This window comes from Streptomyces sp. Edi2, from assembly GCF_040253635.1.
Lineage (GTDB): Bacteria > Actinomycetota > Actinomycetes > Streptomycetales > Streptomycetaceae > Streptomyces.
In genome coordinates, this window is record NZ_JBEJGX010000003.1 from 4578874 (window position 1) to 4692796 (window position 113923).

97 protein-coding genes, 1 tRNA gene and 1 pseudogene (2 of these 99 running past the window's edge) are annotated in these 113923 nt (G+C 70.4%); 48 read left to right on the top strand and 51 right to left on the bottom strand.

All coding sequences use genetic code 11. The annotated features are described in order from the left end of the window. Positions 1–1736, bottom strand: the 5' portion of a protein-coding gene (locus tag ABR737_RS23575; RefSeq protein ID WP_350252092.1) for a DUF6049 family protein. The gene continues 520 nt to the left of window position 1, outside the view; only the first 1736 of its 2256 coding nucleotides appear in the window; its start codon is at positions 1734–1736; its stop codon lies beyond the left edge, outside the window. A gap of 273 nt (positions 1737–2009) precedes the next feature. Between ABR737_RS23575 and ABR737_RS23580 the strand changes: the two genes are divergently transcribed. After that, positions 2010–3485 (top strand): CCA tRNA nucleotidyltransferase, encoded by a 1476-nt coding sequence (locus tag ABR737_RS23580; protein ID WP_350252093.1) that lies wholly within the window; start codon positions 2010–2012, stop codon positions 3483–3485. A gap of 107 nt (positions 3486–3592) precedes the next feature. On the opposite strand, the gene ABR737_RS23585 is transcribed toward ABR737_RS23580, so the two are convergent. The 4 genes from ABR737_RS23585 to ABR737_RS23600 form a co-directional block, all read right to left on the bottom strand. Next, entirely contained in the window at positions 3593–4192 is a 600-nt protein-coding gene (locus ABR737_RS23585) for an LppU/SCO3897 family protein (RefSeq protein WP_350252094.1), read from the bottom strand. A 109-nt stretch (positions 4193–4301) separates the two neighbouring features. Next, on the bottom strand, positions 4302–5561 hold the full coding sequence (locus tag ABR737_RS23590; protein WP_350252095.1) for an MFS transporter: 1260 nt from the start codon (positions 5559–5561) through the stop codon (positions 4302–4304). A 78-nt stretch (positions 5562–5639) separates the two neighbouring features. Continuing rightward, positions 5640–6722, bottom strand: coding sequence for an inositol-3-phosphate synthase (locus ABR737_RS23595; RefSeq protein WP_350252096.1), 1083 nt, complete (start codon positions 6720–6722; stop codon positions 5640–5642). Between the two features lie 46 nt (positions 6723–6768). Next, positions 6769–7449: a PadR family transcriptional regulator gene (locus tag ABR737_RS23600; protein WP_350252097.1), complete on the bottom strand. Its 681-nt coding sequence runs from the start codon at positions 7447–7449 to the stop codon at positions 6769–6771. Positions 7450–7958: 509 nt separating this feature from the next. Between ABR737_RS23600 and ABR737_RS23605 the strand changes: the two genes are divergently transcribed. The 3 genes from ABR737_RS23605 (at position 7959) to ABR737_RS23615 (ending at position 12074) form a co-directional block, all read left to right on the top strand. Beyond that, positions 7959–8159 carry a hypothetical protein gene (locus ABR737_RS23605; protein ID WP_350252098.1) on the top strand — a complete coding sequence of 67 codons (201 nt, stop codon included), beginning with the start codon at positions 7959–7961 and terminating at the stop codon, positions 8157–8159. A gap of 95 nt (positions 8160–8254) precedes the next feature. Further along, positions 8255–10471: a transglycosylase domain-containing protein gene (locus tag ABR737_RS23610; RefSeq protein WP_350252099.1), complete on the top strand. Its 2217-nt coding sequence runs from the start codon at positions 8255–8257 to the stop codon at positions 10469–10471. A 121-nt stretch (positions 10472–10592) separates the two neighbouring features. Continuing rightward, positions 10593–12074 (top strand): glycosyltransferase family 87 protein, encoded by a 1482-nt coding sequence (locus ABR737_RS23615; RefSeq protein ID WP_350252100.1) that lies wholly within the window; start codon positions 10593–10595, stop codon positions 12072–12074. 96 nt (positions 12075–12170) lie between these two features. Here the strand turns inward: ABR737_RS23615 and ABR737_RS23620 are convergent, their stop codons facing one another. The 3 genes from ABR737_RS23620 to ABR737_RS23630 form a co-directional block, all read right to left on the bottom strand. Next, the gene (locus ABR737_RS23620; protein ID WP_350252101.1) at positions 12171–13202 is read right to left on the bottom strand and encodes an alanine racemase; all 1032 of its coding nucleotides are present in this window, start codon (positions 13200–13202) and stop codon (positions 12171–12173) included. A gap of 65 nt (positions 13203–13267) precedes the next feature. After that, entirely contained in the window at positions 13268–14386 is a 1119-nt protein-coding gene (locus ABR737_RS23625; RefSeq protein ID WP_350252102.1) for a lipid II:glycine glycyltransferase FemX, read from the bottom strand. A 122-nt stretch (positions 14387–14508) separates the two neighbouring features. Beyond that, positions 14509–14826, bottom strand: coding sequence for a hypothetical protein (locus tag ABR737_RS23630; RefSeq protein WP_350252103.1), 318 nt, complete (start codon positions 14824–14826; stop codon positions 14509–14511). Between the two features lie 228 nt (positions 14827–15054). On the opposite strand from ABR737_RS23630, the gene rpsF reads away from it, so the two are divergent. From rpsF to rplI, 4 genes are all read left to right on the top strand, one after another. Further along, on the top strand, positions 15055–15345 hold the full coding sequence (rpsF, locus tag ABR737_RS23635; RefSeq protein ID WP_006604399.1) for a 30S ribosomal protein S6: 291 nt from the start codon (positions 15055–15057) through the stop codon (positions 15343–15345). Between the two features lie 82 nt (positions 15346–15427). After that, entirely contained in the window at positions 15428–16018 is a 591-nt protein-coding gene (locus ABR737_RS23640) for a single-stranded DNA-binding protein (RefSeq protein WP_088798859.1), read from the top strand. A gap of 111 nt (positions 16019–16129) precedes the next feature. Continuing rightward, positions 16130–16366, top strand: coding sequence for a 30S ribosomal protein S18 (gene rpsR, locus ABR737_RS23645; protein ID WP_003978893.1), 237 nt, complete (start codon positions 16130–16132; stop codon positions 16364–16366). Positions 16367–16384: 18 nt separating this feature from the next. After that, positions 16385–16831 carry a 50S ribosomal protein L9 gene (gene rplI / locus ABR737_RS23650; RefSeq protein WP_311622961.1) on the top strand — a complete coding sequence of 149 codons (447 nt, stop codon included), beginning with the start codon at positions 16385–16387 and terminating at the stop codon, positions 16829–16831. 85 nt (positions 16832–16916) lie between these two features. Here the strand turns inward: rplI and ABR737_RS23655 are convergent, their stop codons facing one another. Next, the gene (locus tag ABR737_RS23655) at positions 16917–17789 is read right to left on the bottom strand and encodes a trypsin-like serine peptidase (RefSeq protein WP_350252104.1); all 873 of its coding nucleotides are present in this window, start codon (positions 17787–17789) and stop codon (positions 16917–16919) included. A gap of 41 nt (positions 17790–17830) precedes the next feature. After that, complete coding sequence (locus ABR737_RS23660; protein ID WP_350252105.1) at positions 17831–19168, bottom strand: MATE family efflux transporter; 1338 nt, start codon at positions 19166–19168, stop codon at positions 17831–17833. A gap of 476 nt (positions 19169–19644) precedes the next feature. Here ABR737_RS23660 and dnaB point away from each other — a divergent pair, with 476 nt between their 5' ends. Next, positions 19645–21102, top strand: coding sequence for a replicative DNA helicase (gene dnaB / locus ABR737_RS23665; RefSeq protein WP_350256900.1), 1458 nt, complete (start codon positions 19645–19647; stop codon positions 21100–21102). A 56-nt stretch (positions 21103–21158) separates the two neighbouring features. On the opposite strand, the gene ABR737_RS23670 is transcribed toward dnaB, so the two are convergent. Further along, positions 21159–22124 (bottom strand): NADP-dependent oxidoreductase, encoded by a 966-nt coding sequence (locus tag ABR737_RS23670; RefSeq protein WP_350252106.1) that lies wholly within the window; start codon positions 22122–22124, stop codon positions 21159–21161. A 144-nt stretch (positions 22125–22268) separates the two neighbouring features. Between ABR737_RS23670 and ABR737_RS23675 the strand changes: the two genes are divergently transcribed. The 6 genes from ABR737_RS23675 (at position 22269) to ABR737_RS23700 (ending at position 29545) form a co-directional block, all read left to right on the top strand. Beyond that, on the top strand, positions 22269–23243 hold the full coding sequence (locus ABR737_RS23675) for a GlxA family transcriptional regulator (RefSeq protein WP_350252107.1): 975 nt from the start codon (positions 22269–22271) through the stop codon (positions 23241–23243). A 115-nt stretch (positions 23244–23358) separates the two neighbouring features. Next, positions 23359–24591: a DNA polymerase III subunit beta family protein gene (locus ABR737_RS23680; RefSeq protein WP_350252108.1), complete on the top strand. Its 1233-nt coding sequence runs from the start codon at positions 23359–23361 to the stop codon at positions 24589–24591. A gap of 79 nt (positions 24592–24670) precedes the next feature. Next, the gene (locus ABR737_RS23685) at positions 24671–25408 is read left to right on the top strand and encodes a hypothetical protein (RefSeq protein ID WP_350252109.1); all 738 of its coding nucleotides are present in this window, start codon (positions 24671–24673) and stop codon (positions 25406–25408) included. A 72-nt stretch (positions 25409–25480) separates the two neighbouring features. Next, positions 25481–26944, top strand: a complete 1464-nt coding sequence (locus tag ABR737_RS23690) for a serine hydrolase domain-containing protein (RefSeq protein WP_350252110.1) — start codon at positions 25481–25483, stop codon at positions 26942–26944. Between the two features lie 101 nt (positions 26945–27045). Further along, a complete protein-coding gene (locus ABR737_RS23695; RefSeq protein ID WP_502964495.1) occupies positions 27046–28182 on the top strand; it encodes a pyridoxal-phosphate-dependent aminotransferase family protein in 1137 nt (378 codons plus the stop codon). Between the two features lie 607 nt (positions 28183–28789). After that, entirely contained in the window at positions 28790–29545 is a 756-nt protein-coding gene (locus ABR737_RS23700) for a TetR/AcrR family transcriptional regulator (protein ID WP_350252112.1), read from the top strand. Between the two features lie 33 nt (positions 29546–29578). Here ABR737_RS23700 and ABR737_RS23705 read toward each other — a convergent pair whose 3' ends face one another. Together ABR737_RS23705 and ABR737_RS23710 are read right to left on the bottom strand one after the other, a co-directional pair. Beyond that, complete coding sequence (locus ABR737_RS23705) at positions 29579–30031, bottom strand: GNAT family N-acetyltransferase (RefSeq protein WP_350252113.1); 453 nt, start codon at positions 30029–30031, stop codon at positions 29579–29581. Positions 30032–30172: 141 nt separating this feature from the next. Beyond that, complete coding sequence (locus tag ABR737_RS23710; RefSeq protein WP_350252114.1) at positions 30173–30703, bottom strand: MarR family winged helix-turn-helix transcriptional regulator; 531 nt, start codon at positions 30701–30703, stop codon at positions 30173–30175. 144 nt (positions 30704–30847) lie between these two features. Here ABR737_RS23710 and ABR737_RS23715 point away from each other — a divergent pair, with 144 nt between their 5' ends. After that, complete coding sequence (locus ABR737_RS23715; protein ID WP_350252115.1) at positions 30848–32068, top strand: MFS transporter; 1221 nt, start codon at positions 30848–30850, stop codon at positions 32066–32068. Positions 32069–32204: 136 nt separating this feature from the next. Then, positions 32205–32640 (top strand): annotated as a pseudogene (locus tag ABR737_RS23720) (GlcG/HbpS family heme-binding protein). Between the two features lie 53 nt (positions 32641–32693). Here ABR737_RS23720 and ABR737_RS23725 read toward each other — a convergent pair. Then, on the bottom strand, positions 32694–33260 hold the full coding sequence (locus ABR737_RS23725; RefSeq protein ID WP_350252116.1) for a DUF2269 domain-containing protein: 567 nt from the start codon (positions 33258–33260) through the stop codon (positions 32694–32696). Positions 33261–33503: 243 nt separating this feature from the next. On the opposite strand from ABR737_RS23725, the gene ABR737_RS23730 reads away from it, so the two are divergent. The 3 genes from ABR737_RS23730 to ABR737_RS23740 all read left to right on the top strand — a co-directional run bounded on the left by ABR737_RS23730 (position 33504) and on the right by ABR737_RS23740 (position 37576). Continuing rightward, a complete protein-coding gene (locus ABR737_RS23730; RefSeq protein WP_350252117.1) occupies positions 33504–34139 on the top strand; it encodes an HAD family hydrolase in 636 nt (211 codons plus the stop codon). Between the two features lie 451 nt (positions 34140–34590). Further along, positions 34591–36567: a globin domain-containing protein gene (locus ABR737_RS23735; protein WP_350252118.1), complete on the top strand. Its 1977-nt coding sequence runs from the start codon at positions 34591–34593 to the stop codon at positions 36565–36567. Between the two features lie 49 nt (positions 36568–36616). Next, positions 36617–37576: a pyridoxamine 5'-phosphate oxidase family protein gene (locus tag ABR737_RS23740; RefSeq protein WP_350252119.1), complete on the top strand. Its 960-nt coding sequence runs from the start codon at positions 36617–36619 to the stop codon at positions 37574–37576. Between the two features lie 34 nt (positions 37577–37610). Here the strand turns inward: ABR737_RS23740 and ABR737_RS23745 are convergent, their stop codons facing one another. The 5 genes from ABR737_RS23745 to ABR737_RS23765 form a co-directional block, all read right to left on the bottom strand. Then, on the bottom strand, positions 37611–38090 hold the full coding sequence (locus tag ABR737_RS23745) for an NUDIX domain-containing protein (RefSeq protein WP_350252120.1): 480 nt from the start codon (positions 38088–38090) through the stop codon (positions 37611–37613). A gap of 48 nt (positions 38091–38138) precedes the next feature. After that, entirely contained in the window at positions 38139–39035 is an 897-nt protein-coding gene (locus ABR737_RS23750) for a LysR family transcriptional regulator (protein ID WP_350252121.1), read from the bottom strand. 310 nt (positions 39036–39345) lie between these two features. Further along, on the bottom strand, positions 39346–40473 hold the full coding sequence (locus ABR737_RS23755) for a cystathionine gamma-lyase (RefSeq protein ID WP_350252122.1): 1128 nt from the start codon (positions 40471–40473) through the stop codon (positions 39346–39348). Beyond that, positions 40470–41066 carry a low molecular weight protein-tyrosine-phosphatase gene (locus ABR737_RS23760; protein WP_502964496.1) on the bottom strand — a complete coding sequence of 199 codons (597 nt, stop codon included), beginning with the start codon at positions 41064–41066 and terminating at the stop codon, positions 40470–40472. Before ABR737_RS23760 ends, ABR737_RS23755 begins: the two co-directional genes overlap by 4 nt. Positions 41067–41126: 60 nt before the next feature. Continuing rightward, positions 41127–41504: a phage holin family protein gene (locus ABR737_RS23765; protein WP_350252124.1), complete on the bottom strand. Its 378-nt coding sequence runs from the start codon at positions 41502–41504 to the stop codon at positions 41127–41129. A gap of 48 nt (positions 41505–41552) precedes the next feature. Between ABR737_RS23765 and ABR737_RS23770 the strand changes: the two genes are divergently transcribed. From ABR737_RS23770 to ABR737_RS23780, 3 genes are all read left to right on the top strand, one after another. Further along, entirely contained in the window at positions 41553–41870 is a 318-nt protein-coding gene (locus ABR737_RS23770; RefSeq protein WP_350252125.1) for a cupin domain-containing protein, read from the top strand. A 227-nt stretch (positions 41871–42097) separates the two neighbouring features. Then, positions 42098–42322, top strand: coding sequence for a DUF5326 family protein (locus tag ABR737_RS23775; protein WP_350252126.1), 225 nt, complete (start codon positions 42098–42100; stop codon positions 42320–42322). 746 nt (positions 42323–43068) lie between these two features. Continuing rightward, positions 43069–43491: an SsgA family sporulation/cell division regulator gene (locus tag ABR737_RS23780; protein ID WP_350252127.1), complete on the top strand. Its 423-nt coding sequence runs from the start codon at positions 43069–43071 to the stop codon at positions 43489–43491. Between the two features lie 178 nt (positions 43492–43669). Here ABR737_RS23780 and ABR737_RS23785 read toward each other — a convergent pair whose 3' ends face one another. Further along, on the bottom strand, positions 43670–45091 hold the full coding sequence (locus ABR737_RS23785) for a YibE/F family protein (RefSeq protein ID WP_350252128.1): 1422 nt from the start codon (positions 45089–45091) through the stop codon (positions 43670–43672). A gap of 220 nt (positions 45092–45311) precedes the next feature. On the opposite strand from ABR737_RS23785, the gene thiC reads away from it, so the two are divergent. Beyond that, entirely contained in the window at positions 45312–47096 is a 1785-nt protein-coding gene (gene thiC / locus ABR737_RS23790; protein WP_350252129.1) for a phosphomethylpyrimidine synthase ThiC, read from the top strand. Positions 47097–47286: 190 nt separating this feature from the next. Here thiC and ABR737_RS23795 read toward each other — a convergent pair whose 3' ends face one another. From ABR737_RS23795 to ABR737_RS23805, 3 genes are all read right to left on the bottom strand, one after another. Next, positions 47287–48171 (bottom strand): hypothetical protein, encoded by an 885-nt coding sequence (locus ABR737_RS23795; protein ID WP_350252130.1) that lies wholly within the window; start codon positions 48169–48171, stop codon positions 47287–47289. Positions 48172–48401: 230 nt separating this feature from the next. After that, positions 48402–49541, bottom strand: coding sequence for a metallophosphoesterase (locus tag ABR737_RS23800; protein WP_350252131.1), 1140 nt, complete (start codon positions 49539–49541; stop codon positions 48402–48404). Between the two features lie 251 nt (positions 49542–49792). After that, positions 49793–50893 carry a LacI family DNA-binding transcriptional regulator gene (locus ABR737_RS23805; protein WP_088798889.1) on the bottom strand — a complete coding sequence of 367 codons (1101 nt, stop codon included), beginning with the start codon at positions 50891–50893 and terminating at the stop codon, positions 49793–49795. A 404-nt stretch (positions 50894–51297) separates the two neighbouring features. Here ABR737_RS23805 and hisC point away from each other — a divergent pair, with 404 nt between their 5' ends. The 5 genes from hisC (at position 51298) to ABR737_RS23830 (ending at position 60846) form a co-directional block, all read left to right on the top strand. Continuing rightward, entirely contained in the window at positions 51298–52377 is a 1080-nt protein-coding gene (gene hisC, locus ABR737_RS23810; RefSeq protein ID WP_350252132.1) for a histidinol-phosphate transaminase, read from the top strand. A gap of 324 nt (positions 52378–52701) precedes the next feature. Continuing rightward, on the top strand, positions 52702–54210 hold the full coding sequence (locus ABR737_RS23815; RefSeq protein ID WP_350252133.1) for a cytochrome ubiquinol oxidase subunit I: 1509 nt from the start codon (positions 52702–52704) through the stop codon (positions 54208–54210). Between the two features lie 9 nt (positions 54211–54219). Then, positions 54220–55221, top strand: coding sequence for a cytochrome d ubiquinol oxidase subunit II (gene cydB, locus ABR737_RS23820; RefSeq protein WP_350252134.1), 1002 nt, complete (start codon positions 54220–54222; stop codon positions 55219–55221). Positions 55222–55270: 49 nt separating this feature from the next. Continuing rightward, a complete protein-coding gene (gene cydD, locus ABR737_RS23825) occupies positions 55271–58960 on the top strand; it encodes a thiol reductant ABC exporter subunit CydD (protein ID WP_502964360.1) in 3690 nt (1229 codons plus the stop codon). A 206-nt stretch (positions 58961–59166) separates the two neighbouring features. After that, the gene (locus ABR737_RS23830; RefSeq protein WP_350256901.1) at positions 59167–60846 is read left to right on the top strand and encodes a GAF domain-containing sensor histidine kinase; all 1680 of its coding nucleotides are present in this window, start codon (positions 59167–59169) and stop codon (positions 60844–60846) included. 116 nt (positions 60847–60962) lie between these two features. Here the strand turns inward: ABR737_RS23830 and ABR737_RS23835 are convergent, their stop codons facing one another. Continuing rightward, positions 60963–61958: an HAD family hydrolase gene (locus tag ABR737_RS23835; RefSeq protein ID WP_350252136.1), complete on the bottom strand. Its 996-nt coding sequence runs from the start codon at positions 61956–61958 to the stop codon at positions 60963–60965. Between the two features lie 240 nt (positions 61959–62198). Here ABR737_RS23835 and ABR737_RS23840 point away from each other — a divergent pair, with 240 nt between their 5' ends. From ABR737_RS23840 to pspAB, 4 genes are all read left to right on the top strand, one after another. Next, on the top strand, positions 62199–63098 hold the full coding sequence (locus ABR737_RS23840; RefSeq protein WP_350252137.1) for an LLM class flavin-dependent oxidoreductase: 900 nt from the start codon (positions 62199–62201) through the stop codon (positions 63096–63098). A gap of 296 nt (positions 63099–63394) precedes the next feature. Continuing rightward, a complete protein-coding gene (htpX, locus tag ABR737_RS23845) occupies positions 63395–64294 on the top strand; it encodes a zinc metalloprotease HtpX (protein ID WP_350252138.1) in 900 nt (299 codons plus the stop codon). Then, positions 64294–64452, top strand: coding sequence for a hypothetical protein (locus tag ABR737_RS23850; protein ID WP_350252139.1), 159 nt, complete (start codon positions 64294–64296; stop codon positions 64450–64452). Before htpX ends, ABR737_RS23850 begins: the two co-directional genes overlap by 1 nt. Further along, positions 64439–65002: a PspA-associated protein PspAB gene (gene pspAB / locus ABR737_RS23855; protein ID WP_350252140.1), complete on the top strand. Its 564-nt coding sequence runs from the start codon at positions 64439–64441 to the stop codon at positions 65000–65002. The genes ABR737_RS23850 and pspAB overlap by 14 nt, the downstream gene beginning before the upstream one ends. A gap of 102 nt (positions 65003–65104) precedes the next feature. Here the strand turns inward: pspAB and ABR737_RS23860 are convergent, their stop codons facing one another. Both ABR737_RS23860 and ABR737_RS23865 read right to left on the bottom strand, forming a co-directional pair. Further along, entirely contained in the window at positions 65105–65647 is a 543-nt protein-coding gene (locus tag ABR737_RS23860) for an RNA 2'-phosphotransferase (RefSeq protein ID WP_350252141.1), read from the bottom strand. Positions 65648–65758: 111 nt separating this feature from the next. After that, positions 65759–66373, bottom strand: coding sequence for a PadR family transcriptional regulator (locus tag ABR737_RS23865; protein WP_502964497.1), 615 nt, complete (start codon positions 66371–66373; stop codon positions 65759–65761). A gap of 138 nt (positions 66374–66511) precedes the next feature. Between ABR737_RS23865 and ABR737_RS23870 the strand changes: the two genes are divergently transcribed. Both ABR737_RS23870 and ABR737_RS23875 read left to right on the top strand, forming a co-directional pair. Further along, the gene (locus ABR737_RS23870; RefSeq protein ID WP_350252143.1) at positions 66512–67102 is read left to right on the top strand and encodes a hypothetical protein; all 591 of its coding nucleotides are present in this window, start codon (positions 66512–66514) and stop codon (positions 67100–67102) included. After that, the gene (locus ABR737_RS23875) at positions 67099–68445 is read left to right on the top strand and encodes a carotenoid oxygenase family protein (protein ID WP_350252144.1); all 1347 of its coding nucleotides are present in this window, start codon (positions 67099–67101) and stop codon (positions 68443–68445) included. Before ABR737_RS23870 ends, ABR737_RS23875 begins: the two co-directional genes overlap by 4 nt. Positions 68446–68724: 279 nt before the next feature. Here the strand turns inward: ABR737_RS23875 and ABR737_RS23880 are convergent, their stop codons facing one another. The 3 genes from ABR737_RS23880 to ABR737_RS23890 form a co-directional block, all read right to left on the bottom strand. After that, on the bottom strand, positions 68725–69963 hold the full coding sequence (locus ABR737_RS23880; protein WP_350252145.1) for a MerR family transcriptional regulator: 1239 nt from the start codon (positions 69961–69963) through the stop codon (positions 68725–68727). 408 nt (positions 69964–70371) lie between these two features. Next, a complete protein-coding gene (locus ABR737_RS23885; protein ID WP_350252146.1) occupies positions 70372–72138 on the bottom strand; it encodes an SDR family oxidoreductase in 1767 nt (588 codons plus the stop codon). 116 nt (positions 72139–72254) lie between these two features. Beyond that, positions 72255–73121 (bottom strand): M24 family metallopeptidase, encoded by an 867-nt coding sequence (locus ABR737_RS23890; protein WP_350252147.1) that lies wholly within the window; start codon positions 73119–73121, stop codon positions 72255–72257. 207 nt (positions 73122–73328) lie between these two features. Between ABR737_RS23890 and ABR737_RS23895 the strand changes: the two genes are divergently transcribed. From ABR737_RS23895 to ABR737_RS23910, 4 genes are all read left to right on the top strand, one after another. Beyond that, complete coding sequence (locus ABR737_RS23895; RefSeq protein WP_350252148.1) at positions 73329–74384, top strand: ABC transporter ATP-binding protein; 1056 nt, start codon at positions 73329–73331, stop codon at positions 74382–74384. Further along, positions 74374–75315: an ABC transporter permease gene (locus ABR737_RS23900; protein WP_350252149.1), complete on the top strand. Its 942-nt coding sequence runs from the start codon at positions 74374–74376 to the stop codon at positions 75313–75315. The genes ABR737_RS23895 and ABR737_RS23900 overlap by 11 nt, the downstream gene beginning before the upstream one ends. A gap of 76 nt (positions 75316–75391) precedes the next feature. Then, the gene (locus tag ABR737_RS23905; RefSeq protein ID WP_350252150.1) at positions 75392–76303 is read left to right on the top strand and encodes an ABC transporter ATP-binding protein; all 912 of its coding nucleotides are present in this window, start codon (positions 75392–75394) and stop codon (positions 76301–76303) included. Between the two features lie 23 nt (positions 76304–76326). After that, positions 76327–77103 carry an ABC transporter permease subunit gene (locus tag ABR737_RS23910; protein ID WP_350252151.1) on the top strand — a complete coding sequence of 259 codons (777 nt, stop codon included), beginning with the start codon at positions 76327–76329 and terminating at the stop codon, positions 77101–77103. 131 nt (positions 77104–77234) lie between these two features. Here the strand turns inward: ABR737_RS23910 and mltG are convergent, their stop codons facing one another. From mltG to ABR737_RS23935, 5 genes are all read right to left on the bottom strand, one after another. Continuing rightward, positions 77235–78101, bottom strand: coding sequence for an endolytic transglycosylase MltG (gene mltG, locus ABR737_RS23915; RefSeq protein WP_350252152.1), 867 nt, complete (start codon positions 78099–78101; stop codon positions 77235–77237). Positions 78102–78475: 374 nt separating this feature from the next. Continuing rightward, the gene (locus ABR737_RS23920; protein ID WP_350252153.1) at positions 78476–79762 is read right to left on the bottom strand and encodes a CynX/NimT family MFS transporter; all 1287 of its coding nucleotides are present in this window, start codon (positions 79760–79762) and stop codon (positions 78476–78478) included. 208 nt (positions 79763–79970) lie between these two features. Then, on the bottom strand, positions 79971–80681 hold the full coding sequence (locus tag ABR737_RS23925) for a FadR/GntR family transcriptional regulator (protein ID WP_350252154.1): 711 nt from the start codon (positions 80679–80681) through the stop codon (positions 79971–79973). Positions 80682–81015: 334 nt separating this feature from the next. Beyond that, positions 81016–82362: a diaminopimelate decarboxylase gene (gene lysA / locus ABR737_RS23930; protein ID WP_350256902.1), complete on the bottom strand. Its 1347-nt coding sequence runs from the start codon at positions 82360–82362 to the stop codon at positions 81016–81018. A 186-nt stretch (positions 82363–82548) separates the two neighbouring features. Continuing rightward, positions 82549–82863 (bottom strand): SAV_915 family protein, encoded by a 315-nt coding sequence (locus tag ABR737_RS23935; RefSeq protein WP_311622912.1) that lies wholly within the window; start codon positions 82861–82863, stop codon positions 82549–82551. Between the two features lie 331 nt (positions 82864–83194). Here ABR737_RS23935 and ABR737_RS23940 point away from each other — a divergent pair, with 331 nt between their 5' ends. After that, the gene (locus ABR737_RS23940) at positions 83195–84250 is read left to right on the top strand and encodes a MerR family transcriptional regulator (protein WP_350252155.1); all 1056 of its coding nucleotides are present in this window, start codon (positions 83195–83197) and stop codon (positions 84248–84250) included. Here the strand turns inward: ABR737_RS23940 and ABR737_RS23945 are convergent. Next, positions 84240–85184 (bottom strand): LysR family transcriptional regulator, encoded by a 945-nt coding sequence (locus ABR737_RS23945; protein WP_350252156.1) that lies wholly within the window; start codon positions 85182–85184, stop codon positions 84240–84242. The genes ABR737_RS23940 and ABR737_RS23945 overlap by 11 nt on opposite strands. A gap of 298 nt (positions 85185–85482) precedes the next feature. Next, complete coding sequence (locus ABR737_RS23950) at positions 85483–87096, bottom strand: MFS transporter (protein WP_350252157.1); 1614 nt, start codon at positions 87094–87096, stop codon at positions 85483–85485. A gap of 146 nt (positions 87097–87242) precedes the next feature. Here ABR737_RS23950 and ABR737_RS23955 point away from each other — a divergent pair, with 146 nt between their 5' ends. Further along, positions 87243–88493, top strand: coding sequence for an Lrp/AsnC family transcriptional regulator (locus ABR737_RS23955; protein WP_502964361.1), 1251 nt, complete (start codon positions 87243–87245; stop codon positions 88491–88493). 8 nt (positions 88494–88501) lie between these two features. After that, positions 88502–89323, top strand: a complete 822-nt coding sequence (locus ABR737_RS23960; protein WP_350252158.1) for a rhomboid-like protein — start codon at positions 88502–88504, stop codon at positions 89321–89323. A gap of 10 nt (positions 89324–89333) precedes the next feature. Here the strand turns inward: ABR737_RS23960 and ABR737_RS23965 are convergent, their stop codons facing one another. The 9 genes from ABR737_RS23965 to ABR737_RS24005 form a co-directional block, all read right to left on the bottom strand. Beyond that, the gene (locus ABR737_RS23965) at positions 89334–90149 is read right to left on the bottom strand and encodes an HAD family hydrolase (protein ID WP_350252159.1); all 816 of its coding nucleotides are present in this window, start codon (positions 90147–90149) and stop codon (positions 89334–89336) included. Then, a complete protein-coding gene (gene serS / locus ABR737_RS23970) occupies positions 90146–91435 on the bottom strand; it encodes a serine--tRNA ligase (protein ID WP_350252160.1) in 1290 nt (429 codons plus the stop codon). The genes ABR737_RS23965 and serS overlap by 4 nt, the downstream gene beginning before the upstream one ends. Positions 91436–92184: 749 nt before the next feature. Continuing rightward, positions 92185–93111: a prephenate dehydratase gene (gene pheA, locus ABR737_RS23975; protein ID WP_350252161.1), complete on the bottom strand. Its 927-nt coding sequence runs from the start codon at positions 93109–93111 to the stop codon at positions 92185–92187. Between the two features lie 170 nt (positions 93112–93281). Further along, positions 93282–94697 carry an iron uptake transporter deferrochelatase/peroxidase subunit gene (gene efeB / locus ABR737_RS23980; protein ID WP_350252162.1) on the bottom strand — a complete coding sequence of 472 codons (1416 nt, stop codon included), beginning with the start codon at positions 94695–94697 and terminating at the stop codon, positions 93282–93284. Then, complete coding sequence (locus ABR737_RS23985; protein WP_350252163.1) at positions 94697–97093, bottom strand: copper resistance CopC/CopD family protein; 2397 nt, start codon at positions 97091–97093, stop codon at positions 94697–94699. The genes efeB and ABR737_RS23985 overlap by 1 nt, the downstream gene beginning before the upstream one ends. Positions 97094–97155: 62 nt before the next feature. Continuing rightward, positions 97156–97605, bottom strand: coding sequence for a copper chaperone PCu(A)C (locus tag ABR737_RS23990; RefSeq protein ID WP_350252164.1), 450 nt, complete (start codon positions 97603–97605; stop codon positions 97156–97158). Continuing rightward, positions 97602–98246 (bottom strand): SCO family protein, encoded by a 645-nt coding sequence (locus ABR737_RS23995; protein WP_350252165.1) that lies wholly within the window; start codon positions 98244–98246, stop codon positions 97602–97604. The genes ABR737_RS23990 and ABR737_RS23995 overlap by 4 nt, the downstream gene beginning before the upstream one ends. A gap of 86 nt (positions 98247–98332) precedes the next feature. Further along, complete coding sequence (locus ABR737_RS24000; RefSeq protein WP_502964498.1) at positions 98333–99094, bottom strand: YcnI family copper-binding membrane protein; 762 nt, start codon at positions 99092–99094, stop codon at positions 98333–98335. Between the two features lie 137 nt (positions 99095–99231). Next, positions 99232–100119: a hypothetical protein gene (locus tag ABR737_RS24005; RefSeq protein ID WP_350252167.1), complete on the bottom strand. Its 888-nt coding sequence runs from the start codon at positions 100117–100119 to the stop codon at positions 99232–99234. A gap of 246 nt (positions 100120–100365) precedes the next feature. On the opposite strand from ABR737_RS24005, the gene ABR737_RS24010 reads away from it, so the two are divergent. Next, a complete protein-coding gene (locus ABR737_RS24010) occupies positions 100366–100854 on the top strand; it encodes an ATP-binding protein (protein WP_350252168.1) in 489 nt (162 codons plus the stop codon). Positions 100855–101147: 293 nt separating this feature from the next. After that, entirely contained in the window at positions 101148–101795 is a 648-nt protein-coding gene (locus ABR737_RS24015; protein WP_350252169.1) for a TetR/AcrR family transcriptional regulator, read from the top strand. Positions 101796–101903: 108 nt separating this feature from the next. On the opposite strand, the gene ABR737_RS24020 is transcribed toward ABR737_RS24015, so the two are convergent. Both ABR737_RS24020 and ABR737_RS24025 read right to left on the bottom strand, forming a co-directional pair. Next, complete coding sequence (locus ABR737_RS24020) at positions 101904–103364, bottom strand: aminopeptidase P family protein (RefSeq protein WP_350252170.1); 1461 nt, start codon at positions 103362–103364, stop codon at positions 101904–101906. Positions 103365–103650: 286 nt separating this feature from the next. Next, positions 103651–105321 (bottom strand): PP2C family protein-serine/threonine phosphatase, encoded by a 1671-nt coding sequence (locus tag ABR737_RS24025; RefSeq protein WP_350252171.1) that lies wholly within the window; start codon positions 105319–105321, stop codon positions 103651–103653. Positions 105322–106038: 717 nt separating this feature from the next. Between ABR737_RS24025 and ABR737_RS24030 the strand changes: the two genes are divergently transcribed. Next, entirely contained in the window at positions 106039–106824 is a 786-nt protein-coding gene (locus ABR737_RS24030) for a bifunctional DNA primase/polymerase (protein ID WP_350252172.1), read from the top strand. Positions 106825–107122: 298 nt separating this feature from the next. Continuing rightward, positions 107123–107755 (top strand): hypothetical protein, encoded by a 633-nt coding sequence (locus ABR737_RS24035; protein WP_350252173.1) that lies wholly within the window; start codon positions 107123–107125, stop codon positions 107753–107755. 248 nt (positions 107756–108003) lie between these two features. Here ABR737_RS24035 and ABR737_RS24040 read toward each other — a convergent pair whose 3' ends face one another. The 3 genes from ABR737_RS24040 to ABR737_RS24050 form a co-directional block, all read right to left on the bottom strand. Next, positions 108004–108972 carry a DUF5926 family protein gene (locus ABR737_RS24040; RefSeq protein ID WP_350252174.1) on the bottom strand — a complete coding sequence of 323 codons (969 nt, stop codon included), beginning with the start codon at positions 108970–108972 and terminating at the stop codon, positions 108004–108006. 186 nt (positions 108973–109158) lie between these two features. Continuing rightward, a complete protein-coding gene (locus ABR737_RS24045; protein WP_350252175.1) occupies positions 109159–109767 on the bottom strand; it encodes an ATP-binding protein in 609 nt (202 codons plus the stop codon). A 140-nt stretch (positions 109768–109907) separates the two neighbouring features. Beyond that, entirely contained in the window at positions 109908–110753 is an 846-nt protein-coding gene (locus ABR737_RS24050) for a glycerophosphodiester phosphodiesterase (protein WP_350252176.1), read from the bottom strand. 589 nt (positions 110754–111342) lie between these two features. On the opposite strand from ABR737_RS24050, the gene ABR737_RS24055 reads away from it, so the two are divergent. Next, positions 111343–112860, top strand: a complete 1518-nt coding sequence (locus tag ABR737_RS24055) for a S1C family serine protease (protein WP_350252177.1) — start codon at positions 111343–111345, stop codon at positions 112858–112860. Between the two features lie 54 nt (positions 112861–112914). Continuing rightward, a tRNA-Ser gene (locus ABR737_RS24060) sits at positions 112915–113001 on the top strand. Positions 113002–113136: 135 nt separating this feature from the next. On the opposite strand, the gene ABR737_RS24065 is transcribed toward ABR737_RS24060, so the two are convergent. Next, positions 113137–113923, bottom strand: the 3' portion of a protein-coding gene (locus tag ABR737_RS24065) for a tyrosine-type recombinase/integrase (protein ID WP_350252179.1). It continues 599 nt past the right edge of the window; the window shows 787 of its 1386 coding nt (coding positions 600–1386); its start codon lies beyond the right edge, outside the window — the gene reads right to left on this strand; the stop codon is at positions 113137–113139.

Sequence of the window (113923 nt, forward strand, 5' to 3'; positions counted from 1 at the left end):
GTGGCGCTGCGCCCGGAGAGCGTCGCCCCGGACTTCTGGATCAGGTGGACCTTCTTGGTCAGACCGTCGAGGTAGCTGCGTACGGCGTGCCGGTAACCGGTGGCGCCGGTGGCATCGCCCCGCCACTCGGTCGACATCTCCCGCATCATCGCGTTGCCGAACGGGGTCACCACGCGCTCCGGCTGGGCCAGGATCACCTGGAAGTCGTCCAGGGCGGACTGGGTGCCCTGGACCTGCCGGAAGGCGTTGACCGGAAGTTCCTGCCTGCGCAGCGAGGACGGGTAGGCGGCACCACTCGGCACATGGCGGGTGGCCGCGCGGTCGGGCTTGGCCTTGGCCGCACCGCCGAGGTTCAGCGACTGGGTCCAGCTGCCGGACTCGTCCAGGCTCCGCAGTGCGGTGGCCATGGCGTGGGCCTGGTTGACCGACGGCATGCGCTGCGGCGCGACGACGATGCTGCGCTGCCGGCCCGGGTCCTCAAGGCTGATCATCTGGGTCTGTGCCAGGAACTCCTGGACCGCGTGGGCAGAGTTTCCGGCCTTCGACATATCGCCCTCGAAGGCCCGTGAGAGCTGCGCGTCCGCGACGACGGCGGTATTGCCGCCGCCGATGGGGCGGGCCGCCGTCGGGGTGTAGGAGAGCCTCTCGGCGTCCCGCAGGCTGTCGCTGCGAGTGATCACGTTGTGCGCACCGGCGGAGGTCGCGACGTCCACGATGGACGAGTCGATCGCGCCGTCGACGGGCCAGGCGAAGTCCGTGCGCGGCTTGACGCCGAGGATGGTGTCCACCGTCTTGTCGGCAAGGTCGGTGGCCGGGCCGAGGTGACTGAGTGCGCTGGGCACGCTCTTGCCGTGGTGAGCGAGCGAGGCCAGATCGGGATCGGCAAAGGGCAGCGCGACGACCTGGTGCGACTTGACCGCTTCTTCGAGGTCGTGCAGCCACTGCTTGGCGACCGCCTGGTTCTTGCCCATCGGGCCGTCCGGGCCGTTCACCCGGTACGACTTGGTCATGGCGTCGACGGTCGCGAGGAGGTCGGGATCGATGACGAAGGTCACGGGGAGGTTCTTGCCGAGCTCGACCATCTGCTGCAGCCGGCCTCCGGGCGCGAGCTCGGCAGCGAGGTCGTCGTTGCGGAAGACCGGTGTCTGCTGGGCATCGGCGTCGGTCTCGGCGGTGAGATGGGTGCGGGAGATCAGCGGCCACATGTAGGTGAGCTGCGTCTTCTTCCCGTCTCCGGCCGTCTGCCAGGGCAGGAACGTCCGGTCGAAGCCGAGGACCTGCCCGGAGGGTGCGGACGCCGAGCGCCCTGACAGAGAGATGCCGAGCTGGTACACACCGTTATCGCCGAGGTTGAGGTCCTTGGCCGGCACGCTGAGGCTGAAGGGACGGCTGACGCCGGGTTCCAGCTTGCCGATCTTCCCGGTGTGACCCGCGATCTCCTCGCCGTCCGTGGCCGGCAGATAGCCGGTACGACGCGACGCACTCTCGATGGAGCTACGGCCGCCGAGCGCGGAGCCACGGTGCATTCCGACATGCGCATCCGTGATCGTGCTGCGGCCGTCATTGGTCAGCGTTCCGGAGACGGTGACCGTGTCGCTCTTGGAGGGAGCGGACGGGGACATCGAGTCGATGGTGACGTCGACCGTGCGGGAGCCGGTCGGGGCTGCCTGGGCGGAGGAAGCGTGCGGAACCTGGAGCAGCCCCACGAGAAGGAGCACTCCAGTGAGCAGTGTCACGGTCCTTCGCAGCCATCGACCACGCGGCCGTTCAGTCCGCTGGAACCCTGCCGCCTCGGCCACGCGCTCGCCCGTCCCTCGTCGTCGTCAGTGGTCGTTCGGAATGTGCGTCCACGAATGGTAACGAGACGCGCAGCGACGGCGTGCCAGGGACTGCTCCACATGATCTCGGCGCAGAGGCCGTGTGCCCAGCCTGTCCTCTTGATCGGCGCCCAGGCTGTCCCCTTTATTACGTGACGCTTTGCACTGCGCGGCCACGTACCCTGTTTTGTTGTGCCGAACGCCAACAATGACCTCCCCGCCCCGACCGCCGAGCGGACCCCGCTGTCGACGAACGCGCTGAACCATGTGCAGCGGCGCGCTGTGAGCGAGCTGCTGAGGGTGTCGCCCGTCGCGGATGACCTGGCCCGTCGCTTCCAGGAGGCCGGGTTCACGCTTGCCCTGGTCGGCGGCTCGGTCCGGGATGCCCTGCTGGGCCGGCTCGGCAATGACCTCGACTTCACCACCGATGCCCGGCCCGAGGACGTCCTGAAGATCGTCCGGCCGTGGGCGGACGCGGTCTGGGAGGTCGGCATCGCCTTCGGGACGGTCGGCTGCAAGAAGGAGTCGTTCGACATCGAGGTCACGACCTACCGGTCCGAGGCGTACGACCGCACCTCCCGCAAGCCCGAGGTGTCGTACGGCGACTCCATCGAGCAAGACCTGGTGCGCCGGGACTTCACGGTGAACGCTATGGCGGTGCTGCTGCCGCAGAAGGAGTTCGTCGACCCGCACGACGGACTGGAGGACCTGGCCGCGCGCGTGCTGCGTACGCCGGGGACGCCGGAGGAGTCCTTCTCCGATGACCCGCTGCGGATGATGCGCGCGGCCCGCTTCGCCGCCCAGCTGGACTTCACGGTGGCCCCGGAGGTCGTCGCCGCGATGAAGGCGATGTCGGACCGCATCGAGATCGTCTCCGCGGAGCGCGTACGGGACGAGCTGAACAAACTGATCCTCTCGGCACACCCCCGCGAGGGGCTGCGGCTGCTCGTCGACGCGGGCCTGGCCGACAAGGTTCTGCCGGAGCTGCCCGCGCTGCGGCTGGAAAGTGACGAGCATCACCGTCACAAGGACGTCTACGAGCACTCGCTAACGGTCCTGGAACAGGCGATCGACCTCGAGGAGGACGGTCCCGATCTTGTGCTGCGGCTGGCGGCCCTCCTGCACGACATCGGCAAGCCCAGGACGCGGCGCTTCGAGAAGGACGGCCGGGTCTCCTTCCATCACCACGAGGTGGTGGGCGCGAAGATGACCAAGAAGCGGATGACCGCCCTGAAGTACTCCAACGACATGGTCAAGGACGTCTCGCGTCTGGTGGAGCTGCATCTGCGGTTCCACGGTTACGGGACGGGCGAGTGGACGGACTCCGCCGTCCGGCGGTATGTACGGGACGCCGGTCCGCAGCTGAAGCGGCTCCACAAGCTGACCCGCTCGGACTGCACTACGCGCAACAAGCGCAAGGCCAGTGCCCTGTCGCGCGCCTACGACGGGCTTGAGGAGCGCATTGCGCGGCTGCAGGAACAGGAAGAACTGGAAGCGATCCGCCCGGACCTGGACGGCAACGACATCATGCAGATCCTGGGCATCCGCCCGGGGCCCGAGGTCGGCAAGGCCTACAAGCAGATGCTGGAGATCCGGCTGGAGCGCGGGCCGATGGAGCGGGACGAGGCGATCGCCGCTCTGAAGGAGTGGTGGGCCACCCAGGGCTGATGTTTCACGTGAAACCGGGGGCGCGAACCCTGTGTTTCACGTGAAACGTAGGGCGGTGTTTCACGTGAAACACCGCCCTACGACGTATCCGAGGCGCTTGCCGCGCGTTACTTGGCCGAGGTCAGGCAGAGCACCATGTGGGTATCGGACCCCCTGCGCCGGTGCACGTTCTTGGTGTACGCGGACTGAGGTGCCGGGCATACGGACGGGTCCGAGGTGTCATCGTGCACCGCGGCCACCTTGTACTGGGCCTCCGAGGTGCCGCAATCCACCACCGAAAGGCCATCGTCGAGCGAACTGCTGGACTTCTTCACGCAGTCGCCGACCTCGGCGCTGCTCGCGTCGTCCATGCTGCTGATCCACGCGACTGCGAGGAAGGCCAGACCGAGGACGGCTCCGATAACCCTCAGGATCGACTTGGGGGAACGGCGCTTGGCGGGCTGCGGTGGCGGTACGGGAGCTCCGCCTTGCATGAACGGCTGCTGAGGCGGCGCGGGGTAACCAGGCTGAGGCTGTCCGTACGGAGCCTGCGGCTGCTGGGGGTAGGCGTATCCGCCCTGGGGCTGGCCGTACGGGGCCTGGGGTGCCGGCGGTGCCTGCGGGTACGGGTTCTGCCCGTAGGGCTGTTGCGCGTATGGCTGCGCGTACGGTGCCTGCCCGTACGGCGCCTGGCCGTATGGCTGCTGGCCCTGAGGCGGCGTCGTCATGGATCTCCCCCGATATTGATATGTACAGGCTGCTGTAGGACGCCCGTAAGGTATCCGGTCCGGGCGTCTCGCCGCAGAGCACCGATCACTCGGGGTGTGGGATGCGGGCTCAACTGCGCACGAAACGGACCAGCGCCGCGGTGACCACCGCGTAGAGCGCGGTCACCACACCGAGCAGAGCGATGGAGCGTCCATCGGGAGGCAGCATGAGGGCGGCCACCGCGGCGGCGCCGACGAAAGCGGCATTGAAGAGAACGTCGTAGATGGCGAAAATCCGGCCGCGGAAGCCGTCGTCGACCGTCGACTGGACGATGGTGTCGGTGGCGATCTTGGACCCTTGGGTGCCGAGGCCGAGCATGAACGCGGCGGCCAGCATCGGACCCGGCAGGAAGAACAGTCCGAGAGACGGCAGCAGTACGGCGCCCATCGCGGCGCAGCAGGCGATCCAGCCGAGTGCGGTGAGCCGCGCGACGGCCCAGGGTGTGATCACCGCGGCCGCGAAGAAGCCCGCCCCTGACACCCCGACCGTGATCCCCAGCAGGGCCAAGCCCTCCGCCTCGGTGCTGGACCAGGAGTACCGGCACAGCATCAGCACCGTGACCGTCAGGGCTCCGTAGCAGAAGCGGATCAAGGTCATCGCGGTCAGCGCCCGTGCCGCAGCGCGCCGCTCGGCGAGATGGCGCAGCCCGTCCGCAAGTCCCCGCACGGTGCTCAACAGGGCCTCGCGCAGGTGAGGTTGGAGGCGTGCCGCATCGGGGCCGAGCAATTGCGGCGCCATGCGCAGGGCGGTGAGGGCCGAACAGAAATAGAGGGAGGCGGCGAGCAGCACGACATACGCGTCCACATCCGGGCCGGCCAGCCGGATGGCGAACGCGAGCCCGCCACCGGCGGTGGCGGCGAGCGTTCCGGCCGTGGGGGCCAGGGAGTTGGCCATGACCAACTGCTCTTCACCGTCGACCACACGCGGGAGCGCGGCCGAGAGCCCCGCCAGGACGAAGCGGTTGACGGCGGTCACGAAGAGGGCCGAGGCGTAGAAGAGCCAGTCGGGGGCCTGTGACGCGATCAGTGACGCCGTCGCCGTCGCCAGCACCGTGCGCAGCAGATTGCCGTACAGCAGGACCTGACGACGCCGCCAGCGGTCGAGCAGTACGCCGGTGAACGGCCCGAGGAGGGAGTACGGGAGCAGCAGGATCGCCATGGCGGAGGCGATGGCCGCGGGGGAGGTCTGCTTCTCGGGCGAGAAGACGACAAAGGCGGCGAGCGCGACCTGGAACACCCCGTCGGCCGCCTGGGAAAGGAGCCGTGCGGCAAGGAGCGAACGGAAGTCGCGTAGCCGGAGTAATACGCGGAGGTCGCGCACAGCATGCATGAGGCACAGCCTCACACAGCCCGCAGGCCCCCGGGGGGAATACCCGGGGGCCTGCGCAGGCTAGGTGCGTCGGGCGTCTCAGCGCTCGACTTCGCCGTTGATGAACTTCTCGACGTTCTCCCGTGCCTCGTCGTCGAAGTACTGCACCGGCGGGGACTTCATGAAGTACGAGGACGCGGAGAGGATCGGGCCGCCGACGCCCCGGTCCTTGGCGATCTTCGCGGCGCGCAGGGCGTCGATGATGACACCCGCGGAGTTCGGGGAGTCCCAGACCTCGAGCTTGTACTCCAGGTTCAGCGGGACGTCACCGAAGGCGCGGCCCTCGAGGCGGACATAGGCCCACTTGCGGTCGTCCAGCCAGGCTACGTAGTCCGAGGGGCCGATGTGGACGTTGTCCTCGCCCAGTTCACGGTCCCGGATCTGGGAGGTGACGGCCTGGGTCTTGGAGATCTTCTTGGACTCCAGGCGCTCGCGCTCGAGCATGTTCTTGAAGTCCATGTTGCCGCCGACGTTCAGCTGCATCGTGCGGTCCAGGACGACGCCCCGGTCCTCGAAGAGCTTGGCCATCACGCGGTGCGTGATCGTGGCGCCGACCTGCGACTTGATGTCGTCACCGACGATCGGGACACCGGCCTCGGTGAACTTGTCCGCCCACTCCTTGGTGCCGGCGATGAAGACCGGGAGGGCGTTGACGAACGCGACCTTGGCGTCGATGGCGCACTGGGCGTAGTACTTCGCGGCGTCCTCGGAGCCGACAGGGAGGTAGCAGACCAGGACATCGACCTGCTTGTCCCTGAGGACCTGGACGATGTCGACCGGTGCCTCGGGGGACTCCTCGATGGTCTGGCGGTAGTACTTGCCCAGGCCGTCGTAGGTGTGGCCACGCTGGACCGTCACGCCCGCGTTGGGCACGTCGCAGATCTTGATGGTGTTGTTCTCGCTGGCGCCGATGGCATCCGCGAGGTCGAGCCCGACCTTCTTGGCGTCGACGTCAAAGGCCGCCACGAACTCGATGTCACGCACGTGGTAGTCGCCGAACTGCACGTGCATGAGACCGGGCACGCGGCTCTTCGGGTCGGCGTCCTTGTAGTACTCGACGCCCTGTACCAGCGAGGCGGCGCAGTTGCCCACGCCGACGATGGCTACGCGAACCGAACCCATTCCGGTTGCTCCCTGTGTTCTCGATGAGGGCCTGCACAGCAGAGCCTCATGTGGTGGTGTCATCGGACGGGTCCGGCCGGGAACCACCCCGGTGCCGGGGCAGGCCGCCCGTATCTCCTGACTGGTTCTTCTTGTCCTGCGCTGCGGGACCTGGTGCGCGCTGGTCACGCCCGGCGCGCTCACTCTCGATGAGCTCGTTCAGCCAACGGACTTCGCGCTCCACGGATTCCATGCCGTGCCGCTGCAGCTCGAGGGTGTAGTCGTCCAGCCGCTCGCGGGACCTGGCCAAGGAGGTACGCATCTTCTCGAGGCGCTCCTCCAGCCGGCTACGGCGGCCTTCCAGCACACGCATCCTTACGTCCCGAGATGTCTGGCCGAAGAATGCGAAGCGGACGCCGAAGTGCTCGTCCTCCCATGCGTCCGGTCCGGAGTGGGCGAGCAGCTCCTCGAAGTGTTCTTTGCCCGATGTGGTCAATCGGTAGACGATCTTGGCTCGGCGCCCTGTCAGTGCCGCGGCCGGTACGCCCTCCGTAGCGCCCTCTGTCTCCTCGGTGAGCCAGCCGCTCGCGACCAGCGCCTTGAGACAGGGGTAGAGGGTGCCGTAGCTGAACGCGCGGAAGACCCCGAGCGAGGTGTTGAGCCGTTTTCGCAGCTCATAGCCGTGCATCGGGGATTCGCGGAGCAGGCCGAGGACGGCGAACTCGAGGATGCCGGAACGTCTGCTCATCCTCCGCCTCCTAGGTCCTGTGCGTTCTTTATGCCGTACTGATGTATCGACTCGATACATCCAGACGATAGATCGGTCGCCCGGGCTGAACAAGTGGGGGGACGGTGAACGGCATCACATCACCGAATCGTTCTCATCAACCTGACTGATTTGGAGTGAATTTCAACACTGGGCAGGTTTTGGCCGTGCGTAGTCTGTGCGGCATGCAGACCGCCGGGAACCGTGGGCCGATATCTGGCGTCCCCATCCTCGGTGTAGTGCGGCTCGCGCCTCAGGAGCGAGCCGTACATCGGGGGGACCTGAAGTCAATTGCCGCCTTCAGGCGACGAGATAGCGCGCCTGCCCGAGGAGTATTCGTTCCATGAGCGAGCACCGTCGCAAACCGCCACAGCCGCAGAGTGGCGGACGTGCCGCGGCCCGACGCGCCGCACCGCAGCCACCGGGGCGTCGTGCCGCCTCTCCGCGTGGCTCCGCTGCCGATCCTGCCTCCCACTCCACGCCGACCGGTCATGAGCCGCAGCAAGGAGGGCGCGCCGAAGCCCGTAGAGCTGCCCAGCGCGGCGGCCGCCGGCGGACGACCGATGCCTCCGCGACGGCTGCCGGTGGCGGCGCCGGCGGCCGTGGTGGCGGAGGCCGGCGCGGTGGCGGGGGCGGAGGCCCCGAGGGAGGCCGCGGACGCGGCAGTGGGAAGCCTGCGAAGAAGCGTCTGATCGACTACCCGCGTGCCAACCGTGTCGGGTGGCGGCGCTTTGTTCCCTCCTGGAAACAGGTCACCAGCCTGTGTGTCGGTTTCATAGGGCTGATCGTGGGGGCCTCCGGCGTCGCGCTGGCCCTGGTACAGGTTCCTGACGAGAGCCTGGCCGCCAAGTCGCAGAACAACGTCTACCTCTGGGCCAATGGCAAGGTCATGGCGCGCGACGGTGAGACAAACCGGCAGAACGTCACGATCAATGAGATTCCGCGGTCGATGCAGAACGCGGCGATCGCCGCGGAGAACGCCTCATTCCGCCACGACTCGGGCGTGGACCCGATGGGCATCGCACGTGCGGTGTTCAACATGGCCAAGGGTGGTGAGACCCAGGGCGGCTCGACCATCACCCAGCAGTACGTGAAGAACGCGATGCTGAGCCAGCAGCAGACCCTTGACCGCAAGTTCAAGGAGCTGTTCATCGCGATCAAGGTCGGCTGGTCGAAGGACAAGGACGAAATCCTTCAGGGGTATCTGAACACCAGCTACTACGGTCGCGGGGCCTACGGCATCCAGGCAGCGGCGCAGGCGTACTACGGAGTGGACGCCGCCAAGCTGGACGCGAACCAGAGCGCCTTCCTGGCCACCGTGCTCAAGGGCGCGGACCTGTATGACCCCGCGGGCGGCACCAGCCCGGGGGCCACGCGGGCGGCGAACACCGCGCGTGCCAAGGCCCGGTGGTCCTGGATCCTCGACCGCGAGGTCGAGAACCACCTCCTGTCGAAGGCGCAGCGGGACAAGTACCGGAACCATTTCCCCACACCACACCTGCCGAAGCCGGTGGCCAGCAAGAGCGGCCAGATCGGCTACATGATGGACACCGCGAAGAAGTACGTGCTGAAGCACGCGGGTCTCAGTGAGGCGCAGTTCGACAAGGGCGGCTACACGATCCGGACGACCTTCGACGCGAAGAAGACCAATGCGCTCGAGGGTGCGGTCAAGAAGGTCAACAAGCGCTATATCGACCCCAAGAAGCGTGCCAAGGACAAATACGTCCAGTTCGGTGGCGCCTCCGTGGTGCCGGGTGACGGCAAGATCGTCGCCCTGTACGGCGGTGAGGGGTACGACAAGGGACACTTCAGCAACAACGCCGACACCTTCGGCGTACCGGTCGGCTCGACCTGGAAGCCGTTCGTGCTCGCCGCGGGGATGAAGTACGGCACGGCCAGGAGTAACGGTCCGATCTCACCGGACAGCCGTTACAACGGCGATGACCACCTCAAGGTGAAGGACGCCCACGGCAACTTCGTGACGAAGCGCGATAACTCGCCCTTCTACCAGGAGAACGAGAGCAACCACCCCTGGGGCTACATCCCCTTGACCAAGGCGATGGAACAGTCCGTCAACACTCCGTTCGTGCAGCTCGGCATGGATGTCGGGATGAGCAGGGTCCGGGACATGGCGCAGGCCGCGGGTATCGCGCCGGCCAGCTTCGACAAGAACCTGAACCCGTCCTTTGCGCTGGGTACCTCCACTCCGAGCGCGATTCGTATGGCCGATGCCTATGCGACCTTCGCCCAGTCGGGACAGAAGGTGGAGCCGTATTCGGTGACCAAGGTGACGTTCGAGGGTGAGGACCTGCCGGGCTTCGACAAGCCCAAGCAGGAGACGGCGATGGATTCCAACATCGCCAACAACGTGACCAAGGTGCTGCAGAACGTCATCCAGAACGGCACGGGAAAGCTGGCCAAGCGGCTGGACATGCCGGCGGCGGGCAAGACCGGCACCACCGACGAGAACAAGTCGGCCTGGTTCGTCGGCTACACCAAGCAGCTTTCGACGGCCGTCACCATGTTCCGTGAGGACGCGAAGAACCCGCGTCAGCTGTCCATGAACGGCGTTGGTGGCTTTGACTCGATCCACGGTGGTGCCCTGCCCACCGAGGTGTGGACCGAGTACATGCTGCAGGCGATGCATGGCGTCACAGGGGAGCCGTTCCCGGCTGCTACGCCCATCGGGCGACGGGTGGACGAGGCCGGCATGCCGTCTCCGACGCCGACTCCCACGCCGTCGGACACGCCCTCGGAGTCTCCGTCGGAGACTCCCAGTGACTCCGCTTCGCCGTCCGACAGTCCCAGCGCGAGCCCGACGGACACCTGCTCTCCCTGGGACATCAAGTGCAGGAACAGCGGCGGGGCCGGTAACGGCGGGGCCAACGGCGGAGGACCGGGCGGAGCCGGCGGACCGGGCGGTGACACCGGAGGCACGACTCCGACACCTGACCCGACGGATGCGAACGGTGGCGGAGGCCTCTTCGGCGGCCCCGGCGGCTGACCGACCGTTTCACGTGAAACGCGGTTTCACGTGAAACGAGGAGCCATAAAGCCCCCGCCCGGCTCACGCCGGGCGGGGGCTTCGCCGTGTTCTGCACAGGGGCGTACGGCAGGATGGGGCCATGACGAGCGTGCGACGCGACGAGCCGGTACGGCCGACGAGGCGGGATGAGGTGGCAGCGGCCGGCAGCGAGCTGATCGGCGGACCGATCGGCCGGCGCGCACTGCTCGGGATCAGTCGGCTGACGCCGGTACGGATCATCGCGCTCATCGCCATCGGCATGTTCGCGCTGGGCATGGTGCAGAAGCTGCCCTGCTACAACGGCGGCTGGTTCTTCGGTGCCACGAGCCAGTATGTCCACGCCTGCTACTCCGATATCCCCCATCTCTATGCGGGTCGGGGCTTCGCCAATGGGCTGATCCCGTATTTCGACCGGTTGCCCGGCGATATGGACTACCTCGAGTACCCCGTGCTCACCGGCGCCTTCATGCAGATCGCCTCCTGGATGACACCGCACAGTGGGGGTGTCCAGTACCGCGAACAGCTCTACTGGCTGGTCAATGCCGGCATGCTGATGGCCTGTGCCGCTGTCGTCGCGGTGTGCGTGACCCGCACCCACCGGCGACGCCCCTGGGACGGCCTCCTGGTCGCCCTGGCGCCGGCCGCTGCCCTCACCGCCACCATCAACTGGGATCTGCTGGCGGTCGCTCTGACCGCCGCAGGGATGCTGATGTGGTCACGCAGCCGCCCGCTGGCGGCAGGTGTCCTCATCGGGCTGGCCACCGCGGCGAAGCTGTACCCGGTGCTGTTGCTCGGCCCGCTGCTGGTGCTGTGCTGGCGTGCGGGAGCCTGGCGTGCGTACGGGCGGGCGATGGCCGGCGCCGTCGCATCCTGGCTGGTGGTGAATCTGCCGGTGATGCTCACGCACGATGATGCGGGATTCCACATCCGGGAAGGCTGGGCAAAGTTCTACACGTTCAGCCAGGAGAGGCCCATCGACTTCGGTTCGCTCTGGCTCCTGATCTCGCAGCGGACCGGGAATCCGCTGGAGAACGCCAACACCTATGCCACGCTGCTGATGATCCTGGGCTGTGGCGCCATCGGCCTGCTGACCCTGTATGCGCCGCGCCGGCCACGCTTCGCACAGCTGGCGTTCCTTGTCGTTGCGCTGTTCATCCTCACCAATAAGGTCTACTCGCCGCAGTACGTCCTGTGGCTGACCCCGCTCGCCGCGCTGGCCCGGCCGCGCTGGCGGGACTTCCTGATCTGGCAGGCCTGCGAGGTCATGTACTTCCTGGGGATCTGGACGTACCTCGCCTACACGGGCAACGGTGACAAGCACCAGGGCCTGCCGCTCGAGGGCTACCAGCTGGCCATTGTGCTGCACCTCCTGGGCACCCTCTATCTGTGCGCCGTGGTCGTCCGGGACATTCTGCTGCCGGAGCGCGATGTGGTCCGCAGGGACGGGGACGACGACCCGTCGGGCGGCGTCCTGGACCGCAGCCCCGATGTGTTCGTGCTCGGCCGGGCCCACCACCGTCCCCGGCACGCGGTGCAGTTCGAGGGGGCACCGCAGGTGCGCTGGGGCGCCGTACGGGAGTGAGACGGCACCGTTGGCCGTCCATGCACCACGCCCGGTGCCGCAGAGAAGGTCTGCGGCACCGGGCCCTTGGTGTGTTCCTGGCCGGGCGCTACCGGCTCAGCGGTCCACAAGGCGGTCGAACTGCGTGGTGGTGTGCCGCAGATGGGCCACCAGTTCCTCGCCGACCTGCGGCTGCGGTGCATCGCCGGGCACGAACAGGATCGACACCTGCATGTGCGGCGGTTCCGCGAACCAGCGCTGCTTCCCGGCCCACACATACGGCGCGAGATTGCGATTGACGGTGGCCAGACCGGCCCGGGCCACGCCCTTGGCACGCGGCATCACGCCGTGCAGTGCCTTGGGGGACTCCAGGCCGACGCCGTGCGAGGTGCCGCCGGCCACCACGACCAGGTAGCCGTCGGAGGCGGCCTTCTGCTGGCGGTAGCCAAAGCGCTCGCCCTTGGCGACCTGGGTGACATCGAGTACCGAGCCGCGGTACTCGGTGGCCTCGTGGTCGCCGAGCCACAGCCGCGTACCGATCCGTGCACGGAACCGTGTCTGAGGGAACTGCTGCTGGAGACGGGCGAGTTCATCGGCCTTGAGGTGGCTGACGAACATGGTGTGCAGCGGGAGGCGGGCATTGCGGAGCCGGTCCATCCAGCCGATGACCTCCTCAACCGCGTCGGAACCGTCGGCACGGTCCAGCGGGAGGTGCAACGCGAAGCCCTCGAGCCTGATGTCCTCGATGGCCGTGGCAAGCTTCGGCAGATCCTCCGGCTTGACGCCATGGCGCTTCATGCTGCTCATGACCTCGATGACGACCCGGGCGCCGACCAGGCCACCCACGCCCTCGACTGAGGAGACCGAACGGATCGCCCGGTCGGGCAGCGGTACCGGCTCCTCACCGTGGCGGAACGGTGTCAGGACGAGCAGGTCGCCGCTGAAGAAGTCCTTGATACGGGCCGCTTCGTAGGTCGTGCCGACCGCGAGGATGTCGGCGCCCAGTTGGGTCGCCTCGTCGGCGAGACGCTCATGGCCGAAGCCGTAACCATTGCCTTTGCAGACCGGGACCAGCCCGGGGAACTGCTGGAGAACGCTCTGCTGATGCGCCCGCCAGCGCGCGGTGTCGACGTAGAGGGTGAGCGCCATGGCCGGGCCCGGAACCTTTCTCGTGGCTGGGGTGTGTCAGGAGTAGGGACGGTGCGGTGAAGCGGTCAGCGGCGCGACATATACATGTCGAGCGCCTTGTGCAGCAGCTTGTTGAGCGGGAAGTCCCACTCGCCGAGGTACTCCGCTGCCTGCCCGCCCGTGCCGACCTTGAACTGGATCAGGCCGAAGAGATGGTCGTTCTCGTCCAGCGAGTCGCTGATGCCGCGGAGGTCGTAGACCGAAGCGCCGAGCGCATAGGAGTCCTGGAGCATCTTCCACTGCATCGCGTTCGAGGGCCGGACCTCACGCTTGTGGTTGGCGGAGGCGCCGTAGGAGTACCAGACATGGCCCCCGACGATCAGCATCGTGGCCGCCGCGACGTTCTCGCCCTCGTGGCGGGCGAAGTAGAGCCGCATGCGGTTGGGGTCCTCGGAGTTGAGGGCCGTCCACATGCGCTGGAAGTAGCCCAGCGGCCGCGGGTGGAAGCGGTCACGCTCCGCGGTGATCTCGTAGAGCCGCTGCCATTCGGCCAGCTCGTCGTAGCTGCCCTGGACGACCTCGACACCGGCCTTCTCGGCCTTCTTGATGTTGCGCCGCCACAGCTGGTTGAAGCCCTTGTGGATGTCCTCCAGCGAGCGGTTGGCCAGCGGCACCTGGAAGACATAGCGCGGCTGCACGTCGCCGAAGCCGGCGCCGCCGTCCTCGCCCTGCTGCCAGCCCATGCGCCGCAGCCGGTCGGCGACCTCGAAGGCGCGGGGCTCGATGTGGGTGGCCTCGACGTCCCGCAGCCGCTTGACGTCCGGGTTCTGGATGCCGGACTTGATCGCGACGGAGTCCCAGCGGCGGATGATCACCGGCGGGCCCATCTTCACGGAGAAGGCGCCCTTCTGCTTGAGGTGGCTGAGCATCGGCTGCAGCCAGTCCTCCAGGTTCGGTGAGAACCAGTTGATGACCGGGCCCTCGGGAAGATAGGCGAGGTAGCGCTTGATCTTGGGCAGCTGGCGGTAGAGCACCAGCGCCGCGCCGACCAGCGCGCCGCTCGTGTCGAACCAGCCCAGACTCTCCGAACGCCATTCGGCCTTCACGTCCGCCCAGGCAGGAACCTGCATGTGGCTGGCCGCGGGCAGACTCTGGATATATGCCAGATGCTGCTCTCGGCTGATGGTCCTCAGGGTCAGGCTCATGCGGGGCGCTCCTCGGCAGGTGTGTCCCCTTGGTGGGGCTCCGGCTCTCGCGCCGAAGCCTACTGTGACCGTGGAGCGCCCCGTCTGGGCCATACGGGACGGAGCCCCGTATGCCGTATCGGCTAGCCGAGCACGCCGCCGAACAGGCCGCCGTGTGCCAGGCCGAGGTAGAAGCCGACGGCCGCCGCCCCGAGGCCGATGATCAACAGGAAGCGTTCACCCGTCGTCGATGAGATGAACTGTCCCCACAGGCCGGTGCCGATTCCGATCAGGCCGACCCAGGAGCTGACCAGGTGCAGGCTGGGAGAGAGCGTGGTGAAGATGGCGATCGCGCCGAGGAGCACGGTCGCAATGGCGATGGTGTTCTCGACGGGATGGTCCTTGCCGTCGCTGTTGAGAAGCGAGAGCAGACTGCGCTGGGTCCGTGCTGCCTGTGCCATGCGGCACCTCCGATGACAGGGCGGCGCACTGTAACGCCGCTCACACCCGTTGTGTTCCAGATTGGGGGGTGGAGCGGGCGGATTTCAACCGGAAGGCTTCAGGCAGGTACTCTGTACGGTCTGCGCCTATGTCTGTCCGGATGACCGGACGGGCTCGGTGCGGAACGCATACGACCCTCCTGCCACGGAACGACCGTGGCCGCTGAGTCCAAAGGAGGTGGGTTCTACATGCGTCACTACGAGGTGATGGTCATCCTCGACCCCGATCTCGAGGAGCGCGCTGTCTCCCCGCTGATCGAGAACTTCCTCTCCGTCGTCCGTGAGGGCAACGGAAAGGTCGAGAAGGTCGACACCTGGGGCCGTCGTCGTCTCTCTTACGAGATCAAGAAGAAGCCCGAGGGCATCTACTCGGTCATCGACCTGCAGGCCGAGCCTGCGGTCGTCAAGGAGCTCGACCGTCAGATGAACCTGAATGAGTCGGTCCTCCGGACCAAGGTCCTTCGTCCCGAGACCCACTGAGCGCGCAAGCGTCCAGCGGTAACCGGGTCCGAGTAGCAGCAACACCAGCAGCCAGCAGCACACCCGCCGAGAGGTTCCCCTAATGGCAGGCGAGACCGTCATCACGGTTGTCGGCAATCTTGTCGACGACCCCGAGCTGCGCTTCACCCCGTCCGGTGCGGCGGTCGCGAAGTTCCGCGTCGCGTCCACTCCCCGCACGTTCGACCGTCAGACCAATGAGTGGAAGGACGGCGAGAGCCTGTTCCTGACCTGCTCGGTGTGGCGTCAGGCGGCGGAGAACGTCGCCGAGTCCCTGACGCGGGGTACCCGCGTGGTCGTCCAGGGCCGCCTCAAGCAGCGGTCGTACGAGGACCGCGAGGGCGTGAAGCGCACGGTCTACGAGCTCGACGTCGAGGAAGTCGGCGCGAGCCTGAAGAACGCCACTGCCAAGATCACCAAGACCAGCGGTCGCGGTGGCCAGGGCGGCGGCGGCTTCGGCGGCGGTCAGCAGGGCGGTGGCCAGGGTGGCGGCGGCTGGGGCGGCGGCCCCGGCGGCGGCCAGCAGGGCGGCGGCGGTGCTCCCGCCGACGACCCGTGGGCGACCAACGGCCCGGCCGGCGGCGGTCAGCAGGGTGGCGGCGGTGGCTGGGGCGGTAGCTCCGGCGGTGGCTACTCGGACGAGCCGCCCTTCTAGGTCCGTACAGCCGGCCCGACTCCGCGCTGTTTCACGTGAAACAGCGCCGTGAGGCGGCCGGGGGCCTTGAGGGCGTCAGCACAAACTTCTTGAACTCATTGGAGAGAGATAATGGCGAAGCCGCCTGCTCGCAAGCCTAAGAAGAAGGTTTGCGTGTTCTGCAAGGAGAAGATCTCCTACGTCGACTACAAGGACACGAACCTGCTGCGGAAGTTCATCTCCGACCGCGGCAAGATCCGTGCCCGCCGGGTCACCGGCAACTGCACTCAGCACCAGCGTGACGTCGCCACGGCCGTGAAGAACAGCCGTGAGATGGCGCTGCTGCCCTACACGTCCACCGCGCGATAAGGGAAGGGTGACCGAATCATGAAGATCATCCTCACCCACGAGGTCTCCGGCCTCGGCACCGCCGGCGACGTCGTTGACGTCCGCGACGGGTACGCCCGTAACTACCTGGTCCCGCGTGGTTTCGCGATCCGCTGGACCAAGGGTGGCGAGAAGGACGTCGAGCAGATCCGCCGCGGTCGCAAGATCCGCGAGATCGCCACGATCGAGCAGGCCAACGAGGTCAAGGGCCGGCTCGAGGGCGTCAACGTGAAGCTGGCCGTTCGCGCCGGCGACGCGGGCCGCCTGTTCGGCTCCGTCACTCCGGCCGATGTCGCCTCGGCGATCAAGGCCGCCGGTGGTCCGGACGTCGACAAGCGTCGTGTCGAGCTCGGCTCGCCGATCAAGACCCTGGGCGCGCACCAGATCTCCGTGCGTCTGCACGCCGAGGTCGTGGCGAAGCTCGGCGTCGAGGTCGTCGCCGCGTAGTTTCCGCACCACGCCGAAGGGCCGCATCCCGTGATCAACGGGGTGCGGCCCTTCGCCGTGTCCGGGGCGCAGCGGCGGCCGGCTGTCAGTCCTCGTCCTGGGCGCGCCTGTAGAGCTCGGCGACATCGTCGTCGAAGTACGCGGCGTAGGAGACATCGTCTTCGTCGCCGCCGCCTTCATGGCCGCCGAGAACACCGATGACCGTGCCGGTGTGGCTCTTGGGGTCGTAGTCGGCAAGCCAGGGGCTGCCGCTCGTCCCACCCTCGAAGTCGGTGCACTGGATACGCATCTGGGTGTCGCTGTACTTCGTGGTGCGGTTCTGGCAGGAGATCGGGGTGTTCCGGCTGGTCGGATAGCCGGTGATCTTGACTTCGTTGTCGAAGCCACGGTCGATGCCGAGGGTGTTGCCGCCCAGGACGTCCTGGATCTGCTTGCCGTTCTTCTTGTCGAGCACGAGGAAGGCGACATCGAGATCCTCGTCCTGCGACTTGACCCAGCGGTCGTCGAGGATCACCTTCTTGACCTTCCAGAGGCCGGTGGGCTCGTTCCGGTCGCGGTAGTCGGGGGCAAAGACGAGATCGTCCACCGTCGTCCCGGCGTCCGCGTCAAAGGCACAGTGCGCCGCAGTGATCAGCATGTTCCGGCCCGGGCTCTGCACCACGCTCGCCGTACAGAAGTGGTCTCCGGTGTCGTCCTTCTCGAAGACCACGCCGACCCGGGCGTTCTGCTCGGTGCGGCGTGGAGTGTAGGCACTGCCGTCTTCGGCCGGAGCCGTCGCGGCGGGATCCTGATCCTGGGGATCTTGGTCGGCCTCGCCGGACTTGCCGAAGCTGCTGTGACCGCTGACACGGCTGCTGCTCCGCTCGCCCTCCCCCTCCGAGGCATAGCCCACCACGACAGCAGCCACCATGACGACGAGCGTCAGGGGCACCAGGGACCTACCGGCAAGCGAGCGCACACGGTCATTATTGACATGCGCTGCGTGTTGCGGGAGATGGTTCAGCGCGAGGCTCCTGTCACAATCCACCGGCCCGAGCGGGTACGCAGCCACAGAGTCAGCATGCGGACGGTCATCATCAGTGCCATGGCCCACCACAGCGCCACCAGTCCGCCGCCCAGAGCGGGTACGGCCAGCGCGGCCGGAGCGAACAGCGCCAGCGTCACCACCATGGCCCGGGCGAGATACGGGCCGTCCCCCGCGCCCATCAGGACACCGTCGAGGATGAAGACGATGCCGGAGACCGGCTGGGTCACGGCCACGACCAGGAGCGTGCTCAGCAGCGGGCCCTGCACGGCGGGGTCCGAGGTGAACAGGGGGATGAACAAGGGGCGGGCGAGCGCGACCAGCACACCGAGGACCAGGCCGGCGGCGATGCCCCACTGGACCATCCGGCGGCAGGCGGCACTGGCGCCGTCGCGGTCCTCCGCACCGAGATAGCGGCCTATGATGGCCTGCCCGGCGATGGCGATGGCGTCCAGCGCGAAGGCCAGCAGGGACCACAGCGTGAGCACGATCTGATGCGCGGCGACCTCGGCATCGCCGAGCCGGGCGGCTACGGCGGTGGCGATCATCAGCACAGCGCGCAGCGAGAGCGTACGGACCAGCAGCGGGACACCGGCCTGAGCCGAGGCGCGGATGCCCGCGGCATCGGGGCGCAGCGAGGCGCCGTGCCGTCGTGCACCGCGGATGACCACGGTGAGGTAGACGGCGGCCATGCCGCACTGGGCGATGACCGTGCCCCAGGCGGAGCCCGCGATGCCGAGCCCGGCGCCGTAGACCAGGCAGACGTTGAGCGCGGCGTTGGCGGAGAAGCCGCCGATGGCGACATAGAGCGGGGTCCGGGTGTCCTGGAGCCCGCGGAGCACGCCGGTGGCGGCCAGCACGACGAGCATCGCGGGGATGCCGAGGGCGCTGATGCGCAGATACGCCGTCGCGTAGGGGGCGGCGGTGGCGGAGGCTCCGAAGGCCTCGACGAGCCAGGGGGCCGTGGGCAGGACGGCCACGATGACGGCGGCGCCGAGCAGCAGGGCGAGCCAGATGCCGTCCATGCCCTGGCGGATGGCGGCGGGAAGATCGCCGGCGCCGGCCCTGCGGGCGACCGCCGCGGTGGTCGCGTAAGCGAGGAAGACGAAGACGGAGACGGCGGTGGTGAGCAGGGCGGCGGCGACGCCCAGGCCGGCGAGCTGGGGGGTGCCGAGGTGGCCGATGACGGCGCTGTCGACCATGACGAAGAGAGGTTCCGCGACCAGTGAGCCGAACGCGGGCAGGGCGAGGGCGATGATCTCGCGGTCATGGCGGCGGTCGGTGCGCCGCGGTGTCGCGGGAGCCTGGGTCATGCGCCCAAGGTAATCGTCCACAGGTAAGAGATGCAAACCTCTTGCAGTCCTTACTTTCCGCTGTGGGGAGTTGCCTTCCCTGTGCCGTTTGTCGTGATCTTGAGCCGTGTGGGGAAGTTTTTCTTCCCCACAGCCTATGGATGAGGAAATCGCAGGTCAGGAGGGTGCGGGCGAGGTGGTTGTGTGCTTGTCCACAGAAGTTTCCCCCGTGCCGTGCACAGGATCCGGGGACTTCTCCACAGCTGTAGGCCAGTCATCCACATGGCCTGTGGATAACCAGATTGGCGGACGGTGCCCACGGGCCTACCGTGGTCCGGCACCCGCCGCCTGTTCCGGCCTGAGACATCGTCCGAACTCGACGCGCCGTAACCGGAGTCGGGCGTCTCGATTGTCAGAGCTGTGCCGTAAGAAAGAACAGCACAGCAAGGTCCGCGCCGCGGACGGGAGGAGGTGCCGGGGTGAGCATTCCCGAGCCCATGGAAGACCCCTGGGCGGACTCCGGTCCCAGCGACCTGCTGCCGGCCGCCCGCTCCCGGCGGGGCGAGGGCAAGGGACGCGGCCGCGGCGACCGTCAGGAACGCGACGACGACGGCGGATCCTGGACAGGCGGCTTCGAACGCGTCCCCCCGCAGGACCTGGATGCCGAGCAGTCCGTGCTCGGCGGCATGCTGCTGTCCAAGGACGCGATCGCGGACGTCGTCGAGGTCCTGAAGGGTGAGGACTTCTACCGCCCCGCCCATGAGCTGGTCTACCAGGCGATTCTCGATCTGTACGCCAAGGGCGAGCCCGCCGACCCGATCACCATCGCCGCGGAGCTGACCAAGCGCGGCGAGATCGCGCGGGTCGGCGGTGCCTCGTATCTGCACACCCTCGTCCAGTCCGTACCGACCGCGGCGAACGCCGAGTACTACGCCGAGATCGTCCATGAGCGTGCGGTGCTGCGCCGGCTGGTCGAGGCCGGCACCCGTATTACGCAGATGGGATACGCCGCGGACGGCGATGTCGACGAGATCGTCAACAGCGCCCAGGCGGAGATCTACGCCGTCACCGAGCAGCGGACCAGTGAGGACTACCTTCCGCTCGGCGACATCATGGAGGGCGCCCTCGACGAGATCGAGGCGATCGGCTCGCGCCAGGGCCAGATGACGGGTGTGCCGACGGGCTTCACCGACCTGGATTCCCTGACGAACGGCCTGCATCCCGGCCAGATGATCGTGATCGCGGCCCGTCCCGCCATGGGTAAGTCGACCCTGGCGCTGGACTTCGCGCGGGCCTGCTCGATCAAGAGCAACCTGCCGAGCGTGATCTTCTCGCTGGAAATGGGGCGCAACGAGATCGCGATGCGTCTGCTGTCCGCCGAGGCGCGGGTCGCGCTGCACCACATGCGCTCCGGCAGCATGACGGACGAGGACTGGACGCGGCTGGCGCGCCGGATGCCGGATGTCTCCGCCGCGCCGCTGTACATCGACGATTCGCCGAACCTCTCGATGATGGAGATCCGCGCCAAGTGCCGCCGGCTCAAACAGCGCAACGAACTGAAGCTGGTGGTCATCGACTACCTCCAGCTGATGCAGTCCGGCGGCTCGAAGCGCGCCGAGAGCCGCCAGCAGGAGGTCTCGGACATGTCCCGAAACCTCAAGCTGCTGGCGAAGGAGCTGGAGCTCCCGGTGATCGCGCTCTCCCAGCTGAACCGTGGTCCCGAGCAGCGCACGGACAAGAAGCCGATGGTCTCCGACCTGCGTGAATCCGGTTCGATCGAGCAGGACGCCGACATGGTCATCCTGCTGCACCGCGAAGACGCCTACGAGAAGGAGTCCCCGCGTGCCGGCGAGGCCGACCTGATCGTGGCCAAGCACCGTAACGGCCCCACGGCGACGATCACGGTCGCGTTCCAGGGTCACTACTCGCGCTTCGTGGACATGGCGCAGACGTGAGGGAAGCGTCCACGGCGCCGCCCCGGGCATGACGGACGCGCCGCGGATGACTGCCGTCAGGGCGTGACGGACAGGACGATCTTTCCGGTGGTGCGGCCGGTCTCGCCGAGAGCGTGGGCCTTTGCGGCTTCCTCCAGTGGCACCACGGTGTCGACGGTGACCTGCAGCTTTCCGCTGTTCACCAGGTCTGCGACGGCGCGCAGACCGGCTTGGTCGGGCTCCACGAGCATGAACCCGGCGCGCACTCGTGCCTCGCGCGCCTGCGCGGCCGGGAAGGAGTCGTCCAGCGGCAGGATCGACACCAGCGTGCCGCCGGGGCGCAGGGTGCGCAGCGAGCGGGCGCCGTAGTCGCCGCCGATGGTGTCGAGGACGATGTCGATGTCGCGCACCGTCTCCGCGAAGTCCTGCTGGGTGTAGTCGACGATTTCATCGGCGCCGAGGCCGCGCAGGAAGTCGTGCTTGGCCTGCCGGGCGGTGCCGATGACGTATGCGCCGCGGGCCTTGGCGATCTGCACGGCCAGGTGGCCGACTCCGCCGGCCGCGGCGTGGATCAGCACTCGCGCGCCGGGCCGGATGTCCGCGGTGTCGACCAGGGCCTGCCAGGCAGTCAGGGACGCCAGCGGGAGGGCGGCGCCCCGGACGTGGTCCAGGCTCGCCGGGAGGTGGGCGAAGTGGCGCGCCGGGGCGGTGACGTACTCCGCGTAGGCCCCGGCGGGGTGCGGGAAGCGGGGCATGCCGAAGACCTTGTCGCCCGGCGCGAACACGCTCACACCGAGCCCGACCGCCTCGACCACGCCCGAGACATCGAAGCCCAGAGTGAAGGGGGTCTTGGCGCCGCTCAGGAACTGGCCCTGGGTGCGGCTCTTCCAGTCGGTCGGATTGACGCCCGCGGCGTGTACCCGGACCAGGATCTCCGTCGGGCCGGGCACCGGACGGTCGGTGGTGATTATCTTGAGGACGTCGGGGCCACCGGCGGTGTCCTGGCTGACGGCACGCATCTGCGGGGTCCGGGTCTCGGACATGGGGTCTCCTTTTCACGGTGCCTACGGCGGTGACCGGGCATGCGCGCCGCTGGTCGGGCGCGGTTTCCCGGGGTGCTGCCAGCTTTGCCCGGCAGGCGCGGAACCAGCGGTGTCCAGATGGCCAACGTGTGAAAGAATCGGGTCATGCATCGCGTTGGTGTTCTCGCTCTGGACGGTGTCGTCCCCTTCGAGCTCGGGATCCCCGCGCGGATCTTCGGCGCCGCGCACAGCGCCACCGGTGAGGCCCTTTACTCCGTGGTCACCTGCAGTCCGGACGGACGCCCCGTGAGCGCCCAGGCCGACTACGACATCGCGGTCTCCGAGGACGCCTCCGTGCTCGCGAGCGTGGACACCGTCGTCATCCCGCCGTCCCACGCGCTGGGCTCGATCACCGAGGACGGCCGGCTGCCCGACGAACTGCGCAAGGTCCTGGAGCACGTACGGCCCGGCACCCGGATGGTGGCGATCTGCACCGGTGCGTTCGTGCTGGCTGCCGCCGGGTTGCTCGATCACCGGCCGGCCACCACGCACTGGCGGGAGGCCGCGCAGCTGCAGCGCCTGTTCACGACGGTCCGCGTCGACCCCAATGTGCTCTTCGTCGATGACGGAGATGTCCTCACTTCCGCCGGTGCCGCCGCCGGTGTGGACCTGTGCGTGCACCTGGTGCGCCGTGACCACGGCAGCGCCGTCGCCAACGAAGTGGCCCGTCTGTGTGTGGTGCCGCCATGGCGGGACGGCGGTCAGGCCCAGTTCATCCGGCTGCCTGTCCCCGGTCCCTCGGCGGGTGGCACCGCGGCCACCCGCGCATGGGCCCTGGAGCGTCTTGGCGAGCCGCTCACGCTGAACGCCCTCGCCTCGCACGCCCGGGTCAGCGTGCGCACCCTCACCCGGCGGTTCCGTGACGAGGTCGGTATGAGCCCAGGTCAGTGGCTCGCCGTCCAGCGCGTCGAACGCGCCCGGCATCTGCTGGAGACCACGGACTGGTCCATCGACCTCGTCGCCCATCACGCAGGCTTCGGCACCGGTACCTCCCTGCGCCAGCATCTGCACGGCGCGGTGGGGGTGTCACCGCAGACGTATCGGCGGACGTTCCGGAGCGCGGCGGCGCTGACTGTCTGAGGGGATGCCGGGCGGGGCGGGTCCGGGGGTAGGGCCGGTGGACGGGCTGGGCCGGCCGGGACGGGGGGCCACGCACCTTGACCTTCAGGTTGGTTGAAGCTCCACCATGGCGTTCATGGACGACACCGAAGAGCTGCTGACCATTGGCGCCTTTGCCCGTCGGGTGGGGCTCGCGCCGAGTGCCCTGCGGTTCTACGACGACTGCGGGGTGCTGCGGCCGGCGAGGGTGGACACCGTGACGGGGTATCGCCGCTACGGGGCCGGGCAGGCGGCGCGCGCGGTGAAGCTCCGGCAGTTGCGTGCCGCGGGGCTGCCGCTGATGGATGTCGCGGTCGTGCTGGACGGCCCGGCGCAGGCGGCGCGGGAGGTCCTGCGGACTCACCTGGAGCGGACGCGGCGGACGGCGGACGAGGCCCGGGCCGTGGTGGAGGGGTTTCTGCGGGAGGCAGCCGGCACGGGGGAGGACCGCGGGAGCCGGGCGCGGGCGTGGGTAGGCGGGGCCGAACTCGCCAGTGCGGTACGGCAAGTGGCGCCCGCGGCGGCGACCGGGGAGGCCCGGGAGCAGTTTCCGGTGCTGGGTTGTGTGCTGCTCGAACTCGCCGACGGCGAGGTGCGATGGGTGGCGACGGACCGCTACCGGCTCGCAGTGCGGGTGCTGCGGCCGGCCGCGTTGGAGGGCGGGCCGCGGCAGGTGCTGATCGGTGCGGACCGGGCGCGGGACCTGGCGGAGTGGGCCGTACGGCAGATGACGATCGAGGTGGAGTGCCCGGGGGACACGGCGGGAGTCCGGCTGTGGAGCGGGGCGGACCGCCGGGAAATACCCGGGGGCCTGGGCGAGGGGTCGGCCCATGGCGGGGGACCGGGCGGGTTTCCGGACTACCGCCTGCTGTTGGCGGGCCTGGAGGCGGTGCGGCACCGGCTGATTGCCGACCGGGTGGGGTTGCGGGACGCCGTGGCCGGGCGGGCCGGGGCGGTGTCGTTGTCGGTCGGGGCGGTGCCCGGGGAGCCGGATGACGGCGGTGGCCCGGCGCATCCGGACACCTCCGGGGACGCGATGCGGTACGCGGCAGGGCAGGTGCTGGAGGTGGCGGGCGGGGGCCGCGAGCCAGTCCGGATACGGACGGTGCATACGGGGCCTGGGCTGCGGATCGCCTTCGATCCGGCCGTACTGGTGCCCGCGCTGGAGGCCGGAGTGGGGCCGGGTGTGCTGCTGGAGATCACTTCGGCGGACCGGCCCGTCGTGGTCCGCTCCGCCGACCAGGGAAGTTTCATGACATGGGTGATGCCGGTGCGCAAGTGCGCGGCTGCTGAGCGCGCCGACACTGCTCGCACCACATCCCGAATCTGAGCGAGAAGACCCGGCGACGACTGCTGAGTTGCCGTGCTGACGAGGCCTTACGAGGCCTGATGAGGGCTGATGAGGGCTGATGAGAACTGCCGAGGGGAGTGGGACGGTGGATCCGGAACTGCCGGTGGTGCGGCTGTGTGTGGAGGGGATGCGGGCCGAGGCGGAGGGGCGGTCCGCGCATGCGCTCGACCTCTTCCAGCAGGCCTGGGACCTCGCTGCCGACGACTACGAGGCGTGCATCGCGGCGCACTATCTGGCCCGGCACCAGAACTCGCCGGAGAAGACGCTCCGTTGGAACCAGGAGTGTCTGGACCGCGCCGGCCGGGTGGGGGACGAGCGGGTGGACGGGTTCTATCCGTCGCTGTACGTGAACATGGGGCACGCCTGCCGGCGGCTCGGCCGGACCGCCCTTGCGCACACATATTTCGCGCGGGCCGCTGAGCGGGTGGGCGACGCCCCCGAGGGGCAGTACGGCGACTGGAACCGGTTCGCGATTGCGGAGGGTTTGCGTGAGACGGCGCCCGGTGGTGCCGGCGACGTCCGTGAGGGAGAGGACGACGCCGGTGAGGATCCGGCGCGGCGGAACCTCGACGAGGAGGTCGACGGGCGGGTGCGGGCCTTGTTGTCGCGGTGGTGCGCGCGGGCCGATCTCAAGGCGCTGGGGCTGACGCTCCCCGCGTACCTCGGATACCTCGGGACGGATGAGGACCGTGTACGGCTGCGGGCCGCGCTCCACATGGTGCATGCCGCGCGATGGCTGCCGGAGGAGGAGCAGACCGAACTGGGCGCGCTGACCGGGGCGGCGGCGCTGCGGTGATGCGGCGAGGATAGGGCCCGGCCGAACCGAGGATGGGGCACGGCCGAACCGGATCCGCTGTTGAGGAGCGCCATGACCATCGGAGAGCCCACGGAGTCCCACGAGCCCGGGTGGGCCGGTCACGGGCCGGAGGCGGCCGCTGTGCCCGGCGAGTTCGCGGAGTTGCTGCCCGGGACGCGGCGGGCCTTGCTGCACCGGCTGGCGGTGGGGCAGGCCGAGGGGCGGGCGCCTTCCCTGATGGGTGCGGTCGTCCGCGGGAGGCGGACGGTGTGGACGGCGGGCCGGGGCTCGGTGGAGGGGGAAGCGCCGCACGGCGAGGCTCCGCACGGCGAGGTGCAGTACCGGATCGGTTCGCTCACCAAGACCTTTGTCGCCGTGCTGGTCATGCGGCTGCGGGACGAGGGGCTACTGCGCCTGGAGGACCCCGTCGGCAGGCATCTGGACGGGACTCCGGTGCCGGACGCGACGATCGCTCAACTGCTCGCGCACAGTTCGGGACTGACGGCCGAGGCACGAGGGCCGTGGTGGGAACGGACCGCCGGTGCCCTGCGGCCCGAGCCGGCCGACCTCTTCGGTGAGCGGCCGCAGCGGCTCCCCGCAGGGCGGCGTCACCATTACTCCAACCCCGGCTACGCACTGCTCGGCGCGCTGGTCGAACGGTTGCGAGGCGGAACCCCGTGGGGCGAGGTGCTGCGGCACGAGGTGCTGGAGCCGCTGGGCATGGGGCGTACGACGCTGGGTCCTGAGCGTCCGTACGCGAGTGGCTGGGCGGTCCACCCGTGGGCTGACGCCGTGCTGCCGGAGCCGGCCGAGGACACCGGTTTGATGGGCCCCGCGGGGCAGTTGTGGTCCACTGCCGAGGACCTGTGCCGGTGGGCGGCGTTTCTGCTGCGGGGCGACGAGCGGGTGCTCGGTGCCGCGAGCCTGGCCGAGATGCGGAGGCCGGCCGTCCCGCCGGAGGGGAACGCATGGGACGCCGGGTACGGACTGGGCCTTCAGCTCGTCCGGCGCGAAGGACGGCTGCTGGCCGGGCACGTCGGTTCGATGCCCGGGTTTCTGGCGGCGTTGTGGACCGACCCCGAGGAGGACGTTGCCGGGATCGTGCTCGCCAACTGCACCTCGGGCCCGGCGGTCGCGGCCCTCGCCGCCGAGCTCGCCGGGATCGTGAGCGAGCTGGAGCCCCGGATCCCCGAGCCCTGGCGCCCGATGCCCGGGCCGCTGGATCCGGAACTGCTGGCGCTGACCGGGCCCTGGTACTGGGGCGCGAACCCGCACCTCCTGCGGCTGCGGGCCGGGGGCGGCCTGGAGCTCACACCGCTGTCCGGAACAGGACGGCTCTCACGGTTCCGAGCCGAGGAGGACGGCACATGGACGGGGCTGGACGGCTATTACGCGGGCGAGACGCTTCGCGTCGTGCGGGAACAGGACGGGTCGGTGAGTCATCTGGATCTCGCTACCTTTGTGTTCACCCGCGGGCCGTACGAGCCGTCGGAAGCGGTGCCCGGTGGGGTGGATCCGCAGGGCTGGAGGGTGTGAGGCCTGTACGGCGGGGGCCCGGGACGCGGACGTACAGTCGAACCAGATGTCAGGAGCCGCGCCGAGTCGGCTCGCTACCGCTGGAAGGCCCTGTGACTGCTGTGTCTGACCCGACCGCGAACGCCGCCGCCCCGGATCTGCTCGACCTGCCGCCCCTTACCGCGGGCCACTTCGCGCGGATCGAGGACAAGATCGCCGCCCTGATGGACACCCGCTGCGATGTGGTGGCGATGCAGGGCGAGGCACTGCTGCCTCTGGAGGCCTGTATTCGCTCGGCAGTGCGGCCTGGCAGCACCGCGCTCAACATCATCACCGGACCGTATGGCGAGACGTTCGGCGGCTGGCTGCGCTCCTGCGGAGCCGAGGTGGTCACCGTCACCGCGCCGTTTACGGGTGCGGTCGACCCGCGGCAGGTGGCGGAAGCGTTGGAGAAGCACCCCGAGATCGACTTCGTGAGCCTGGTGCACGCGGAGGCAGCCACCGGCAACACCAACCCTGTCGCGGAGATCGGCCGAGTGGTGCGGGAGCACGGCGCGCTGCTGATGCTGGACGCGGTCGCGTCGGTCGGCGCCGAGCCGCTGCTCACCGACGCATGGGGCGTGGACCTGTGTGTGATCGGCGGGCAGAAGGCGATGGCCGGGCCTGCCGGGGTGTCGGCGGTCTCGGTCAGTGCCCGTGCGTGGGAGCGGATCGCCGCCAACGAGCAGGCTCCGCGGCGCTCGTACCTCTCGCTGCTGGACTGGAAGGAGCGCTGGATCGACGGTGGACGTACGGCGCTGCCGCATGCCCCGGCGCAACTGGAGATGCTGGCGCTGGAGCAGGCCACGGACCGTCTGCACGCCGAGGGCCTGGATGCCGTCATCACCCGGCACCGGGCGGCGTCCGCGGCGACCAGGGCCGGCGTGCGGGCGTTGGGTGGCCTTGCTCCCTACGTCGTACGCGACGAGGACGCGGCGCCGGCCGCCACGACGCTCCGTGCGCCTGAGGGACTGGACGCCCGGGAGATCGTGACCGCCGCGCTCGGGGTGGAGGCAGCGGTACCAGTGCAGGCGGCGGCGGGTGCGCTGGCCAAGGAGATGATCCGGGTGAACCACTATGGCCGCGCCGCTGACCGGGCGGTGGTCATGGCTTCGCTGGCGGCACTGGCGGGCGGGCTGCGTGCGCTGGGTGCGTCCGTGGATGCCGAGGGCGCGGCGCAGGCGGCCGGCGCAGCGTGGGACGCGGTGGCTGCACGCTGAGGCGGGCCTGCGCCCAGCCGTAGGGCGCAGGGCGAGTGATCGCGGTGGGGTCGGTTTCACGTGAAACCGACCCCACACGTGCGTCTGGAAGCGGTGTCGTTTCACGTGAAACACCCAGGCCCGCGGGGGGTGCCCCCCGAAGGCTTCAAGTTCTCCAACCGCTCTTTCTTTTAGGTGAGTTGAGAGCTGCCGACCGGAGGAAGTCGAGAGGCGTCGCTCTCCATGGAGCCGGCGTCGGCGGCATCGCGACCGGCGGTCATCTGGTCTGTCGCCTGTCAGGACTGGTCTGTCGCCTATCAGGAGTAGCCCGGTGGCGTGCCCGGGGCTCCCGAGGCAGGTTGGACGCAAAAGCCGCCTCAAGCCGCCTCAAGCGCCTCGCGACGCGTAGGCGCCGGCGTTCGCCTTGCGGCCTCGTTCCAGCGGGTCGGTCCTGCCGCCGGCCCGACTGTCCGCGCGGACGTCGACTGCGGGTCCCTTTCTCCGGCCGCCGCGCCGCTGAGGCTCTGAACGATCTTGCTGAAGCCCTCCCATAGAATCGGAACGAGCAACCCGTTTGAAAGGGCGGGATGCGCGCACCGGGTATCGACGTTTCTCAGGAGGTCCGGCGGTGATCCAGGGTGGTGCCACACGCCCCCGTGCGGATGCGCGGCGCAACAGGGCGCTGGTGCTCCAGGCGGCTCGATTCGCCTTCGAGGAGCAGGGGTTGGGGGTACCGCTCGGAGAGATCGCGCGCCGTGCGGGCGTCGGTGCGGGAACCGTCTACCGTCATTTCCCCTCCAAGGAAGCCCTGTTCAGGGCGACGATCGTGGAGCGGATCGAGCTTTTCACCGATACTGCAAGGGACTTGGCCGAGGCGCCGGACCCTGGTGCGGTGTTCTTTCGCTTCCTTTCCTCCGTGGTGCGGCTCGCCTCACGGAACAAGGCGTTGTGTGACGCATTGGAAGCCGCGGGTGCGGGCCGTTTCGAACCGTCGCCGGGGGTCGGTCAGGACTTCGACGACGCGCTGGAGGTCCTGCTCAGGAGGGCTCAAGAGGCAGACGCCGTACGACGGGACGTCGGCATAGTGGATCTCAGGTCGCTGCTGGTGGGCTGTCTTTCCATGGAGCGGGCCCGGGCGGCAACCGGTGCGGAGCCGACGGAGCAGGGCCGGATGACGGCGTTGATGTGCGATGCACTGCGGCCGCCGCACGCCGTCACGGCCGTAACGAAACTCCCGATGGAGTCCATGAAGCGTAACGAAGTGCGGTGTGGGGTGTGCGGCGCGGCGATATCGGCGGCGCGTACGGGCCGGCCCGCGCGCTACTGCGGCGGTGCCTGTCGGCAGAAGGCACACCGGACGCGGGGACGCACACCGCAGACGTGATCAGGCGAGGCCGCGCACCGGCAGCCGCGCTGCTCAGAGCGGGAGCTTGAAGCCCAGGTGGGAGGCCTCGAAGCCGAGGCGCTCATAGAAGCGGTGCGCGTCGATGCGGGTCGCGTCCGAGGTGAGCTGGACCATCTGACAGCCGAGCGTGCGGGACTCCGCGACCGCCCACTCGATGAGTTGGGTGCCGAGGCCGCTGCCGCGCTCGTCGCGGTGGACCCGTACCCCCTCGATGATCGCTCGGGTGGCGCCGCGCCGGGACAGGCCGGGGATGACCGTGAGCTGAAGCGTGCCGACCGTTCGCCCCTCGCGGACCGCGACGATCTGGTGCTGCCGCGGGTCGGCGGCCAGGGCCTCGAACGCGGCGCGGTACGGAGCCAGGTCGTCCGGCGATTCGCGGGCGGCGCCCAAGGGGTCGTCGGCGAGCATCGCGATGATGGCGGGCAGGTCGGCCTCGGCCGCACGGCGTATCTCGATATCGCTCATGGGCGTGACCTTATGCCGTGCGATCGAGGGTGCGGCAGGCAGGCAGCCGTGCCCCGTCCAGCAGCGTGGCCCCCAGCAGTCGGCCCGGCGGGCCCGGTCCGGCTCGTCGGCCCCGACACGCCCATCCCCCGGCTGTCGGCGTCACTCCGGCGGTGCGAGCGTTTCGACGGCGGTGACCAACGGCGCCAACTCGGGTCGCTGTGCGGCGTCCTGGAGGGCTTCACGCAGTGCGCCGTCGTGGGTGGGCCGGGCCTCCACCAGGAGCGCGAGGCCGTCGGGCGTCACATTGGTGTAGATGCCGCGCCGGTCGTCGGGGCACAGGTAGCGCGAGAGCAGTCCCCGCTCCTCGAGCCGCGTTACCAGGCGGGTCGTGGCGCTCTGGCTGAGGACGACGGAGTCCGCGACCTGGTGCATCCGTAGATGGCCGCCGGGGCCGTCGTGCTGCTCGCTGAGCACATTGAGGACCGAGAACTCTCGGACGCTGAGGCCGTGCGCCTGCAGGGCGCGTTCGATGTGGGACTCGATGCGGCTGTGCAGCGCGGAGAGCGCGCACCAGCCCTGCGCCAGTCCAGGGGCCGGTGCCGGCGGGCAACCGGGGGCGGCCGGTGCCGCCGACTGCGGTGCCTCCGCCGTCTCCTGCTGCTCCTCTATCTCCCGCGTCTGCTGCGTCATCGACGACCTCCTCAAGGGCGCCCCATGGGCGCACTACCCCAGGATAGGGCACCGGTGAAATATACGGCGCTTGCAATTAACCCGCGCCTGCAATTATTGTCTACGCTTGTAAGAGACGGACGCAATCATCTGAAGGGATCCGTCATGCCTCTCGCACTCCTGGCTCTCGCCATCGGTGCCTTTGGGATCGGAACGACCGAGTTCGCGGTCATGGGCCTGCTGCCCGACATGGCGGCAGGTTTTGGTGTCTCCATCCCGCTCGCCGGCTACGCGACCACGGTCTATGCCCTCGGTGTGGTCATCGGAGCGCCCCTGATGACCGCCGTCGGTACGCGCTTCACCCGCAAGCAGATGCTGATGCTGCTGATGGGCCTGTTCATCGTGGGCAACCTGCTCACGGCCATCGCACCCAACTTCGGGATCATGCTCGCCGGGCGGATCGTGGCCGCGTTCACGCACGGCGCGTTCTTCGGCATCGGCGCGCTCGTCGCCGCCGACCTCGTTGCGCCCGAGAAGCGCGCCACCGCCATCTCGCTGATGTTCAGCGGCCTGACCATCGCCAACGTCGTGGGCGTACCGGCCGGCACCATGCTCAGCCAGCAGTTCGACTGGCGCACCACCTTCTACGCCATCACCGCGCTCGGTGTGCTCGGCCTGCTGGGCATCGCCAAGCTGGTCCCGGCGCAGCGGGCGAAGGCGGCCTCTCCTCTGGGCAGCGAACTCGCGGTGTTCCGCAACCCGCAGGTCGGTCTCGCGATGTTGATGACGATCCTGGGCTTCGGCGGTGTCTTCGCGGCCGTCACCTACCTCGCCTCGATGATGACCGAGGTCACCGGCTTCGCGCCGTCCTCCGTGATCTGGCTGACGGCCGTCTTCGGCCTCGGCATGGTCGGCGGGAACCTGGTCTCCGGCCGCTTCACCGACCGCGCCATGATGCCGATGCTGTTCGTGTCGATGACCGGTCTGGCGCTGTCGCTGGCCGCGTTCAACTTCACCGCGCACCACAAGACCGCCGCCATCGTCACCATTGCGCTGATCGGCATCTTCGGCTTCGCCACCGTTCCGCCGCTGCAGAAGCGGGTGATGGACCAGGCGGCCTCGGCGCCCACCCTCGCCTCGGCCGGCAATATCGCGGCCTTCAACTTCGGCAACGCGCTGGCCGCCTGGCTCGGCGGGATCGTCATCTCGGCCGGCCTCGGCTACACCGCGCCCAACTGGGTCGGTGCGCTGATGACCGTCGCGGCGCTGGGAGTGGCGATATTCGCCACCGCGCTGGAGCGGCGTCAGACAGCCCGTGGCCGTGTGGTGGCCGCCGGCGGAGCCCACGCGACCGCCGACGAGCCCGTAGCGGCGGCGCACGGCTGAGGAGTCGCGCCGTAGCGCACCCCCGAGTCACCGGCGTATGGGCATCACCGGACCAACGAGCACCCACCAGCGCACCACACACCTCAGCAACCACCACGCACCCCCAGCACCGCCACACACCCACGAAAGAGTCCTCATGAGCACCACCACCTCTGCTGCGCCCGCCCCCACCGTCCGTCCGCTCACCACGCGCGATGCCGAGGGCCTGATCGACGCCGCCGTTCGTGCCGCCGAAGGCATCGGCGTGCGGGGCAGCGTGACCGTTCTGGATGCGGGTGGTCAGCTGCCGGGACGACGCGGCCGTGCTGATCTCGGGGGAGACCAGCACCCGCAAGGCGTACACGGCACTGCAGTTGGACGCCCCGACCGCTGACCTGGTCGAACTCGTACGGCCCGACGGGCTCTTCCACACCCTGCCCACGGCACTGGACCGGCCGCTGCTCTTCCTCGCGGGCGGTGTGCCGCTCCACCGGGACGGCCGGCTGATCGGCGCGCTCGGCTTCGGCGGCGGTGCCCCCGAACAGGACCACCGGATCGTCACCGGGGCGATAGCGGAGGTCGGCCTCGCCTGACGACGCTCCTTCCGCGGCCAGGGTGTGTCTTCCTGATCACCGCGGGCCTGTCGTCAATGGCCCTTGCGGACGCCCGCGCCCTCGATACCGCTCTTTCGTGCGCGGCCGGCGCGGGCCTCGGCCGACTGTGCCTCGCGCAGTCGGCTGCCGCGCCTGGTGAGCCCCCAGGGCTTGAGGACGGAGATCGCGGTGATGAACAGGTAGGTGGCCGTGGCGACCGCAGGCGCGACGACGAGGTTGATGTCCGGGTGCAGGGTGCCCGCGGCGGCCTCGGCGGCGAGGTCGTTGATACCGGGCCGGAGTGAGAACACCGACAGCAGCACGGTGAGGAGCGTCAGCCAGAACTTGACGTAGACCCAACGGTGTCTGGCCAGTCCCCAGGCGGTGCGCAGCGACAGCACCAGCCCGCTGACCAGCGAGACCAGCGCGACGGGGAGGATCAGCCAGTCACCGAAGATCTTCATGGCCCGGTAGGCGACGGCGGCCATGTCGGGGGAGCCGGTCGTGTAGCCGGTGACGCTGAGCGCGAGCAGCCCGAGGGTCAGACCGAGCCAGCTGACGGAAACGGCGATGTGAAGGACGAGGAGGGCCCGGCGGGCGGGTCGGCTGAGCTGCTGCATGGCGTCCACGGTGGCGCCGTGTGCCCCGCGGTACATCTGCCGCCGGGAGTATCCGCACGTACGCGGGCTTGAGTACGTCCCGACGTGCCGTGCCGGACACGGCTCGCCCCCGGGGCGCCGCCCGGGCCCCGATCGTACGGGGCCGGTCGTTCCCCCTCGGGTCCGCCGGCCGCGCGGACCCGGATGCATCTCTTCTCGCTCCCGCTCTCGCCTGCCGCCCTCGCGCCTCCTAGGCTCCCGGGCATGGGCAAGCTGCATCTGTTCGACATGGACGGGACTCTGCTCCATGAGTCCGCGGCCGCCGTTGAGATCTCCCGGCAGCTCGGGCTGGACCGGGAGATCGCTGAGCTGGAACGCGGATTTATCGCGGGTGAACTGACTCCCCTGCACTTCGCGCAGCGGGCATGTGACCTCTGGGCCGCCGAGTTGACCGAACTCACGGTGGCCGCTGCTTTTGACGGCTCACCCTGGCTGACCGGAATCCGGGAAGTCTGGGCGGATATCCGGGCGCGCGGCGAACGGTGCGCGGTGATTTCTCTCTCGCCGGGCTTCTTCGTCGAACGGCTGCTGGTCTGGGGCGCCGACACGGCACACGGTTCCCGCTGGCCCGCGTTGCCGATCCGCGAGGCGGTGGAGCCGGCCGGCATCCTCTCTTCGGCGGCGAAGGTACGGATCGCGGACGAACTCTGTGTGCGGTACGGGCTGACCCGAGCCGACTGCGTGGCATACGGCGACTCCATGTCGGACACCGAACTGTTCGCCGCAGTTCCGCAGTCCGTGGCCGTGAATGCGGATCACCATGTCAGTGGGCTGGCCTCATATGCGTACGCGGGCAGCGATCTGCGGGAGGCATACGAACTGGTGCGTACTGGCCGGTAATTCCGAGCTCGTCCGACGGATTCGTCCACTGTGTACGCGGAAAATGCCGTCTGTGGGGAGGATCACTGTTATCGGAAGGGCCGCGTGGAGTGTTCCAAGATCAGGGCTTGTGGTTTCAACTGCTGCCGGTATGGTCGACTCCGACTTGGCGGAAGCATGGATTCCGGCGGTGCGCGAAGGGTGAGCTCAAAGCTCGTCAGCCTAGCGGCGAAGCAGCCCTCGACACCCGGACTTCCGACTATTTGTCCGATCTGGTGAGCAGGGATGGCATGCTGCTGACGCGGCATCTGCTCCGCATTGTCGCAAGGGAGTGAGATTTGTCCGCTTTGGAGGGTGTTGCCGGAGTCGCTTGAGTCGATGAAGAATTCCGGGGCAGGGCGGGGGAATTCCGCGCACTTCCGTTCCACGGAAGTGCGAAGACAACCGAAAGACGTTCGAGGCGAGGCAGACCATGGACGCTCCGACCACCACGTCGGCCGATAGTGGCTCTTCCGGCGGGAGCGGTGGCGAATGGGGTTGGTTCACTCCACCGGCGACGAAGTCCTCCGGAGAACAGCAGGAACGGCAAAACAGCCAGGACCGGCAGCAGAACCAGGACGCCCAGGCAGAACCGGGCGACCGGAGTGAACACCACGACCACGGCGATCCCAGAGACCACAGAGACCACCACGAGTGGAACGAGAGAGAGGAACGGAACGACCGGGAACAGATACCCAGTCGGCCGGTCAACCCGATCCGGCCGGTAGGCACTGCCGCCGCGCGCGAGCGGGAGACGGAGCCGTCGCAGGCACCTCCGCCGCGACACGAAGCGGGCCCGCCGCCCGTGGCAGCCGGCTACCCCGAGCAGCCCTTTCCGGCCGGCTACCCCGCGCAGCCCTTCCCGGCCGGCTACCCCGCGCAGCCCTTCCCGGCCGCCTATCCCGAGCAGTCCACTGCAGCCCCAGAAGACCCTGCAGCACCAGAAAGCGCCGCGCCGGCCCCCGCCCCGCCACGCCGCGAGGCCGAGCCCGCCTGGGGTGGCGAGCCGCCCATGGAGCGCCGGCCGGTCTGGGAGCGCGTACCCGCCCGGGGCCGGGAACCCGAGCCCGTACACGAAACGGCGCGCGCCATGGGAGCGCCCGCGGGAGGCACCCTCACCGGTGGCGCGCCCGCTGCGGCACCGGCGCCCCAGAACGAGGCCCCCGCCGCCGCGCCCTCTGCCTTCACCCCCAAGGCGCGTCCCGCGGCCCCCGCCCCGGCGCCCTCTCTCGACGCCCTGCAGGCCTCGGCCTCGTCCGCCACGCCCGCCTCCCCCGATGCGATGCTCATCCGTCGCACCATGGCGGAAATCGAGCCTGTGGCCGACAAGGTCACCTCGTACTTCTACGCGCTGCTCTTCGTCCAGTACCCCGATCTGCGGGCGCTGTTCCCCGCATCGATGGACACCCAGCGCGACCGGCTCTTCAAGGCGCTGCTCACCGCCGTCCAGCATGTCGACAACGCCGAGGTGCTCACCGCCTACCTGGCGAACCTCGGTCGCGGTCACCGCAAGTACGGCACCCAGCCCGATCACTACCCGGCCGTCGGTGAATGCCTGCTCAACGCGCTCGCACGCTATGCGACGTCCAGTTGGGGGCCTGAGACGCAGGCCGCGTGGGTACGGGCCTACACCGCGATCTCGCAGATCATGATCGATGCAGCGGCCGAGGACGAGGCCGTGGCGCCTGCCTGGTGGCAGGCCGAGGTCGTCTCGCACGAGCTGCGGACGCCCGATATCGCGGTGGTGCTGGTCCGTCCTGACCAGCCCTACCCGTTCCTCGCGGGGCAGTACGCGAGCGTGGAAACCCCCTGGTGGCCACGGGTCTGGCGGCACTACTCCTTCGCTTCCGCACCCCGCTCCGACGGTCTGCTCTCCTTCCACGTCAAGGCGGTCCCGGCGGGCTGGGTCTCCAACGCCATGGTCCACCGCGCCCGCCCCGGCGATGTCATCCGGATCGGTGCTCCCGGCGGCTCGATGACCGTCGACCACAGCAAGCGCAGCGGTCTGCTGTGCGTCGGCGGCGGCACCGGCATCGCCCCCATCAGGGCGCTGGTCGAGGACGTCGCAGAACACGGTGTCCGGCGCCCCGTCGAGGTCTTCTACGGTGCCCGCAGCGACCACGACCTCTACGACCTCGACACCATGCTGCAGCTGGAACAGACCCACCCGTGGCTCTCCGTGCGCCCGGTCGTCGCCAGCGGACCGGCGGCCCGCGGCGGAACGAGCAGCGAGAGGGGGCAATTGCCTGAGGCGGTCCGGCAATACGGTCCTTTCCGGGAATACGACGCTTATCTTTCCGGGCCGCCAGGGTTGATCCGCAGCGGTGTGGACGCTTTGGTAGGGGTCGGCATTCCGACCGAGCGCATACGGCACGACTCCGTGGAAGAGCTGGTCACGGCGGGAGATTGAGGTCTTGGCAGCACAGGTCGAACACGGTCCGACAGGGGAGGGGTGGGGCATGCCACGGCAAGAGCGCCCCGGGAGCGACGGCGAGCACCTGGTGCAGCAGCGGCTCGGTACGACCAAGCGGGCCGACCGTTTCTACGATGACCAGGTCCTGGACCATCTCAACGTCCGGATGCAGGAGTTCGTGGCCCGGCAGGAGATGTTCTTCCTGTCCACGGCCGACCGGCACGGCGAATGCGATGCCACGTTCCGGGCCGGGCCGGCGGGCTTCGTCCAGGTATTGGACGCCCGGACGCTGGCATACCCGGAATACCGCGGCAACGGTGTCATGGCGTCCATCGGCAACATCTCGGAGAACCCGCGCCTGGGCATCTTGATGGTCGACTTCACCCGTGACCGCATCGGGCTGCACGTCAACGGCCGGGCACGCGTCGTCATGGACGAGGACATGCGGCTGCAGCACCCCGGTCTGCCGGTCGACCCAGTCCCGGGCCGACGTGCCCAACTGTGGGTCACCGTTGAGGTCGAAGAGGCGTACATCCACTGCGCCAAGCACATTCCGCATCTGCAGAAGGTCCCGGCGCAGCAGCGCGGAGCGCGAGCCTGGGGCACCGACGACGCCAAGCGCAAGGGTGGCGACTTCTTCGGCGCGGCGGTGGAGGCAGATCAGCGGCCGCCCTTCCGGCGCGCCGAGCGCAGGAACGAGCACCTTCGGGGCGGACTGCACGAGGACACCGACGACGCGCTGTACCAAGCGGCGGCCCCGGCGTACGGCAGTGGTCCGGCACACGGAAGCGAACCGGTGCCCGGGGGCTCCTCGCCTACGGCCTCAGGTGCCGGTCCGGCGGCGTATCCGGGCGCGCCCCGTGACCTTGGCCGGGACGACTTCGTGGAGGAGCTGAACGCCGAGTTCCTTGACCGGGTCGAGCGGGTGCTCGCCCGCGCCCAGCCCCGTCGGCCCGCGGAGGACGGTCCGGAATTCCGCGGATGGTTCGACCGGCGCGACGGCTGAGACAGCCTGCCGGGGGGAGAGCGCGGGATACCGCTCAGCCCAGGTCCGGGGCGTGCATCGCCCGCACGCCCTCGATGTTGCCGTCGAGGTAATGCCGCAGCGACAGCGGCACGACCTCGACGGAGGCGATGCCGACACGGGTGAAGGGCACCCGCACGATCTCGTACTCCCCGCAGGGGTCCTCGACCTCGGGGCCGTGCCGGCGGGAGACGTCCATCGAGTCGAGCCGGCAGACGAAGAAGTGCTGGACCTTCACGCCGTCCACCCCGCCGTCGCTGAAGTGCTCGACGGTGTCGACGAAGACCGGCACCACGTCCTTGATCTTCGCGCCCAGCTCTTCGTCCAGTTCGCGGTGGAGGGCGTCGATGACGGTGGCGTCCTCGGGCTCCACGCCACCGCCCGGAGTGATCCAGTACGGGGCCCTGCCCGGCTTGGTGCGCTTGATCAGAACCAGGTCCGCGCCGTCGAGCAGAATCGCGCGGGCGGTGCGTTTGACGACTGGCCGTACGTTCATAGGGGACAGATGCCGCAGTCACGGCCCGGTGAAACCCACGCCCCTCGGTCACCAGTCGACAGCGGTGCGCAGCAGCCACTCATGCGCCCGGGCTATGTGCGGAAGGCCGAGTGTCCCGGTCCGTACGGTCAAGAAGTACGTCCGCAGCGGGGGCACCGGCGGGTCGAGCAGGGCCACGACCTCGCCGCTGTCCAGGGCGCCGGCGCACAGATAGCGCGGCAGCACCGCGAGTCCCACACCGGCCGTCACGCAGGACAGCACCGCCCGGAGGTCAGCAGCGATCACGGCGGCGGAGGCGGCGGGCTTGGCGTCGAAGACCGCGGACCAGTAACGGGTGATCAGCGGCAGGCTTTCGTGGACCTCGACGAGCGGTACGGGGTCCAGCACGCGGACTCCCCCGGCCTGCAGCACGGCGCTCCCGCCCAGCTCGGACGCCCAGTGCGGTGCCGCGATCAGTACATGTTCCTCGTCGCAGAGCGGGGTGGCAGTGAGCAGCCCGCCGCGCGGCCGGGTGGTGGTGACGGCCAGGTCGTGGTGGCCGGCTGCCAGGCCGGTCAGCAACTCCTCCGCGGGGCCGAAGACGGTACGTATGGACAGGCCCTGGGCGATCAGTGGGGTAAGTGCCGGGAGCGCGCGCTCGGCAAGGAACTCCGGGGGCCCTGCGAGATGGAGGGTGCGGGTCACGGAGTCGCGGTCCAGGCCGGCCTCTGTGATCTCGGTGAGCGCGTCCAGGTGCGGTGCCACTTTGTGGGCGAGTTCATCGCCGATGGTGGTGGGGGCGACGCCACGGGCGTAGCGGAGAAAGAGGGGGCGGCCCAACTGGCGTTCCAGGGCCCGGATCTGGCTGGTCACCGCGGGCTGGGAGAGGCCGAGTAATGCCGCGGCACGGGTGAAGGAACCGGCCCGGTGCACGGTGACGAAGGTGCGCAGCAGAGCCAGATCCATCGCGTACCTCCTGCGCCTCTCGGAAGCCTGGTCGCGGGCCAACTATAAATTTGTCGATAGGGCTGTGCCGCTAGCGTGATTGGACAATGACGCTCAGTCAACTAGCCTTGTTCGAGCGGTTCGTTTCACGTGGAACATTTCGTTTCACGTGAAACGCGTGGACTCGGGGCCATGGGGAACCGCAGGCCGGCAGGGTGACGAGGGGGGATGCCCTGCCGGCCCACTTCATGCCGCTTCCTTGCCTCGGGCCGTGGCGCGCCCCGCTTGTTCGACGCGTTCCGCGGCTTCGGGGGGCACCCCAGCCGTCCGGTCAGTTCTGCGCGGCCGCGTCCAGTGCCCGGATGACATCCGCGACCAGATCCTCCGGCTCCTCGATGCCGACCGAGAAGCGGATAAAGCCCTCCGGCACGGCATCGCCGCCCCAGCGGGCCCGTCGCTCGGCGCTGGACCGTACGCCACCGAAACTTGTCGCATCGTCCACCAGGGCCAGTGCCGCCAGGAACCGCTCTGCGTGGGCCTTGTCGGGCAGGACGAAGGACACCACGGAGCCGAAGCGGCCCGGGCGCATCTGCCGGGCGGCAAGTTCGTGGGACGGATCGGACGGGAGGCCCGGGTGGCGCAGGCCGGTGACCTCGGGGCGGTCGGCCAGCGCCGCGGCCAGGGCCAGGGCGCCCTCCGACTGCTGGCGCACTCTCAGCGCGAGGGTGGCCAGCGAACGATGCGCGAGCCAGCTCTCCATCGGGCCAGGGATCGCGCCCACTGTCTTGCGCCACAGCCGTACGGAATCGGCCAGCGCGGGATCACGGGTGCTGGCGTACCCGAGGAGGACGTCGCCGTGGCCGGTCAGTGCCTTGGTGCCGCTGGCGACCGAGAAGTCCGCGCCGAGGTCGAGCGGCCGCTGGCCGAGCGGGGTGGCGAGGGTGTTGTCGACGGCCACCAGCGCGCCGCGCCGGTGTGCTTCGTCGGCCAGCCGCCGGATGTCGCAGACATCGAGGCCGGGGTTGGAGGGCGTTTCGATCCACAGCAGACGGGCGCCGTCCAGCGCGTCGAGCTGTGTGTTGTGTGCGGTCGGAGCGGTACGGACCTCGATGCCGTAGCTCTCCAGACGCGTGCGGACGGCCGGCAGCAGCTGGTATCCGTCGCTGGGGAGCACCACGGTGTCGCCGGTGCGCAGCTGGGAGAAGAGGACCGCGGTGATCGCTGCCATCCCGGAGGCGAACGCAACGGTATGAGCGCTTTCGTCCGGTGACTCGAGCTCGCCGACGGCCTGTTCCAGACGGGTCCAGGTCGGGTTGGCGTCGCGGCCGTAGGTGTACGGGCCGACGGCATCGCCGGGGAGGTGATAGTGCGCCGCGAACACCGGCCCCGGGAGGGTCGGCGCATAGGCCTCGGGCTCCGGAAGCCCGGCGCGTACGGCGCGGGTGCCGTCGCCGGTCATGCGCTCTCCTTTTCCTGCGGCTGGTGCGGCTGGTGCGGCTGGTGCGGCTGGTGCGGATGGCGAGGTTCCTGCGTCTGAGGCCGGCCGGTGTCATCCCCACGAGCGGGGTCGGTGGCCGCGGCACTGGCCATGATCGCGGCCCGTACCGCCACCAGCAGGCCGTCGCTCGCCGCCTCGATCATCTCCAGGCACTCCTCGAAACCGGCGATACCGCCGTAGTACGGATCGGGCACGTCGAGGTCGTCGACCGTGCCGAGGCCGGGCGGCGGTCCCGGGACCGCCGCCCCCGTGTCCGGCCCGTACGAGCGCAGCAGGTGGACCTTGGCGGCGTCCTGCGCGGTCGGGGCCAGGCCGCGCAGCTCGCGCAGATGGCCGGAGTCGAGCGCGATGACCAGGTCGAGGTGGTCGAACCAGGAGGTGTGGAACTGCCGGGCGGTGTGGCCGTGAACATAGCCGCCCGCGCGCAGCACCGCGTCCGTGCGCGGGTCGGCTCCCTCCCCCTCGTGCCAGCCGCCGGTCCCCGCGCTGCCGACCTCGACCAGGCCGTCGAGGCCGTCTTCCGCGAGGCGGGCGCGGAAGACGGCCTCCGCCATCGGCGACCGGCAGATGTTGCCGGTGCAGACGAAGCAGATACGGAAGGGGGTGGTCACGGATCAGTCCTCGTCGGGAAGGATCACATGCATCGCCCAGGCGACGATGGAGATGATCACGCCGCCGAGCAGGGCCGTCCAGAAGCCGTCCACATGGAAGGCGAGGTCGGCCTTGTCGGCGAGCCAGGAGGTCAGCAGCAGCATCAGCGCGTTCACGACCAGCGTGATCAGGCCGAGCGTGAGGATGAACAAGGGGAAGGACAGCAGCTTCACCACGGGCTTGACCAGGAAATTGACCAGCCCGAAGATCAGCGCGACCAGGACCAGGGTGAGTATCTTGCGGCCGGTGTTCTCACCGGTGAGCGTGATGTCCTTGAGCAGCCAGATGGCCACGGCAAGCGCCGCGGCGTTGGCGATCGTCTTGACCAGAAAATGCTTCATGGTGAGATCGTCGCAGACGAGTCTGAATCATCAGAGGGGACGATCGGCATGAAGGCTTTCAGACTGGAAGAGCTGGAAGCGGAACGGGCCGCGAACGACGGCGCGTATCTGCAGTTCCTCCGGGAAAGGAACATGTCGGTCGGGCTCTACGCACTGGACGCCGGCAGCATCGATCCACAGCAGCCGCATGCCCAGGACGAGGTGTATCTCGTGGTCAGCGGCCGGGCGGCGATCACCGTCGGGACACAGACCCAGTCGGTGGCCCGGGGCAGCGTGGTCTATGTGCCCGCCGGGGTGCCCCACAAGTTCCACCACATCAGCGAGGACCTGCGGGTGATGGTGGTCTTCTCTCCTCCTGAGAGCTAAGGGCCTGGCACCGGATCCCGTAGGGGAAGGGTCAGGGAAGGGCCGGGGCTGCGAAGCCCCCACGGCCGCGGTACGCGTCCTAGCATCGTTGGTGCAGGGGAGAACCGAAGGTGTGAGGCAACAGACAGGCCGCACGCGGACGGCATCACCACTGAGGCAACAGCGCAGCCGACGGATGGCGCGGTACGGACAGCGACAGCGCGACAGACAGAAAGCAGGGCAGAGCAGTGGCTGGTAAGGGGATACTCGCAGGACTTCCGTGGTGGGTCACCTGGGTCGTGGTGCCCGTCGTTCTGATCGTGGTCTTCGGCGGACTGATCACCACCGCGCTCGGCCTCCTGATCGGCTTGCTGTTCAAGGTCCTCATAGCGGCAGCCGTGATCGCCGGAGTCATCTACCTCGTCCGCAGGGCCAGCGGCTCGTCCTCGTCCTCGTCGAAGGGCGACTGGTAAGCGGCAGGGGCTGCCCGCCCGCCGGCCCCGTGCGCCGCAACGAGCGGACTCGGGCGTTCGGTATTGGCAATCGTGAACAGCGAATCCGTCTGCTGCCCTTGCCGGCACCCGGCTCCGGGCCGGATGCCGGCAAGAGGCCCTTCGGGTCTGCGAAGGCGGGGCGCGGCGGACCGGCGTAGGCGCTGCCGTCTACTTCGGCGTCCGCCGGGAGGGTGATGTCGGGGCGGGCGTGGTCACCCACGGCTGTAGCGGCAGCCGGTGGAGTCGTGGGCTGGGCTTCCGTGTCACCGCACCCGGCCACGCGATCGGGCAATATCTGGTCGCACGGTTTGACGGAGCATCAAGCAGAGAGCGTCCAGCGCACCGTGCCGTCCAGCCGATACCCCCCTTTTCCGTGTGATCTGTGGATGAATTGCTACACCGCGCGGATACGGTGCGTGGTAATCATCGGGCTTTCGTGTATCGGGAATATGCCGTGGGCACGGCGTGTGCGGCCCTCCCTGCCCAGGTCGGGGCGGCCGCCCCGGTGTCAGTCGACTCCCCGCCCGCGGACGAACTGCGCCGATTGCGGTCCGTTACAGAACGACTACGAAAAATGGCGGAGTCGGCACTAACGACACTCGCCTTCTCTGTCAGTATCTGAAAACTCACTCCTTGTGATCTGCTGGCGCGTGGCAGACGATGGCGCCAATAGGGCCACGGGGATGTTTCCCGGCCATCTCCGATCAAGTGCGGGGCAGTGGTTGATGACCGACACAGTTCAGGCAGAAGTGATCATGAGCTTCGTCGTTTCGGAAGAGCTCGCGTTCCGGATTCCGGTGGAGCTGGACTTCGCCAGCGCCGATCCGTACGCCGTCCGCCTCACCTTCGATTTGCCCGGCGATGCGCCCGTGACCTGGGTGTTCGGTCGAGAGTTGCTGCTGGACGGGCTGAGCCGGCCGTCCGGTGAGGGTGATGTGCGTATCGAGCCCGCCTCCCCCGAGCACCTCAGCGATGTCTTCATCAGCCTTCAAGTCGGCGCCGAGCGCGCGCTGTTCCGGGTCAGTGCGGCGCCGCTGGTCGCCTTCCTCGACCGTACGGACCGGCTCGTACCGCTGGGCAAGGAAGAGGTCTGCGACACCCTGGAGGCCGTACTGGACCGCATCCTCACCGAGGCTCCGGCCGGCTGACCCGCCCCGGTCACACGGTCCGCGCCGAAGCCCTATGGGTACGCAAGTCCAGCCGCGTACCCGGTGCCCGTCCCTGTCCGTGCCCCTGTCCGCGCTGCCTGCCCGTCACTGCGCTCCGCCCGTCCGCCCCGCTCCGCTCGCGGCCCGTGCGGGGACGGAAGCCGTCCCCGCGCCTCCGTCACCGCTTACGGCGCTTGCCGCGTCCCCTGCGACGGCCCGGGCGGCTCTCCGTGGCGCCGGCCGGCATGCCGGCCGGCGCCACCGCACCGGCCCCCACCACAGCCCCTGAATCCGCCCTGGATTGCGGGACGGCTCCCGGCCCGCCGTTGCCCGGCGTGCCCGGCTCCTTCCGGTCCGCCGAGACCACCAGTGCCGCCAGCAACGTCGTCAGCGGCACTGCGGCAACCAGCCCGATGCTGCCCACGAGCGTGCGGACGACCTCCTCCGCGACCACTTCGCTCGTGGCGACCGTGCCGACGCTGCTCTGTGCGATCGAGAACAGCAAAAGCAACGGCAGTGCGGCGCCCGCGTAGGCCAGCACAAGGGTGTTGACGACGGACGCGATGTGGTCCCGGCCGATCCGCATCGCGGCGCCGTAGAGCTTGCGCCAGCCGGCCGACGGGTCGGCCTCCTTGAGTTCCCAGACGGCGGCGGTCTGCGTCACCGTCACATCGTCGAGCACGCCCAGAGACCCGATGATGATCCCGGCAAGCAGCAGGCCGCGGATCTCGATGTCGGGGTACAGGCCGTGCACCAACCCTGTTGTGTCGTCCGTATTGCCGGTCAGCAGCGCCCAGTTGATGAACACCGACCCGAGCAGCCCGATCAGCAGCAGCGAGGCGAGGGTGCCGAGTACGGCAACCGACGTACGGGCGGTCAGACCATGGCACAGGTACAGCGCGATCAGCATGATTGCGCTTCCTCCGACCACTGCCACCACCAGCGGGTTGGAACCCTGCAGGATCGCCGGGAGGATGAACAGCGTCAGGACCACAAAGCTGGCCGCCAGTGCCACCAGCGCCAGTACTCCACGCAGTCGGCCGACGATCACCACCGCGAACGCGAACATTGCCGCCAGCACCCACATCGGGAGCGTCCGGTCGACATCGCTGACCGCATACTGCAGATCCTTCGGCGCCTTGGGGGAGTACGCCACCACCACCTCCTGGCCGGTGGTGTAGTGCCGCAGGGCGTCCGGCGTCACCACCGTCTGAAAGGTGCGTCCCGCGTTCTCTCCCGTGGTGACCTTGATCGTCGCCTGCTGACAGGGCTTGCCCTTGGTCCCTCCCCCGGCCGGTGGCTGTCCTGTCGGAGAGGAGGGCTGGGGCTGCTGCTCGGCATGGACGTCCGCGCAGTTCACCTCCGCCACCTTGACGACTCTGGCCTGCTCCGTGGGCTGGTCGAAGCCGACGCCGGACGGCTTGTGGCCAGGCGCGCCGCCCGGCCAGAGCACGACCAGACCGACCGCCACCGCGGCGGCAAAGGGGATCAGTACTGCCGCGATCACCTTGCGCAGATGCCGGGAGACGGGCGTGGCAGGTCCATGGCCGTGCGTGTGTGCGTGCACGGTGGAATGGTCATGGGACTCGTGAGGGCGCACCGCCTCATCATTGCAAGAACTCCGGGGCCCCCTGTTCACCCCGCCGCATCGGCCGCTACCGTGGTGCCACCTTTGCAATCGCGGGAGCTCGGAGCACCGGGCTGAGAGGGCGCTGACCTTCGTCTCAGCGGCGTTTCACGTGAAACGCCCATGGACGAAAGCCGCTGCGTCGACCGCTGAACCTGTTACCGGGTAATGCCGGCGTAGGGAGTTGGGTCTCATGACTCTGCAGGATGCACGCACGCCCGAAAACGGAAACGGTGCCGGCGGAAGCGGTGAGCCGCAGATCGGCTGGCACAAGGGCTACGTCTCCGAATCGCGCCCGGACCTTCGGGTCCCGGTCCGGCGGGTGCACCTCACCAACGGCAAGGACGTGACGCTCTACGACACGTCAGGGCCGTACACCGATCCGCATATCGATACCGACGTCCGCCGTGGTCTGGCGCCGCTGCGGGAGAACTGGATCATCGCTCGCGGCGACACCGAGGAGTACGCGGGGCGCCCTCCGCGGCCCGAGGACGACGGCCTCAAGCACACCTCGCCGCGCGGCGGGCTCAAGAACCTCGACGCGGTCTTCCCGGGCCGCCCCCGCCAGCCGCGCCGTGGCCGTGACGGCGCCGCGGTCACCCAGCTCGCCTATGCCCAGCGTGGCGAGGTCACCGCGGAGATGGAGTACGTCGCCCTCCGCGAGAACGTCACCCCCGAGTTCGTCCGCGACGAGATCGCGGCCGGACGCGCGGTGCTGCCGTCGAACATCAACCACCCGGAGATCGAGCCGATGATCATCGGCAAGAACTTCCTGGTGAAGGTGAACGCCAACATCGGCAATTCGGCGGTCACTTCCTCCATCGAGGAGGAGGTGGAGAAGATGACCTGGGCGACTCGCTGGGGCGCCGACACGGTCATGGACCTCTCCACCGGGCGCAACATCCACACCACCCGCGAATGGGTGCTGCGCAACTCCCCCGTCCCCATCGGCACCGTGCCCCTCTACCAGGCACTGGAGAAGGTCGACGGCAAGGCCGAGGAGCTGACCTGGGAGATCTACAAGGACACCGTTATCGAGCAGGCCGAACAGGGCGTCGACTACATGACGGTGCACGCCGGTGTGCTGCTCCGTTATGTCCCCCTGACGGCCCGCCGTAAGACCGGCATCGTCTCGCGCGGCGGTTCGATCATGGCGGCCTGGTGCCTGGCGCACCACAAGGAGTCGTTCCTCTACACGCACTTCGAGGAGCTCTGCGAGATCCTGGCCTCGTACGACGTCACCTACTCGCTCGGTGACGGCCTGCGCCCCGGGTCCATCGCGGACGCCAATGACGAGGCGCAGTTCGCGGAGCTGCGGACGCTCGGTGAGCTGAACACCATCGCCAAGCGGCACGGCGTCCAGACGATGATCGAGGGCCCGGGGCATGTCCCGATGCACAAGATCAAGGAGAACATCGACCTCCAGCAGGAGATCTGCGAGGAGGCCCCGTTCTATACGCTCGGCCCGCTGACCACCGATATCGCGCCCGCCTACGACCACATCACCTCCGGTATCGGAGCGGCGATGATCGCGTGGTGGGGCACCGCGATGCTCTGCTACGTCACGCCCAAGGAGCATCTGGGCCTCCCGGACCGCGACGACGTCAAGACCGGCGTCATCACGTACAAGATCGCGGCTCATGCGGCAGACCTGGCCAAGGGGCACCCGGGCGCCCAGGAATGGGATGACGCGCTCTCCGATGCCCGCTTCGAGTTCCGCTGGGAGGACCAGTTCAACCTGGCGCTCGACCCGGACACGGCCCGCGCTTTCCACGACGAGACGCTGCCGGCCGAGCCGGCGAAGACGGCCCACTTCTGCTCGATGTGCGGCCCGAAGTTCTGTTCGATGAAGATCAGTCAGGACATCCGCCGCGAACACGGGGGTGATCTGGCGATCGACCCCGAGGCCGGAATGGCCGAGAAGTCGAAGGAGTTCGCGGCCGCGGGCAACCGCGTGTACCTGCCGCTCGCGGAGTAGCCCACCGTCGGGCGTCGCTCCACCGGACGTCCGTCCCGCCGCCCGGCCGCCCGGACATCGCTCCTCCGGTCACCTCTGGAGGAAGGCCCCCACCGAAAGGCGGGGGCCTTCCGTCTGCCCACGGTGCGGCGATGAGCGCCCTCCGGTCACCCTCAGGGGCGCCGGGCCGACCGGACTGCCGCCCCGTGCACTAATCCGCCTGGTGGTCGGGTCCCCCGTAATCCGGGCTGGTGAAGTCCGGGCTGGAGTAGCGCGGTCGGGACCCCGAGGAGCCGCTGTCGGGGCTGGTGAACTCGGGGCGGGTGTAGCCGAGGGTGGGGATCCGGCTTTCGGCCGGTGGAGTGCGGCGGGGGACATAGCGGGCCGGGTCGTCTTCCGGCGTGGCCGTGGGGTCGGCAAGGGCCTCGCGGAGAAAGGGCAGCACACCGCGCTCCAGGAGGGCGCGGCGCCACACCTCACGGGCGTGGTCCAGTGCCTCGCCCAGCTCGTCGGCTCTGGCGACCTGGGGCGCCGAGCCGTTGCGCAGCGCCGTGATGAGCAGTCCGGCCATCGCGACCAGGGTCCCCGCGGCGGTCAGGGCCGCGAAGACCCAGCCGACGTTGATCAGAGGCTGCGCCAGGGACTTGTCGGGGCTGATGGCGCGCAGCACATAACCGATGAGGAGGAAGAGCACTGCGGCGATGCCGGCGAGGACGGGAGCGAGGACGGCGACCATGGCGGTGAGCCCGGCGCCGGTGGTTTCGGCCTCGCCCGGGGCCGTGGCGGTGGCCGGTCCTGGGCTCCCGTCGGCCTCCACGCTCTGCTCCTCGTCGTCGGGTGCGACGTGGGACGGCGCGGGCGCCGGTGCGCGCCACTCGGTGCGGAGCTCTACATAGCGTTGGTATTCGGCCGTGGCGCACGCGGCAATGGCGGTGGTCGCGCTGAGCGCCATCGTGCGCAACTGCTCGTTGCTGAGGTGGTTTTCCGCGACGGCGGTGAAGCCGTCCGGGCGGTATGCGGCGGTACGCAGCGCCTCATCAAGGAGCCGCGCAAATTCCGCGCGGTCCTCGTTCAGCAGGTGCGGAGCGCTGTTCATGTGGATCCCCCGATGCTCCGTAGGGCCGTACGGCCGGCGTTGGCCGGGCAGTGGGCGGAAACGGAGGAGAGCCTGCTACGGATAGTCCGATGGTAGAGCGACTGCGGCGCGGGGTGACAGAGAGTTTACGGAATTTGAGTAATGCCACGACCGGTTTCCGCCCGTGCCGACCCCCGGCGATGCGCCGATCGTCTGCCGTTCGCCCTTCCGTTCGCCGTCCCCGATAACGTTCAGCCGGCCAGCGGAAGTTGAACGACCAAAAGCTTTCCGGCCATGGTGATGCCGCCGTCCATGGCGATGGCCAGACCGTCCGCGTAGACATGCGGGCCCTCGACCGCCACGCTCTCGCTCTCGCCGTCCTCGGCGCCGACCTCGCCCAGCAGATAGGGGATGGGGCTGTGGCCGTGTACGACACGGTCGCCACCGTAGGCGTCGAGGAGTTCGCGTACGGCGTCCGAGCCGTCCTCGTCGCGGAAGGCGAAGCGCTTGGTGAACTTGCGGAACAGATCCCAGACTTCGTCCGCGTCGCTGCGGGTGAGCACGTCGTGGACGGTGTCGTTGACGGCCTCGATGGAGTCGCCGTATTCGAGGTAGGCAGTGGTGTCGGAGTGCACGAGCAGATGCCCGTCCTCCTCCATCACGGCGTCCAGGCGGGCCATCCACTGGAGGTGGTGGTCCTCCAAGCGGTCCATATCGGTCTTCTGGCCGCCGTTGAGGAGCCAGGCGGCCTGGAAGGAGGCGGTGCCGGCGCCGGACTGCACGGGCGTGTCGCCGAACCGCTTGGCACCCAGCAGCAGGAGTTCGTGATTGCCCATCAGGGCCTTGCAGTAGCCGCCGGCCGCCGCGGCCTCGGCGGAGAGCTGCATGACGAGGTCGATGACGCCGATGCCGTCCGGGCCGCGGTCGGTGAAGTCGCCGAGGAACCAGAGCCGGGCGTTGCCGGCCGCCCAGTTGCCGTCTGCGTCGATCAGGCCCTCGGCGGCCAGCGCCTCGCGCAGCTCGTCGTAGTAGCCGTGCACATCGCCGACGACATACAGCGGGCCCATGCCCTCGGGCGCGTCGGGGTCCTGGGCCGGTTCGGGCACCGGGACGACGGCGGGGTGGTCGATCAGGGTGTCCGTGCGTTCGGGCTCGATGACCGGGAGGTCGCGCGCGGTCGGGGTGTACTCCTCGGGCAGCTCCGCGGGCGGGGCGGCGGGCGGCACCACGGGGGGCGCGGCGGGCGGAGCGGCAGGAGGCGCGGCCGGGGTGCCGGCGGGCAGGTGGAGCGGCGGGCCGGCAGGCGGCACGGGGGACCCGGCGGACGTGCCGGAGGGAACTCCTGGCGGCGGAACAGACGCCGGAGTTTCTCCCGCCATGGTCCACACCATGGGTCCCTGACTGGCCCCCTGAGTCATCGACCCCTCCACCGTCGCGCCGCCGTGCACCTCTCGGACCTTTGCCTGGTCGACGGCGGTCCGCGGTGTCGTGCGCCCATCATAGGAATGCCGATCGCGGGTTGTGACGCACCCGGGGGTGGTCAATCCTCCGAAGCCCGGCATTCGCTGCTGATTTATCCCGGGATCGCCCTGTTTTTTCCTCGTAGAAGTGATCACACCGTCGCTCGTATGTGGGAGCACGCTCAGTCGCCGGTGGGTCCTCGCGGTGGACTGATGGTCGTTCTCGGGGGACGCCGTTGGGACGAGGCCCGGACGATCAGATCGGTCGGTATCACCTGTTCGACGGGCCGGCCGTTGTCGAGCCCCTCGATGGCGTCGATGAGGATCTGTACGACGGCGGTGCCGATGCGGCGCGGTTTGAGGGACAGCGTGGTGACGGGCGGCTCGGTGGCGGCGTAGAGGGTGGACTCGCTGCAGCAGACCAGCAGCAGGTCCTCCGGCACTCTGAGGCCATAGCGCCGGGCGGCGGCGAGCAGGTCCGTGCCGTTGGGGTCGAAGAGCCCGTAGACGGCGTCCGGGCGGTCCGGACGGGCCAGCAGCCGGTCCGCGGCGACGGCCCCCGCGCATGGGTCGTGTGCCGGGTAGGACTCGTACACCGGGTCCTGGCCGACCCGCTCGCACCAGTGCAGATAGGCGGTGGTCGACAGGCGGGTGTAGGTGTCGGTGGTGTTGCCCGTGAGCAGGCCGATGCGGCGGGCGCCGGCGTCGGCGAGATGGTCGAGCAGACCGAGGACGGCCGCCTCGTGATCGTTGTCGACCCACCCGGTGACGGGCAGCGTGCCGCCGGGGCGGCCGTCGGAGACGACGGGGATGCCGTGCCGGACGAGCTCGGTGACGACGGGGTCGCCGTCGGCGGGGTCGATGACGACGGTGCCGTCCAGGGCGACGTTGGACCACACGTCGTGGCGGGAGGTCGCGGGGAGGATGACCAGCGCATAGCCCCGGGCCAGGGCCGCGGAGGTGGCCGCTCTGGCCATCTCGGCGAAGTACGCGAATTCGGTGAAGGTGAAAGGTTCATCCCCGTACGTGGTCACGGTCAGGCCGAGGAGCCCTGACTTGCCCGTACGGAGGGTGCGGGCGGCTGCGGACGGGCGGTAGCCCAGCCGGTCGGCCACCTCGCGGACATGGCTACGGGTGGCGTCCGGAAGCCGGCCCTTGCCGTTGAGCGCGTCGGAGACAGTCGTGATCGACACCCCGGCTGCGGCGGCCACGTCCCGGATGCCCGCCCGCCCCAGCCGGCGACCGGTCGACCGGCTCACCTGATGCTTCCCTGCTGCTGTCATGGCGAGCCGATAGTAGGGCTCATTAGGGCCATTCGCGGGACTTGGACGAGGGCTGTGGAGAGGCACGTTTCTGCATGGGGGGAAGCGCTCAATTCTCGGAGAAGCAAAGGAAGTTGGCGCAATAGGTGATCATTTCGGGGGCGAGGTGGTGCGTTTGCCTGTCGATCGGTTCAGGTCTCGAAGCGGCCTCAAGTCACCTTGACGGGGGACGCGCGCCACGGAGTGAGCCACCGGCGCACGCCGAACCGGACGGCGCCCCCTGGAGGCTCCGCGCGGGGCTTCCCCGCGCCGGGCCGAGGAGGCGGCCGAGCCCGGCGGCGGGCAGGGGGCTGCCGCCGAACGGGTCAATCCTCATAAGGTGTGCAGTATTGGAGAAGAGGCAGGACGGTCGAGGAGGACCTGCGGTGAGCGAGAAGACCCCGAAGCTGCGTGCTGCGCTGGACGGCATCCCCACCTACAAGCCGGGCCGGCCGGCGGCGGCCGGCGGCCCCGTCACGTACAAGCTGTCCTCCAACGAGAACCCCTATCCGCCGCTGCCGGGCGTCCTGGAGCGCGCGGTGACCGCCGCCGGCGCCTTCAACCGCTACCCGGACATGGCCTGCACGGGCCTGATGGCGCAGCTGTCCGAGCGGTTCTCGGTGCCCCTGGAGCATCTGGCGACCGGCACGGGATCGGTCGGGGTGGCCCAGCAGCTGGTCCAGTCGACGGCCGGGCCCGGCGATGAAGTGATCTACGCCTGGCGGTCGTTCGAGGCCTACCCGATCGTCACCCAGGTCTCCGGCGCCACCTCCGTGCAGATTCCGCTGACCTCCGGTGAGGTGCACGACCTGGACGCCATGCTCGCCGCGGTCACCGACCGGACTCGGTTGATCTTCGTCTGCAACCCCAACAACCCCACCGGCACCGTCGTCCGCCGTGCGGAGCTGGAGTCCTTCCTGGACCGGGTGCCGAGCGATGTGCTGGTGGTGCTGGACGAGGCGTACTGCGAATTCGTGCGCGACCCCCAGGTGCCGGACGGCATCGAGCTCTACCGCGACCGCCCCAATGTGTGTGTGCTGCGCACCTTCTCCAAGGCGTACGGCCTGGCGGGGCTGCGGGTCGGCTTTGCGGTGGCCCATGAGCCGGTGGCCGCGGCGCTGCGCAAGACGGCGGTGCCGTTCGGGGTGAGCCAGCTGGCGCAGGAGGCGGCGGTGGCCTCGCTGCGCAGCGAAGCGGCGCTGCTGGAGCGGGTCGATGCGCTGGTGGCCGAGCGGGCGCGCGTGGTGGACGGCCTGCTGGGGCAGGGCTGGACGGTCCCCGAGTCGCAGGCGAATTTCGTCTGGCTGCGGCTGGGGGAGCGCACCACCGACTTCGCGGCGGCCTGCGAGCGGGCCGGCGTGGTCGTGCGGCCGTTCGCCGGCGAGGGCGTACGGGTGACGATCGGCGAGAACCCGGCGATGGACCTGTTCCTGCAGGCCGCGGAGGAGTTCCGCAAGGCGCTGTAACCCGTCCTCGGACGTGGTGGTGAGGCCGTGGGTCTGGTGACCTGAGGCCTCGTGCACGATGCGGTCTTTCTCGCCGCTGCGGACGGGTGCCGGGGTGCGCCGCCGGGCCGGTCGACGCGGTCGGGTCGTGGCAGGTGGAGGGCGTGATGGCGCCCGGTGGCCGGGCGTGACCGCGGTCACGTACCCCCGGCAGAAATGGCTGAGACCCGTAGGAGATAATTGCTTGTGAATGTGAACGCGTTCACAAGCGCGTCCCGTATGGACCACTTTATGTGGCGCATACAGGGCATTGCCGTAGTGCAACGGCGACGTAAGGAGCACGGCATGGAACTGGCGTTGGCGCCAGAGACTCTGGCGCGATGGCAATTCGGCATCACCACCGTCTACCACTTCCTGTTCGTCCCCTTGACGATCTCCCTCGCCGCTCTGGTGGCCGGACTCGAGACCGCATGGGTACGCACGGGCAAGGAGAAGTACCTCAAGGCCACCAAGTTCTGGGGCAAGCTGTTTCTGATCAATATCGCGATGGGTGTCGTCACCGGCATCGTCCAGGAGTTCCAGTTCGGCATGAACTGGTCCGCCTACTCGCGGTTCGTCGGGGACGTCTTCGGCGCCCCGCTGGCCTTCGAGGCGCTGATCGCGTTCTTCTTCGAGTCGACCTTCATCGGCCTGTGGATCTTCGGCTGGGACAAACTGCCGAAGAAGATCCACTGCTTCTGCATGTGGATGGTCTCGATCGGCACGATCCTGTCGGCGTACTTCATCCTCGCGGCGAACTCCTGGATGCAGCACCCGGTCGGCTACAAGTACAACGCCGCGAACGGGCGTGCCGAGCTGACGGACTTCTGGAAGGTGCTGACCCAGGACACCACCCTGGTCGTCGCCTTCCACACGCTGACCGCGGCCTTCCTGACCGGCGCCGCGTTCATGGTCGGTATCGCCGCCTTCCACCTGATGCGCAAGAAGCACATCAAGGTCATGCGGACGTCGCTGCGGCTCGGGCTGATCACGCTGGTCATCTCGGGCATCCTCACCGCGGTCAGCGGTGACTCGCTCGGCAAGGTCATGTTCAAGCAGCAGCCCATGAAGATGGCCGCGGCCGAGGCGCTGTGGGACAAGGAAGAACCGGCACCGTTCTCGGTCTTCGCCTACGGCGATGTCGAAAAGGGACACAACACGGTCGCCATCGAGATACCCGGCCTGCTGTCCTTCCTCGCGCACAACGACTTCAGCTCGCCGGTCCCCGGTATCAACGACGTCAACAAGTCCGAGCAGCAGAAGTTCGGGCCCGGCGACTACCGGCCCAACATCCCGGTCGCCTACTGGGGCTTCCGCTGGATGATCGGCTTCGGTATGTCGTCCTTCGCCATCGGGCTCGCCGGGCTCTGGCTCACCCGTAAGAAGTTCTGGCTGGCTCCGGGGCTGCGGACCGGCGACGAGGAGCCACCGCATCTCGCGCTCACCAAGAACAAGGTGCTCGGTGCCCGTCTGAGCAAGTGGTACTGGTCGCTCGCCTTCGTCACCCTCGGCTTCCCGCTCATCGCGAACTCGTGGGGCTGGATCTTCACCGAGATGGGCCGCCAGCCCTGGGCCGTCTACGGCGTGCTGCGCACCTCGGACGCGGTGTCGCCCGGCGTCTCGCAGGGCGAGGTGCTGACCTCGATGATCGTCTTCACCGCGCTCTACGCGATCCTCGCCGTGGTCGAGGTCAAGCTGCTGGTGAAGTACATCAAGGCCGGACCGCAGGAGCTCACCGACTCCGACCTCAACCCGCCCACCAAGATCGGCGGCGACAGCACGGACGCCGACCGGCCGATGGCCTTCTCGTACTAGGAGGCGACTGTGCAACTCCACGACGTCTGGTTCGTCCTTATCGCCGTCCTCTGGACCGGGTACTTCTTCCTCGAAGGGTTCGACTTCGGGATCGGTATCCACACCAAGCTCCTCGCCCGCGACCGGCAGGAGAAGCGCGTACTGATCAACACCATCGGCCCGGTCTGGGACGGCAACGAGGTCTGGCTGATCAGCGCGGCCGGTGCGACCTTCGCGGCCTTCCCCGACTGGTACGCCACCCTCTTCTCCGGCTTCTATCTGCCGCTGCTGCTGATCCTGGTGTGCCTGATCGTGCGCGGGGTCGCCTTCGAATACCGCCACAAGCGGACCGAGGAGCGCTGGCAGCGGAACTGGGAAAACGCGATCTTCTGGGCCTCGCTGCTGCCCGCGGTGCTCTGGGGTGTCCTGTTCGGCAACCTCGTGCACGGCGTCAAGATCGATGCTCACAAGGAGTATGTGGGGAGCGTTCTCGACCTGCTGAACCCGTACGCGATTCTGGGCGGGCTGCTCACGCTGACGCTGTTCACCTTCCACGGTGCGGTGTTCGCCTCGCTCAAGACGACGGGCGACATCCGGGATCGGTCACGCAGGATGGCGGCCGTCCTCGGAGCGCTCACGCTGGTGCCGGTGGTCGGCTTCCTGGGCTGGACCCAGGCCGCCAAGGGTGACGGCACCAGCCTGATCGTCATGATCGTCGCGGTGGTCGCGCTGGTAGCGGCGCTGGGGGCCAACAAGCTCGGGCGTGAGGGCTGGGCGTTCGCCTTCTCCGGCATCACGGTCGTGGCCGCGATCGCGATGCTGTTCCTGACGCTCTTCCCGAACGTCATGCCCTCGACGCTGAACAAGAGCTGGAGCCTCACGGTCAGCAATGCCTCGTCCAGCCCCTACACCCTGAAGATCATCACGTGGTGCGCCGGTTTCGCCACACCACTGGTGATGCTCTACCAAGGCTGGACGTACTGGGTGTTCCGCAAGCGCATCGGCACCCAGCACATCGCCGATGCCCACTAACTGAGCGGCCGCCCTCCCGGGGGCGGCCCCAGCAGGACGGATGTTTCACGTGAAACCGGTCGACCCGCGTCTGCTCCGCTACGCCCATGCCACCCGCGGTTTCCTGGTCGCGGTGGTGGTGCTCGGGCTTGCCGGAGCGGGCCTGGTCATCGGCCAGGCGATGCTGATCGCCGAGATCGTCGTCGGGGCGTTCCAGCACCATCTCGATACCGGCGCCCTGGCCACACCGCTGGCGCTGCTCGCCGCGGTCTCCGTCGGGCGCGGTCTGGTCTCCTGGCTCACCGAGCTGGCCGCGCACCGCGCCGGCGCGGCGGTCAAGTCCGAGCTGCGTATGCGGCTGATCGAGCGGGCGGCGCGGCTGGGGCCCGGCGCGGTGATCGGGCGCACGGACGGCGGCGCGTCGGCCACGGCTCCGTACGGCACCGGGGCGGCCGACGCGGGCACGCCCGACGGTACGGGCACCCGGGAGATGCGAACCGGCGAACTCACCGCCCTCGCGACCCGCGGCATCGACGCACTGGACGACTACTTCGCCCGCTATCTGCCGCAGTTGGGGCTGGCGGTCGTCGTCCCCCTCGCCGTGCTGGCCCGGATCGTCACCGGCGACTGGATATCGGCGCTCACCATCGTCCTCACCCTCCCGCTGATCCCGCTGTTCATGATCCTGATCGGCTGGGCCACCCAGGCGCGGATGGACCGCCAGTGGCGGCTGCTCGCCCGGCTGTCGGGCCACTTCCTCGATGTCGTCGAGGGCCTGCCGACCCTCAAGGTCTTCGGCCGGGCCAAGGCCCAGGCCGCCTCCATCCGGGCCATCACCGGTGAGTACCGCCGGGCGACGATGCGCACCCTGCGGATCGCCTTTCTCTCCTCCTTCGCGCTCGAACTCCTCGCTACCATCTCGGTCGCGCTGGTCGCGGTCGGCATCGGTATGCGGCTGGTGCACGGTGAGCTCGACCTCTACACCGGCCTGATGGTGCTGGTGCTGGCGCCCGAGGCGTATCTGCCGCTGCGGCAGGTCGGCGCGCAGTACCACGCCGCAGCCGAGGGACTTTCGGCCGCGGAGGAGATCTTCGCGGTGCTGGAGACTCCGCTGCGCACCGCCGGGACCGCCCCCGCGCCCGAGGGCACCGCGCTGACCGTGGAAGAGCTGGTGGTGCGCCACCCCGGGCGGACCGCCGACTCGCTCCCGGCGACGTCGTTCGAGGTCCGGCCCGGCGAGACCGTCGCACTGGTCGGCCCCTCCGGTGCCGGCAAGTCCACCCTGCTGAGCGTGCTGCTCGGCTTCACCGAACCGTACGGGGGCCGGGCCCTCGTCGACGGCCGGGACATCGCGTCGCTCTCCCCCGAGAGCTGGCGGCAGCGGATCGCGTGGGTGCCGCAGCACCCGCATCTGTTCGCCGGCACCATCGACGAGAACGTCCGGCTGGCGCGGCCGGATGCGGATGACGCCGCGGTACGCAACGCCCTGGGCCAGGCGGGCGCGCTGGACTTCATCGACGCGCTCCCGGACGGGATGGCGACCCGGCTCGGTGAGTCCGGTGCCGGGCTCTCGGCAGGCCAGCGCCAGCGGCTCGCGCTCGCCCGCGCCTTCCTCGCCGACCGCCCGATCCTGCTCCTGGACGAGCCCACCGCCAACCTCGACGGCGCGACCGAGGAGGCGTTGGTGACCGCGATCGGCCGGCTCGCCGTCGGCCGTACGGTCCTGCTCGTCGTCCACCGGCCGGCGTTGCTGGCGGTGGCGGACCGGGTGGTGCGGTTGCCGGGGGCGGTGGGGGCTGCGGACACGGTCGATGCTCTGGGGGCGGATGCCGCGGATGCCGCGGATGCCGCGGATGCCGCGGACGGCGCGGCGGAGCTGCTGGGCGCGGGGACGCGGGACCCGGGCTCCGCCGAGGCGGCGGCCGGGCCGCCGGCTCAGGATGAGGACACCGGGGCGGACTCCCTTCCCGGCCCCGCCCGGGGCTCGGCGCTCACCCGGCTGCGGCGGACGGCCCGGTCCCATCGGGCGCGGTTCGCGCTGGCGCTGCTGCTGGGGAGCCTGGCGCTGGGCAGTGCGGTGGGTCTGATGGCGACCTCGGGGTGGCTGATCTCGCGGGCGGCGCAGCAGCCGCCGGTGCTGTATCTGATGGTGGCGGTGACCGCGACCAGGGCGTTCGGCATCGGCCGTGCGGTCTTCCGGTACGCCGAGCGGCTGGTCGCCCATGACGCGGTCTTCCGGATGCTCGCCGAGGCACGTGTCGCCGTCTTCCGGCGGCTGGAACGGCTGGCACCGGCCGGGCTCAAGGAGCGCAGCCGCGGCGATCTGCTGTCGCGGCTGGTGGCCGATGTCGATGCGGGGCAGGACTACTTCCTGCGCTGGCTGCTGCCCGTCGGGGCGGCGGTGCTGGTCGGCGCGGGCGCGGTCGGTTTCACCGGCTGGCTGTTGCCGGAGGCCGGTGCGCTGCTCGCCGTCGGACTGCTGCTCGCGGGCGTGGGGGTGCCGATGCTCTCGGGTGGGCTGGCCCGGCGGGCGGAGCGCCAACTGGCGCCTGCGCGCGGGCGGCTCGCCACCCGCGTCGTCGATGTGCTCACCGGTACCGCCGAGTTGACGGTGGCCGGTGCGCTCCCCGCCCGTACGGAGGAGGTGCGCGGCGCAGACCGGGAGCTGACCCGGATCGCCTCCCGGTCGGCCACCGTGTCCGGGACCGGCGCCGGGCTGTCGGCGCTGCTGTGCGGACTGACGGTCGCCGCGGCGTCGGTGGCCGGCGTCCAGGCCGTACACGCGGGCCGGCTGTCGGGCGTGGCGCTGGCCGTGGTCGTGCTCACCCCGCTCGCCGCCTTCGAGGCGGTGGCCGGGCTGCCGCTCGCCGTGCAGTACCGCAGGCGCACCCGGCACGCCGCCGAGCGGGTCTTCGAGGTGCTGGACGCGCCGGTCCCGGTGCAGGAGCCGACCGCGCCGGCCGATGCTCCCGAGTCGCCGTTCCCGCTGGTCGTACGGGATCTGACCGCGTGCCATCCGGGAGCGGACCGCCCGGCGCTGGACGGCGTGGGCTTCACCTTGACCGCCGGCCGCCGGCTCGCGGTCGTCGGCCCGTCCGGTTCCGGGAAGACCACGCTGGCGCAGGTGCTGCTGCGCTTTGTGGACCGGGAGTCGGGGACGTACCGGCTGGGCGGAACGGATGCCCGGACGCTGGCAGGTGACGCGGTCCGGCGGCTGGTGGGGCTGTGCGCGCAGGACGCGCACCTCTTCGACAGCTCGCTGCGGGAGAACCTCAAGCTCGCCCGCAGGGACCGGCGCGGCGCCTCGGGCGATGCCGACCGGGACCTGTGGGACGCGCTCGGGCGGGCGCGGCTCGCGGACTGGGTGCGGGGGCTGCCCGACGGCCTGGACACCATGGTCGGGGAGCACGGCGCCCGGCTGTCCGGTGGCCAGCGCCAGCGCCTGGCCCTGGCGCGTGCGCTGCTCGCGGACTTCCCGGTGCTCGTCCTGGACGAGCCCGCCGAGCACCTGGATCTGGCCACCGCCGATGCGCTGACCGCCGATCTGCTGGCCGCGACCGAGGGCCGTACGACGGTCCTGATCACCCACCGGCTCACCGGTCTGGAGGAGGTCGACGAGGTGCTGGTCCTGGATCAGGGGCGGGTCGCACAGTGCGGGCCGTACGCGGAGCTGGCCGCGGCCGACGGCCCGTTCCGGCGGATGCTGGAGCGCGAGCGGGCGGTGGATACGGCGTACGGGGCGGCGCAGCCGGTGGCGTAAGCCCACGCTCAGCGGTGACACAGGGCGACGCGCTGCACAGGGCCTCCGGTCCCCTCCACGTCCGGCCGCCGAATATAACCGGACTTTCCCCGGAAAACAGCCCTTATTAGGCTCGTGGCATGGCAGCCACGGCACCACCCCCGCCCGGGGGCCCCGCGGACCCCGCGTACCCCGGGGGCGACGGCGCGCGTACGGCCCCCGATCCCATGGACGCCGCCACCGAGGCGACCCGCAGCCTGCAGGGGCTGTCGTCCGAGCTGACCGCCCGGGTACCGCAGCTGCTGGAAGCGATGCGCACGGTCGGCGCGGGTCTCGATCTGCACATCACCCTGGACCGGATCGTGGAGACGGCCGCCGAGCTGGCCGACGCCCGCTACGCCGCGATCGGGATCATCGACGACGCCCGCGAGGGGCTGTCGGACTTTGTGACGTACGGGGTGACCAGGGAGCAGCACGAACGGATCGGCGCGCTGCCCGACGGCCACAAGGGCCTGCTCGGGGCGCTCATCCATGATCCCAAGCCACTGCGCCTCGCCGACCTCACGGAGGACTCCCGCTCGGCCGGCTTCCCTGCCGGGCACCCGCCGATGCGGACGTTTCTCGGGGTACCGATCCGCGTCCAGGGCGAGATCTTCGGCAACCTCTATCTGACGGAGAAGCGCCGGGGCGGGGAGTTCAGCAAGGAGGACCTGCACATGGTGCGGGTGCTGGCCACCGAGGCCGGTATCGCGATCGGCAACGCCCGGCTGCATGCGGCAACCGCGCAGCGGGAGCGGTGGATCGACGGCTCCGTGGCGGTGACCACCGAACTCCTCGCCGGCAGCGATGTCGACGATGCGCTCGCGGTGGTCGCCGAGCAGGCCCGCAAGCTGGCGGACTCGGCGGCCGGCATTGTGCTGCTGCCCGACGAGGAGGGCGGCCTGGAGATCGTCGCGGTGTCGGCGGACGACCCCACCGGGATCATGGGGACGCAGATTCCGCCCCACAGCCCGGTGGTCGAACAACTCCTCACCGGGGAACCCGTGTTCGTGCACGATTCGGCCACCGACCCACGGATGATCACTGATATCGCGGCTCGCTTCGGCCCCAGCATGATGCTGCCGCTCAAGAGTGGCGGGCGGGTGCTCGGCACCCTTGCGACCCCGCGGGCCAGGGGCGCCCGCCCGTTCACCACCGCTGAGCGGACGCTGGCCACCCAGTTCGCGGCGCAGGCCGCACTGGCGCTGGTGCTGGCCGACGCCCAGCGCGACCGTGAGCGGCTGGCCGTCTACGAGGACCGCGACCGGATCGCCCGTGACCTGCACGATCTCGTCATCCAACGGCTCTTCGCGACGGGCATGATCCTGGAGAGCGCACAGCGCAGATCCGTGGTGCCCGAGGTAGCACAGGGCGTCGGCAAGGCCGTCGACGAGCTGGACGTCACCATCCAGGAGATCAGAACCGCGATCTTCGCCCTGCAACAGGGACCGGCCGAGGCGCCGTCCGGGCTGCGGACCCGGGTCCTGCGCGAAATCGGCACCGCCGCCGTACCACTCGGCTTCCAGCCGTCGGCCGGCTTCATCGGCCCGGTCGACTCCCGGATCGGCGAGCTGACCGGCAAAAACCTGATCGCCGCGTTGCGTGAGGCGCTTTCGAACGCCTTCCGGCACGCCCAGGCCTCCCGGATCGAGGTCGTCGTCGATGCCACGATCCGCCTCCCGGACGGCGCCGACGGCGTCCGCCTGACCGTCGCCGACGACGGCATCGGCATCTCGGACGGCGGTCGCCGCAGTGGCCTCAAGAACCTCGCCAAGCGCGCGGAGTCACTGGGCGGCTCCAGCTCGTACGGCCCCGGGCTGGGCGAGGACGGTACGGGGACGACGCTGAGGTGGGAGGCGCCGCTGTGAGGGTGGGGCGGGGCAGGGCGGGCGTAGTGGCGGGGAGGGCCAGGCGAGACCGGGCCGCGCGGGCGTACCCGGCAGATGCCGGGGCGAGACCGGGCGGCGCGCTGTCGGCCTCGGGGCTACCGGCCGCACCCCGGCAGGCCGTGGCGCAGGATCCGCTCGATGACGGCCGCGACGCCGTCGTCGTTGTTGGACGCGGTACGGCCCGTCGTGGCGGACAGCACGTCGGGATGCGCGTTGGCCATGGCGTACGAGGTGCCGGCCCAGGTCAGCATCTCTATGTCGTTCGGCATGTCCCCGAAAGCGACCACTTCCTGCGGGGAGATGCCGCGCTCCGCACAGCAGCGGGCGAGGGTGCCGGCCTTGCTGACACCGGGACCGCTGATCTCCAGGAGGGCGGTGGGGCTGGACCGGGTGAAGGACGCGAGATCGCCGGCCGTCGTACGGGCCAGCGTGAGGAACGCGTCGGGGTCCAGCTCGGGGTGGTGCGCCAGCAACTTGATCACGGGCTGCTCGGGGAAGGCGGGGCCCGCGGGATCGATGGGTCCGGTGGGATCGACGGGGCCAGTGGCGCCACCGGAGGGGCCGTCCGGTCCCTGGTACTCGTCGTGCCCCGCCGGGTGCGGACACAGCGTCGAGACGAAGTCCTCGGCCAGCAGCTTCTCGGCCGGCGCGACGACCGCGGCCGGGTCCAGGAGAAGCGGCGGGTACTGCGGCTCGTAGTGGATGCCGCCGGTGCGCTCGACCGCGAACGAGGTCCCGGGCGCGGCACCGCGCAGCGCCTCCACGACGGCGAGCGCGACGGTCCGCTCCAGGGGGCTGACCTCGACGATCCGGCCGCCGCGGTGCAGATCGACGACGGCCGCGCCGTTCGCGCAGATCGCCAGGCCGTGACCGTGCACATGGTCGCTGACCACGCCCATCCAGCGGGCCGGACGCCCGGTGACGAAGAACACCTCGATGCCGGCCTGCTCCGCGGCGGCCAGCGCGGCGATCGTCCGGTCGGAGACCGTCTTGTCGTCGTGCAGCAGTGTGCCGTCGAGATCGGTGGCGATCAGCCGGGGCGCGACGGCCGTTCCGGGCGCCCGTGGTGGTGTGGCGGGGGCATCAGTCACGGGGCCATCTTCCCGTACCGCCATGCACAGGAGTGCGGTGGGTTGCGCGCATGAGCCCGTGGCGGCCGGGCGGATGGGGTGAGGACGGGCGGTGGCGGAGCCCGTCCACGGCGTCGAGGGACGTGGTGGAGCCGGTCCACGGCACCGAGGGATGTGAGGGATGTGAGTGCTGTGGCGGAGCTCGTCCACGGCACCGAGGTGAATCGTCCGCACCGTGCGGACGGCCGTACGCTCGGGGGTATGCGACTGAGCACCGTGATACTCCCCGTCCGCCGCTGGTCCGAAGGCGGACGGGAGGCATGGCAGCGCGCCGAGGAGCTGGGCTTCCACGCCGCGTACACCTACGACCACCTCTCGTGGCGGACCTTCCGTGACCAGGCGTGGTTCGGCGCCCTTCCGACGCTGACCGCGGCCGCGGCCGCGACCTCCCGTCTGCGGCTGGGCACCCTCGTCACCTCGCCGAACTTCCGGCACCCGGTCACCCTCGCCAAGGAACTGATCTCGCTCGACGACATCAGCGACGGCCGGATCACCCTGGGCATCGGCGCCGGCGGCAACGGCTTCGATGCCACCGCGCTCGGCCAGGACCCCTGGGAGCCGCGGGAACGGGCCGACCGCTTCGCCGAGTTCGTCGCGCTGCTGGACCTGCTGCTGACCCAGGATGTCGTCTCCTACGCCGGCGACCACTACTCCGCGCACGAGGTCCGCAACATCCCCGGTTGCGCGCAGCGGCCGCGGCTGCCGTTCGCGGTGGCGGCCACCGGGCCGCGCGGGCTGAAGCTGGCCGCCCAGTACGGTCAGGCATGGGTCACGACGGGGGATCCCAAGGTCTCCAACGGAGGCGGTACGCCGGACGAGTCGCGTGCGGCGATCCGCGGACAGCTCGAGCGCCTGGGCAAGGCCTGTGCCGATCAGGGCCGGGACCTCGCCGACCTGCAGAAGATCATGCTGACCGGCTTCACTCCGGACCGTCCGCTGGACTCCGTGGACGCCTTTGTCGACTTCGCCGGCCGCCACGCCGAGCTGGGTATCGACGAGCTGGTCCTCCACTGGCCGATCGCCGATTCGGTCTTCGAGGCCGACGTCGCGGTCTTCGAACGGATCGCGACGGAGGGGCTGGGGCAGCTGGCCGCGCGGTAGGAGGGGCTCCGGAGGCGTCTCCGCGGCCGCAGGACGTCCTGCAGTACTGGTGGCCACCAATAGGCCACCCGTACTGGTCGGCCCTGGCATGGAAGCTCCCCGACAGCACCGGCATCGAAGCTGCCCGACAGCCCGACGCGCCCGGTACTCCCCTGGCCTGGGCTTTACCCTGCATATAGCTCCGAAGAGGGAGAATTGGGACAGCGGGGCGCGGTGTGCGTCCCGTGGCGCGCGATGCGCGGACGGCACGCGAGCGGTGGGCGCATTGCGCGAACTGCGGTGCTTTCGGAGGAGCCATGGCACAGACCCGATTCGCCCCGGACCACGGGCTGACCACACGCATGGTCACCACGATGTTCTTCATCGGGCTGCTGTACGTCGTGGTCGTCGGCGTGCTGGTGGTGCTGCTCAAGGGCGCGTGGGTGGTGGTGCTGCTGATCGCGGGCGCCCTGTTCATCGCGCAGTTCTGGTTCAGTGACCGGATCGCGGCGTTCAGCATGGGCGCGCGCGAGGTCACCCCGGAGCAGGCGCCCGAGCTGCACGGCGCCGTCGACCGGCTGTGTGCGCTGGCCGATATGCCCAAGCCGCGGGTGGCGATCGCCGAGTCGGATGTGCCGAACGCCTTCGCCACCGGTCGCGGTCAGAAGAACTCCCTGGTGTGTGCCACCACCGGGCTGCTCAGGCGGCTGGAGCCGGAGGAGCTGGAGGGGGTGCTGGCCCACGAGCTCTCGCATGTCGCGCACCGCGATGTCGCGGTGATGACCATCGCCTCGTTCCTCGGCGTCCTGGCCGGGATCATCACCCGGGCCGCCCTGTGGAGCGGTATCGGGCGCAACAACCGGGACCAGAACGCGGCCATCGCGGTGCTCATCGTGACCGCCGTGAGCGTGGTCGTTTACGCGATCAGCTTCCTCCTGACCCGGCTGCTGTCCCGTTACCGCGAGCTGTCCGCCGACCGGGCCGCCGCGCTGCTGACCGGCCGCCCCTCGGCACTGGCCGCCGCGCTGACCAAGGTCACCGGCCAGATCGCGAGGATCCCGACAGAGGATCTGCGCAAGGCCCAGCCGTTCAACGCCTTCTACTTCGCCCCGGCGTTCAACAAGGAGAGCTTCAGCCGGCTGCTCTCCTCGCACCCGACGCTGGAGCAGCGGCTGGACCAACTGGCCAGGATCTCGGCGCAGCTGGGGCGGGCGTGATGAGCGGCGTCGCCGGGGCGGATGTGACGAGTGGCGTGGTCGGGATGGGCGTGATGGCCGGGGCGGGCATGCCCGACGTGGCTGGGCCGCATGTGATGACCGGTGCAGTGGGGCCGGAGGAATCGAGCAAGGAGTACGTCACGCATGGGATTTCTTGACGCCATCCTCGGCCGCAGCAAACCGGTACGACCCGATCTCGACCAGCTCTTCGCGCTGCCGTCCGCGGCGGTCACCCTGCAGGCGGCGGCCGGATTCGAACCCACCGGCCTGGGGTCGGTGTGCTTCGCCAGCGTCGAGGGCGGGACGTTCGCGCGTATCCAGGAGGAGGCGCGGTCCCTGCTGGACGGTTCGGTGGAGTTCACCCAGGACGCGTACGGCTATACCTGGCTGCTTGCGCGGCATCCGGCCGAGGACGTAGCGGGCCTGGTCAACGACCTGCACGCGGTCAATACCTCGCTGGAGGAGGCGGGGTTCGGCCCGCAGCTGCTGTGTTCGCTGGTCGGGTTCCGTGATGAACGGCAGCGGTCGCTGGCGCTGGTCTACCTCTACAAGCGCGGCACGTTCTACCCTTTCTCCCCCAAGGAGGGCGGCGGTGAAAAACGCGACAACCCGCTCGAACTGGAGGTGCGGGCGATGCTCGGGGACGACCTGACCATCGAGCAGGATCTGGCGCGGTGGTTCCCCGTGTGGGGGGCGCCGGGCCTCTGACGGAGCGGGCCGGCGGGCGGGGGCCGGGGGGAGACAGGGCGGTGGGCCCGGTCCGGCCGTCTGGGCACGCCGTTTTCGGTGGAGTCCTACGGGAGCGATGGCTCAGCCGGGGAAACGCAGGAACGGGACCGGTACCCGGCCGGTCAGCCAGACGCCGTTCGCGCTGACCCGGAAGACATGGCCGGCACGGTGCATCGCCCCCGCGTCCACGGTCAGGACCACGGGCTTGCCGTGCCGTGCGCCCACCCGGGTCGCGGTCTCGCGGTCGGGCGAGAGGTGGACGGCATGCCGCGACATCGGCCGCAGCCCTTCCTCCCGGATGGCGGCCACATTGCGGGCCACTGTGCCGTGGAAGAGCTGCGCGGGTGGTTCGGCGGGCGGCAGATCGAGGTCGACATGCACCGAGTGGCCTTGCTGGGCACGGATCCGGTCGTTCTCGATGGCGTAGCGCTGCTTGTCATTGCCGGCGACCACCTCCGCCAACTCCGCCCGGGAAAAGCGGAATCCATGCCGTGCGGCCGCTGAAATGAGCTCTTCCACGGACACCCAGCCCCGGGCGTCGAGGGTGATGCCGATCCGCTCCGGTTCATGGCGCAGGTGTTTTGCCAGGTACTTCGAGATGCGCACGGAGCGCTGGTTGTTCATGTTTCCAGGGTGCCGCGTGCGGCACGCGACGGCACCTGAATTGCGGGCCGGGGAGATGGTGGTGCGGCCGCCCGGGGCGTGCTGCCTGCCTTCGCGCCACTCCGCTTCCTGCTACTCCGCTTCGTTCGGCCGGCTTTCCTTCTCCAGGCCTTCCTTCCGGCGGCCTTCCTCGTGCTGCTTCCTCGCGAGTTCGCTGGCCTTTTTCGCCTTTGCGCTGGTCACCTCGTCAGCTGCCCAACGGGCCCATTCCTCCTGGGTCGCCGACATCCGCAGGCCGTATTCCAACGCAATCCGTCCGTAGACCGAAATCATTTCCTCGTCCCACTGGGCGGTCTCTTCGATGTGCTCGAGCGTGGCACGGGTGCGAGCAGCGCGTTCGGCCTGATGCAGGAGAAAAGTCTGTGCCTCGAGGGGCGTCACGATGCCGAGGAAGAAGACGCGCAACAGGCCGTCATCGCGAGGGGGGCCGCCGGGTTCGACGTCGGTGAGCCATTGGCGCAGCTCCGCCAGGCCGTCCTGGGTGATCGCGTACTCCTTGCGGCCGCGGGGGCCGTGGGCGGCGATCTCGACGAGTCCGGCGGTCGTGAGCTTGGTGAGCTCGCCGTACACCTGACTCTGTGTGGCCGGCCAGACGCTCGACAGTGAGGCGTTGAACAGCTTCATCAGGTCGTACCCGCTCGCCGGGGCTTCGGCCAGCAGGCCCAGCACTGCATGTCTCAGGCTCATGACCGGCACTTTACCTTCCACTGTTGACATGTCAAAGGTGGAGGTTCTACATTCGACATGTCGAAGTTGGAATGTGTGCCAAGTGCGGCGACTCGTCCCGGCGTTGAGGCGCGCGGCCGTGCAGGAAGAGGGGGAATCATGAACTACCTGCGGAGCTTCATTCCGTGGCTGGTCTTTGCGGGGGTGGCCTCCGTCGGCTGGCAGTGGGGGGCGCTCGCCGGCCTGCTGATAGCCGTGGCGCTGCTCATCTCCGACCGTGCCGCGGGACTTTCGCTCGACTACCGGCTGCTGGAGTACGGCACGATCCTGTTCTTCGCGGGCCTCAGCGTGCTGGCCTTCGCCCGTCCCGACAGCGGGCTCAAGATGTACGGCAGCGCCTTGTCGCAGGGCTGGCTGGCGCTCATCGCCTGGGTGTCGATTGCCGTGCGGCGGCCCTTCACGATGGGGATTGCGCGACGGATGGCCCCGCCCGAGGTCTGGCACACCCCGCTGTTCCGCCGCATCAACGTCGTGCTCACGGCCGCGTGGGCGCTGTCCTTCACTCTCACCGCGATCGCCCAGACCGTCGCCTCCCTCCAGGCCTGGAACGTCATCGTCTCGATCGCCATCCAGATCGCCGGATTCGTCCTTCCCATCCGCTTCACCGCCGCCTACCCGGAGCGGGCCCGCGCCCGCTTCATGGAGAAGTCCGGTGTGCAAGCCGACACCCAAGGAGGCCTGGCCGCATGACCACCACACCCCCGACCACCGCAACCGCATCGCACGCCCCCGCGCCCCACATGGCCGGCAACTTCGCCCCGGTGAAGGGCGAAGTGACCGCCTACGACCTTCCGGTCACGGGCACGATCCCGCCCGAGCTGACCGGCTGGTTCCTTCGGAACGGCCCCAACCCGCGGGATGCCGCCACCGCGCACTGGTTCTTCGGCGACGGCATGGTCCACGGTCTGCGCCTCGAGGGCGGCCGGGCCGTCTCCTACCGCAACCGCTGGGTCCGCACCTCCACCTTTGAAGGCGAACCCAGGGAGGACGCGCAGGGCCGCCGCAATCTGGCGGCGGGCGTGGCCAACACCCATGTCGTCCGGCATGCCGGACGCACTCTCGCGCTGGTCGAGTCGTCCTTGCCCTACGAGATCGACTGCCGTCCCGGCCATGAACTGGAGACTCTCGGCGCCCACGACTTCGGGGGCCGACTCGCCACCGCCATGACCGCTCATCCCAAAACGTGTCCCACCACCGGCGAGCTTCATTTCTTCGGAGTTGGCGGCCCCACCCCGCCCTATCTCACCTACCACCGTGCCGACGCATCAGGGGAGTTGGTGATCAGCCGCCCCATCGATGTTCCGGCGCACACGATGATGCACGACTTCCATCTGACCGCCGGCCATGTCATCTTCATGGACCTCCCGGTCGTCTTCGACCGCAGCCGCCCCGGCATGCCGTTTGGCTGGGACCCGGAGTACGGCGCCCGGCTCGGAGTGCTGCGGCGTGACGACCCCTATGGCGAGGTCCGCTGGCTGCCCATCGACCCTTGCTATGTCTTCCACGCCCTGAATGCCCATGACGAGGGTGACCAGCGGATCGTTCTGTATGTGTCCCGCTACGCCGAATTCGGCGGCATGGCCCCGGCCCACCTCTGGCGCTGGACCATCGACCTCACCACGGGCACGGTCGCCGAGGAACAACTCGATGACCGGTTCTGCGAGTTCCCCCGGGTGGACGACCGGCTCGCCGGGCTGCCGGCCCGCTTCGGCCATGCCACCACCGGCGAGCTGCCGGGCAGCGGCCCCATACCCGGTGCCCTGCTCCGCTACGACCTGCAGACCGGTGCGGTCGTCCGGCATGACTTCGGTCCGGGGCGCACTCCGGGCGAGGCCGTCTTCGCCCCGGCGGACGACCGTCCGGGAGGCCCGGGCTGGCTGATCACTTATGTCTACGACGCCTCCACGGACACCAGCGATCTCGTCGTACTTGACGCGGAGGACATATCCGCCGACCCGGTCGCCACGGTCTCTCTCCCCCAGCGGGTGCCGTACGGCTTCCATGGCAACTGGCTCCCCGATCCGGTCAGGTGAGGCATTGATGGGCGTGATGAACGGGCCGTGCCGCGCACGATCTGATCCTTGACAACTCAAGACTGCGTACGGCGAAGCCGGGCGGGTTGCGTCAGGCGGCGGAGGGCCATGGTGGGTGCCGGCCGTGGCTCACCCAGGGCAGGGTCTGCCACGGCGCACCAGGCGTGGCCGGCGCGGGGTGGGGGTTGGTTGGTGCTCAGGGGGCGTCGGGCCGTGCTCCGCTGGGCTCCGCGTCGGCCGGGCGCGGCATTGGCTGGGTTCGGTGTCGGTGTGGAGGCCCTAGATGTGTTGTCCGGAGAGGTTGGTGACGGTCCGGTGCCCGGTGCCGGTCCGGTGCTCCGGACGGGCACCGGCCACGCCGTCCTTCGGCGCGGTCCCGCTTCCGCCCGACGCCAGGGCGTCCATGGTGCGGGCCTGTACCTCCCGGTGTGCGGCGGCGGCGATGAAGGCGGCCGTGTGCTCCGCGCCCACCAGAGCCCGCACCGCTTGCACGGCTTCGGCGGGGAGCAGCACCGCCTCCGGCGCCGTGCCGGGGCCGGACGCGGTACGGGGAGCCGCGGCGGGCCCGGGTGCGGCCGTCGGAACGGCCGGCGGCGGTTCGAGCTCGCGGCGGGGCCCGGGCACGGCATGGGGGCCGGGCGCGGCCTCGGGTTGGGGCACGCTTCCGTGGCCCGGCTCGGAAGGCGGCGTCCCCGCGGGCGCCCGCCCGGCGTCGGCCGCCGCTGCCGACGCCTTGGCCCGCACCTCGACGGACCCGAGTGCGTCTGCCGGTAGTGCCTCGCTGAGGTGATGGCGCAGGTAGCGGGTGGCCAGGGTGCGCATGGCGCGGGCGAGTTCGGCGTCAATCGTCTGCTGGGCCAGCGGGCGCAGCCGGCGTACGAGGGCGGCGGCTTCCGTGGCCTCGGCCTCGGTGGGCGGGTGGTCCAGGAGGGGCTGGAAGACATGCTCGGTGGTGAAGTCCAGGAAGCGGGAGGCGATGTGCTCGACCTCGACCCGCACCTCCCGCAGATGACCGGTGATCGCCGGCAGCGGGACGCCGGCGGAGTGCAGTTCGGCGGCCACCGCGAGTTCCTGCGGGCTGGGGACGAGGAATGCGTCGTCCTCGCCGGGGATTCTTTCCAGGATGCCGAGTTCGACCGCCTCGGCGATCGCCTCCTCGTCGGAGGCGCCCCCGAAGGCGGCGTCCAGGTCCGGGCGGTTGACGCGAGAGGCCTCTTCGTCGGTCCACGGTCCGTCGATCTCGGCGACCAGACCCAGGACCCCGCCGAGGCCGATGCCCGCGTCCCAGGCCTCCAGGAGTTCCTTGATGCTGGCGAGGGAGTAGCCGCGGTCGAGCAGACCGGCGATCTGGCCCAGCCGGGCCAGATGGGTGTCGCCGTAGACATTGGCCCGGCCCCGGCGCTCCGGGCGGGGGAGCAGCCCGCGGTCCTGATAGGCGCGGATCGTGCGGACCGAGGCGCCGCTGAGGTGCGCCAGGTCCTCGATGCGGTATTCGCCCGTCGGCGGCTGCTCGGTCACTGGGGTGCTCCTTATGAGAGGGCCGCGTACGACGGGTGGCGGGCCACGAGAGGGCCTCGTGCCACAAGAGGGTCGCGCGCTACGAGTGGGCCGTGCGGTGCACCGTGCCTGCCGTGGTCAGGTGCTCTCCACGGCCCGTGCCTGCCGCGGCCCGTGCGGCCGAGCCGGGCCCGGGGTGCCGGAAGTGTATTCGGGCCCCAGGGAGCACGCCGCACGGCGGCGGACACGGCCGGGCCCCGACCAGGCCAGGGACCTCACCCCCAGGCCACGGCCCCCGCCCAGGCCAGGCCCTCGCCCGGTCCCGGCCGTGAATACATGCCGGGACTGCGGCCGAGCCCCAGCACGGGATGCGTGCCAAGACCTCGGCCGCAGCGCCCGGCCGAGTGAATGCCGGCCGGGCGTCCGGCGCTACAGTCGCGGCTCGAAGCGGGCGAGGGCGCGCAGCGCGCGCGGGGTGAAGCGGGACATCAGATGGGCGCCGCGGGCTTCGGGGGCGACCGGCACCATCGCCTGATTGCGGACCACCGCACGCAGAATGGCGTCGGCGACCTTCTCCGGAGGGTAGTTGCGCAGCCGGTACATCCGCGCGGCCTTGGCCTGGCGGCGTTTCTCCTCGTCGGCCGAGACACCGGTGAAGCGGGCCGTTGCGGTGATGCCGGTGTTGACCAGTCCCGGACAGATGGCCGAGACGCCGATGCCCTGACCGGCCAGTTCGGCACGAAGGCACTCGCTGAGCATCAGGACGGCCGCCTTGGACGTGCTGTAGGCGGGCAGCACCCTCGACGGCTGGAAGGCGGCGGCGGAGGCGATATTGACGATATGGCCGCCCTGTCCGCGGTGTGCCATCCGCTTGCCGAAGATCCGGCAGCCATGGATGACGCCCCACAGATTGACGTCCAGCACCTTCTTCCAGTCCTCGGAGCCGGTCTGCAGGAAGGGGCCGGACAGGCCGATGCCGGCGTTGTTCACCAGGACGTCGACGGTGCCGTACTCGGTGTCGACCCTGTCGGCGAGCTTCTCCATCGCCGCCTCGTCCGAGACATCGACGACCTCCGCCCAGGCCTCCGGCGCACCGACCAGCCGGGACATCTCGGCGGTCCGCGCCGCGCCTTCGGCATCCCGGTCGACGGCGACGATCCGTGCGCCGGCCTCGGCGAAGGCGAGAGCCGTCGCCCGGCCGATGCCGCCGGCCGCGCCGGTCACCAGCACCAGCTGACCGCCGAACCGGTCGGCATGCGGCCCGGAGGCCACGACCTGCTGTGCCGGATTCCCCTCTTCCTTGGCGGTGACGAACGCACCGATCCAGGAGACGAGCTGGTCGGGGCGGGAACGAGGGACCCAGTGCTTGGCGGGGAGGGTGCGGCGCACCAGCTGGGGCGCCCACTGCTCCAGGTCGTCGTACAGCCGCTGGGAGAGGAAGGCGTCGCCGGTCGGGGTGATCAGCTGGACCGGGCAGTGCGCATAGGCGTCGCTGCGCGGGCGGCGGAGCCGGGGAAGAACATTGTCACGGTAGAGCCAGGCGCCGTGGGCGGCATCGGTCGGCAGGGAGGCGGTCGGGTAGTCACCGCCCGGTACCTTCTCCAGGCGCTGCAGGATCTGTGGCCAGCGCTTTCCGAGCGGACCCTTCCATGCCAGCTCGGGCAGTACGGGCGTGTGCAGCATGTAGACGTACCAGGACTTGGCGCTCTGGTGGAGGAGCTGGGCGGCGCGCCGGGGCGTGGGGCGCGCCATACGCTTCTTGATCCAGTGGCCGAAGTGGTCCAGGGACGGGCCCGACAGGGAGGTGAAGGAGGCGATCCGGCTCTCCGTACGGCGCACCGTGGCGAACTCCCAGGCCTGGACCGAGCCCCAGTCGTGGCCGACGAGGTGAACCGGGCGGTCGGGGCTGACGGCGTCGGCGACGGCCAGGAAGTCATCCGTCAGCTTCTCCAGGGTGAAGCCGCCGCGCAGCGGCTGCGGAGCGGTGGACCGGCCGCAGCCCCGCACGTCGTAGAGCACCACATGGAACCGGTCGGCCAGGCCGCGGGCGACCTCGGACCACACCTCTTTGCTGTCCGGATAACCGTGCACCAGCATCACCGTGGGCTGTGCCGGATCCCCCAGCTCGGCCACGCACAGCTCGATGCCACCGGTCCGCACCCAGCGCTCCCGCGCAGGACCCAGTCCCGAACCCACTCCCGGACCCGGTCCTTGTCCTGGCCCCGGCCCCGGCCCCGTACCTTCTCCCGGCCCCTTTCCTGCTCCCTTTCCCGGTCGCTGTCCCTGTCCCCGTCCCCGACCACGTCCCGTGTTCACGCTGCCCTCTCCTCCTGCCGGTGCCGCACATGCGGCACATGGTCGTCCAGCCAAAAGGCGCTTTCCTGCGGGTCCTTGGAGTCCGTGACGACCAGGATCTCCTCGAATTTCGCGCCCGTTCCCCGGAACCCGAGGTGGGGTTCGACCGCCCACAGGCCCGGCTGCGGAGGGTGGTCGGAGAAGGCGTAGGGGCTCCACAGCGGGGACCAGCCGTCACGGTGGCCGTGCAGTGCATCGGAGGCGAGGCCCTTGAGGGACTGGATGCCGAACCCGAAGAGGGTGGGCGACCAGCGGCGCCGGCGGACCCGGTCGATCTTGTGCGCGATGACGCCGAAGGGGTAGGCGCGGTGGCGGTTGGTGTAGCCCTGCCGCACCATCAGCCGGTCGACGTCCTCGTAGATCTCCCGCAGCGAGCGCCCCTCGCGCACCTCGTGCAGGATCAGCCGCCGGTGCGCTCCGAGGTCGGTGAGCAGCCGGTCGTGCACGGGGTTGAGCCCGAGGCAGCCGGAGGAGCCGATGTCGGCCGTGAAGCTCCGATGCACCGGCGCCATGTCGAGGATGAAGGCCATCCCCGGCTCCAGCTGGCGGCGGGTGGGGAAGAACTGCAGCGGCAGGCGGAAGTTGACGAAGGCGGTGCGGTCGCCGAACCATGCGAACGGCAGATGGAACCAGTCCCGCACCCCGCGCTCGCGCAGCCACTCACGCTGCATCCGCGCCGCCTCCCGCTCGGTGACCCCGGGCCTGAGCTGGGCGGCCACCGCCTCGGCGCAGGTGTACGCGAGCCGCTGGACCTCTCTGAACCCCCTGAGCTCGGCGGTGAGTTCTCCGGCTCCTGGTGAGGTCGCCGGGGTGGCTGAGGCCATCGTCAACCGTCCGTCCGTGAGCGGTGCATCGCGGTACGCGTCCGTAACTTGACACTGACGAATGTGACAATGGCCGGCGGCCGCGTCAAGGGGGCCGTCGGGTAAGCGTCGCAACCCGGATGCCATGGCCTCTCGGAGCAGGAGACCCCTACGGGCACGTAATACCGCAGGGGGAGACGCATCCCACCGTCTGGTCTGACGACTGGTGTGGCCGGCGCCACTACCGTCGAGGACGTGACTGTGATCGTGACCGAAAGCCTGAGCAAGCGGTACCCGCGGGTGACCGCGTTGGACCGGCTCTCCCTTGACATCGCCCCCGGCGTAACGGGCCTGGTGGGCGCCAACGGTGCCGGCAAGTCCACCCTGATCAAGATCCTTCTCGGACTGGCCCCGGCCACCGAAGGGACCGCGCAGGTCCTCGGCCTGGACGTGACCAAGGACGGCGGCACCATCCGTGAGCGGGTCGGCTATATGCCCGAGCACGACTGCCTGCCGCCGGACGTCTCGGCCACGGAATTCGTCGTGCACATGGCCCGGATGTCCGGACTGCCGCCGGCCGCCGCCCGTGAGCGCACCGCGGACACCCTGCGCCACGTCGGCCTCTACGAGGAGCGTTACCGCCCCATCGGCGGCTACTCCACGGGCATGAAGCAGCGGGTGAAGCTGGCCCAGGCGCTGGTCCACGACCCGCAGCTGGTGTTCCTCGACGAGCCCACCAACGGCCTCGACCCCGCCGGGCGGGACGAGATGCTCGGCCTGATCCGGCGCGTTCACGCCGATTTCGGGATCTCCGTCCTGGTGACCTCCCACCTTCTCGGTGAGCTGGAGCGGACCTGTGATCATGTCGTCGTCATCGACGGCGGAAAACTGCTGCGCTCCTCCTCGACCGATGAGTTCACGCAGGTCACGGCCTCGCTGGCGGTCGAAGTCACAGACACCGACGCCCATCCGGACGGCACCGCGGCGCTGCGCGCGGCCCTGGCCGCCGCCGGAGCCGCCGTCACCACCGGCGCCGCCGGCTCGGAAAGCCTCGCCTCCGCCGGCCACCTCCTGTATGTCGAGGCGGCCGGGGAGGAGACCTACGACCTGGTGCGGGACACCGTCGCCGGACTCGGGCTCGGCCTGATCCGGATGGAACAGCGCCGGCACCGGATCGCCGAGGTCTTCCGCGATGCGGACGCGGCGCACGACACCCCCGCCACCGCAGGCGCCCCGAGCGCCCCGTATGCCACCCAGGACGGAGGCGCCCACGATGTCGCCTGAGCCCAAGACATCCGCGTCCGCGGCATCCGCGTCCGCGACGTCCGCATCCGCCGCGCCGGGCGGCGCCTATATCCACAACATCGGCTACCGCCACTACGACGGCCCCCGCCTGGGCCGCGCCTACGCCCGGCGGTCGCTCTTCTCGCAGAGCCTGCGCGGTTCCTACGGTCTGGGCCGCTCGGCCAAGAGCAAGGTGCTGCCGATGCTGCTCTTCGCGGTGATGTGCCTGCCCGCCGCGATCATGGTCGCGGTGGCGGTGTTCACCAAGGCCGCGAGCCTCCCGGTCGGCTACTCCAGCTACGCCGTCTACCTCCAGGCCGTCATCGGCCTCTATCTGGCCTCCCAGGCCCCGCAGTCGGTCTCGCGCGATCTGCGCTTCAAGTCCATACCGCTGTACTTCTCCCGCCCCATCGAGCGCAGCGACTATGTGACATCGAAGTTCGCGGCGATGGCCGGCGCTCTGCTGATCCTCACCGGCGCCCCGCTGCTGGTCCTCTACGTCGGCGCGCTGCTGGCCAAGCTGGACTTCGCCGACCAGACCAAGGGGCTGGCCCAGGGACTGGTCACCGTGGTGCTGCTCTCGCTGCTGTTCGCCGGGATAGGCCTGGTCGTCTCCGCGGTCACGCCCCGCCGTGGCTTCGGTGTCGCCGCCGTGATCGCCGTCCTCACCATTCCGTACGGTGCGGTGAGCGCCGTCCAGGGCATCGCCTTCAATCAGGGCAACGAGGGCGCCGTGGAGTGGCTGGGGCTGTTCTCCCCCATCACGCTGATCGACGGTGTGCAGTCGGCCTTCCTCGGCGGCACCAGCTCTTTCCCCAACGGCGTGGTGCCGTCGACCGGTGCCGGATTCGTCTATCTCCTCGTCACCCTGACCGTCATCGCCGGCTGCTACGCCCTGCTGATGGGCCGCTACCGGAAGGCCGGACTGTGACCGCCCCAGGCCGCCGGCTCCCGCCGGCCGGCGTCCCCGGTCCGACCACCACCCTCCTAAGGAATGGGCTGCGCCCATGAGCACTCTCACCATCGACCATGTCTCGCGCTGGTTCGGCAACGTCGTCGCCGTCAACGACATCACGATGACCATCGGTCCCGGCGTGACCGGCCTGCTCGGCCCCAACGGCGCGGGCAAGTCCACGCTCATCAACATGATGGGTGGCTTCCTCGCGCCCTCCAACGGCTCGGTCGCCCTCGACGGGACCACGATCTGGCGCAACGCCGGTATCTACCGCCACATCGGCATCGTCCCGGAGCGCGAGGCGATGTACGACTTCCTCACGGGGCGCGAATTCGTCCTCGCCAACGCGGAGTTGCACGGACTCGGCCGGGCGGAGGCGGCCAGGGCGCTGGCCACCGTCGAGATGGAGTACGCCCAGGACCGCAAGATCTCGACGTACAGCAAGGGCATGCGGCAGCGCGTGAAGATGGCTTCCGCGCTGGTCCACGACCCGTCCGTGCTGCTGCTCGACGAGCCGTTCAACGGTATGGACCCCCGCCAGCGGATGCAGCTGATGGAGCTGCTGCGGCGGATGGGCGACCAGGGCCGCACGGTCCTGTTCTCCTCACACATCCTCGAAGAGGTCGAACAACTCGCCTCGCACATCGAGGTGGTGGTGGCCGGACGGCATGCCGCGTCCGGTGACTTCCGCAAGATCCGCCGCCTGATGACGGACCGCCCGCACCGCTATCTGGTCCGGTCCGACAACGACCGGGCACTGGCCGGTGCGCTGATCGCCGACCCCTCGACGGCCGGCATCGAGGTGGACCTCGCCGAAGGCGCGCTGCGCATCCAGGCGGTCGACTTCAGCCGCTTCACCGAACTCCTGCCGCGGGTCGCCCGCGACCACGGCATCCGCCTCCTGACGGTCTCGCCCTCCGACGAGTCGCTGGAATCCGTCTTCTCCTACCTCGTAGCGGCCTGAGGCCCTGAAAGGAGCCCTGACGCATGTCCACGACCACTCCGACGGCCCCCGCCGCGCCCCCCGGTGCGCCCAAGGCCGCACTCTTCCACCCGACCGTTGCCCGGCTCACCTACCGCGCCCTGCTCGGCCGGCGCCGGGCCCTGATCCTCTTCGCGCTGCCCACCCTGCTGGTGGCGCTCGCGGTGGCCGTCCGGGTGCTGACCGGCGCCGATGACTCCACCGCCGGCGGCATCCTCGGCGGCTTCGCGCTGGGCACGATGGTGCCGCTGATCGGCGTCATCGCCGGTACGGGCGCGATCGGCCCGGAGATCGACGACGGCTCGGTGGTCTATCTCCTCGCCAAGCCGGTGTCCCGGCCGACGATCATCTTCACCAAACTCCTGGTCGCGATAGGCGTCACGGTCGCCTTCTCCGCCCTTCCCGTGCTGCTCGCCGGCTTCCTCCTCAACGGCAACAGCCAGCAGATGGCCGTGGGATACGCCGTGGCGGCGGCCGTCGCGTCGGTCGCCTACAGCGCCCTCTTCCTCCTCTTCGGCACGATCACCCGGCACGCCGTCGTGTTCGGCCTGGTCTACGCCCTGGTCTGGGAGGCGCTGGTCGGCACCCTCATCCCGGGCGCGAAGACGCTCAGCGTCCAGCAGTGGGCGCTGGCGGTCGGCCAGAAGGCAGCCGCGGAGGGTGCCATCGTCTCTGATGTGCAACTCCCGCTCGCCATCAGTCTGTTGACCGCCCTCACGGTCGCCGCCACCTGGTTTGCCGCCCGCCGCCTGAAGGCGCTCACTCTGGCCGGCGAGGAGTAACGAGGAGCAACGGGGTAGCGAGGAGTGACGACGTCCGGGCGTGGCGCGGGTGGAGGGGCAGCGTGAAGGGGACGGCAGTCGCGGAGGGGGCTGCGCGCAGGGCGGGGGCTCCGGGCACGGAGGCGACGCCCCTAAGCCCCGCCGGCACCACCGCCACCACCGGCCCCGCTGTCACCAGCCCCGCCGTCACCGCCCCCCGCAGCGCTCGCCTGCCGGCCGTTGAACTCCCGGACGTTGCGGAGATGTTCCTGGTAGTCGGCGGTGAAGCGGGTGTCGCCCGGTTTGACAGTGACGAAGTAGAGCCAGTTACCCGTGGGCGGCGCGCCGGCCGCCTTCAGCGCGTCGGCCCCGGGATTGTCGATCGGCGTCGGCGGCAGGCCCGGGTAGCGGTAGGTGTTGTACGGGCTCTTGGTCCTGGTGTCGGCGTGGCTGGTCTGGAGGGTGCTGCGGCCCAGCGTGTAGTTGATCGTCGAGTCCATCTGCAGCGGCATATGGTGCGCAAGCCGGTTGGCGATGACCCGGGCGACCTTGCCCATATCGGCCGGCCGGTCCGCCTCGGCCTGCACGATGCTGGCGATGACGAGCGTCCGGTAGGAGGTGACCCCGTCGGCGGCGAGCCGCTGCTTGGCGGTTTTGACCATGTAGCCGAGCAGCGACGCCGGGGTGGTGTCCGAGTCGAAGGGGTAGGTCGCCGGGAAGAGATAGCCCTCGGGGTTGCCTTTCGCCTCGGCCGGCAGGCCCAGATGTGCGCTCTTGGCGGCCTTCGCGGTGGACCCGGCCGGACGGTGCAGGGCCTTGTCGGCGGCCGCGTAGACCTGCGAGGCCCGCTCCCCCTCCGGGACGGTCAGCGTCTGCCCGGGCCGCAGCCCGCGCAGCAGCCTCGGCACCAGCAGAAGGGCAAGGACGACCAGCACGCACAGCACCGCTACGAGGATGAGCCGGCCGGCGCGGGAGAGCCGCGGTCCTGACCGGCGAACGGTGCGCTCCACATCGCTCATGGGGGCACGGTAGGCGAGACCGAAGGGGCGCGAGGCGGCTGATCCCCGGATCTCCCCCGACCGGGGAGATCATTCACCGGCTCGCCATCCACCGGCCACACCCCGGCCGGTCACGGGGCGGAGGCCGGCCACCCCGGCCGCCGCGTCAGCCTGACGGGCGGCCCTGCCCCAGCCCGCCCGGCGCACCCTCCTCAGCCCCGCCGGTCCGCCGGGCGCCCGTCGGTCCCTGCCTCAGCTCCTGACGACCCTGCCCCGGTCGGCCAGGACCTGGTCCGCCACGAACCCGGCCCGCCAACCACCCCGGCTCGCCACGACCCCGGGCCTGCTCCTGAGCGCCCCGGGCCGCTGCCCTTCACGCCCCCGCCCCGCCTTCCTCAGCGGACGGCCGGCGTTCCGATCCGCTGGTCCCGGCCCGCGCCCATGCCCACCAGGGACAGTCCGGCGCAGACGGCGATCAGCAGCAGGAGGGGGACGGTCCAGCCGCGGGTGGCCTGGTGGACGGCCCCCAGGACGAGCGGGCCGGCGGCCGCCAGAAGGTACCCGCCGGTCTGGGCCATACCGGAGAGGCGCGCAGCGGTGTGGGCATCGCCGGAGCGCAGCACCATCATCGTCAGGGCCAGGCCGAGCGCACCGCCCTGCCCGACGCCGAGGAGCGCCGCCCACAGCCAGGCGCCCGCCACCGGCGCCAGCAGCAGTCCGCCGATGCCGCAGGCCATCAGCGCGGATACGGCCACCGCCAGCAGCCGCTGCCGCCGCATCCGCCCCGCGAGCACCGGCACGATGAACGATCCGGCCATCTGCAGCAGCGTGCTGAAGGCGAAGACCAGGCCCGCCTCGCCCTTGCCCATGCCGTGGTCGGTGAAGATCGTCGGCATCCAGGCGATGCTCACGTACGCGATCAGCGACTGCGACCCCATGAAGAGCGTGACCTGCCAGGCCAGCGGGGAACGGCTCAGCTTCGGCCCGTCCTCGCCGGCGTGCCGGGGGGCGGCCGCGGCCGCACCGTGGCGGGTGCCGCGCCGGGCCATGAGCGTCTGCGGAATCCAGACGACCGCAGCGACGGCGGCCGGCAGCGACCAGGAGACCAGCGCCCCCTGCCAGCTGCCGAGCGCGTTCTCCAGCGGGACCGCGGAGGCGGCCGAGACGGTCGCGCCCAGGATCATCGCGGTCGAGTACAGCGCCGTCATCCCCGCGGCCCGCTCCGGGAAGTCCCGCTTGACCAGGCCCGGCATCAGCACATTCAGCAGGGCTATGGAGGTGCCGACCACGGCACACCCGGCGAACAGCGCGACCACCGGCGGGGCGATCCGCAGCACGATGCCCCCGCACAGGGCCACCAGTGCCCCGCACAGCGCCGCCTCCGTGCCCCAACGGCGTGCCAGCTTCGGTGCCACGAGCGAACCGAGGCCCATGAAGATCAGCGGGATCGTCGTCACCAGGCTGCTGGCCGTCGCGGTCAGCCGGAAGTGCCGGCCGATCTCGCCGAGCAACGGCGAGACCCCGGCCAGCGCCGCCCGCATATTGACCGCGGCAAGAACGATTCCGGCCATGATCAGGGCCGGGTGGGCTCGCAGACGCCGACGGGCCGCGGCGACCGGCGGTGCCGCGACCAGATCCTCCTCAGCGTCGATCAAGGTTGCTTCGGAGCTGGTCCCTGCCATACGTGCGTACCTCGCCAAGGGTGGTGTGCGGTCGGGGAAGAGAGCGGTGTGCGTTCGGGGAAAGGAGTGGTGTGCGTCCGCGGAAGAGAACGTCCGCGGAAGAGAACGTTCGCGGAAGAGAACGTTCGCGGAAGGGAAAGTCCGCAGACGAGAAAGAAGAGAGGGGAACTGGAGGCGGTAATCGGCATATCGGAAGCGGGCGAGGGTGTCAGCGGCCGGCCAGCAGGTTCTCCACGGCCCGCTTCGGCTTCTCCAGCAATGCGCGGATGGCCTGCTGAGCGGCCTCCGGGTCGCCCGCCGCGATCGCGTCCAGGACCGCGGCATGATCGCCGTGCACGATCTTCGGCATCGCCCGGTCGCCGAGAGCGTTGACCAGCGTTTCCCGTACCGAGCTGCTGAACCAGCCGTAGGTGGCCGTCAGCGCGGTGTTGTGCGCGGCCTCGACGACGGCCTTGTGGAAGGCGATGTCGTGATCGGCGTAGAGCTCCAGGCTGTCGGCATCGGGCTGCCCCTCCGCGTCCGCCAGCTCGGCCTGAGCGTCCAGGGCCGCCCTCATCCGCTCCAGATCGGCGGGCAGATGGCGGAGCGCGGCCAGTCGGGCCGCTTCCGCCTCCAGGGCGATGCGCAGCTCCAGTACGTCACGGATTCCGGCCCGCTGGACGCCGCGCATGACGTCGCCCGGGTCGGTGGTGGAGACGACGAAGGTGCCTTCGCCCTGCCGGGAACGCAGCATCCCGGCGTGTACGAGCACCCGTACCGCCTCGCGGATGGTGTTACGGCCGACCTGGAGCTGTTCGGCGAGCGCATGCTCGGTGGGGATCCGGGACCCCACCTGCCACTCCCCGGCCGTCAGTTGGGACCGCAGGGCGTCGACGACGGTGTCCACCAGGGACTGCCGTCCCGCTGCCTGTAGTGCCATGCCCGATCCGATCCGATCCAATGCGATTCGATCTGCTCCGGGTCTGATCTGCGGCTTGCCCGGTCATCCTACAACTGATGTGTTCACGATACACGGAAGCGGTGGGAGGCAGGCGAGGGGGAGGGAGGTGAGGCAGGCGGGGGAGGTGAGGGAATCCGAGGAGTGCGACCGCCGGGAGGCCCACCGGGAAGGGGCCCACCGGGAAGGAGCCCACCGGGAAGGGGCGCACCGAAGGGCCCGCCGACCGCCCGCGGGAGGCGGGGCCGCGGCGCGGCGGCCCCCCGCGGCCCCCCGGCGGACCTCCCGGCGGGCCGAGCGGCGGCCCCTCCCGGCATCACAGCCCGATGTCCCGCTCCTGGATGTCCGCGAGGGATTCGCGCCGTACAAGAAGGCGGGCGTGTCCCTCGGCGACGGCGACGACCGGTGGCCGGCCGACGAGGTTGTAGCCGGAGGCCATCGAGAGGTGATACGCACCGGCAACGGGCACGGCCAGCAGATCGCCGGGACGGATGTCGCCCGGCAGCCGGACATCGGCGGCGAGCACATCGCCGGCCTCGCAGTGCCGTCCGACCACGGTGACCGGTTCCGGCGCGGCGGACGTGCGGCGGCCGATCAGCCGTGGCGCATAGCGCACCCCGTACAGCGCCGGCCGCGGGTTGTCGCTCATCCCGCCGTCCACCGCCACGAACGTGTGCGTACCGGTGCGTTTGACGGCCAGCACCCGGTAGAGGACGACGCCGGCCGGACCCGCGATGGCGCGGCCGGGTTCGATGGCGAGCCGTGGCACCGGCAGCCCGGCCGCCGCGCAGCCGCCGGTCAGTTCGGCGCGGACCCGGTCGCCGAGGGAGGCGAGGTCGAGCGTGGGCTCGCCGGGTCGGTAGGCGACGCCGTGGCCGCCCCCGAGATCCAGCTCGGGCAGGGTGACGCCGTGCTGCTCGTGAATCCGGGCCAGCAGGCCGATCAGCCGGCGTACGGCCGAGAGGTAGGGCTTGACGGTGGTGATCTGCGAGCCCAAGTGGCAGTGCAGGCCGACCAGTTCGAGACGTGGCTGGTTGAGGACCCGCGTGATGGCGTGCTGTGCGGAGCCGTCGGCGAGCGACAGTCCGAACTTCTGCTCGTCGGTCCCGGTACGGATTTTGGCGTGGCCGCCCGCGGCGATGCCCGGCACGACCCGGATCAGCACCTTCTGCCGACTGCCCGCGGGGACCGCGGCGGCCAGCCGGGCGATCTCCGAGGTGCTGTCGATGACGATTCGGCCGACGCCGAGCCGCAGCGCCGCCCGCAGGTCGGCCGGGCTCTTGGCGTTGCCGTGCAGCACGATCCGCGTGGGCGGGAATCCGCTGCTGACGGCCAACTCCAGCTCACCGGCGGAGCAGACGTCCAGGCCGAGCCCTTCCTCCCGCACCCAGTGGACCATGGCGCGGCACAGGAACGCCTTGGCGGCGTAGAGGACATCGGCGTCCGGGAAGGCCCGAAGGTAGGCCCGGCAGCGGTGGCGTATCTCGGCTTCGTCCAGGACGTAGGCGGGCGTACCGAAGCGGTCGGCGACCTCGGTGAGCGGGACGCCGCCCACGGCGAGGTCGTCGTGGCCGAGCGGCGCCGTGGAACCGGGCCAGATGGACAGCGGGTCGTCAGCGGGCAACGGCGCGTCGGCGGACGGCGGTTCGTCGGCGGTGGACATCGGCTCGCCGGTGGACGGCGGTTCCTTCGCGGGCAGCAGCTGGTTGGCGGACGGCGGCGGGGTGGTGGCCGGTGGCGCGCTCGTCACGGCGGTGGCCGTGGTGGCCGGCGACGGAGCGGCGGTCCGGCGCGTGGTGCGGCGAGGGGGCTGGGGCAGCGTGCGGTGGCTCATGGCGGTGGCTCTCCCTCAGACGGCCCGTAGGTGCTGACCACGGGGAATGCCGGGGGCGAACCGCGGATCGACGGTCAGGGCCGTCGCTCCGACGGGTTCGGCCAGCGCACGCAGCGCGGGCTCGGAGAGCCTGACCCAGGGCTGGTCGCTGCCGAGGGCCGCGGCGAGCCGCTGGGGCGAGGTGAAGCCGACGGCGGTACGGCCGCCGAGCGGAGTACGGAACAGGCGGGCGGTGCAGCCCGCGGGGCCCGACCGGACAGGGACGAAGAGAAGCCCGGCCGGGACACGTTCGGCAGGCTCGGGATCTTCCGCGTACAGAAGGTGGGACACGGCGTTGCTCCTCGGGCAGGACCTCGGCCCCGGACCGGTGGGAAACGCGTACGCCGGGGCTCGGCCCTGACGCTATTCCCGGGGAACCGGACACTCCGCCGGCCACTGACGCGTCATTGACGGGTTGTGGACGCTACTTGACGCGATACTGCCGCCTGGTGACCGATTGTGCGGCGGTGGTGACACCAGGGTGCCTGTTCCTCCGGCCGGGGCGCCCGCAGTCCGCCCTGTCCGTCCGCCGCCGCGCGTCCCGGGTCCGCCGATCTGTCCGCCCTCGTGGCCTGCCGCGCTTGACCTTGACACTGTGGAAAGCACTCCACTGGAAGGCGTCATGTTCAGCATCGGAGATTTCGCCCAGTACGGCCGTGTGTCGGCCCGCATGCTGCGCCATTACGACGCGATCGGGCTGCTGCGCCCGGCCCGTACCGACCCCGTCAGCGGCTACCGCTTCTACGAGGCGGCGCAGCTCGCCCGGCTCAACCGCATCATCGCGCTCAAGGACCTCGGATTCAGCCTTCAGCAGGTGAGGGCGATCCTGGCCGAGGAGGTGAGCGTGCCCGAGCTGCGCGGCATGCTGCGGCTGCGGCGGACGGAGCTGGAAGCGTCACTGACGGCGGCGGGTGCGCGGCTGGCGCAGGTCGAGGCGAGGCTCCGGACGATCGAGAGTGAGGGACGCATGTCTGCCGACGATGTGGTGGTCAAGCGCACCGACACGGTGCTGCTCGCGGAGCTGAGCGGGATCGCCGCCGGTTACGGGCCCGAGGACATCGGGCCGGTCATCCAGCCGCTCTACGGCGAGCTGTGCCGACGCCTGGAAGAGGCAGGGGTGACCCCGGCAGGTCCGGGGCTGGCGTACTACGAGGATGCACCGGGGGCGACGGGCAGTCCCGGTGTGGGTGAGACGCCCGGGGATGGGAACGGGAACGGGAACGGGGACGGAGACGGGGAGGGCGGATCCGCCGGGCCTGGCGGAAAGGCGGCCGCCGGCGGTGACGCCATCGTCGTCCACGCGGGGCTCGTGATCACCCATGAGGCCCTGGCCAAGGCGGGCGTCACAAACGACGGTTCCTCCGGCTCCGGCTCCGGCTCCAGCGCCGGCACCCCCGCCGACCGCCCCGTCACCCCCTCCGCCAGTGCTCCCACCCCCGCTCCCACCCCCACCGGCCTCGGCTTCGACGTCGTCACCCTCCCCGGCCTCGACTGCGCCGCCACGGTGATGCACCACGGCCCGATGAGCCGGATTCTGCCGACCGCCCAGAACCTCGCGCACTGGATCGACGCCAACGGCTATCGCTCCGCCGGGTACGCCCGAGAGCTCTACCTGGAGTGCCCGCCGGATCAGGAGAAGTGGGTCACCGAGCTCCAGGAGCCGGTGGTCAGGGCCTGAGGGGCTCCGTATTGTCGCTGAGGGGCTCCGTACCGTCGCCGTCGCCCAGGCACGCGGTGACCGTCTCGGCGAACGCCACCGCCGCGGGGCTCAGCGCCTCCCACCGGCGTACCGCCCAGCCGGTGGCCAGCGGGGGCAGCGCGGCGATCGGGACCAGCCGCAGTGCCGGGTGGACGGAGGCGTGCAGGCCAGGCAGTTGGGGGACGACCGCAGGGCCGACGCCGAGTTCGGCCAGCAGCAGGGCGGTGTCCCAGTCGGCGACGCTGGTGGTGCTCGGGGGCGGCACGGGTCCTGCCTCCCGGTGGCTGAGGTGATCGTCGAGGCGCATACGGGAGGTGGAGTTCTCCGGCAGCCGGATGTGCCGGATACCGGCCAGCTCCTCGGGCTCGATCCGCTCCCGGCCGGCGAGCGGGTCATCCGCGCGTGCGGCGAGGACCCAGGGCAGCCGGACCACCGGATGCTGCTCGATGCCCGGTACCGGCGGCCCGATGGTGATCCAGGCCAGCTCGGAGCTTCCGTCCGCGACGACCTCGAAACAGCGGCGGCTGGAACTCTCGGTCCGGAACTCCAGGTTGACGTGCGGATGGTGGGCGCGGAAGGCGACGACCGCCTCGGACATGAAGTGCCGGACGGTCGTGGCGCCGGTGGTCACCCGGACCGTGCCGCCGTCGCCCGCCCGCAGATCGGCCAGCCGGTGCAGCGCCAGATCCAGTCCGCCGATGCCGTCCGCCGCCGCGCGGTGCAGGATCCGGCCCGCCTGGGTCGGTGCCACCCCGCGCGGCCGGCGTTCCAACAGCCCGCTGCCCGCCTCCCGTTCGAGGCGTTTGATGCGCTGGCTCACGGCCGACTGGGTGCAGCCGAGATCGCGGGCGACGGCACTGAGGCTGCCCGCCTCGCACACGGCGACGAAGACGCGCAGATCATCGAGGGTCACCCACGTACGGTAGGCCCAACCCAAGCTATTGCTAAGGGCTTTGGAAGGAAGTCAGAGGATTGACTTGGGTGTGAGGCGCGGCGAAGATCGACACAGGGCCCAGGGCGGCAACCCGGAACCACATACGGCCGTACGGTTCCGGGTGCCGACCCGCGCACTGCCCCGATTGCCCACCCGACTGCGACCCGATTGCCGACTCGATGGTCGACCTGCGCGCCCTGTCCCGCGCGCCCGTCCCGTGCGTCCGTCCTGCGCGACGACCAGCGCGCCGACGCGCGCAGGCCGTGCACCGCCGTGGCTACGCCCCCGCTCGCGCCCCCTCCCGCACCGGAGCCTCCGCGGCACCCGCCGCGGCGCCCTCCGCGGGCGGACCGGCCGGACCGTCGCCGCTCTCCTCGCGCCGTACCACCGCAAGGACCAGCAGCCCGCCCGCCAGGGCCACCACCCCGGAGATCAGCATGATGTCCGTCAGCCCGGAGATATACGCGGATCCGAGCGCCGTACGGGAGGCGCCGGGCCGTGCGGCGTCGTGCAGCGCGGTGGTGAAGACGGTGCCGAGGACCGCGATGCCCAGGGCGTAGCCCAGCTGACGGAAGGTGTTCACGGCGCCGCTCGCCATCCCCGCTCGCTGCGGGGGCGCCGCACCGAGTGCCGCGGAGACCAGGACCGGCATCGCCATCCCGATGCCAAGCCCGCTCACCGCGAGCCCGGGCACCAGCACCGCCCAGCCGGAGCCGTCGGTTAGCAGCGCGCAGGACACCAGTGCCCCTGCTCCCACCAGCAACATGCCCAGCCCGATCGGGAGTTGCGGCGCCATCCGCTGCAGCCGCCGGCCACCCAGCGAGCCGACCAGCAGGGACATCAGCGCCATCGGCGTCACCGCGAGACCCGCCTGCACCGGGCTCAGGCCTACGACGTTCTGCACCCACAGCCCCACGAACGACAGATAAGGGAACGCCGCGGCCTGCAGCAGCAACGCCGCCGCCATCAGCGCCGCGAACGACGGCCGGCGCAGCAGCCGCAGATCGAGCAGCGGCCGGCGCGCCCGCCGCTCGACGACGAGGAAGACCAGCAGCGCGAGCGCCGCGCCGGCGAGCGAGGCGAGCGTCCCGTACTCCGTCCAGCCCTCCTCGCCGCCGCGGATCAGCCCGTATGTCAATGCGCCCGCGCACACCGTGAAGGACGCGGCCCCCGGCCAGTCGATACGTGCGAGGGGAGACCCCGCGGATGCGTTCGTCCGAGGCCGGGGGAGGTCGCCGTACGACTCCCCGACCCGGCACAGGGTGATCCACACCGCGACGGCAACCAGCGGCAGATTGACCAGGAAGATTGCCCGCCAGTCCACGTACTCGGTGAGCAGCCCGCCCAGTACGGGGCCGATCGCGGCCGCGGCACCGCTGGTGCCGCCCCAGATGCCGAACGCCACACCACGGTCCCGCCCCTGATAGGCGGCCATCAGCAGCGGGGTGTTGGTGGCGAACATCGCCGCCGCGCCCACGCCCTGGACGGCGCGGGCCGCGACCAGGACGCCCGCGTCCGGGGCCAGACCGCAGGCCAGCGAGGCGAGCGCGAAGAGGACCAGCCCGGCCAGGTACAGCCGGCGCCGTCCGAAGAGGTCAGCGGCCGAGCCCGCCACCATGAGCAGCGCGGCCAGCGCCAGCGCGTAGATGTCCAGCACCCACTGGAGCGAGGTGAAGGAGGCGCCCAGACCGTCGGCTATCCGGGGCAGCGCGGTGTTCACGATCGTCACATCGACCAGCAGCAGGAAGTTGCCGAGGGTGATGGCGACCAGCGGCCACCACTTCCCGGCCCCTCTCCCCACCGCACCTTCCGCCGGTCTCCTGCCCGGCTCCCCGCGTGCGCCCGCCGCCCGTCCGCCGGCCGCGGTCCCCCTCTCGGGTGCGTTCCCCATGTTCTTTCTTCCTCCACTCGTGTTGCCGTTGCGTCGCCGCCCAGCGGCGCCCGCCCCGTATTGCCGACGCCACCGTGCGGCCCGCGCCACCTGTTCTCCCAGCCATCGCGCTCCCGGCGGCGCAATCCGACACGCGCTAGCCTCGAATGGTGAAAATCGACGGGAAGTCCGGCGGGAAGTCCGGCGGGAAGTCCGGCGGGAAGTCCGGCGGAGCGTTCCAGGGGAGAACCACCGGCCAACCCCCTGGTGGCCCCGGTGGCGCTGCCGGCCCCAGCGTCCCCATCGCCCCCACCACCCCCGCCGACCCCGCCGGCTTCGACGCCCTCGACCGCCAACTCGTGCAGGCGCTGCAGCTGGACGGCCGGGCCCCGTTCAGCCGGATCGCGGCGGTGCTCGGTGTCTCCGACCAGACCGTCGCCCGCCGCTACACCCGGCACCGCACCAGCGGCGCGTTCAAGGTGCTGGGGCTCGCCGATGCGCAGGTGCTGGGCGACGTCACCTGGATGGTGCGGGTCCAGTGCACGCCGGACGCCGCCGTTTCCGTGGCCGAGGCGCTGGCCCGCCGCCCGGACACGTCCTGGGTGAGCCTGATGTCCGGCGGCACCGAGATCGCCGCCGTCTGCCGCGCCCCGAGCAGCGACCACAGCGATGCGCTGCTGCTGCAGAAGCTGCCGCGCACCCCGAGCGTCGTCGGCGTCACCGCGCACTGCCTGCTGCATGAGTTCTTCGGCGGTCCGCAGGGCCTGATCAGCAAGTCCGGGGCGCTCACCGACGCACAGATCGCCGAGCTGAGCCCCAACCCACCCAACCCACGGAACCTATCCAACCCACGGAACTCACCCAACCCACGGAACCTACCCAGCCCACGGAACTCACCCGACCCACCGAACCCACTCGGCCCGCCGAACCCGCCCGCCACCCCGGTGACGCTCACCGACGCCGACCGCCGGCTCTTCGACGCGCTCGCCCGTGATGGCCGGACGCCGCTGGGCGAGCTCGCCACCGTCACCGGCTGGTCGCCCAGCACCGTGCGCCGCCGGCTGGCGGAGCTGCGTGCGGACGGTGTCCTGTACTACGACGTCGACTACGACCTGCGGTACTTCGGGTACGGCGTGATGGTCGCCCTCTGGCTGTCCGTCGCGCCCGCCGAACTCGCCGCCGCCGGCGAGGCGTTGGCAGCGCACCCGGAGGTCGCCTTCGCCTGTGCCACCACCGGACCGAACAACCTCTTCGCGTCCGTGCTGTGCCAGGGCACCGAAGCGCTCTACACCTATCTGACGACCCGGGTCGCGGCGCTGCCCGGCGTACGGGCGATGGAGAGTGCGCCCCGCATCCGGCACATCAAGGGGCCGGGGCCGCTGTTCACCACCTCCCCCGCCGCCGGGCGCCGACGGTGAGACCGCTGATGGAGCCGCCCCGCGTCGGCCGCCGGCCGTGGACCGGCAACCCCCTGATCTGGGTGAAGGACGGGGTGAAGGACTGGGTACGCAGCAGTCCCGGCACCCATATCTGGCTGCTGGTCATCGGCATCACCAGCCTGGTGATCGCCTCCGCGTCCGAGGGGCTGGGACAGTTCCTCATCCACCGCACCAGCAGCAACATCCACGAGCTGAACGAACATCCGCTGCCGTCGCTGCTCATCAGCGGCTTCTGGATCGAACGCCCGTCGTCCTTCCTGCTCTACGTGGTGATGTTCGAGCTGCTGCATGCCAACGCGGAGCGCTGGATGGGCACCATGCGCTGGCTGCTGACCGTCGGCGGTGCGCATATCGCGGCCACCCTCGCCAGCCAGGAGCTGGTCCTGCTGGCCATCGAGGGCCACCGGCTGCCGCGTTCGATGACCCATGTCGTGGACATCGGGGTCTCGTACGGGCTGGCCGCGGCCGCCGGTGTGCTGACCTACCGGCTGCTGCCGCCCTGGCGCTACGGCTATCTCGCCGCGGTGCTGATCTTCTTCGGCATCCCGCTGACGACCGGAGCCTCCTTCACCGACTTCGGCCATGCCATCGCGCTGACCATGGGCTTTGCGGCCTGGCCGCTGACCCCGACGGCAGCGGCCGGGGGGAAGCGGCCGGACCAGGACGCACACCAGGAGTCCGCCGGGAAGCCGCCACCGCGTCATGACCCGGACCCGGCCCCGGACCCGCACCCGGCGCCATCCCCCGACCCGCACCCACACCCACACCCACACCCACACCCGAACCCGGAGGACCGTCAGGAGACATGAGGGAAGGCAGTCAGGAGAGGTAAAGCCGCTCCAGCACCACTCCGACCCCGTCCTCCTCATGGGAGGCGGTGAGTTCGTCCGCGACGGCCTTCAGCTCGTCATGGGCGTTGGCCATGGCCACCCCGTGTGCGGACCAGGCGAACATCGGGATGTCGTTGGGCATATCGCCGAAGGCCACGGTCTCCCTGGCGGTGACGCCCAGCCGGCGGGCGGCCAGCGACAGTCCGGTGGCCTTCGTCAGGCCCAGCGGCAGCAGTTCGACGATGCCCTCGCCGGCCACCGTCACGCCCACCAGATCCCCGGCGACCTGCCGTGCGGCCAGCGCCAGCGCGTCGTCGTCCAGGTCGGGATGCTGGATATAGACCTTGTTGAGCGGCGCCGTCCACAGCTCACCGGGGTCGTCCAGCATGACGTGGGGCAGCGAGCCCTCCTGGACGCGGTAGCCGGGGCCGACCAGCACCTCGCCCTCCAGACCGTCCCGGCTCGCCGCCAGATGCAGCGGGCCGACCTCCGCCTCGATCTTGGCCAGCGCGAGACCGGCCAGCTGGCGGTCCAGCGTCACCGAGGTCAGCAGGCGGTGCTCACCGGCGTGGTAGACCTGCCCACCCTGTCCGCATACCGCGAGACCCCGGTAGTCCAGGGCGTCGAGGATGTGGCGGGTCCAGGGCACGGCCCGGCCGGTGACGACGATGTGCGCCGCGCCCGCCGCGGTGGCCGCGGCGAGCGCCTGGCGGGTGCGCTCGGAGACGGTCTCGTCGTGACGCAGCAGCGTCCCGTCGAGATCCGTCGCGATGAGCTTGTACGGCAGCGGAGCGGACGGGCTCACTTGGCGATGGGCTCCAGGATCTCCCGGCCGCCCAGGTAGGGGCGGAGCACCTCGGGGACGCGCACGGAGCCGTCCGCCTGCTGGTGGTTCTCGAAGATCGCCACGATCGTGCGCGGTACGGCGCAGAGCGTGCCGTTGAGGGTCGCCAGCGGCGAGACCTTCTGCTTGCCGTCGACGGTCTCGCGCATCCGGACCGAGAGCCGCCGGGCCTGGAACTCGTCGCAGTTCGAGGCCGAGGTCAGCTCGCGGTACTTGCCCTGGGTGGGGATCCACGCCTCGCAGTCGAACTTGCGGGAGGCCGAGGCGCCGAGGTCACCGGTGGCGACATCGATGACCTGGAACGGCAGTTCCAGACCGGTCAGCCACTGCTTCTCCCAGTCCAGCAGCCGCTGGTGCTCGGCCTGGGCGTCGTCCGGCGCGACGTAGGAGAACATCTCCACCTTGTCGAACTGGTGGACCCGGAAGATGCCGCGGGTGTCCTTGCCGTAGGTGCCGGCCTCGCGGCGGAAGCACGGCGAGAAACCGGCGTAGCGCAGCGGCAGCTTGGCACCGTCGACGATCTCGTCCATGTGGTACGCGGCGAGCGGGACCTCGGAGGTGCCGACCAGGTAGTAGTCGTCCTTCTCCAGGTGGTAGACGTTCTCGGCGGCCTGGCCGAGGAAGCCCGTGCCCTCCATGGCGCGCGGGCGCACCAGGGCGGGGGTCAGCATCGGCGTGAAACCGGCCGCGGTGGCCTGCGCGATGGCGGCGTTGACCAGGGCGAGCTCCAGCAGCGCGCCGACGCCCGTGAGGTAGTAGAAGCGGGAGCCGGACACCTTGGCACCGCGCTCGACGTCGATCGCGCCGAGCAGTTCGCCGATCTCCAGGTGGTCCTTGGGCTCGAAGCCCTCCGCCGCGAAGTCACGGATCGTGCCGTGCGTCTCCAGGACGGTGAAGTCCTCCTCGCCGCCCACGGGCACATCGGGGTGGACGAGGTTGCCGAGCTTCCGCAGCAGCGCCTGCGTCTCCTCCTTGGCCTCGTCCTGAGCGGCGTCGGCGGCCTTGACGGCGGCCGACAGCTCACCGGCCTTCTTCAGCAGCACGGCCTTCTCGTCGCCGGAGGCCTTGGGGATGAGCTTGCCGAGCGCCTTCTGCTCGGCACGCAGCTCATCGAAGCGGACGCTGGACGACCTGCGCCGCTCGTCGGCGGAGAGAAGCGCGTCGACGAGCTCGACGTCCTCTCCACGGGCGCGCTGGGATGCGCGCACACGGTCGGGGTCCTCACGGAGCAGGCGAAGGTCAATCACCCCCCCAGGCTACCGGGCCCCGCTCCGCCCCTCGACGCGATATTCACCGGCATGTCATTTTGCCCGTTTTGGGCAATTTATTCCCCTAGGGTCGAGGGGGCGAAAACGGGTGGGAAATGCGCGCGCATTCCGTGTCGCGGGAGACCCGGAAGGGGGTCCTCGGTGCGGTGGGCGAGAGCCTTTGCTGTGGCCATCGGAGGCCTTCGCGGCGTCCGTCACGAGATCTTCGCACTGTCCGCGATGGGGCTTTCGCGGTCCGGGGGCCGGGTGATCCGCGGTGTGGACAACGGGAGTTGGACGGGCGCCGGAGCGGGTTGCGAGCCCTGATTCTCCCCGGGTTATCCCCTGGAATCCCTCGGTTGTCCACAGGCAGCAAGGCTTTCGGGATTGTTATCCACAGGCTGTGTGTGAGATCTGTGGAAGTCGGAGCCGACCATTCCGCCCCCGAAATGCTCGGCTATGGATTCCCTGTCCAAACCCCGTTCACGCACTCTTTCGTGTGGGATTACCTCGCCCTAAAGGATTGATCACGTGAATTGTGCTGACGGCGCCCGACGTGCGGTGCTGTGGAGTGGTGTGTGGTCAGTAGGGCGATATGTCGACTCTGTCCGACTCGCATGTCGACTTACCCACAGGTCGAGAACCAAGCCTGTGGATAACTTTGTGGATAACCCGCAGCCCTTCCAAAGGTGCAGGTCGTGCTGCTCCGCAGGGCCCGCCGGCCGGGCCGCGGAGCATCCGCAGCCGGCTCAGCCCCGACCGTCCATGCAGCGCGCCAGCCAGTCCGACGCCTCGGTGAACGCCGCGTCCGTCATCTGCCGCCGGACGCTCGGCGACGCCTCGTCCGCCCGCGGATACGACCCGAGGAACCGCACCTCGCGGCAGACCCGCTTGAGGCCCATCAGCACCTCGCTGACCCGGCGGTCGGTGACGTGCCCCTCGCAGTCCACGGAGAAGCAGTAGCGGCCGATGCCCTCACCGGTCGGCCGGGACTCGATCCGCATCATGCTCACCCCGCGCACCGCGTACTCCTGCAGCAGTTCGAGCAGCGCACCGGGGTGGTCCTCGGCCAGCCACAGCACGACCGAGGTCTTGTCACTGCCGGTGGGCGCCGCGGGCCGGGCCGGGCGGCCCACCAGCACGAAGCGGGTGGCCGCGTTCTGCGCGTCATGGATGTCGGTGACCAGCGGCTCCAGGCCGTAGGTCGCCGCCGCGAACTCGCCGGCGAAGGCACCGTCGTAGCGGCCCTCCTGCACCAGCCGCGCGCCGTCGGCATTCGAGGCCGCCGACTCCCATACGGCCTCCGGGAGTTGGGCCGCCAGCCACTTGCGTACCTGCGGCTGGGCGACCGGGTGCCCGGTCACCGTCTTCACCTCGCTGAGCACCGTACCGGGGCGGACGAGCAGCGCGAAGGCGATCGGCAGCAGCACCTCGCGGTAGATCATCAGCGGCCGTCCTGCGGCCAGTTCGTCGAGCGTGGTGGTCACCCCGCCCTCGACGGAGTTCTCGATCGGCACCAGCGCCGCGGCGGCCTCGCCATCGCGCACCGCGTCCAGGGCGGCCGGCACCGACACCATCGGCACCAGCTCGCGGGTCGCCGCCTCGGGAAGCGTGCGCAGCGCGGCCTCCGTGAACGTGCCCTCGGGGCCGAGGTAGGTATAGCGGCTGGCCGACATGGATAAGGACTCCCTCGCGTCACTGCGGGGGCACCCCGCCGATCTTCTCCCTGTCCTGCCACGATACCCAGCCCCGCGGAACGCGGGCGGGACTTCTCCGCGGGGCCGGGCCCGAGGGTTGCCCGCCCGGGGCCGGTCCCCCGGACCTGCAGCAGCAGCAGCCGGTTTCCTCAGCCCTCCAGCAGAGGCCGGCCCACGTAGTCGCCCGGTGCGGCCGCCGGGGGCACCGCGTACAGCCCGCTCGCCTCGTGCCGCAGGAAGCGCGAGAGCGCGTCCCCGCGGTCCAGCTTCCGCTGGACCTGGGTGAAGGCGCGCAGCGGGTCGGCCTGCCAGCAGACGAAGAGCAGCCCGGCGTCCGGGGCGCCGTCCTCCCGGAACCCGTCGTGGAAGGAGAACGGGCGGCGCAGCATCGCGGCGCCCTGGTTGGACTCCGGCGCCGCTATCCGCGCGTGCGCATTGGCCGGGATGACCGGCAGCCCGTCGGAGCCGTTCGCCTCCAGCCGCATCGGGGTGGTCTCCGAGCCGCCGGTCAGCGGCGCCCCGTTGTCCTTGCGGCGCCCGATGACCCGCTCCTGTTCGTGCCGGGAACGCTTCTCCCAGTCGTCCAGCAGCATCCGGATGCGGCGGACGACGGCGTACGAGCCGCCGTGCATCCAGGCCTGGCCGGCGTCCCGCCCCACGAAGATCCGCTCGTCGAAGTCCTTGTCCGACGGTTTGGGGTTGTTGGTGCCGTCGATCTGTCCCATCAGATTGCGGGCGGTCATCGGGTGTGCGGTGGCGCCCGGGGTGCGGTTGAAGCCGTTCATCTGCCAGCGCAGCCGCGCGCTGCCGGCCGCGTCCTTCTGCAGTGCGCGCAGCGCGTGGAAGGCGACCAGCGCGTCATCGGCACCGATCTGTATCCACAGATCTCCGTTGCTGCGCCCGGCGTCCAGCGCATCGGCCGAGAAGTCGGGCAGCGGGTCGAGCTGTACGGGGCGCCGCTTCGTCAGGCCCGTACGGCCGAAGAAGCTGTGGCCGAAGCCGAAGGTGACGGTCAGCGAGGACGGGCCCGCGTCGAGCGCGACCCCTGTGTCGGCGTCCGGGGCCCGCCCGGCCATCAGCTCCCCGGCCGTCCGCGACCAGCGGCGCAGCAGTGCGGCGGCGGCCTTGCGGTCCGCGTCCGGTGCCAGGTCGAAGGCGACCAGATGCCCCGTGGCCTGCAGTGGGGTGGTGATCCCCGCCTGGTGCCCGGCGTGCGCCGGCCGGAAGGGAACCTCGGTCGATCCGATGCTGGTCACGGCCTTGGCGGCGCCGTCCTGCGTACCGGACTGCGCGGCGCCGGCCCCGATGGCGCCACCGGCCCCGCCGACGACCAGCCCGGCCGCGCCCGCCGCGCCGACGGTGCCGAGCAGCCGGCGACGGGAGAGCTCCAGGGAGGGGGAGGAGGGAGAGGAGGGCGAGGGGGAGCTGTCGGTTTCGGGCGCCGGGGCGGTGGCCGGTGCGGGCACGCCCGCTGCGCTGCCCGCGCCCGCGGACTGCGTGCCTGGGTTCTTCTTCCCGGGCGCCACCTGGCCGGGCGCCTTCTTGCTGGACGTCTGCTTGCTCATCAGCCGATCTTCACGTTCTTGATCTCGGTCACCTGGTCGATGTCGGAGGTCCGTACGAGCAGCGAGAGCTGCCACTGCCCCGGGACCGGCAGCTGGACCCCGTCCGCCCGCCATTGGCCCTTGCCGAGGTGCTTCGGGGCGATCGGCAGCGGCCCGATCTTCTTGGCCTTCTGGGTGAAGGAGACCTTCACCTCGGGGACGTCGACCGCCTTGCCCGACGGGTCCGTGATCCGCAGCCGCAGCGTGTTGGCGCTGCCGCTGCGCCCCGGGGCGAGGTCGAGGCGGGCGGTGCCCTTGCCGTTCGTGCCGCCGGTGTCGAACGGGATGTTCAGCACCTGGGGCCGACCGGTCGCGGTGGACTGCCCGCCCGAGCGGGCCTTGACCGCCTCCTCGGTGCGAGCCGGTTCGGTGGCGGTCAGCACCGTGGTCACCACGAGCAGGACGACGGCGACCGACGCCTCGGCCAGCACCGACCGGCGCAGCGCCAGCCGCTCCGGATCTGCATCGCGCTGCCGCTTGGTACGGGCGGTACACAACGCGGCCTGCTGACGGGCGAGTTGGGCGGCGCGGGCGGGGTCGGGGGGTTCGTCCGGCGTCCGGTCCGGCGCCTGGTCCGGCGTCTGGTCCTGCGCCTGGTCCGGCGTCCGGTCAGAGTTCCCGTCCGGGTTCCGGCCCGGGGCCTGGCCCGAGGTCCCTTCCGCGGTCTTGCCGGGGCTCTGCGGGGGAGCGCCGGCGGAAGCCGAAGCAGCCGAAGCAGCGGAAGCCGAAGCAGGGGAAGGGGGAGCAGCCGATGCGGTGGGAGGAGCCGATCCGGTGGCCGCGCCGACTGTGGCCGAGGCGCCGACGGCTGCCTTCTCCGCTTCGCTGTCCTGTTCCGCTTCGCCGTCCTTCTCCACCGCGGTGCCCTCTTCGGCCTGCGGCACTTCGGCCTGCGGCACTTCGGCCCGCGGCACTTCGGCCTCGGACGACCGGCCCTCGGACGACCGGCCCTCGGCCGTCCGTGCCTCCGCCAGCCGCCCCGTCCACCGCCGTGACACCCCGGCGATCCCGACGAGCACCACGACCAGGCCCACCTTGAGCAGCAGCAGCCACCCGTACGTGGTGTCGGTCAGCGCATGCCAGCTGCCGACCTGCCGCCAGGACTGATACACACCGGTGGCCACCAGCACCAGCACCGAGCCGAACGCGATCCGCGAGAAGCGTCGTACGGCGGTCCGCTCGACGGGCGGCCCCCAGTACAGGGACACGACCAGTGCGGCCAGCCCGCCGAGCCAGGCGGCGACCGCCAGCAGATGCAGCACATCGACCGGCATCGCGACGGCGGTCTGCAGACCGGTCGAGGCGTGTTCGGCCAACGCCCAGGTAGCGGCGAGCCCCGCGGCGACGATCACCCCGCCGAAGGCGAGCCCGAAGGTGAGGTCCCTGCGCTGCCTGGCGAGGTCGGCGGCGTCCACGGCCTGCTGCCCGGCGCCGCCGGTGTCCTTCTCCCCGGCGCCCGCGCCGTCCTTCTCGCCCGGCGCGCTCCTCTCTACCGGGGCCGCCCCGTCCTCCGGAGCCGCCCCCTCCTCCGCCACCGGCTCGTGCAGCCGCGCGAACGTCCCGAAGAGCACCGCCACGAACAGCGCCGCGGCGGCGAGCAGCAGCAGTCGGGAGACCAGCGCCGCGCCCGGCTTGGTGACCAGGACCTGCTGGAGTCCGCCGAGGTCGAAGACATCGGCGAGATCGCCGGACCCCGTGTACGGGGTGCGCAGCAGCAGCATCACCACGGTGGTGCCGGCCAGCAGCGCCCACCCCTGGACGACCAGCCGCTGCACCGACCGTACGAGGGCGGCGGCCGGCCGGCAGGCCACCACGAAGGCCGCGCCGCCGATGAGCAGGATGAACCCGGCGTAGGCGAGGTAGCGGGCGACGCCGTAGAGCGCGCCGACCAGACCGCCGCCGGCCTGCTGCTGCGGTACCGGGGCGGTGGCCTTGGAGGGCGCGCCGACCGAGAAGGTGAAGGCGCCGGAGACGGGGTGGCTGTCGGCGGAGACCGCCTGCCAGGTCACGGTGTACGTGCCGTTGCCGAGCCCCGGTGGCAGCCCCGCGCCGTATTTGACGGTGCTGCCGCTGCTCAGGTTGCGCAGCTTGCCGGGGTCCACCCGTTTGCCCCGCGGATCCAGCACCCGGATCGAGTTGTCGCCCATCGCGACGCCCTCGGAGAAGGTGAGCGTCACCTGCTCCGGGGCCTTTTCCACCACCGAACCCTGCGCGGGGGTGCTCCCGGTCAGCGCGGCATGCGCCGAGGCCGGGGCGGCGCCGCCGAACCCGCCGATCAGCGCGCCGGCCAGCGCCACCGCGACGACCAGCAGGCGCAGCACGGCGGACCGTCGCGGCCCGAGCCCGGTGGTGACCATAGTGATCGCTCCCCTTACTCCCGTTGTCTGTACGGCCTGTGTGGCGGTTCTTCGGTCCCCGGCTACTTCTTCGGCGCGTAGGTGAGGGCCTTGACCGGGACCGTCACCTTGATCGGACCGGCGGTGGCGAAGTGCAGCTCGATGGCCACCTTGTCGCCCTCGGCCGGCTTCTTCTTCAGCCCCATGAACATCAGATGGTTGCCTCCGCGGCTGAGCCGGAGCTCGCCGCCCGCGGGTATCGCCAGCGAGTTGACCTGCTCCATCTTGGTGCCGGCCGTCTTGTGGAGCGTGATGTTCTTGGACAGGTCGCTGGTGACCGAGGTGAGCTTGTCCGCGGTGTCACCGCTGTTCTTGACGGTGAAGTACGCGCCGGCCATGTTCTGGTCGACCGGCTGGGGCATGTACGAGTCCGCGACCTTGAGCTGCGGTGCGCCGCCCGCGCCGCCGCAGCCCGCCAGGGTGAGGGCGGCGGTGAGGGTGAGGGCGGCGGCGAGGGTGGTGCGGCGGTTCACGGGTTCTGCCCCTTGACGATCTTCGGAAGTGCCTTGGTGTAGTTGTCGGAGGTCGCCTCCTGCATGCCCATCCAGTGGATCTTGTCGTCCTTGGGGGAGGTCAGCAGCACCTGCGCACCATGGGTGGAGACGACATCGCCGTTCTTCTTCTTGACCGGCTTCTCGATCCCGATGTTCACGTCGCGCGCACCACCCCGGATGGTGTCGAAATTGCCGGTCAGGCCGGTGAAGTCCTTGTCGATACCGCCGAGCCACTTCTTGAGCGCGGCCGGGGTGTCCCGCTCCGGGTCGGAGGTGATGAAGACGACCCGCAGGTCCTTCCGTTCGGCCGGCGGCAGCTGCTTCACCGCGACCGCGATGTTGGCCATCGTCAGCGGACAGACGTCCGGGCAGTTGGTGTAACCGAAGTAGATCAGCGTCGGGTGGCCCTTGGTCTTCTCCACCAGGTCGTACTTCTTGCCGCTGGTGTCGGTCAGGACGAGATCCGGCTTCTCCAAGGGGCTGTCGAGCGTGACGATCGGCTTGGCCGCGGTGCCCCCGGAGACCTCCGCGGCGGGCTTGTCGTCATCGCCGTTGCAGGCGGTCAGGCTGAAAGCCGCGGCCGCCGCCAGGGCGGACGCGAGCAGGGTCCTTCTGTGCATTGCAGACAAATCCTGTATCTGGGAATCCCGTGTGTCCGGGAATGGCTGGCGGGCCGGCGCGGGTCGGGCGCCGGCCCTGCCGGTGGTCAGGCGCTGCGGCGCCGGCCGGCGAACACGCCGAAGCCGACGCCGATGATGCCGACGACGATGCCGGTGGCGCCCAGGACGCGGGCCGTGGTGTCACTGCCGGACGCGTCCGCGGTGGCGGCCGTGGCCTTCATGCCGGTGGTGGCACCGCTCTTGTCGTTCGCGCCGGCGGCGCCGTGGCCGTCCTCCTCGGGCGCGCCGAGCTTGAGGACCGGGGCCGGGTTCTCCGGCTCCGGGGCGCCCTCCTTCGTCGGCTCGATCCAGCGCACGACCTCCTTGTTGTCGTACGTCTGGAGCGCCTTGAAGACGACCTGGTCGGTGTCCTTGGGCAGCTGGCCGACGGAGAGCGGGAACTGCTGGAACTGGCCGGGCTCCACGCCCTTGCCGTCGGCGGTCCAGGTGATCTTCGAGGGCGCTTCGGTGATCTTCTCGCCCTCCATCTCGATCGGCTTGGGGAGCTTGGCCTTGGTGACCGAGATCTTCCAGCCGGGCACCGGCTGCGGCATCACGGACGCCAGCGGGTGGTCGGTGGGCAGCGTCACCTCGAGCTTCACCGTCGAGGCGTCGTCCTTCTCATTGGGCACCTTGAAGTTGACGGTCGCATAGCCGCCCTTGGCGGCCGGACCCGACGGCTGCACGCTGACGTGCGCAAAGGCCGGACCGGCGAGCAGCAGCACGCTGCCGGCCGCGGCGGCGCCCACCAGCGGCAGCCGCCGGGCGAGCCGGCGCGTGGGCGACGCGTCCGACTGCTGCTGCGACATCTTCGCCATCTTCGAGTTCTTCGACATCGGAAAACACTCCACAGGAAGGAGAGAGGTACGGGTGACGTGCAGGTGGCGCGCGTGCGACGACGGCGCACAAGCCCGTCCCCCGTCCTGTGGGAGCGTGCTTCGCGTCGTCAGGCCGCGAGGGCGAGGAGGGCCGGGGCGGGGGGCCCTCGCCTGATGACACTGTGGTGGAGTGCGGCGTTCTTCGGGCCGGGTTTGTCATCCCCGTACGAAACGGGGGCGCGCAGCGCTTCGTCGTGCGCCGTTCCCAGGCCCGTGAGCAGGGCGCGAGCCAGGGCGAGTGCCCCGCGCACCACGCCGACGAGTGCCTGTACCGCGATCTCGTACGCCGCCGGAGCCGACAGCCGGACCAGCCGCCACAGGGCCGCTTCGCCCCGCCGCAGCAGCCAGCCGACCGCGAGCGCGGCCAGCAGATGCCCCAGCAGCATGGGCAGCGACGGCAGCAGACCGTGCGTGATCGCGGGGTCGGCGGCGGTCGTGCTCCCGGCTGCGCCACCGGCCGGGCCGGTGCCTGCCGGAGGAGTCATCCCGGCGGCGGAGGCGGTATCGAAGCCGCCCGAACCGAGAATCCGGCGCGCCTGCGCGCCGTCCACCCGGCCGCTGCCGAGCCCGCAGGTCACATGCCGGGCAAGGGCCTCCGCCGCCCGGTCGGACAGCCTGCCGCCACCGAAGTCGCTTCCGCCCGCACCGCTTCCTGCGCCCCGTGCCATGGCAGGCATCGGAAGCTGGCCCCAGGAGAACACCGCGTGCAGGGCGAGCTGCCCCACGGCAAGACCGGCGGCGATCCCCGGCAGCGAGCGTTCCCGCCCGGCCAGTGGTGCCGCGACCGCGAACACCACGGCCGCCGCCACACCCAGCGTCCACAACGGGACGGTGGCGCACGAGGCGGCGATGTGCCCGCCCGCGGACAACACGACGCAGACCGCGGTGAAGACCGCGGCCCTCAACAGCCGAAGATCGGCGGCTGCGCGCGCTGTGGAGGCGGGCGGTGGAGTCATGGCGGCGCCATCATCCCACTGGTCCGACCTGTTACCTACGGCAGGGCACGCCGAGGAGGCGCCCTGCCCGGTGTCCAGGGAGCCCGGCGGGGCGCGCGGCAGCGCATAGCAGGCGCTTCGCCTACACCGATGCGCTCGCTCTTCGCATCCGCCGAATGAGCGGTATCACGTCCCGGACATGCTTACGGACCATGCGGCGCGGCAATAGGTATCGATATGTCGAGCCGCGGCCAGGAGGCTGGAGCGATGAGCATCTGGTGGTCACTCCATTTGCGGCGTGAGGCTGCGAGCGTGCCGCTGGCCCGTCGTCTGCTGCTGGGCACGATGGAGACGGCGGGCGTCGACCCGGACATCTGTTACGACCTTGCGGTGGCTCTCTCGGAGGCCTGCGCGAACGCCGTCGAACACGGTGGTGATGCCGCCACCGAGGACTACCGCGTCACGGCCTTCATCGACGGTGACACCTGCCGCATCGAAGTGACCGACTCGGGCCCCGGGTTCCGCCACTGCCCCGCGCCACCCCATACCGCTGCGGACCGAGCCCTCCCGCCGGCCCCCGTGCCCACCCCCGCACAGGCTCCCGCCTTCGCCGAGGACGGCCGGGGGCTCTTTCTGATCGAGGCCCTCACCGACCACGTCCGCTACCGCAACCGCACGGGCCGCCCCGGCGCGGTCGTCAGCTTCGACAAGATCCTCAAATGGCGCGAGGGGGCGGCGCTGCCGATGGCGTCGTAGCAATCCGGGAAGTCCCGCCGGGAGTCCCGCCGGGAAGTGCCGCATGCGGGATGTCCGCGTAGGAGATGTCCGCGTACGAGGTGTCAATCCGGGCTAACATCAGCAGTCGGAAAACTGGCTGGAAACCGCCCTTTGCGGGAAGTGCGCAGCGCGGTCTCGCGGTGAGAGAACCTCCCCCGCGGCGTCCCCTGTCCCTGCGAGACCAGCGCGCACCATGGTTAACGCGAAGTTGCTCGCGTTAACCTTTCCCGGACAATACTTGGCGTGAACCCGCACTGCAATACGGAGCCGTCGTGACGACAGCGCACCATGCCCCGGGCGAGACCAGGCCCGGTGGTCGTACCGCCCGCACCCGCCAAGCCGTATTGACCGCCGTGTTCCAGGAGTTGGGCGACGGCGGCTTCGCCGCGCTGACCATGGAGAGGGTCGCGCAGCGGTCCGGAATTCATGTGGCGACGCTCTACCGTCGCTGGCGCTGCACCGAGGGCCTGGTGTGCGATCTGCTGACCGACCTGAGTTCGGAGGTGCCGCTGCCGGACTCCGGCACCCTGCCCGGGGACCTGCAGGCGCTGGCCGGCTCGATAGCCGCCTTCTACGGGGAGGCGCGGATGCGCCGGCTGATCGAGGCGGTGGTCTCCGCCGCGGCCCGTGACCCCGAGGCGGCGGCGGTGCTGCGAACCTTCTTCGGCGAACGGCTGGCGCTGGCCGGCCGGATGGTGGAGCGGGCCGTCGAGCGCGGCGAACTGCCCGCGGACACCGACCCGGAGAAGGTGATGTCGGCGCTCGGCGCGCCCTTCTACTACCGGATTCTGATCGCCCGTCGCCCCGTCGACCAGGATCTCGCCGCATCCGCCGCCACCGCGGTCTGGGCGGCCGCCCGGGCCGGTGCGTACGGGCGCAAGGACGACGGCCCCGCACACGACACGTCTCCCGGCGGCTGATGCCACCGGGAGACGCAGAACGAGCGGCGCAACGAGCGGCGCAACGAGCGGCGCAGCGGGTACTGCACACCGGGCACCCGCCCGGGCAGCCCCGCCCGTACAGTGCCGCTACTTGCCGAGCAGCCCCGCCATCCAGGCCTCGACCTCGTCCGACCGCCGCGGCAGCGCGGCCGACAGGTTCCGGTTGCCGTCGTCCGTCACGAGGATGTCGTCCTCGATCCGGACGCCGATTCCGCGGTACTCCTCGGGCACCGTCAGATCGTCCGCCTGGAAGTACAGACCGGGCTCCACGGTCAGCACCATGCCCGGCTCCAGCGTCCCGTTGACGTAGTGCTCGGTGCGGGCCGCGGCGCAGTCGTGGACGTCCAGGCCGAGCATGTGGCCGGTGCCGTGCAGGGTCCAGCGGCGCTGCAGCCCCAGCTCCAGCACCCGCTCGACCGGGCCCTCGACCAGACCCCACTCGACCAGCTTCTCGGTCAGCACCCGCTGTGCCGCGTCGTGGAAGTCGCGGTAGGCCGCGCCCGGCTTGACCGCCGCGATGCCCGCCTCCTGCGCCTCGTACACCGCGTCGTAGATCGTGCGCTGGAGGTCGGTGTAGCGGCCGTTGATGGGCAGGGTGCGGGTGACGTCGGCGGTGTAGAGGGTGTGGGTCTCCACACCGGCGTCCAGCAGGAGCAGGTCGCCGGAGCGGACCTCGCCGTTGTTACGGACCCAGTGCAGGGTGGTGGCGTGCGGGCCGGCCGCGCAGATCGAGCCGTAGCCGATGTCGTTGCCCTCGACGCGGGCGCGCAGGAAGAACGTTCCTTCGATGTAGCGCTCGCTGGTCGCCTCGGCCTTGTCCAGGACCTTGACGACGTCCTCGAAGCCGCGCACCGTCGAGTCGACGGCCTTCTGCAGCTCACCGATCTCGAACGCGTCCTTGACCGCGCGCGCCTCGGAGAGGAAGACGCGCAGCTCCTCGTCGCGCTCGGCGGTGACCTTGTCGGTCAGCGCGGCCTCGATGCCGGCGTCATGGCCGCGCACCACACGGACCGGTCCGGTGGCCTCCTTGAGCGCGCCGGCCAGCTCGCGGACGTCCTTGCACGGGACGCCGAGCAACGCCTCGGCCTCGCTGAGGCTGTGGCGCCGGCCGACCCACAGCTCGCCCATGCCGTCGAGCCAGAACTCGCCGTTCTCGCGGTTGGAGCGGGGCAGCCGGTGGACCGTCGCCTCGTGGCCGTCCTTCGTGGGCTCCAGGACCAGGACGCTGTCGTCGGTCTGGTCGCCGGTGAGGTAGACGTACTCCGTCGAGGCGCGGAAGGCGTACTCGGTGTCGTTGGAGCGGGTCTTCAGGTTGCCCGCCGGGATCACCAGGCGCTCACCGGGGAAGCGCGCGGACAGCGCGGCGCGGCGGCGGGCGGCGTTCGGGGCCTGCTCGACCGGCTGCAGATCATGCAGCTCCGTGTCGGCCCAGCCGCCCTTCATGTTCTCCGCGAGCTCATCCGAGACGCCCGGGTAAAGGCCGTTCTTGCGCTGCTTGATCGGCTGCTCGTCCTCGTCCGGGGTCTCCGGCGTGAGCTCGTCGGTCACAATGCCTCCTTTTAAGACTGAACCGCCTTCCATCGTATGTGCGGATCGAAAGCGGTCCAGAGGCAGAAAGGCGTGATCTTCCCGCACGAAGGCGTGACCTGGCAGGGAACGGCGGCTTCCCGTACCCGGGGCGTCCAGGGGACCGGCAGGAGGCGGAGGCCGGCCTGCGACTCCGCTTTCCGGTGCCGAGTGTCCGATATCCGGTGTGCCTGGTCCATCCGGGGGAGCGGCCCCGGCGCGTCCTCCGGCCCGGGCCGCCCCTGCTGCTCACTCCTCGAAGTACGCCTCACTCCTCGAAGTACGCCGCGAGCAGCACCACGTCCTCCTCCGAGGACGGATCGTCCAGACCCTGCGGCAGCATCGTGCGCACGATGTGATCGACGACCGCCTCCGGATCATGGCGGCTCGCCCTGGGCACGCCCGCGGCGGCCGCGTGCAGCCGGGTGAAGGCGCGGTCCATGGGCTCGCCGGTGCGGTGCAGCAGCCCGTCGCTGTAGAGCAGCAGGGTCTCGCCGCCGGCCGGTTCGATCTCCACGCTCGGCGCTTCCCAGCACGCCAGCATGCCCAGCGGCGCGGACAGCGAGGTCTCCACGAACTCGGTCCGCAGATCGCCGAGGATCAGCGGCGGGCAGTGTCCCGCCCCGGCCAGCAGCAGCTTGCGGGCGAAGGGGTCGGCGACGCCTCCCGGCAGCACCGGCGGCCCGCCCGGGGCGCCGGGCGGCGGCTCGGTGTAGGCGAACAGCGCGGTGGCGCTGCGGGCGGGCTCGGTCAGCCGGAGCAGCAGTTCGAGATCCGAGAGGACCGCGACCGGATCCTCGCCCTCCATGACGGCGTAGGCCCGCAGGGACGCCCGCAGCCGCCCCATGGCCGCCACCGCGCTCGGCCCGGAGCCGGTCACCGAACCGACGGCCAGGCCCAGGGCGCCGTCGGGCAACGGTAGCGCGTCGTACCAGTCGCCGCCGCCGCGCGGCCCGGTGCTGTGCCGCACCGCGAGGCGTACGCCGGGGATCCGCGGCAGCCGGTGCGGCAGCAGTTCCTCGCGGAGGGTTTCGGTGGCCCGGCGGCTGCGGTGGAGTTCGAGGAGGCGGGCGACGTGTTCGGCGGCGTGCGCGCGGTAGAGGCCGACGAGATGGCGCTGCCGTGCGGTGGGCTCGGCCGGTTCGTCGTAGAGCCAGACCGCGGCGCCGGTCCTGCCGAAGGGTTCACCGCAGAGCGGGACCGCATAACTCGCGGCGTACCCGAGCCGGGCGGCGACCTCGCGCAGGCGGGGGTCGAGGTCCTTCTCACCGGGGATGTCGGGTTCGGCGATCTCGGTGCAGGGGCCCGCGGGCACGTCGTTGCGGGGGCCGGCGGTACGGCCCTCGCCGCGCGCCGGGTGGCAGGTGTCGTCGAGCGGACCGGACCGGGTGTCGTCGCCGGTGGCCCGCTCGGGGAGGCCGTCCAGTATCCGCGCGTACGACAGGGCGCGGCGCGGGATGGTCTCGATGTGCCCGATCTCGGCGTGGCCGAGGCCGAGGCCGACGGTGGTCTCCGGGCCGAGCCCGTCGGACGGGGCGAGGACGACCAGACCGCGGCGCGCGCCGACCAGGGAGGCACCGGCGCGCAGCAGCTCGTGGAGGGCGTCCTCCAGCGTACGGGTGCGTGCGAGCTGTTCGGTCAGGTCGTGCAGGGTGCTGAGGTCGGAGATCCAGCCGGCCAGCCGGTCCTGGACCGCGGCGAGTTGGTCGACGACGGAGACGTCGGGGACGACAGCGGGCGCGGGGCCGGCTGCGGCACCCGGGGAGCCGCCCGGGGAGGTGTCGGACAAGCCGTCAGACGAACCGGCTGACGAGGCGTCGGACGGGGCGCCGGCAGCGCACCCCGGGGGAGCTTTCGGCCCGTGCGGGTCGACAGTGTGCGCGGGGGCGGGAAGGGCTGGTTCGATTCCAGCCACTTTCGGCACGTGAGGGGTGGTCATGGCCGACGGCTCTCGTCGCGCCTGGCATTACCCCAGGTCAGGCCGCTTTTTGGTAGGGAGTGCGGCATTTTGTTGAGTGATGTTGCGCGGTAAGGTTGGCCGCTCAATTTCCTCAATAGCATCGCAAACCCCCATGTCATGCTGCTCCGCTATTAATGCCTCCACATGTACACGGAGCAGTGATGCGATGTCCAGCATTGTCCCCATGGGGTTTGTGGTGTCAGCGAGGTCTGTAGATTGGCCTGAAAAAAGCCCCCCGAACGTCAATTTGCGGTCGACTGACGGCGATCAGCAGCGCGTCATCACCACAGTGGCGGGTACGTACTCGGAAAGGTGCGGGGTCAGTTGACGCCGTACCGGAACTCTCCGGCGGGCACCGGCGTCTAACAAGCCGACGACCGCGACGCACTCCCCAGAGGCGGGGACTGCACCACGGAAGCGCAAGCGCCAACGCACGCCACCCCTCGCCACACTTCACGCCCGGCGTACGGCGTGATGCGCTGCTTTGTACACGCGGTGACCAGTGACCACGTGGCGTGATCGATGCCGATCGACCCCGGGCTCCCCGGCCGGGCCGCAGGACACGCCCCACAACGGCATGACGCGGCACGGCGCACCACGATGGTGAACCCGGCAAGCAGTGCCCTGTAGTGCCATGCAGTGCCATGCACTGCGATGGACAAAGCCCTCGGCGTTAACGGAAAGGAACGAGCGCTCATGCGCGAGATCCTCGGAAGGCGACGCAAGCTCCTGTTCCGGCGCGGCGGAAAGCCGGCGCAGCTCGGTGCGGCGCTCCACTACGCCACCGAGTGGCAGTGGCCCGTACTTCCCGGTGTGGGACTCCGGTCCGGCGGCCGGCAGCCGGCCGGCGCCCGGCTCGGCCTCGGCGAGCGGATCACGCGTCGCTGCAGCTGCCCGGATCCCGACTGCGTGGTGCCCGGCGCGCACCCCTTCGACCCCGGCCTGCTCGCGGCCACGACCGACGCCCGGATGGTGCGGTGGTGGTGGACGAACCGCCCCGACGCCCCGGTCGTGCTGGCCACCGGCGGCGGCGCGCCCTGCGCGGTGAGCCTGCCCGCGGTCGCCGGGGCCCGCGCCCTGGCGGCGCTGGACCACTTCGGCGTGCGCCTGGGTCCCGTGGTGGCCACGCCCACCCGCTGGTCACTGCTCGTATCGCCGTACGGCCTGCCGGAGTTGGGCGAGCTGCTGCACTCCCAGGACTGGGTGCCCAGCTCGCTGCGGTTCCACGGTGAGGGCGGCTATGTGGTGCTCCCGCCCTCCCAGATCGGCACCGGCCGGGTCCGCTGGGAGCGGCCGCCGGCCTCCCCCAAACTCTCAACTTCTCCCCCACTCTCCACTTCGTTCGAGCGGGGGGACCCCCGTGCGCAGGGGGGACCCCCATCCCCGGCCGTACCCTGGCTGCCGGAGGTGGCCACGATCGTGGACGCGCTGGTCACGGCGAGCACCGGCTCCCCCGACGGCGGCAGCCGGCTCGCGTACTGAGCCGCGCGCAAGCTCCGGGCGCCCGATGCGCACTCGGGCGCCCTCGTACTGTGCGGCTACCGGCCGCGGCCGGATGAGGGGCGGACGGGCAGCCGCGGAGCGCCGCGCCGACGGCCGAGGGACAGACACGAGGGGCGGACGCCAGAAACGCCCCGTAGCGGATCACCCGTACGGGTGTGTCCTGCCCCGATCTCTCGGGGAAACCGGCGTCTGGCTGACCGGACCCACCCCCGCAGGCCGATAGGTTCGGCCCACCGTCAAGCCGTGGTCAACGGCATCTCAAGTGCAGGTGGGGCCCATGCAGCGTGCGCAGAAAATCCGCATGATCGGGCTCGCCGGCACGGCGCTGCTCGCCCTCGCCGTGCCGCTGGGCGCCGCGATGGCCGGCCCGGTCGGCACCTCGTCCCCGGGCACGGGATCCGGGGAAGCAGCCAAGGCCGAAAACAGCCCCTCGGAGGAAAAGGAAAACCGGGGGAATAACGGCAGCAAGCCGGGCAAGGGCCCTCGCGCTGTCACCGCCGGCTCCAGGAGGCCGGCCGGCTCCTCCGACCGCCCCGGCCTGCCGCACTTCTCCGGCCGTACCTCCCGCTGCGGCCCCGAACTCACCGTTCCCCAGGGGATCGCGGCCCAGACCTGCGTACTCGCTGAGGACGGCGTCACCTGGGGGCGGACGTACTACCGCAACCGCACCGGCGGCCGGCTCCGCGCCGTACTGACGCTGCTGCGGCCCGACGGCAGGACCGTCCAGGTGAACTGCGAGGTGGCGGCGGGTGGTGCGCCGGGCGTGTGCGAGACGCCGGCCGCCCCGACCGTGCACCGGAGCCGGCCGCCGTACGCGGCCGTGGCGGAGATCGCCGATGCGGAGGGGAAGCGGCTGCTGCTGCGGTCCGGCAGCAACTCGTCCGCGGCGGGCAGCGGTTCGGGGCACTGAGGCCGCGGGCTGCCGAGGGGCCGGAGGAGCCAAGCGGAATGCCTGGTTCCGGACATGGAAGCGCCCGGTCGCTGGCGACGGGGGATGCACCAGCGACCGGGCTTCTAGAACCGTAACAAGAGATCGGCGGTTCGCAAATTCGATCGTGGAATTCCGGACGCCTATTTACCGGCAGGTACGGGGAGTTGTGACAGGTGTCACGCCTGGAGTCCCGCGGGGCGCCCGGACCACGGCCGAGGACCGCGCGATCAGCTCAGGGTGACCTGGCGATTGGTGAGCCCGCCGCGCGCCCGGCGCTCCTCGGGGGTCAGCGGGGTGTCCGTCGCCAGGGCCTCGGCCAGCCGCTCGGCGAACGCCGCGGCCGGCTTGGCGACCTCGTCGGCGCCCATCTCCGAGGGCAGGTCCCAGACCGGGACGACCAGGCCGTGGGCGCGGAACGAGCCCACCAGACGGGTGCCTTCACCGAGCGAGGCGGCGCCTGCCGCGTGCAGCCGGGCGAGCGCGTCCAGCAGCTGCTCCTCGGGGTGCGAGGTGACCCAGCGCAGGTGGTTCTTCTCCGGGGCCTCGCACCAGTACGCGCCCTCCAGGCCGGGGATCCGGGCGGTCGGGATGGCCGCCGCGTTGGCCCGCTCCAGCGAGGCGGCGACCTCGCCGGTGGCGTTCTCGGCGTCCTCCACCCAGAACTCGAAGCCGGTGTGGACGGTCGGCTCAAAAGCGGCGTCCGGGTCGAGCAGATCCTGCAGCCGCGGACCGTCGGCGGCGTGCCGCTCGGCGGGGACCGGGTTGCCGGGCTCGGTGGCCAGCGCGCGCTGCAGGGTGTCCGCGAGGTCGCGGCTGAGGTCGCCGGAGGCGGTGTCGTTCTGCAGGCCGAGCAGCACCGCGCCGTTGTCGCGGCGCAGCGCGGGCCACGCCATCGGCAGCACGGTCGCCAGCGTCACGGACGGGACGCCCTCGGGCAGCCCGCCCTTCAGCGTCAACTCGGCGGTGGCGGCGGGCACCAGCTCGCGCAGGGCCACCCAGTCGCACTCACCGGGCAGGCCCTCGAAGGGGCGCTGCACGAGCTCGGTGGCGGCGTGCGCCGCCGTCCGCCCGTGACAGGCCTTGTACCGGCGGCCGGAGCCGCACGGGCAGGGCTCACGGGCGCCGACGACCGGCACCTCGCCGTCCTTGATCTGCGGTGCTGCGGCCTGGGGCTGGGGACGGCGCTTCTTGGCCATGGCGACGGGGTCTCCTGGTCGATCCTGGGCGTACGGACGCGTATCTGCGCGAGCCTAGAGGATCGCTTGCGCGGTCGCGCCCGGTTGCGTACCGGGCCGCGTCATGCCCTGCCGCCGCGGACGTCGGGGTATCCCGGCCGGACGCCGCCCCGTCGCCGCCAGGCCTCGGCGTGCCGCTGCCTGCCGTTACGTCAGATCGTCGAATTCCGGGAAGGCCGGACCCAGCGGCAGCCCGTGGTGCACGCCCGTGCCCGTGGTGAGCGAGGGCGGCAGGTCGGGCATCAGGTCCACGCGCGTAGCGAACGCGCCTTGCAGGGAGAGGGCCGCCCAGACCGTGACTTCGCCGGCGACCGTGTCGCGCACCCCCCAGTCCTTGGCGAGCGACCGGATGATCGCCAGTCCGCGGCCGCCGCGTGCCGTGACCGACGGAGTGGCCGGAAGGGGGCGGGTCGGGCCGCCGCCGTCCGTGACCGCGACGGTCAGCCGGCCCTGCGCATCGATACGCCAGGATGCCCGCACGGATGCCGAGGGGCCGTCCTTTGCGTCGGGCGGGACGGATGCGCCGGGCGTTACGGAACCCGGTGATCCGTTTTCGTATATCGGACGCGCATGGCGACACGCATTGCTCAACAGCTCCGACAGAACGAGCACCGCGTCATCGACGACGCTGTCCTGAACTCCACTTGCCAACAGCTCTTCACGCATGCGTCGCCTGGCCATGCCCACACCCACGGGACCATGGGGTACGGCCATGATCGACGACGTCGGCACCTCTTGTGCCACCACCAACGCCACCCCCGAGACCTCCTTTGCCCCACGCCACGGGATGAATGCCCCAATGGACTGGACCGGAAACCGGCCAAGCCGCACACAGTGACGCACTGGACATAACCGAATACGGCCCGAATGCGCCGGTGCACACCCTGTGAGGAGCTTTAGCCAAGGCCGAGTTGCTTACGCACCTGTTTGGGGCGGTTTGTAATGACGGCATCCACGCCCAATTCCCGGCACAGCTCGACATCTTCGGCGTCATTGACGGTCCAGACGTGCACCCGGTGGCCGGCCCGGTGCGCCCTGGCGACGTACTCGGGGTGCGCGCGCAGGATCCGCATCCCGGGGCCCGCGATGCCGACGCCGGGCGGAAGCCGGCCGTCGCGGTGCCGCGGGGTGAGGAATTGCATCAGGTAGACGCCGGGGATGCCGGGCGCCGCGGCCCGTACGCGGTGCAGCGAGCGCGCCGAGAAGCTCATGACCCGGACCGGGGAGGGCCGGCCGGCGCGGGTGGCCGGTTCGGTGTGCCCGAACCGGGCGAGCAGTTCGACCAGCCGCTCCTCCACCTGCCCGGCCCAGCGGGTGGGGTGTTTGGTCTCGATGGCCAGCTCGACCCGGCGGTCGGCGTCGGCGACCAGCTCCAGCAGCCGCTCCAGCGTCAGTACGGAGGTCCGCTCGGGGTCCTCGTGCTGCCGGTCCGGTGCCTCGTTCGCGGACCCGTCGTCCTTCCAGGAGCCGAAGTCGAGCGTGGCCAGGTCGGCGAGCTCGAGGGCGGAGACCGAGCCGCGCCCGTTCGAGGTGCGGTTCACCCGCCGGTCGTGGACGCACACGAGGTGGCCGTCCGCGGTGAGCCGGACATCGCACTCCAGGGCGTCCGCGCCGTCCTCGATCGCTCTGCGGTAGGCGGCGAGGGTGTGCTCCGGGGCGTCCTCGGAGGCACCGCGGTGGGCGACGACGGAAATGGCGGGACGGCCCGGACTGCCGTCCTGGGCGGGGCGTGCATAGGTCACCGCGTTATCGTGCCATCCACCCTCGCCGGGCCGCCGGGCGCGTACCCCGAGGTGCGGAACCGGGGATGCGCCGGTTTTGTCCGGCATAAAGGATGAGGGGACAGTCACAGCCTTGGCTTACGGCGCTCTGACGCGCGGTGGGAAAAGCTGTGCAAGGAGACTCGCCCGTACCGTCCGGTCCGTAGTGCCCGGCCGGACCTGCGGCGGGACTCGCGACAGCCGGGATGTGCGGGTGCCGGGCCCGCGGATCATGGCCCGCGGACCCTGATCCGCGGACTGAGATTCGCGGACCGGGACTCGCCCGTACTGCCCGGATCCTTGATGCTGGAGTACCGGGTCCCCCGTCCGGCAAGGGGGAACCGTACGACCGGGAGGCCCGCGGGCCTCCCACCGCACGACCGCACCACCCGGTGGACCGCACGGCCCGCCGTACCGCACCACCCGGACGCACCCCCAGGGTCCGGCCGAACCGCAAGCCCCGGAAGAAACGGCCCGTCCCGGACCCTCAGAATTCCCTGAGGCACAGGGCGGAGGGACACCCTCCTGCCAGGCCGTGGGCGCCGACAGTCGTGAAGCTGAGGAGAGAGCTGTGAGCACCGAGAACGAGGGAGCTGCCGTCCCGTCGGAGGCCAAGCCGCCGACCGGGCCGCAGCCGGACAGCGCCTCCGCCTCCGCGTCCGCCTCCGGCGCCCGGACTCCCGGCGTCCCGCCCGTGGCGCCCCCGCCGCCGGACTTCGCCCCGACCGTCACCTCGGCCGCCGGCGCCGGCTATGACGAACCGGGCCGGATGCCGCCGTACAGCGACGGGCGGCCCCCGCAGCCCGGCTACGGCCACCCCGGCGACGACCCGGCGGCCGACCGGACCAGCCAGTTCCCCACCTACTCTGCGGCCGGTCCCGGAGCCGGTGCCGGCGGCTGGGGCCAGCAGCCCCCCTACGGTGGCGGCGGCGACCCCTGGGGCACGACCGGCAGCCCCGCCCCCAAGCGGCGCAACGGCGGCCTGATCGCTGCCGTCCTGGTGGCCGCGCTGGTCGCGGGCGGTGTCGGCGGCGGCATCGGCTTCTGGGCCGCGGGCCAGAGCGACAGCGACTCGACGACGGTCTCCGCGTCCGGCGACCCCGGGGCGCTGAACCGCAAGCCCACCTCCGTCTCCGGGATAGCGCAGAAGGCGCTGCCCAGCGTCGTGACGATCGAGGCGCAGGGTGCCACCGGCGACGGCGGCACGGGCACCGGCTTCATCTACGACAAGCAGGGCCACATCCTCACCAACAACCACGTCGTCGCCAGCGCGGCCGACGGCGGCAAGCTCACCGCGACGTTCTCCAACGGCAAGAAGTACGACGCCGAGGTCGTCGGCCGTGCCCAGGGCTACGACGTCGCCGTGATCAAGCTGAAGAACACCTCCGGCGCCCCGCTCAACCCGCTCCCGCTCGGCAAGTCCTCCAACGTGCAGGTCGGCGACGCCACGATCGCCATCGGCGCGCCCTTCGGCCTGTCCGGCACGGTCACCACCGGCATCATCAGCGCCAAGGACCGCCCGGTGGCCTCCAGCGACGGCGGCGGCTCCAGCGCCTCGTACATGAGCGCCCTGCAGACGGACGCCTCGATAAACCCCGGTAACTCCGGCGGCCCCCTGATGGACGCCGCCGGCAACGTCATCGGCATCAACTCCGCCATCCAGTCGGCCGGCAACGGCGGCGGAATGGGCAGCGAGTCCCAGCAGTCCGGCAGCATCGGCCTCGGCTTCGCCATCCCCATCGACCAGGCGCGGCGGGTGGCACAGGACCTGATCAAGACCGGCAAGCCGGTCTACCCCCAGATCGGCGTCCAGGTCGGCATGCGGGACAGCGGCAACGGCGCGACCATCGCCCGCACCGGCAACAACGGCTCCGACGCCGTCACCCCGAACGGCCCGGCCGACAAGGCGGGCCTCAAGCCCGGCGACACCATCACCAAGCTCGACGACACGGTGGTCGACAGCGGCCCCACCCTCATCAGCGAGATCTGGCAGCACAAGCCCGGCGACCAGGTCACCCTGAGCTACAAGCGCGGCGGCAAGGAGCACACCACCCAGGTCACCCTGGGGCAGCGCACAGGCGACAAGTGACGCGCTAGTCTGATCCCGCGACACCCCGGCGCCCCGCGCACCGCGGTGCCGCGGGGAGGCTTGCCCGAGCGGCCTAAGGGAACAGTCTTGAAAACTGTCGTGGCGGCAACGTCACCGTGGGTTCAAATCCCACAGCCTCCGCCCAGGTCAGCGAATTAGCTGGTCAGATGGGGTGCCCGAGCTAATCGGGCACCCCTTCTGCGTTCATGTTGTCTCACCCTGGATCGCCCGTATCCCGGTTTTGACCAGCCTGTGTGGACGGGGTGTGGACGGGGCTCAGGCCCCTTCGGGTTCCTGAGTCGCCGCGCGCATGGCCCGTTCGATCAGCGCATTGGCCTGGTCACGCCTGCCGTCCAGCACCTTGGCGTAGAACTTGTAGAGGACAGCCACGCTGTGGCCGGCACGGCGGGCGACCTCGGTGGGGTCGACGCCTGAGGCGAGCCAGAACGAGATGCCGGCCTTCCGTAGGCAGTAGGGGACCTCTGCGAACGGGCTGGCGATCTGCTCGTTGGTGAGCACCGCCTTCCGGGCCTCCTTCCAGACTTCCGGGTACTCCTTGCTGAGCAGGACTCCCCCCTGCGCCGCGCGGAACAGCCGTCCGTCTGGTGCCACCCCGTAGCGGTCGATGTGGGCGCGCAGAAGCTTCACCAGCTCCGGCGGGATCGGCACGTCGCGCACGGACGATCGAGCCCGACGCTTCAGGCCCCGTTCCTCGTAGGACTTACCGTCGTCCGTCCAGGCGGAACCCACACGGGACGAACTTCCGGAGAGCAGCACCACCCCCCACCCGGTCTCGGGAAGCGTGCAGTCGGCCCTCCTGAGGTTCATGGCCTCGGCCGGCCGAGTGGCTGCGTGATAGCAGCACCCGAAGAACGCTTGCAGATGCTCGCCACGGGGACCCAGCTTTCCAACGGCTTCAATGAGCGCCATGGCTTGCTGTGGGTTGGGGACATAGCGCCAGTCGATCTCGTCATCTGTCGGCGGCGGAGACCAGTCGATGGACACCAACGGGTTAGCTGCGAGGCGCTTCCGTTCCACTGCGTACCGGAAAGCATTGTTGAAG

What these genes read in the sequence shown, in the direction of transcription:
- ABR737_RS23590 (WP_350252095.1), bottom strand. Translation starts at nt 5,561, where the DNA reads ATGCATGCTGTGCGCGACCTCCGCGTATTACTCCGGCTACGCGACTTC.
- ABR737_RS23670 (WP_350252106.1), bottom strand. Translation starts at nt 22,124, where the DNA reads ATGTCCGAGACCCGGACCCCGCAGATGCGTGCCGTCAGCCAGGACACC.
- thiC (WP_350252129.1), top strand. Translation starts at nt 45,312, where the DNA reads ATGACTCTGCAGGATGCACGCACGCCCGAAAACGGAAACGGTGCCGGC.
- ABR737_RS23675 (WP_350252107.1), top strand. Translation starts at nt 22,269, where the DNA reads ATGCATCGCGTTGGTGTTCTCGCTCTGGACGGTGTCGTCCCCTTCGAG.
- ABR737_RS23730 (WP_350252117.1), top strand. Translation starts at nt 33,504, where the DNA reads ATGGGCAAGCTGCATCTGTTCGACATGGACGGGACTCTGCTCCATGAG.
- ABR737_RS23615 (WP_350252100.1), top strand. Translation starts at nt 10,593, where the DNA reads ATGACGAGCGTGCGACGCGACGAGCCGGTACGGCCGACGAGGCGGGAT.
- ABR737_RS23865 (WP_502964497.1), bottom strand. Translation starts at nt 66,373, where the DNA reads ATGAGCCTGAGACATGCAGTGCTGGGCCTGCTGGCCGAAGCCCCGGCG.
- ABR737_RS23815 (WP_350252133.1), top strand. Translation starts at nt 52,702, where the DNA reads ATGGAACTGGCGTTGGCGCCAGAGACTCTGGCGCGATGGCAATTCGGC.
- lysA (WP_350256902.1), bottom strand. Translation starts at nt 82,362, where the DNA reads ATGTCCACCGCCGACGAACCGCCGTCCGCCGACGCGCCGTTGCCCGCT.
- ABR737_RS23850 (WP_350252139.1), top strand. Translation starts at nt 64,294, where the DNA reads ATGAGCGGCGTCGCCGGGGCGGATGTGACGAGTGGCGTGGTCGGGATG.
- ABR737_RS23940 (WP_350252155.1), top strand. Translation starts at nt 83,195, where the DNA reads ATGTTCAGCATCGGAGATTTCGCCCAGTACGGCCGTGTGTCGGCCCGC.
- ABR737_RS23890 (WP_350252147.1), bottom strand. Translation starts at nt 73,121, where the DNA reads ATGGCCTCAGCCACCCCGGCGACCTCACCAGGAGCCGGAGAACTCACC.
- ABR737_RS23685 (WP_350252109.1), top strand. Translation starts at nt 24,671, where the DNA reads ATGAGAACTGCCGAGGGGAGTGGGACGGTGGATCCGGAACTGCCGGTG.
- ABR737_RS23870 (WP_350252143.1), top strand. Translation starts at nt 66,512, where the DNA reads ATGAACTACCTGCGGAGCTTCATTCCGTGGCTGGTCTTTGCGGGGGTG.
- ABR737_RS23620 (WP_350252101.1), bottom strand. Translation starts at nt 13,202, where the DNA reads ATGGCGCTCACCCTCTACGTCGACACCGCGCGCTGGCGGGCGCATCAG.
- ABR737_RS23710 (WP_350252114.1), bottom strand. Translation starts at nt 30,703, where the DNA reads ATGACGCAGCAGACGCGGGAGATAGAGGAGCAGCAGGAGACGGCGGAG.
- ABR737_RS23955 (WP_502964361.1), top strand. Translation starts at nt 87,243, where the DNA reads ATGGTGAAAATCGACGGGAAGTCCGGCGGGAAGTCCGGCGGGAAGTCC.
- ABR737_RS23910 (WP_350252151.1), top strand. Translation starts at nt 76,327, where the DNA reads ATGTCCACGACCACTCCGACGGCCCCCGCCGCGCCCCCCGGTGCGCCC.
- efeB (WP_350252162.1), bottom strand. Translation starts at nt 94,697, where the DNA reads ATGAGCAAGCAGACGTCCAGCAAGAAGGCGCCCGGCCAGGTGGCGCCC.
- ABR737_RS23585 (WP_350252094.1), bottom strand. Translation starts at nt 4,192, where the DNA reads ATGACGACGCCGCCTCAGGGCCAGCAGCCATACGGCCAGGCGCCGTAC.
- ABR737_RS23745 (WP_350252120.1), bottom strand. Translation starts at nt 38,090, where the DNA reads ATGAACGTACGGCCAGTCGTCAAACGCACCGCCCGCGCGATTCTGCTC.
- ABR737_RS23860 (WP_350252141.1), bottom strand. Translation starts at nt 65,647, where the DNA reads ATGAACAACCAGCGCTCCGTGCGCATCTCGAAGTACCTGGCAAAACAC.
- ABR737_RS23630 (WP_350252103.1), bottom strand. Translation starts at nt 14,826, where the DNA reads ATGGCACAGGCAGCACGGACCCAGCGCAGTCTGCTCTCGCTTCTCAAC.
- ABR737_RS24030 (WP_350252172.1), top strand. Translation starts at nt 106,039, where the DNA reads ATGCGCGAGATCCTCGGAAGGCGACGCAAGCTCCTGTTCCGGCGCGGC.
- ABR737_RS23760 (WP_502964496.1), bottom strand. Translation starts at nt 41,066, where the DNA reads ATGGCGGAGGCCGTCTTCCGCGCCCGCCTCGCGGAAGACGGCCTCGAC.
- ABR737_RS23750 (WP_350252121.1), bottom strand. Translation starts at nt 39,035, where the DNA reads ATGGATCTGGCTCTGCTGCGCACCTTCGTCACCGTGCACCGGGCCGGT.
- ABR737_RS23600 (WP_350252097.1), bottom strand. Translation starts at nt 7,449, where the DNA reads ATGAGCAGACGTTCCGGCATCCTCGAGTTCGCCGTCCTCGGCCTGCTC.
- rplI (WP_311622961.1), top strand. Translation starts at nt 16,385, where the DNA reads ATGAAGATCATCCTCACCCACGAGGTCTCCGGCCTCGGCACCGCCGGC.
- ABR737_RS23740 (WP_350252119.1), top strand. Translation starts at nt 36,617, where the DNA reads ATGCCACGGCAAGAGCGCCCCGGGAGCGACGGCGAGCACCTGGTGCAG.
- ABR737_RS23875 (WP_350252144.1), top strand. Translation starts at nt 67,099, where the DNA reads ATGACCACCACACCCCCGACCACCGCAACCGCATCGCACGCCCCCGCG.
- ABR737_RS23805 (WP_088798889.1), bottom strand. Translation starts at nt 50,893, where the DNA reads ATGACAGCAGCAGGGAAGCATCAGGTGAGCCGGTCGACCGGTCGCCGG.
- ABR737_RS23625 (WP_350252102.1), bottom strand. Translation starts at nt 14,386, where the DNA reads ATGAGCCTGACCCTGAGGACCATCAGCCGAGAGCAGCATCTGGCATAT.
- ABR737_RS23995 (WP_350252165.1), bottom strand. Translation starts at nt 98,246, where the DNA reads ATGCACAGAAGGACCCTGCTCGCGTCCGCCCTGGCGGCGGCCGCGGCT.
- htpX (WP_350252138.1), top strand. Translation starts at nt 63,395, where the DNA reads ATGGCACAGACCCGATTCGCCCCGGACCACGGGCTGACCACACGCATG.
- mltG (WP_350252152.1), bottom strand. Translation starts at nt 78,101, where the DNA reads ATGAGCGATGTGGAGCGCACCGTTCGCCGGTCAGGACCGCGGCTCTCC.
- ABR737_RS23950 (WP_350252157.1), bottom strand. Translation starts at nt 87,096, where the DNA reads ATGGGGAACGCACCCGAGAGGGGGACCGCGGCCGGCGGACGGGCGGCG.
- ABR737_RS24035 (WP_350252173.1), top strand. Translation starts at nt 107,123, where the DNA reads ATGCAGCGTGCGCAGAAAATCCGCATGATCGGGCTCGCCGGCACGGCG.
- ABR737_RS23690 (WP_350252110.1), top strand. Translation starts at nt 25,481, where the DNA reads ATGACCATCGGAGAGCCCACGGAGTCCCACGAGCCCGGGTGGGCCGGT.
- ABR737_RS24010 (WP_350252168.1), top strand. Translation starts at nt 100,366, where the DNA reads ATGAGCATCTGGTGGTCACTCCATTTGCGGCGTGAGGCTGCGAGCGTG.
- ABR737_RS24025 (WP_350252171.1), bottom strand. Translation starts at nt 105,321, where the DNA reads ATGACCACCCCTCACGTGCCGAAAGTGGCTGGAATCGAACCAGCCCTT.
- ABR737_RS23780 (WP_350252127.1), top strand. Translation starts at nt 43,069, where the DNA reads ATGACCGACACAGTTCAGGCAGAAGTGATCATGAGCTTCGTCGTTTCG.
- ABR737_RS23640 (WP_088798859.1), top strand. Translation starts at nt 15,428, where the DNA reads ATGGCAGGCGAGACCGTCATCACGGTTGTCGGCAATCTTGTCGACGAC.
- ABR737_RS23680 (WP_350252108.1), top strand. Translation starts at nt 23,359, where the DNA reads ATGGACGACACCGAAGAGCTGCTGACCATTGGCGCCTTTGCCCGTCGG.
- ABR737_RS23660 (WP_350252105.1), bottom strand. Translation starts at nt 19,168, where the DNA reads ATGACCCAGGCTCCCGCGACACCGCGGCGCACCGACCGCCGCCATGAC.
- ABR737_RS23755 (WP_350252122.1), bottom strand. Translation starts at nt 40,473, where the DNA reads ATGACCGGCGACGGCACCCGCGCCGTACGCGCCGGGCTTCCGGAGCCC.
- ABR737_RS23765 (WP_350252124.1), bottom strand. Translation starts at nt 41,504, where the DNA reads ATGAAGCATTTTCTGGTCAAGACGATCGCCAACGCCGCGGCGCTTGCC.
- ABR737_RS23595 (WP_350252096.1), bottom strand. Translation starts at nt 6,722, where the DNA reads ATGGGTTCGGTTCGCGTAGCCATCGTCGGCGTGGGCAACTGCGCCGCC.
- ABR737_RS23900 (WP_350252149.1), top strand. Translation starts at nt 74,374, where the DNA reads ATGTCGCCTGAGCCCAAGACATCCGCGTCCGCGGCATCCGCGTCCGCG.
- ABR737_RS24040 (WP_350252174.1), bottom strand. Translation starts at nt 108,972, where the DNA reads ATGGCCAAGAAGCGCCGTCCCCAGCCCCAGGCCGCAGCACCGCAGATC.
- ABR737_RS23605 (WP_350252098.1), top strand. Translation starts at nt 7,959, where the DNA reads ATGAGCCGCAGCAAGGAGGGCGCGCCGAAGCCCGTAGAGCTGCCCAGC.
- ABR737_RS23925 (WP_350252154.1), bottom strand. Translation starts at nt 80,681, where the DNA reads ATGGCACTACAGGCAGCGGGACGGCAGTCCCTGGTGGACACCGTCGTC.
- ABR737_RS24000 (WP_502964498.1), bottom strand. Translation starts at nt 99,094, where the DNA reads ATGTCGCAGCAGCAGTCGGACGCGTCGCCCACGCGCCGGCTCGCCCGG.
- pheA (WP_350252161.1), bottom strand. Translation starts at nt 93,111, where the DNA reads ATGTCGGCCAGCCGCTATACCTACCTCGGCCCCGAGGGCACGTTCACG.
- ABR737_RS23770 (WP_350252125.1), top strand. Translation starts at nt 41,553, where the DNA reads ATGAAGGCTTTCAGACTGGAAGAGCTGGAAGCGGAACGGGCCGCGAAC.
- ABR737_RS23725 (WP_350252116.1), bottom strand. Translation starts at nt 33,260, where the DNA reads ATGCAGCAGCTCAGCCGACCCGCCCGCCGGGCCCTCCTCGTCCTTCAC.
- pspAB (WP_350252140.1), top strand. Translation starts at nt 64,439, where the DNA reads ATGGGATTTCTTGACGCCATCCTCGGCCGCAGCAAACCGGTACGACCC.
- dnaB (WP_350256900.1), top strand. Translation starts at nt 19,645, where the DNA reads ATGGAAGACCCCTGGGCGGACTCCGGTCCCAGCGACCTGCTGCCGGCC.
- ABR737_RS23705 (WP_350252113.1), bottom strand. Translation starts at nt 30,031, where the DNA reads ATGAGCGATATCGAGATACGCCGTGCGGCCGAGGCCGACCTGCCCGCC.
- ABR737_RS23985 (WP_350252163.1), bottom strand. Translation starts at nt 97,093, where the DNA reads ATGGTCACCACCGGGCTCGGGCCGCGACGGTCCGCCGTGCTGCGCCTG.
- ABR737_RS23905 (WP_350252150.1), top strand. Translation starts at nt 75,392, where the DNA reads ATGAGCACTCTCACCATCGACCATGTCTCGCGCTGGTTCGGCAACGTC.
- rpsF (WP_006604399.1), top strand. Translation starts at nt 15,055, where the DNA reads ATGCGTCACTACGAGGTGATGGTCATCCTCGACCCCGATCTCGAGGAG.
- ABR737_RS23715 (WP_350252115.1), top strand. Translation starts at nt 30,848, where the DNA reads ATGCCTCTCGCACTCCTGGCTCTCGCCATCGGTGCCTTTGGGATCGGA.
- ABR737_RS23960 (WP_350252158.1), top strand. Translation starts at nt 88,502, where the DNA reads ATGGAGCCGCCCCGCGTCGGCCGCCGGCCGTGGACCGGCAACCCCCTG.
- ABR737_RS23840 (WP_350252137.1), top strand. Translation starts at nt 62,199, where the DNA reads ATGCGACTGAGCACCGTGATACTCCCCGTCCGCCGCTGGTCCGAAGGC.
- ABR737_RS24005 (WP_350252167.1), bottom strand. Translation starts at nt 100,119, where the DNA reads ATGACTCCACCGCCCGCCTCCACAGCGCGCGCAGCCGCCGATCTTCGG.
- rpsR (WP_003978893.1), top strand. Translation starts at nt 16,130, where the DNA reads ATGGCGAAGCCGCCTGCTCGCAAGCCTAAGAAGAAGGTTTGCGTGTTC.
- ABR737_RS23830 (WP_350256901.1), top strand. Translation starts at nt 59,167, where the DNA reads ATGGACGCCGCCACCGAGGCGACCCGCAGCCTGCAGGGGCTGTCGTCC.
- ABR737_RS23800 (WP_350252131.1), bottom strand. Translation starts at nt 49,541, where the DNA reads ATGGTGTGGACCATGGCGGGAGAAACTCCGGCGTCTGTTCCGCCGCCA.
- ABR737_RS23920 (WP_350252153.1), bottom strand. Translation starts at nt 79,762, where the DNA reads ATGGCAGGGACCAGCTCCGAAGCAACCTTGATCGACGCTGAGGAGGAT.
- ABR737_RS23735 (WP_350252118.1), top strand. Translation starts at nt 34,591, where the DNA reads ATGGACGCTCCGACCACCACGTCGGCCGATAGTGGCTCTTCCGGCGGG.
- ABR737_RS23795 (WP_350252130.1), bottom strand. Translation starts at nt 48,171, where the DNA reads ATGAACAGCGCTCCGCACCTGCTGAACGAGGACCGCGCGGAATTTGCG.